We start from the raw sequence: 110,751 nt of genomic DNA, 5'->3' as shown, positions 1-110,751 counted from the left end.
ATTGGGCTTTAGTCTTCGGTCGGGGCCGGCGCAGGCGTGCAGCGCATGCCCTCGGGCCAGTTTTCGGCAATGCCAGCCGCATCATTGTAGAGAATGATCACCATGCGCTCGGTACAGATGAAGCCCCAGCTCCAGTCATCATGGAATTCGGCAAGCGGGCCGGCCGCCTGAACCTCTTCGAGACTCATCCCGCCTTCGACCATGGTCGCGACCAGGTTCTGGACGGAACGCAGCATGTGGATGGAGGCCTGCAGATCATCGCGCGTCGCCAGCGGGCCGTGACCGGGGATGATGCGGGTGTCGGCGTCGGTCATCTCGAGCGCGAATTCCATCGCCGCGATATAGCCCTCGACGGTACCGCCCGAGGCCAGGTCGACAAAGGGAAACAGGCCGTTGAACAGGACGTCGCCCATGTGCAGCACATTGGCGTCGCGGAACAGGACGATGGCATCGCCGTCGGTATGGGCGCGCGGGACATGCAGCGCCTCGATCGTCTGGCCATTCATGTGAAAGGTCAGGTCATGGCCAAAGGTCAGGATCGGCAGGATGTCATCCTGTTGGGCCCAGTCCTGGTCCGAATTGGCAATGCGGGTACGGATATTGTGATGGGCGGCGACCGTTGTGCCCTGCGCCTGAAAGTGCCCGTTGGTCGCGGCATGGTCACCATGCCAGTGCGTATTGAGGATGAAGCGTGGCGCACCTTCCGCGCCCAGCTCGGCAATGGCCTCCTCGATCAGGGGGCCGGTTCCCATCAACAGGTCATCAACCAGCAACGTCCCGTCCGGACCCGTCAGGAAGCCGAGATTGCCGCCTGCGCCGGTCGACATCATCACGATGCCGTCGCCGAGATCGGAATTGGTGAAGGTCAGTTGCCGGTCTTGTGCCAAGGCCGGCGCACTGGCCGCAATCAGGAGGGCGAGACAGGCGGTCGTGCGGATCATGGAAGGCCCCTTTTGGATTCTGCCGTCAGATTCAAGGATGACAGTGACAGGACGACGCGCCTGTCCGTCAACCGGAATCGGATGTGTCGCTGTCCTCGGACTGAACACTGGCCTTGCGGACATTGAGCAGCGCCCACATCGCAATGCCGATACCGACCCCGACACCAACCCCGACACCGATATTGTCCATCGCGACCCCGATCGCCGTACCGATCCCGGCTCCCAGTGCGATGAAAACACCGAATTTCGCTGCGGCGGGTCTGGCCATAAGTGGTCCTGCGATCTGCTGCGTTCCGGAAACAGGCAGTGTCGGACCTGACGCCGAACCTGTCCATGCACGATTTTTTACGGCCTGTTCACCGCCATGGGGTTCTGATCGCGGCCATGCTGGGACTCCATCGATTCATCCTCTCCGCCTGTGCCGTTCTGACAGTTCTGGCCGGATCGGCCGCGCTGGCGCAGGACACGCCATCTGGCCTGCCTGTGCCGCGCTTTGTCTCGCTGAAAGTCGGCGTCGCCAATGGCCGTGCCGGGCCCCAGCAAGCCCACCCCATACTCTGGCGCTATGTCCGGGCCGGCCTGCCAATGGAAGTGGTGATGGAAACGCCCGAATGGCGCCGCGTCCGCGATCCTGATGGCGAGCTGACCTGGATGCATAACTCGCTCCTCTCCGGGCGGCGGTCGGTCTATGCGCGCGCTGAAACGCCGCTTCGCGCCCGTCCGCGCGACGACTCGCCTGAAGAAGCCATCGCAGAGGCCGGGGCTATCCTCTGGCTGGAACGCTGCCGGGACGGTTGGTGCCGCCTGGAAGCACAGGGCCGGCGCGGCTGGGCCCAGGTCGGCACGCTGTGGGGTATCTATCCCGAGGAAGGCGGCCCGCCCGTCGAGGCCGCTGGCCAACCTGCCTTGAGCGCCACTGCGGCGCATGATACCGCTCCCGGTCTCTAGCCAGCGGAACGCTTTGCGCTGACGCTGAAAATGGGGTCTATTCGAGACCCTAGCGAGCCCGCGCAGGCGGGCGTCAGACCGGATATTTCATGACCGACCGCCCCAATGCGCTTTCCTATGACGATTTGATGCGATCCGCACGCGGCGAGCTTTTCGGCCCGGAGAACGGCCAGTTGCCCGCCCCGCCCATGCTGATGCTGGACCGCATCACCAAGATCACCGAAGACGGCGGAGCCCATGGCAAGGGCCATATCATTGCCGAACTGGATATCGATCCGGGCAAATGGTTCTTCGAATGCCACTTCATCGGCGACCCCGTCATGCCCGGCTGTCTGGGCCTGGACGCCATGTGGCAGCTGGTCGGCTTCTTCCTCGTCTGGGGCGGTTCACCGGGCAAGGGGCGCGCGCTCGGCGTCGGCGAGGTGAAATTCACCGGCCAGGTGACGCCGGACGTCAAGACGGTCCGCTACGAGATCGACATCAAACGGGTGATCCGGCGCAGCCTTGTTCTCGGCATCGCCGACGCCACCATGTATGCCGACGACAAGCCGATCTATACCGCGAAGGACTTGCGCGTCGGCCTGTTCAAACCCGAAAACATGTAAGTCCTGCCTTCGAGGCAAGAGACCGGGTCAGGGAGAAAGAATATGCGTCGTGTCGTCGTCACAGGCCTGGGGGTCATTTCCCCGATCGGCAACAATGCCGCGGAGGTTACCGACTCTCTTAGGAACGGCCGCAGCGGCATCGGCTTCATGCAGAGCTTCGCCGACCACAATTTCAAATGCCAGGTTGGCGGCAAACCGACCGTTGACCCGGCCGAGCATGTCGACAAGCGCGTTTACCGCTTCATGAGCGAGGGCGCGGGCTGGAACTACATGGCGATGGAACAGGCCATCGCCGATTCCGGCATTCCCGAAGCCGACATTTCCCACCCGCGCACCGGCATCATCATGGGTTCGGGCGGCCCGTCGGCCGGCACCATCGTGTCGGCCGCCGACGTGACGCGCGAGAAGGGCCCGCGCCGCATCGGCCCGTTTGCCGTGCCCAAGGCGATGAGCTCGACCGCGTCGGCAACGCTCGCCACCCCGTTCAAGATTCTCGGCGTGAACTACTCGATCACCTCGGCCTGCACCACGTCGCTGCACTGCATCGGTGCAGCGGCCGAACAGATCCAGTGGAACAAGCAGGACGTCATCTTCGCGGGCGGCTGCGAGGAAATTCACTGGGCGCTGTCTAACCTCTTTGACGCCATGGGCGCGATGTCGACCAAGTATAACGACACGCCCGAGCAGGCTTCGCGCGCCTTCGACAAGGACCGTGACGGCTTTGTCGGCGGGGCCGGAGCCGGCGTGGTCGTTCTGGAAGAATACGAGCGCGCGAAGAAGCGCGGCGCGCCCATCTATGCCGAGATCACCGGTTATGGCGCGACCTCTGACGGCTACGACATGGTCGCCCCGTCCGGCGAGGGCGCGGTGCGCTCGATGAAGCTGGCGATGGAGACGGTGAACACGCCGATCGACTACCTCAACCCGCACGCCACCGCGACGCCGGTCGGTGACATCGCCGAGATGAAGGCCGTGAAGGAAGTCTTTGGCGACAGCGCGCCAATGATTTCCGGCACCAAGTCGATGACCGGCCACTCGCTGGGAGCCGCCGGCGTCCACGAGGCGGTCTATACGCTGTTGATGATGAAGCACGGCTTTGTCGCGCCCTCGATCAACGTATTCGAGATGGACCCGGACATCGCTGCACTGAACCTGCCCATCGTCACCGAGACCCGCGATGCGGACCTGAAAACCACCATGTCGAACTCGTTCGGCTTTGGCGGCACCAACGGCACGGTCGTCTTCTCGAAGGTCTGACCTCACATTCTTCAAGCAAGGACATCCCCATGAGTGACACGGTTTTCCCCAAGGGCGATCTGATGAAGGGCAAGCGCGGCCTCGTCATGGGCGTCGCGAACAAGAATTCCATCGCCTGGGGCATTGCCCAGCAGCTTGCCGCGCAGGGCGCGGAACTGGCCTTTTCCTACCAGGGTGAAGCGCTGGAGCGCCGCGTCGCGCCGCTGGTGGAGAGCCTGGGCGGTGAGCCCTTCATGATCCCGGCCGACGTCACCGACGACGCCTCGATGGATGCCTGTTTCAAGGCGATTGAAGACAAGTGGGGCAAGCTCGACTTCCTCGTCCACGCCATCGCCTTTGCCGGCAAGGACGAGCTCGTCGGCTCCTTCACCGAGAACACCACGCGGGATGGCTGGCGGCGCGCCATGGAGATTTCCGCCTTCTCTTTCGTTGATGCCGGCAAGCGCGCCTCGCGCCTGATGCCCGACGGCGGGTCGATGGTGACGCTGACCTATCTCGGCTCGGAACGGGTCGTCCCCAGCTATAACGTGATGGGCGTCGCCAAGGCCGCGCTCGAAGCCTCGACCCGCTACATGGCCCGCGATCTCGGCCCCAATGGCATCCGTGTCAACGCGCTTTCGGCTGGCCCGATGCGCACCCTCGCCATGGCCGGCATATCCGGCGGCAAGGCGCTGATGCGCACCGGACGCGAATGGTCGATGATGAAGGAAGACACGCGCATGGAAGGCGTCGCCGGCGCGGCGCTCTACCTCCTCTCCGACCTCGGCCATTCCTGCACGGGCGAGACGCTCCATGTCGATGCCGGCTTCCACGCCGTCGCCGTGCCCAGCATGGATGACGACGAGTAGGACTCCCGCTCGACCCTGTCTCAGAGTTTGAAAACCCCGCCGGATCACTCCGGCGGGGTTTTTGCGAACAACTTTAAGTTGATTTGCTTCATTTTGTGTGAGAACATTGGTAGAACATTAAATGCTTTCTGGGTAAAAAACCGACACTATGTCGCGAATCATCCCAGTTTCGTGAACTCGATCTGCTTGAGGGGCATCATGACCGAATTCATCACGTTAATGGACCGGGCCGGATTGTCCCGCGAGGACGCAGCCAAGACACTGGATGTCTGCGACCGAACGATTCTTCGCTATCTGAACAAGAAGGCCGAGCCATCCAGGCTTGCTATCGAGAAACTTGAGACTCTCGCAGCAGCACGCAGATCCATTCCTGCTGTTCACTCACCGGACTTTCGGTTTATCGACCTGTTTGCCGGAATTGGCGGACTGCGGCTGGGATTTGAAGCGATAAACGGAAAATGCGTCTTCACCAGCGAATGGGACAAGCATTCCCAGCGAACATATGCAGCGAACTTTTATGACGGCAAGGGTCATCAATCGGTCGGGGACATTCGCCCCTACGGCGAAGATCCTTCAAAAATTCCCGCCCACGATGTGCTTCTTGCGGGATTTCCCTGTCAGCCATTCTCGCTGGCAGGTGTATCAAAAAAGAATGCGCTCGGCAGGCCTCATGGTTTCGAGGATGAAACCCAAGGCACGCTGTTTTTTGATGTCGCCCGCATCATAAAGCATCACCAACCAGCCGCTTTCCTTCTGGAAAACGTCAAGAATCTCCAGAGCCACGACCGGGGGAAAACTTTCGCGGTCATCATGAGAACGCTGACGGAGGAGTTAGGCTATCACGTTGAATACAAGGTCGTAAGCGCCACGCCGTGGGTACCCCAGAAGAGGGAACGGATATTCCTTGTCGGCTTCAGGGATAGCAGGAAATTCAAATTTGATGGCTTTGAAAAGCAGGTTCCGGATGCGCAGTGTCACCCGGTTCTTGGCGACATTCTCCAGTCCCACAATGAAATTGGCCAGAAATACACGTTGACGGAAAATCTCTGGGACTACCTGCAGGCCTATCGTGCCAAGCACGAGGGCAAAGGCAACGGCTTTGGCTATAGCCTTTTTGGACCCGATGATGTCGCACGAACCTTGTCGGCGCGATACCACAAGGATGGTTCGGAAATCCTGATTGACCAGCCCCACGGTCCGAGACCGCGGCGGCTGACACCAACCGAATGCGCTCGCTTGATGGGTTTCGAGCATGGCGGTCGCAAGTGGACGATTCCGGTCTCAGATACACAGGCTTACCGGCAGTTTGGGAATGCTGTCGTGGTGCCGGCGGTTGAAGCCATCGCCCGCCATATGGAGCAGCAGTTGCGAGAAGACCTCGGTCTACCGGAGCGCCCCTTGTCCGAAGCCGCCTGATACGGTGTTGTCTCCGTTGAGGAGACACCAGCTTGACCGATATTGTCAGCGCCAAGGTTCGCAGCCGGATGATGTCCGGCATTCGCGGCAAGGACACTAAACCGGAAATGATTGTCCGGCGGGGCCTTCATGCACGCGGCTTCCGATTTCGGTTGCACGACAAACGACTGCCTGGGAAACCGGATCTCGTTCTTCCAAAATACCGAACTGTTATCTTCGTTCACGGTTGCTTCTGGCACCGTCACGATTGCAAATACTTCAAATGGCCTGCCACCCGACCGGAATTCTGGCACAACAAAATACGTGGAAATGTCGAACGGGACAAAAAACACATTAAAGAACTTGATGCCTTGGGGTGGCAGGTTTTGTTTGTATGGGAGTGTGAGCTTAAATCGAAATCTCCTAATGACATCAGCGGAAAGCTGGATTTGTTGGCTCAGGAAGTGACGCGTCACAGATTATCCGGCATAACAAGACCGGGGGAGCAGGCTTGACACAATCTTTGGCCGAATATTTTCAGGGCGCAGCAGCCAAGGAATTGACTTTGGTGGATTGCATCAGCCCGGCTTCAAATCAACATGAAGTGACCGGAAGCAAAGTGCTCATCGGCCTTCTTGACTCGCGACTTCGTAAAAAAACCGGCGCAACAGGCGATGAACGCTTTGTTGCCACTTACCTTTACCTGTCGGAAGACGACAATCTGCTTTCGGCCGAGGGCTATTTGTCTTGGTACGATACCCGCGAAAACAAGCCCCATAGAAGCGCGGAATGGCGGCTGTACTACCAGAAAAACGAAATCACCAAGCGAATGAAACCTGGTGACCGCTTGTTCGTGCTGCGCCGGAATCAAGATCGTCTAGTTTTCTTTGTGTGCCACCAAGAAAATGACGTACTAGCAGCGCTCGAATTTGTTTTTGGAATTACAAGCGAACAGACTGACAGCTTTTCATCCCGTCAGCTTGAGCCGGGAACAGCCGCCTCCATTGGCTACCTTGGGTTGGAGATTCTTGACCTGTTGGGAATCCCGTTCAGGTCGACGGGGGAATTCGACCCTGCCGCTATCGTCGCTGGCTTCAAGGGAAAATTCCCAGACACACGTACGTTCTCCGAATTGGCTCGAAATACACTTCCGGAAATTGATCCGCGCGATGATCCGGATTTTGCCTTGATGTCATGGATAGACCGTGAGGAGCTTCTGTTCCGAGAGCTTGAGCGCGAGATAGTCGCCAAGCGAATAAGAGAAGGATTTTATACTGGAGACGGGAAAATAGATGTCGACGGATTTCTAGGCTTTTCCCTTTCGGCGCATAACCGACGCAAATCTCGCGCCGGGTACGCGTTGATGAACCATTTTTCCAAAATTCTTGATGCTCACGAAATTACCTATGATGCGGAAGCTACTACTGAAAAGAAACACGCTGCCGACTTCTTGTTTCCTGGTGAAGATGCTTACCGTGACGCCCATTTCCCAGCGGAAAAGTTAAATATGTTGGCAACAAAGACGACCTGCAAAGACAGGTGGCGGCAGGTCCTGGCGGAAGCCGACCGTATCCAGCGGAAGCACCTGTTAACGTTGCAGCCTGGCATTTCGGTCGGTCAGACGAACGAAATGCTCGAAAAAGGGCTCCATCTCGTCATACCGATGCCAATTCAACCGTCTTATCGGCCAGAGCAAGTCGGCAACTTATTGTCGCTGAGGGATTTTGTTTCGCTTGTACGCTAATTGCCTGCCCCCCACCTTCAAACCAAACACCGGCCTCAGCCACGCGACCCGGCGGATGAGCTCGAAGCCGATCATGCAGCCCGCGAGCGTCACGCTCACCAGCACGAGGAATTGTGTCCACACGCCCCAGCCCGCCTGGGCGATGTAATATCCGGCCGCGACGGTGATCGTCTGGTGCAGGATGTAAAACGGGAAAATCGCTTCGGTGAGATAGCGCCGTGCCGACCCGTCGCGACTGAGGAATCGCTGGGCCAGGCCCAACAAGGTCAGGATCACCGCCCAAGCGTAGACGATGCGGCCCAGTCGTACCGCCCAGAGGAGGGCTTCCTGTCCCTCCCAGTCGGCACCGGGCCGCGCCACCGCCCAGGCATAGACCAGCCCGTAGAACACCGCATAGACGAGCGCCAGCGACAGAGCCCGACGGACCCCGCCCCAGAAGGCCGGGCTTTTTGCCGCCCAGAACCCGATCAGCAAAATGGTCAGCCGGTGGGCGTGATTGGCCCAATCGTCGATGAGGGCATGCGTCGTCGGGAAAACCGGGTCGAGCCAGAGCCGGTAGGCGATGAAGGGCAGAACCGGCAGGACGAGCAGCAGGACCGGGCCGAAGCGCGAACTCCAGAGCCCCCCGACAAACCGCCCCAACCCACTCTCTCCCAGCGCGCGAAGCCCCGGAATGAACGGCGCGAGCAGAAGCGAATAGACGAGGAGATAGACGACATACCAGAGATGGTTCCAGGTCGGTGTTATGAGGCCGTGCAGCACATTCGGGCGGAGATAGTCTCCATAGAAGGCGAGGAAATCCGGGCCAATCGCGCCCGCCTGCCGCAGCTCAAACCAGGTCTGGGGCATGACGAGGACCACCATGCCAAAGACAATGACCGGTGCGATGCGCACGAAGCGGTCTCGCGCCATCGCGGCCGAGCCGATCTTGTCGGCGAGAAATCTCAGTGCCACGCCGGAAATGAAGAAGAGCAGAGCCAGACGCCACGGATTGACCAGACGCATCAGCAATTCCGGCCCTTCATTGGCGTCCGGGCTTTTCACATGCCAGCCCCATGTCACGAAGAACATGCCGACATGATAGAAAATGAGGATGGCGAAGGCCGCGATCCGCAGCCAATCGAGATCGTGGCGGCGGGTGAAGACGGCATTGGGTCCCGGTTGCGGCATCTCGGCCATGACAGTCTTTCTTTTCATCCAGGCAGCTGACCCTTCCCTAACGGCCCATACCCGCGCGTCGAGCGCCCGGGTCCGGAGGCCGGACCGGCGGGGCGGATCGCTGTACCAACGGGACGAGCGGCGGCGGTGCGGGATGAAAACCGGTTTGCGTCAACCGGGCCGCACGGCACACTGGCACCCATGACCGGCACGTCCTCGACCGCTCTGACCGCCGACCGTGAGGCGGACCGCCGCGCCCTTCTTCGCGCCGGTCTGCTCTGCGCCGCCGTCATCGTCGTGGTCTATATCGTCAATTCCCTGTCGGTCGGGACCGAGATCGTCCGCTCCGGTGATGATCAGCCCGGCCACTACAGCTGGGTACTGGAAGGCACCGCGGTGACCGCGATGCTGATCCTCGTCCCGCCCGTCCTCTGGCTCGGTATGGCGTTTCCGTTCGAGCGCGGCCGCTGGCGCACCGCGCTCGCCGTCCACCTCGCCGCCGTCCTCGTCTATGGCGCACTGCAGGTCGCGCTGATGTCGGGCTTCCGCGCGCTCGTCTGGCCCCCGATTTTCGACCGGCCCTTCGGCTATGGCGACACGCTCTGGGGGACATTCGTCTATGAATTCCGCAAACAGGCGGCGGCCTATCTCGGCTTCCAGCTTATCCTCTCGACCAGCCGAACCATGGAACGCTTGCGCCTGGAAGCCCGCGCCGCCCGCCAGGACGCCCGCGCCGAACAGCGCATCACGCTGAAATGCGGCGGGCGGACGATTTTCGCCGAGGCCGCGGATTTCCGCGTCGCGCGGGCTGCGGGGAATTACGTTGAGGCCAGTTTCGGCACGCGCGAGCACCTCGCCCGTATGACGCTCGCCGAACTGGAAACCCTGCTTCGGGAGGCCGGAATCGACGCGGTGCGCGTCCACCGCTCCTGGCTGGTCAATCGCGCGGCCATCACAGAAATCACCCCGACCGGCGAAGGCGATGTCACGATCACGCTCACCGGAGGCGATGAGGTCCCCGGCTCACGGCGCTATCGGGCGGGGCTGGAAGATTAACCGGGCCGGCCTGCGCCGCTACTGCATTTATCCGGCAATATTCGAACAATTTCAGTCTATAAGCGTTTCTTCACTTATTCCGGCCTTGACTCTTCACAATCAGGCCGAAATGGGCATATGATTCGCTTGGGAGACAGGGTATGTCACGCTACGAGCATGAAAGACTCGAGCGGTTTCTGGCCGCCGCTGACGACGATATTTATCTCGTCAACGCAGCGATCGAGCTTGCATTCAGGCGGTTGGGTCGCCCGCCCTCAACAAGCGAGGTAATCGAGGTGATCCGGGAACTCAAACCCGATCACGTCGATGCTGCCTGAATGAATATCAGCCTAGCGCTGATCCTGCTTCTGGCTTTCAGCCTTCCCGCTTTTATCCAAATTTATGTTTTTCAATATTTTTCAAGAATTCGCCGTCCACTGGAGCCCAACCCAGCACTGTCCATATCAACCCTGATTCTGGGTGCGGTATTTATCCATTCTTTGATGTTTATAGGGATCGAGACATTTCGGTCGGGGAATCTGAACGAACTTTCAAACTTCTTTCTGGAGCGGCTTATCAACAACGGCTCGCCGGACCGCTATCAAACCCAGTATGTTCGCCCCGCGGAGTTCACAGGCGACCTGATCCAATACACATTGCTCTCGCTGGTCGCCGCCTCAATTTTCGGTCTCACTTTTGCTCGGCTGGCGGCCTACGGCGTCAAGCCGTTCGATCTGATTGGCCGCCTCTACTACGGAGGCCTCTATGCCGTTTTTCGCGGCTTTCTGAGCCGGAATGTTTTTGTTTCTATTGTATCCAGCAAGGAAATCGACGGTAAGACAATTATTTACAATGGAACACTCGAAGAGCTGAAATTAAAGGGAAATGGGGAAATCGAGTATGTAACGATCTCGATCCCCCGGAAATCGACTATTCAATACATGGACGATCAAAAGAATACACGCGCCTTGCCGGACCGAGCGATTGGAGCGAAAGCAGACCCCAACAATCCTGGCCAACCTATTATTCAGCGTGGCCGCCTGATGGTCGAAGGTGGAGAAATTTCAAATATTTATTTCACCAAGCAAGATTTCCGCAAAACGCTTGAATCGGCTTTGCTCACAGCCCTGCGTCCCTATCTCAACTCCGACCGGTACATAATCGAACGTGTGTTGCTGATGACGGCCACTGCCATTGCGGCCCTCCTATCGCTCGTCATTATTGTCCACCCTTGAAAAAGCCCCGGTGTTTCCACCGGGGCTTTCCGTCTAGCGAGACGCCAGATGCGCTACTCCATCGCTGCGCCAGGCTCTGCGTCATCTTCAGGGCCCATCGGGTTCTCCTCCGGCATGACGTAGCGGTCGAGCCAGTCGAAGCTTTCAGCGAGCACGTGCAGCACGCTTTCCCGCCCGCGATAGCCATGGCTTTCGTAAGGCAGCATGACGAGGCGGACCGTGCCGGCATTGCCCTTCACCGCGGCGAACATGCGTTCGGACTGGATCGGATAGGTGCCCGAATTATTGTCCATCGCCCCGTGGATCATCAGCATCGGCTCGTTGATCTGATCGGCATGCATGAAGGGCGAGAGATTGTAATAGACCTCCGGCGCTTCCCAGTAAGTCCGCCGTTCCGCCTGGAAGCCGAAGGGCGTCAGCGTCCGGTTATAGGCCCCCGACCGGGCGATACCCGCGCGGAAAAGATCGGAGTGCGCGAGCAGGTTCGCCGTCATGAACGCGCCATAGGAATGGCCCGCGACCGCGACACGCTCGCCATCGCCAAAGCCCCGGTTAACGCTTTCCGCGACGATGGCTTCGGCGGACATCACCAGCTGGTCGATGAAGGTGTCATTGACCGTTTCCGGGTCGGACCCGACGATCGGCATGGTCGCATCTTCCATCAGGGCATAGCCCTGGGTCAGGAAGAAGCGCGGGCTGGTCCCGGCAATGCGCGAGAATTCGTACGGGCTGCCGCGCACCTGTCCGGCTGTGGCCGCGTCATTGTATTCCAGCGGATAGGCCCAGACGACGACCGGAACCTGGTCGCCCTCTTCGTAGCCCACCGGCAGATAGACGGTGGAGGACAGCATGACGCCATCCTCACGCTCGAAGGTGATCAGCTCGCGCTGGATGTCATTGAGCTGCGGGTGCGGATTGGCGAAATCGGTGAGCTGGGTCCAGTCGCCATCCCGGTGCAGGCGGACATTCGGTGGTGTCACCGGGTCTTCCCAGCTCGTCAGGAAAGCCGAACCATCGAGCTCGACCAAGCCAATGACCGATTCCAGATTCTCACCGGAGTTGCGCCACAGCTCTTGCGTTTCGAACGTTTCGAAACTGACCCGGTTCAGGAAGGGGCGGTTGCCCTCCGGCGTCGCGCCTTCACCGGTCATGTACATATAGCCGTCCGGCACCGCGACGACCGAGCGTCCGAATTCATTGCGCGTCGTCTCCGGCGACCCCGGATTGGCATAGCTGTCCTGCAAGTTGCGTTCCTCGGCGAGGCGCGGCGCAACCGACGGATCAGCGAAATCAACCAGCCACCGGCGGATGACGCGCGTGTCGCGGTCATATTCCACGGCAAATCCGGTCTGCCCGACCTCGGTGAATTGTGTGCCATAATAGCGGTCCTCGGTACGCAGGATTTCCACCGGTTCTTCGGTGAAGGGAGCTTCCTGCGCCCAGACACTGTCGCGCTGGTCGGTTTCGACGCGGGGATCGCCACCATCGAGCGCTTCGGCCCAGGTGAGGCGCGCCGGGTGCGAGGCCTGCCAGGAGATGCTGCGTCGGCCGCGGATCACACCGCCGATCGGGACGTAGTCAGCCACCGGCTGGCGGGCGATGGTCGCGACCTCCTCGCCGTCAAGATCGAGCACATAGGTCCGGTCCGGGAAGGACGACCACGGCACGTCATAGGAGAAAGGCTGCTCCATCGCGCCGACGAGGATGTACGCGCCATTCGGCGACGGGTCCGAGGAATAGATGAAGTCCGGCGCGCCGATCATCTCGGCATTACCCGTATCGGTATCGACCAGCGCCAGCTGGCTCGTCGCCAGCCAGGCAAAGAGGGCGGCGTCATCGGGATCGGCCAGCAGGTCCTGATAGGTGCGGACCTGGGCTTCGATGCCCGAGGCTTCCTGTGTCACCGGGCCAACCGGTACGCGCGGGCGTTCCGGCATTTCGCCGCGGCTCTCCGGTGTCAGATGGACCAGCAGGCGTTCGCCATCGGGCATCCACGAGACCGCAGAGAAGACCGCATTGATGCCCGACGGGATCAGCTCGCGCGCCGATCCGGTTTCCAGGTCAGCGACCCAGAGGCCGAGCGCGTCATCGCGCGACAGGATGAAGGCGACGGAATTGCCGTCGGGCGACCAGGTCGTGCCCGAAATGCCGGTATCGGCAGGCAGGGTGATGGCGCGCTCCTCGCCGGTCGCGAGATCAATGACGCTGAGCCCGACGACCGAACGCGGCCCGTGCCGGCCATTGGTCGTCGCATCCAGGCGCAGCCCGGCGAGGCGCTCCATCGGGCGCGCCAGTTCGGACACGGGCGGCAGGGCCTCGCGATGCAACAGCAACAGCAGGTCCCGGTTCGGCGACAGCGAGGTAAAGGGCGAGAGCGGCGCATCAACAATATCGACGACATCCTGTGGCGGAAGCCGGTAGGCGTCCTGCGCGTGGGCCGTCGCGGCCACCCCCAAACACAAGCCGGCCAGCGCCAGCGTGATCCCGAACCCGTTGCGTCTGCGCATGGCCGCGCCTCCCTAAATTCAATCTGGAAGGCAAGATAGGGCGGTATTGGCCGCGTAACATTAAAAAGCGGACATCTGGCGAGTGATTATCGGCAACGAAAAAGCCCCGGTGTTTCCACCGGGGCTTGATCATTCAGGTCTGGAACGGACGTGAGGATTATTCCTCTTCCTCGTTCCCGCCCTTGTTCTCGAGGTCGTCGCCGGTTTCCTGGTCGACGACTTTCATCGACAGGCGAACCTTGCCGCGATCGTCGAAGCCGAGGAGTTTCACCCAGACTTCCTGACCTTCGGAGACGACGTCGGAGGGGTGGTTGACCCGTTCGGTCTTCAGCTGGGAGACGTGCACCAGCCCGTCCTTCGGTCCGAAGAAATTCACGAACGCGCCAAAGTCCATCACCTTGACGACCTTGCCCTTGTAGATCTTGCCCGCTTCCGGTTCCGCAGTCAGGCCGTGGATCCAGTCGATGGCGGCCTTGATCGAGGCGGCGTCGGACGAGGCGACCTTGATGACGCCGTCATCATTGACATTCACCTTCGCACCGGTGGTTTCCACGATCTCGCGGATCACCTTGCCGCCGGTGCCGATCACGTCGCGGATCTTGTCGGTCGGGATGGTGATCGTCTCGATGCGCGGTGCGAACTCGCCCACTTCGTTGCGGGCCGTGTCCAGCGCCTTGGCCATTTCAGCCAGGATGTGCATACGGCCGCCCTTGGCCTGGTCGAGCGCGGTCTGCATGATCTCGCGATTGATGCCCGCGATCTTGATGTCCATCTGCAGCGAAGTGACACCCATTTCGGTGCCGGCCACCTTGAAGTCCATGTCGCCGAGGTGGTCCTCGTCACCGAGAATGTCGGAGAGAACCGCCACGCCGTCCGGGTCCTTGATGAGGCCCATCGCGATGCCGGAAACCGGGCGCGTGATCGGCACGCCCGCATCCATCAGCGCCAGCGAGGAACCGCACACGGTTGCCATCGAGGACGAACCGTTGGACTCGGTGATTTCAGACACCAGCCGCACCGTGTAGGGGAAGTCCTCTGCGCTCGGCAGGACGGCCTGCATCGCGCGCCAGGCGAGCTTGCCGTGACCGATTTCCCGGCGGCCCGGGGCAAGACGGAAACTCGTCTCACCGACCGAGTAGGGCGGGAAGTTGTAGTGGAGCATGAAGCGCTCCTTGTAGGTGCCGGTCAGGGCGTCGATGAACTGCTCGTCCTCGGCGGTCCCCAGCGTGGTCACGACCAGCGCCTGGGTTTCACCGCGGGTGAACAGGGCCGAACCGTGCGTGCGCGGCAGGATGCCGGCTTCCGATACGATCGGGCGGACCTGGTCGAGCGACCGGCCATCGATCCGCTTGCCGGTCTTGATGATGCCGCCGCGAACGATGGAGGCTTCCACCGTTTTCAGCACATCCTTCAGGACCAGGACGTCGATGCCGTCCGGGCGGTCTTCGGACTGGCCCAGCTCGGCAACGGCCTTTTCCTTCGCCGCGCCAATGGCGGTATAACGCTCGCCCTTGTCGGTGATGGTGTAGGCCGCCTCGAGGTCGGCACCGACCAGCTTGCGGACCTTGTCCTCGATGTCGGAATGGTCTTCCGGCTGGAAGTCCCACGGCTCTTTCGCCGCCTTTTCCGCCAGGCGGATAATGGCGTCGATGACCGGCTGGAACTGCTCGTGGCCGAACATGACCGCGCCGAGCATGATGTCTTCGGAGAGCTCCTTGGCTTCCGATTCCACCATCATCACCGCGTCGCCGGTACCGGCGACAACGAGGTCCAGCTCGGACTCCGCGATCTCGTCGCAGGCCGGGTTCAGGATGTATTCGCCGTCCTTGTAACCGACGCGCGCGCCGCCGATCGGGCCCATGAAGGGCAGACCGGACAGGGTGAGCGCGGCGGAGGCACCGATCATCGCCACGATGTCCGGATCATTCTCCAGATCGTGGGACAGAACGGTCGCCATCACCTGGACGTCGTTCTTGAAGCCCTTGGGGAAAAGCGGACGGATCGGACGGTCGATGAGACGCGAGGTCAGCGTCTCCTTTTCCGTCGGACGGCCTTCGCGCTTGAAGAAGCCGCCGGGGATCTTGCCCGCAGCGAAATACTTCTCCTGGTAATTGACCGTCAGCGGGAAGAAGTCGGTTCCCGGCTTGACCGTCTTCACGCCGACCGCCGTGGCCAGCACCGTGGTGTCGCCGTAGGAGACAAAAACGGCCGCATCGGCCTGGCGGGCGATGCGCCCGGTTTCGAGCGTCAGCGTACGCCCGCCCCATTCAAGTGTTTCAGTGTGTTTTTCGAACATATCGTGCGTCTTTACTTCCGTCGGTTTCGGGCAGGCGGTCTGTCTAGCGGCGCAGGCCGAGCTTCTCGATCAGGGCCTGGTAACGGCCTTCATCCTTGGCTTTGAGATAGTCGAGCAGCCGGCGGCGCTGGGACACCATTTTCAGGAGCCCGCGACGGGAGTGATTGTCCTTCTTGTGTGTCTTGAAATGCTCCGTGAGGTTGGAAATGCGCTCACTCAGGATCGCAACCTGCACCTCGGGGGAGCCCGTATCGCCCTCTTTCTGGGCGTGTTCTTTCACGAGCGCGGTCTTGCGCTCTTGCGTTACCGACATCGGATTTCCTTTCCATTCGTCCGCGTGCAGTTTCAGGCGGACCTGTCGTTCATCAGATTGAAGACACGCACCGGTTCAAACCGGCCGGCGCGGGCTTCGCCAATGGCCGCCGCCGTCTCCCCGCACATCGCGAGCGCCAACCGCGAACCGTCCTTGCCGGCGATGTCACGGGGGCGTCTCTTGTCGCGCAATTCCTGCGCTTGACGCGGAAGGAGGACGATCGGGCGTCCCTGCCTCAGACTCTGGGCCTCATCCTCGGTCACGGCCAGCGCCGGGATGTCGTCCAGCGCGGTCTCGACCGGGTGAAGCCCGTCCGAAGCGCGGCCCTTATGGGCCATTTCCGTCAATTCGTCCAGCGTTACGGCATTGGACGCCGCGAACGGTCCGACCGCGACCCGGCGCAGCGCCGCGACATGGCCTTCCGTGCCCAGTTTTGCGGCCAGATCGCGCGCGATGGCCCGCACATAAGTGCCCTTGCCGCAATGCAATTCCAGAACAGCGAGATCGGGCGAAGGCGCGTCGAGGAGTTTCAGCCCGTGCACCGTCACCGGCCGGGCCACCATCTCCACCTCTTCCCCGGCACGGGCAAGGTCATAGGCGCGCGCGCCATCAATGCGGATCGCGGAGAATTTTGGCGGGATCTGCGCGATATCACCGATGAAATCCGGCAAGGCCGCTGCGATGGCGTCCCGCGTCGGGCGCACGTCGCTTTGCGCGATCACCTCGCCTTCGGCATCGAGTGTGTCGGTGCTCTCGCCCCACTGGATGGTGAAGCGGTAGGTCTTCGCCCCGTCCTGGGCAAACGGCACGGTCTTGGTTGCTTCCCCCAGCGCGATGGGCAGAACCCCGCTCGCCAGCGGGTCGAGCGTGCCGGCATGGCCGGCCTTCTTCGCGTCAAACAGCCGCCGGACGGCACCAACGGCCTGGGTCGAGGTCATGCCGAGCGGCTTGTCGAGGATCACCCAGCCATGAATGTCCTGGCCCTTCTTGCGCCGGGCCATCAGTCCTCACCATCCGTGTCATCGTCGTCATGGCGCAAATCGCGCGCGACTTCCGGGCGCGCCAGGATGGCGTCGATCCGGCTGGCCGCATCGAACCGGTCGTCGGCATGAAAGCGCAGCTCGGGCGTAAATTTCATGTCGATGGCCTGACCCAGCCGGCCGCGCAGGAAGCTTGCACCGCGATTGAGCGCCCGGATCTGGCCTTCACGGTCCTCCCCGCCCATCGGCGCGACATAGACTTTTGCCGATTTGAGATCCGGCGAGGGACGCACTTCGGTCACGGTAATGATCACCCCGTCGAGCGCCGGATCGCGCAACGGGCCGCGCTGCAGGATGTCAACGAGCGCATGACGGATCAGCTCGCCCGCGCGCAGCTGACGCTGGCTCGGCATCTTTGGGGGAGTTTGCTTGTGGCGGGCCATTTTGAGCCTCTTCCTGGTTGGGTGCGTTCCGGCGGGCGGGAGTTGAACCCGTAGCCGCCGGTCAAGGCGCGCGGGTGTACGCCCATAACCGCCCCGGTTCAAGGGCGGCGGCTTTCTCCTTCATGACCCGCCTGTCAGCTTTCTCTCCAAATCGTCATTGGGCTTCTGCCCCGCGATTGTGAATTCTTCCCGGCGTCCAACCGGGAAGGATTCCAATGATCCGGTCTTCGCTGGCCATTCTGGCCACCATGGTCTTGAGCGTCACCGCATTCGCACAGGATACCGATGCCGATGCGGACGCAGCCAATCGGGCCATTGTCGACGCCTACATGGCGGCCTATTCGGCAGCCGACTTCGACGCCATGGAACCCTACATGGCCGAGGACGTCCTGTTCGCCGACCCCACGGCCACCGGCCAGGGCGAGACCGGCCTCCTCCATCACAGCCGCGACGGGATCATGGCTGCGCTTCGCCAGTTCGACGCGCAATACAACCCGATCGCGCTCAATTTCGAGTGGGACACCGTCTTCGAGAGCAATGATCGCTATGTCTTCATTGGGACGGTGAATGCGACCTATCCGGTCGACCAGGAAGGCATGGTCTTCCGCTGGTCGGCACCGCAAACGACCGTCATCCATCTCCGCGACGGTCTCGTCGTCGAACAATATGACTTTGCCGACTATGAGGGAGCTGAGCAGGGCCTCGTCCCTGCCGAATAGGCATGACCGGCAACGCCGCCGCTCTGATCGACGCCGCACTCGCGCACGATGCCCGGGGCGACGCCGGGGCGGCGGTCGCGGCCCTCGACGAAGCGGTTGCGTCCGGCGATCCGTCGGCCCGCATTCAGGCCGCCCTCTGGACACTCTACGGAGCCAATTATCCGCGCGACGAGACCGCCGCGTTCAGAGCAATCGATACGCTGGCGGCAGACGGCGAGCGCCGGGCGATGCGGCTCGGCGCGGTCATGCGTGCCTTTGGACTGGGTTGCCGGCGGGACTGGGCGGGTGCGCTCGATGGCATGACACGGGCGGCAGAGCAGGGCGATCCGTTCGCCCGCGCGGACCTTTCCCTCCTCGATGGGGCCAACGCCTATGGCGACGATCCCGCCCTGTGGCAGCCCCCGAGAGCCGATCTGTTTCTCCAGAAACCGCGTGTGGAGATTTTCCGCGCGGTCATCCCGGCACAATGGTGCCTGCATGTCCTGCAATCGGCCCGGCCCTTTATGGCCGGGGCCCATGTGAAGGATGCCCGCACCGGAGCCCGGACCGCCGACCCGATGCGCACCAATTCGGTCGCTATCGTTGAATTGTGGGATTGCAGCCTCATTCACTATGCCATTGCCGCACGCGTGGCGCGGGCCTGCCGCTGCCCGGTGGACCGCATCGAGCCACCCAAAATCCTGCGCTACCAGGCGGGCGAGACCTATCGCGACCATTTCGACTTCATCGACCCGGACGTACCGGCCTTTGCCGCCGAGTTGCGCGCCCGTGGCCAGCGCACGAAGACACCGCTCATCTATCTCAATGACAGCTATGTCGGCGGCGAGACGGCGTTCTTGAAGTCCGGCACAGCCTTTCGGGGCCGGACCGGCGACCTCCTGGTGCTGCGCAATACCCGCGCCGGGGACAAGCCGGACCGTGACAGCCTCCATGCCGGCCTGCCGCCTACCCAAGGCGAGAAGTGGGTGTGGTCAAGCCGTGTTAGAACGCGCCCCCAGCTCGCCCGGCTCTGGCGGGAGTTTTGACGGGGCTGCTTCCCTCGCCCCTTTTTGAAGGGGAGAGGGTGGCGCGTAGCGCCGGGTGAGGGGTTGGTGAAAGGCTCGCGCCAAGTCCGGCCTGACCCCCTCGCCTCAATCCCCTCCCCCAAGGGGGGAGGAAGAAAAAGGGCGGCTCCACTGGAGCCGCCCTTTGAAGGATATCGATGACCGCGAAAGCCGCTACAGCTTGCGTTCGACCTCGGTGATCTCGAAGCACTCGATGAGATCGCCCTTCTGGATGTCTTCGTAGCTCTCGAAGGCCATGCCGCACTCGGTGCCGGCACGAACCTCGGGAACCTCGTCCTTGAAGCGTTTGAGCGTCTTCAGCTTGCCTTCGTGGATGACGGTGTCGTCGCGCAGCAGGCGCACGCCCGATCCGCGCTTCACGACGCCTTCGGTCACGCGGCAGCCGGCAACCTTGCCGACCTTGGTGATGTTGAAGACTTCGAGGATTTCCGCATAGCCGATGAAGGTCTCGCGCTGTTCGGGCGACAGCATGCCTTCGAGCGCCGCCTTGATGTCATCAAGCACGTTGTAGATGATCGAGTAATAGCGGATCTCCACGCCTTCGGCCTCGGCGAGTTCGCGGGCCTGCTTGTTGGCGCGGACGTTGAAGGCGATGACCGGGGCTTTCGAGGCCTTGGCCAGCATCACGTCGCTTTCGTTGACCCCGCCCGGTGCCGCATGGATGGCGCGGGCGTGGACTTCCTCGTTGCCGAGTTTTTCCAGCGACTGGGCGATGGCTTCGGCCGAACCCTGCACGTCTGCCTTGATGACGACATGGATTTCCTGCTGCTCGCTCTGCTGCAGGCGGGCCATCATCTGTTCGAGCGACGCACCGCCACCGCTGCCGGTCGCCGCCTGGCGTTTCTGGCGCTGGCGGTAGTCGGCGATCTCGCGGGCACGGGCTTCGTTTTCAACGACAGCGAAAAGTTCGCCCGGCTCGGGCGCGCCATCCAGGCCGAGAATCTCGGCCGGTTGTGACGGGCCGATTTCCTTGAGCTGCTGGCCGCGCTCGTCGATCAGCGCGCGCACCCGGCCCCACTGGGCACCGGCCACGACGATGTCGCCACGCTTCAGCGTGCCGCGCTTGACCAGAACCGTGGCCACAGACCCGCGACCCTGCTCGACCTGGGATTCGACCACCACGCCGTCGCCCGGACGGTCGGGATTGGCCTTCAGTTCGAGAAGTTCGGCCTGCAGCGTGATCGCCTCGGTCAGGTTGTCCAGACCGGTTTTCTTCAGCGCGGAGACCTCGATCGCCTGCACGTCACCGCTCATCTGTTCGACGACGATTTCGTGTTGCAGGAGGTCCTGAAGCACCTTGTTCGGATTGGCGTCCGGCTTGTCCATCTTGTTGACGGCCACGATGATCGGAGCCCCTGACGCCTTGGCGTGCTTGATGGCTTCGACCGTCTGCGGCATGACGCCGTCATCGGCGGCCACGACCAGGATGACGATATCGGTCGCCTGCGCGCCGCGGGCCCGCATCGCGGAGAAGGCGGCGTGGCCCGGCGTGTCGAGGAAGGTGATCTTCTCGCCCGACTTCAGATTGACCTGATACGCACCGATATGCTGCGTGATGCCGCCGGCTTCGCCCGCGACCACATCGGTGGCGCGCAGGGCGTCAAGCAGCGACGTCTTGCCGTGATCGACATGGCCCATGACCGTTACGACCGGCGGACGCGGCTTCTTGGTGTCTTCCGGATCGTCCTCGGCGATGAAGCCGGTTTCGACATCGGATTCCGAAACCCGTTTCACCACGTGGCCAAAATCGGAGACGATGAGTTCGGCGGTATCCTGATCAAGCACGTCGTTCACGCGGACCATCTGGCCCTGCTTCATCAGGTATTTGACGACATCGGCAGCCCGTTCGGCCATCCGTGCGGCCAGGTCCTGAACCGTGATCGCTTCGGGCAGCACGACTTCGCGCGTGATCTTCTCGCGCTCGCCGCCGCCCTGCTGGCGGCGTTGCTTTTCGCGTTCGCGCGCGCGGCGCACCGAGGCGAGCGAGCGCTGGCGGCCCTCATCGCCTTCCAGCACGTTCTGGATGGTCAGTTTGCCGGACCGGCGGCGGTCGGAACCCTTCTGGCGGGCAACCGCCGGCGTGCCACGGCCCGGACCGGCCGCGCCCTTGCGCTTGACCCGTCCGCCCATTTCTTCCAGCGCGCTCTCCGCATCGTCGCTGCGGTCGCGGTCCTTGTCCTTGGCCTTGGCCGGGTCCTTGCGCGCCGGGGCGGCGTCGCCATCCTCGGCCATCGCGGCCTGGGCGGCAGCCGCTTCGGCAGCGGCGGCGGCCTCGGCGGCCTCGCGCTCCTTGCGGATTTCCTCTTCGGCCTCGCGCTTCTTCAGCTCTTCAAGCTTGCGCTTGTCGGCTTCGGCGCGCTCGCTGCGGGCTTCTTCGGCCTTCTGGCGCTCGGCAGCGCGTTCGGCGGCCTCGGCGCGCGCACGCTGGATCGCCCGCTGGCGGGAGATCAATTCCTCTTCGGACAGGCCCAGTTCACGGGCCTTGGCGGCCAGCGGGGATTCCTTCGCCTGCTTGGCGGTCGGCACCGTTGTCTTGGCCCCTTGCGCGGCGGCGTCCTTCGGGCTGACGGCGCGCTTGCGCTTCTTTTCAACCACGACGGATTTCGACCGGCCGCGCGAGAAGCTTTGCTGCACGGTTCCAGACCCTCCGCGGAGGGTCAGCGGGCGTCGGCCACCCGGTCCAGAATTACGTTCGTCGGCGTCGCTCATGCGAACCTTTCACTTGCGGCGTTTCATCATCTCGCGGAAGCGATCCGGCCGCCGCCGGCCTGATCTTCCCGCATCTCTCATTCCCGTCCGGGCGTGAAGGTCCGCTAAACTAGCCGCCTTCAGGCCGGATTCAACCGTTCTCATGCGCTTCGCGCGCCGGATCGACCGCCCGGAAGCCCGAAAGCCGTCCCATGACGGCGTCGAAAGCCCCGGACTGCGCCCCGCCCGAAAGCGCGGCATGGACCAGCGCGTCGCGCCCCGTGGCCTGCCCCAGCTCGGCTGCGGTAAAGCAGCCGGCGACCGGGATATCACCCCAGGCGGCGTAGGCGAGGCGGTCGAGTTTCTCCCGCCCGTCCCGCGCCCCGTCGCTGGCTTCGATCCGCCACACCGGCCGGGCCGATTTCAGCGCGATCTTCACCGCATCAAACCCCGCCGCCAGCGTTCCGGCGCGGCGCGCCAGCCCCAGAAGCGACAGCGCCCGCGTCACCAGCAAGGCCTCGACCTGTCCGGCCAGATCGTCCGGGGTTTTCACGCCGCGTTTCGCGCTGCGGGAAAATCCCCCGGTCTTGACCGCCCGGGCCACGCTCGCCCTGTCGGCGCTGACCCAGATCCCCCGGCCCGGCAATTTCGCCGCCAGATCGGGAACCACCAGGCCGTCCGGCGAGATCGCGAACCGGATCAGCTCGGCTTCCGGCCTGGTTTCACCGGTCGCCGCGCAGCGCCGCTCGCGGGTGTTCGCGCGCGGATCAGCCAGCCTTGTCCTCCCCGTCCTCGTCAGCCGCATCCGGCTCGGCATCCAGATCGACACCCAGCGCCGCGGCTTCGGCTTCCAGCGCGTCGAGATCCATGCCGGCGAATTCGTCGTCCGCATCGCCTTCGTCGCCGCTGTCTTCTTCGGCCTCGGCTTCGGGCTGCGGCAGGTCGTCCTCGGAAATCCAGCCCGCGGCGACGCGCGCACGCAGGATCAGCATTTCCGCGTCTTCGGCCGACACCTCGAACCCGTCGAGAATGCCCGGCTCACGCACGCGCTCGCCATTCTTGGTCTCGAACCAGCCGCGCAGATCGTCCGGCGTCAGCCCGGCCAGGTCGTCGACCGTCTTGACGTCGTTCTCGCCAAAGGCGACCGCCATCTGCAGGTCGACACCCTCGACGTCGAGCAAGGCGTCTTCCACGCCCAGCTCGGTGCGTTTCGCGTCGCGCTCGGCGGCGATCTTGTCGAGATGGTCCTTGGCGCGGGCCTGGATTTCGACGGCGGTATCGTCGTCGAAGCCCTCGATCACGGCAATCTCACCCAGGTCAACATAGGCGATTTCTTCCACGTCGGTGAAGCCTTCGGTCGCCAGCAGCTGGGCGATGACCTCGTCGACATCGAGCGCGGACATGAAGAGCTCGGTACGCTCGGCGAACTCTTTCTGGCGGCGTTCGGATTCCTCGACCTCGGTCAGGATGTCGATGGACCAGCCGGTCAGTTGCGACGCGAGGCGCACATTCTGGCCGCGGCGGCCGATGGCCAGCGACAGCTGGTCGTCGGGCACCACGACTTCAATCCGCGAATTGTCCTCGTCGAGCACGACCTTGGCGACTTCGGCCGGTTGCAGCGCGTTGACGATGAAGGTCGCCGGATCGGGCGACCACGGAATGATGTCGATCTTCTCGCCGGCGAGTTCGGAGACGACCGCCTGGACCCGGCTGCCGCGCATACCCACGCAGGCTCCAACCGGATCGATCGAGCTGTCATTGGAGATGACGGCGATTTTCGCCCGGCTGCCCGGATCGCGGGCCACGGACGGAATCTCGATAATGCCTTCGTAGACTTCCGGCACTTCCTGGGAAAACAGGGCGGCCATGAAATCCGGGTGTGCGCGCGACAGGAAGATCTGCGGGCCGCGGACCTCCTCGCGCACATCATAAATATAGGCGCGCACACGCTCGCCGTTCTGAAGGTTTTCGCGCGGAATGCCGTCATTGCGGCGGATCACGCCTTCAGCACGGCCCAGGTCGATGATCGCATTGCCGTATTCGACACGCTTGACGATGCCGTTGACGATCTCGCCGATGCGATCCTTGTATTCTTCGTACTGGCGGGCGCGCTCGGCTTCGCGGACTTTCTGGGTGATCACCTGTTTGGCGGTCAGCGAGGCGACGCGGCCGAACTCGATCGGCGGCAGGGCATCGGTAAAGACCGTGCCAAGTTCGGCGGCCTTGTCGATCTTTTTCGCATCGGCCAGCGACATCTGCTGGCTGTCATTCTCGACTTCCTCGACCACCGTCATGCAACGGGTCAGGGCCAGCTCGCCCGTCTTCGGGTCGATCTTTGCGCGGATGTCGTGCTCTGCGCCATAGCGCGAGCGGGCCGCCTTCTCGATGGCTTCCTCGATCGCCTCAATGACGATGTTTTCGTCAATCGACTTCTCGTGGGCCACCGCGCGCGCGATGGCCAGCATTTCGGTCTTGTTAGCGCTGACGCCGATATTCATGGCGTTGACGAGCTCCCTTGTTCATCCGGCGCGCCCTCGCGCGCCTGCAAATCCGCTTTCATCAACTCGTCGGTCATGACGAGCTTGGCGTCCGCGATCCAGGAAAACGGGATGAGCGCGGTCTCATCCTCGCCTTTGATGTTGAGCAGGACATCGTCCTTCTCCAGACCGGCGAGCACGCCGGTGAAACGCTTGCGGCCCTCGACCAGGCGGTCGAGTTCCAACTTGGCGGTAAATCCCGCCCAGCGCTCGAAATGCGCCGGTGCGGTCAACGGCCGGTCGATGCCGGGCGAGGAGACTTCGAGGTCATACTCACCCGCAATCGGGTCCTCGGCCTCCAGCACTTCAGAAAGGCCGCGCGACAGGGCGGCGCAATCATCCACGCTCATCGTCCCGTCGGGCCGCTCGGCCATGATCTGCGCGCGCATGCGCTTTCCGCCCATGACCCGAATGCGCACAATCTCGAAGCCCAGCCGGTCCGCAACCGGTCCGGCCAGCGCCATCAGGCGGTCATCGAGGGGGGTCTTCGTGCGCAAGGCGGGCCTGGCTCCGGGAATAAAAAGGGCGGCCCCCGGTAGGAAGCCGCCGATTAAGGTCATCCGACCTCATCGAACTTGTGGGGGCCGATATACGCCCCGGTGCCTAAGAATGCAATGGGGGCTACTGCCGCGCGAAGTCAAAGAACACCGGCGCGCAATCGCCCAGCTTCTTGGTCTCGTAGCGCGTGGTCAGGTGATCGGCGGGCGGCAACCGCCAGTCGTCGGCGTCTTTCGCCAGCCATTGCAGGTGCGGATTGCGGCGCAGGATGAAGAGCGCGTGGTCGGCATAGGCCATCACGTCGGTCGCCACCCGCAGGAGTCCGCCGGGTTTCAACAGCCGCGCAAACTCCGCCGCCGTCTCGTCCTGTACCAGCCGCCGCTTGGCATGACGCGCTTTCGGCCAGGGGTCTGGAAACAACAGGTAGATCCGGTCAAGGCATGCGTCCGGTATGCGCGCCATGACATCGCGCGCATCGCCTTCCATCAGGCGGACATTGGTCAGCCCGGCGTCCTCGATCTGGCCCAGCGCCTTGGCGACGCCATTCAGAAACGGTTCGACGCCGAGAAAGCCCGTCTCCGGGTTTCGCGCGGCCTGACCGGTCAGGTGCTCGCCGCCACCAAAGCCGATCTCGAGGATATGCGCCTGCTTGCCCTCGATCAGCCGCGCCGGGTCGACCGGGCCGTCTTCCGGGATGGCAAGGCGCGGGAGGAGGTCATCCACCAGCGCCTGCTTGCGGTCCGAAAGCGGCCGGCCCTTGGTGCGGCCGAAAGAACGAAGTGGCTTGGACTCAGGCGAGGGATTTGAGTTCATCGACCAAGTCGAGCTTTTCCCAGGAGAAGCCGCCATCGGCATCCGGTTCGCGGCCGAAATGGCCATAGGCCGCCGTGCGCGCATAGATCGGACGCGACAGACCCAGACGCTCGCGGATGCCGCGCGGGCTAAGATTGGCGATCTGCATCAGCGCCTTCTCCAGCTTCGCCGGATCAATCTCGCCGGTCTCGTGCAGGTCGACATAAAGCGACAGGGGCTTGGCAACGCCAATCGCATAGGAGACCTGGATCGTGCATTTCGCCGCCAGTCCGGCCGCGACGACATTCTTTGCCAGCCAGCGGCAGGCATAGGCCGCCGAGCGGTCGACCTTGGTCGGGTCCTTGCCGGAAAATGCGCCGCCGCCATGCGGGGCCGCACCGCCATAGGTGTCGACGATGATCTTCCGGCCGGTCAGGCCGGCATCGCCATCGGGACCACCGATGACGAAATTGCCGGTCGGATTGACGTAGAATTCCTCTTCGGGCGGGAACCAGCCCTCGGGCAGCACGCCCTTGACGATCGGGCGGACCAGTTCGCGGATGTCGGCGGGAGAGAATCCCTCACGGTGCTGGGTCGAGACCACCACCGATTCCACCGCAACCGGCTGGCCATTCTCATAGCGCAGCGTGACCTGGGATTTCGCATCCGGTTCGAATTCAGGCCGCTCGCCAGATTTGCGAACCCGGGCCATTTCTTTGAGGATCTGGTGCGAGTACTGGATCGGGGCCGGCATCAGCTCGGGCGTTTCGTTCGTCGCATAGCCGAACATGATGCCCTGGTCGCCGGCACCCTCGTCCTTGTTGCCCGACGCATCGACGCCCATGGCAATGTCGACCGACTGTTCGTGCAGGAAGTTCTGGAAGGCAGACTTCTGCCAGTGGAAACCATCCTGCTCGTAACCGATATCCTTCACTGCGGCGCGCGCCACGGCTTCGATCTCGTCCCCATCCACGGGCGCGCCACAGCGCACCTCGCCAGCCAGGACGATCTGGTTGGTCGTGGTCAGCGTTTCGCAGGCGACGCGCGAAAGCGGGTCCTTGCCCAGGAACAGGTCAACAACGGAATCGGAAATCCGGTCGCAGACCTTGTCGGGATGGCCTTCGGACACGCTTTCGGAGGTAAACAGATAGCTGGTACGGCTCACGGGAAAGGACCCTTTCATATAAAGATATCTTTATATGCCGGGCTTAAAGCCTATCCGGCGGCAGTGTGCAACCGGTTTGACTCAGGCTTCGCCGGATTCCGATGCGTTTTGTTCGGCGGCCAGGGCGCGCACCAGTTCGAGGACGCGGCGGCGAACCTTCGAATCAGTGATCTTTGAAAACGCCTCGGCCAGCGCCACGCCGTCAGAGCTCTGAATGAAGTCATAGACGATCGGCGACTGTTCGTTCTCGGCCATCCCGGCAGACGGTCCGGCCGTCAGGCCGTCGAAAAAGAACGAGACAGGCACGTCGAGTACGCCGGCCAACCGGAACAGGCGGCTGGCACCGATCCGGTTCGAGCCGCGTTCGTACTTCTGTACCTGCTGGAACGTCACGCCCAGCTCGTCACCCAGTTTTTCCTGGCTCATCTTCAGCAATTGACGGCGCAGCCGGACCCTTGATCCGACGTGCTCGTCAATCTGGTTGGCTTCTCGCGGATTTCGCTTCATGCCCCAGACTTCCTGTCGCTTTGCCGACGCCCGGTCCCACGCGCGGCGGCGAGTTGTCACAATACCTATGACTTATATAACGCCGCTCGGACAAAAGGCGAGTTGTTGTTCAGTGACCGCGATTTCCCTTCCAGATAAGGCGAAATGCGTCTCGTTTGCAGACCGCGACAACCAAGACTACGACAAATAGAAATCCGGCCCAAATGCCGTTTCCGTGACGTGAATAGACCGTCGGCGGAAGCGGTGCAGGAACGGTGATGTCATGAGCTCCTTCTGCCCGCGGGCCAATGATCTGGTCAGACAACCCAAAGGGGCTGATCGCGCCGGAATACCCCCCCGATGCAGCCCGCACGACGGGCAGGCCGGACTCGATCGCCCGGTAGCGCGCGATGTTGAGGTGCTGGGCGGGGCCTGCTGTTGGGCCGAACCAGGCATCATTGGACACATTGATGATCCAGGCCGGGCGCGCGCGGCCGGACGCAGCAAACCGGGGGTAGACGATCTCGTAGCAAACCAGGATCGCAGCCGGTGGACCGGCCGAGAAGTTGAACACGTCCGGTCCCGGCCCGCGCGAATAGCCGTCGACCATGTCACTGAGCGTCTCGATCCCGATCGCCCGGAACACCGGGGCCAGGGGGATGTATTCGCCAAACGGGACCAGGCGGACCTTGTCATAGAGATGGGTCAGCTGGGGCCGTCCGCCGGGAAAGCGCAGTGCCGCGACCGAATTGTAATAGCGATCGCGCCCGTCCTCGCCCTCTTCGCGGCGCGGAGTTCCGGTCACCAGGACCGGACCATCGGCCAGCCGCCGGCCGATGTGATCGAGCGTCTCGCCATCCTCCAGCAGGTAGAGGGGCAGCGCGCCTTCGGGCCAGATGACATGACTGACCTGATCAAGGCCCGGCGCGGCCATGGCCTCGAGATAGCGGGCCCGGACCAGCGCCTCATTGCCTTCGGCCCATTTCTCGCGCTGGCTCATTGTCACCTGGACCAGGCGGACGCGGACCCCCGGCATGGTCTCGGTTCCGGCACCGGCAAGGCGTTGCGCCCCCCAGGCCGTCAGGCTGGCGAAGACCAGAAGGGCGGCGAGAACCGGTGCGAGCCGACCCGGAACCGCGCGCGGCCCGGCCAATGTCGCTGGCGCGGTAAAGGCCAGGAGCGTGACGAGGCTGAGCCCCCAGGCCCCGAACAGGGCGGCCGACTGCGAGACCGCGCCTCCGCCTGCCCAGACATAGGCGGGCAGATTCCACGGGAATTCGGCAAGCAGATGGCCCCGCAGCCATTCGGCAGCAAAGACCAGGACCGCAAACACCACGACACGGATCGCGCCCCGTCCGCCGATGCGGGCCTGAACCGCGCCCGCCAGACCCCAGTAGAGGGCGAGCAGGACGGCGACCGCGAGCGCCGCGACCGGGCCGAAGGGTGCAAACGCCACTCCGCGGCTGAAAAAGGCAAAGGCGATCCAGAACACGCCCGCGGCGAAATAGCCCAGCGCAAAGGTGAAGGCGCGCTCAAAACCGGCGCGGGCTGGGCGGGCGTCGCGGCGGGCACCATCAAGCGACCAGACCAGCGCCGTCAGACCAATGGCCAGTACCGGGAAGAAAAAGAACGGCGCTTGGGCCAGCGCCCCCAGGGCACCCAGACCGAAGAGCAGCCCGCGCCGCGGCCAGCGCGGCAAGCGCAGGATCCGGGCCCGGATGCGGTCCGGGTTCAACTCATGGAAGACCCGGCCCGCGCTCACGCAATGTCGTCCGGCCCGCGTTCGTCCCCCGGCTCGCGGTCTGCCGGCAGTCGCACGCGCAGGCGCTTGATCTTGCGCGGGTCGGCATCAAGGACTTCGAATTCCACACCGGCATCGGCATGGGGAATCACCTCGCCGCGCTCGGGAATGCGCCCGGCCAGCGTGAACACCAGGCCGCCCAGCGTCTCGATATCGTCATCGGTCTCCTCATCGGACAGGGTGCAACCGGCGGCCTGCTCGAATTCCTCGATCGGGGTCCGCGCCTCGACATCCCACAGGCCCGGCCCCTTGGCCCTGATCGCCGGGGCGTCGGCCTCGTCGTGTTCATCCTCGATATCGCCGACAATGGGTTCAAGCAGGTCTTCGAGCGTGACCAGCCCGTCCGTGCCGCCATACTCGTCGACCACGAGGGCGAGGTGCATGCGCCGCGTCTGCATGCGCAGCAGCAGATCGGTCGCGCGCATCGAGGGCGGCGCAAACAGCAGCGGCCGCCGGATCGCCGGCAGAATGCGGCTCTCGGTCCAGCCAGCCGGTCTCTGGCCATCCTCACCGGGCGCAAGATGGCCGATCACGTCCTTGATGTGGGCCATGCCGACCGGGTCATCGAGCGTTTCGCGGTAGATGGGCAAGCGCGAGTGGGCGGCGTCGGCGAACAGGCGGGCGAGCTCGTCCAGCGGTGTCCCGATTTCCACGCCGATTATATCCGCGCGCGGCACCATCACGTCATTGACGCGCATCCGGTCGAAGGCCTCGACCCGAAGGGCGAACGATGCCGCATCCGCGCCGTTGAGGTTTTGCACGGCGGGCTCGCCGCCATTGCCAAGTACGCGCGACAGGCGCGCGCGCCAACTTCGCCCCTGACTGTCCCCGCTCATGCCACACCGTCCCGCGCGGCATAGGGATCGGCTATGCCGAGCATCTGCAGGGCCCGCCGTTCGATCGCTTCCATGACCTCCGCCTCATCGTCATTCCGGTGATCATACCCGTGCAGATGCAGGAATCCATGCACAAGAAGATGCCGCACATGATCGGCGAGCGCCAGACCGGCGGCCTCGGCTTCGGCCCGGGTCACGCCGTATGCCAGCGCAATGTCGCCGGCCCAGCCTTGCGCGCTCTCATGGGCGGGGAAGGACAGGACATTGGTCGGCCCTTCCTTGCCGCGCAGGCGCGCATTGAGATCGGCGATTTCCGCGTCGGACCCGAACAGCACCGAGACATGGCCGCGGTCGGCTGCATCCATGGTCTCGCGCGCGGCGGTGAAGCTTTCCGCGCAGACGGCGTCAGCGTCGGTCAGGGACGACCAGCCCGTATCGCTGACCGTCACGTTGATCGCGCTCATGAGCGTTCGGCCTGGCTGTCGGCCTGTTCATAGGCCTCGACAATGCGGGCAACGAGGTCGTGCCGGACCACATCACCGCGTTCGAAACGGGTAATCGCCACGCGCGGATCATCCTTGAGGATGCCGAGCGCCTCGGGCAGGCCCGAGGGCTGGCGGCGGTCGAGATCGGTCTGGGTCGGATCGCCGGTCACGACCATGCGCGAACCCTGCCCCAGCCGCGTCAGCACCATGCGCATCTGCGCGCGCGTGGCGTTCTGGGCTTCATCGACAATGATGAAGGCGCGGTTCAGCGTGCGCCCGCGCATGAAGGCGAGCGGGGCGACCTCGACCCGGCCCTCCTCGCGCATCTTTTCCATTTGCGTCTTGCCCAGCGCATCGGACAGCGCATCCCACACCGGCAACAGATAGGGATCGACCTTCTCGGCGAGATCGCCGGGCAGGAAGCCGAGCTTCTCACCCGCCTCGACTGCGGGGCGCGTGATTATCAGCCGTTCGATCCGGCGCAGCACGAGCTGGCTCGCGCCATAGGCCACAGCCAGCAGCGTCTTGCCGGTTCCCGCCGGGCCAACCCCGAAAATCAGGTCGGTGTCGCGCTCGTTCTTCAGCGCGCGCACATACTCGCCCTGGCGCGGCGTGCGGGCCTGGAAGCTCGCGCCGCGCGGCACGCGGATCAGACCGGACTCGCCCTCTGCCTCGCCGGATTCAGCCATCAGGATCGCCGAGCGCACATCGGATTCATCGCACATCAACCCGTCGCCAAGCCGGGAGTAGAGACGGTTGATGACCCGGCGCGCCTCGGCGCGTGTTGCCGGATCGTCGCCCTCGATCTGGATCTGGCCAGCACCGGGGGCGCTGAGCCCGACACCGAGTTCGCTCTCGATGAGAATGAGATTGCGGTCGCCCTCACCGGCCAGCGCGCGCAAACGGGACGCGTCATCGAAATGCAGGGTTTCGATGGCGGCGCGCTTTGGCTTGGCCGACCGGGCCTTGGCAGGTTTCTTTCGCGGTGTGGTCACGCGGCACTCGCTGTGTTGCCGGCAAGGTGGCCGGACAGGGCGTTCTGTGTTGCCCCGGTAATCGTGACGTCGGCGATCTGGCCGATCAGGCTTTCCGGCCCGTCGCAATGGACCGATTGCAGATAGGGGCTGCGGCCCTGGATCTGGCCGTCGCGGCGGCCGGAGCGTTCAAACAGGACCGGCAAAGTCTTGCCGACTTGCGACGCGTTGAAGCCGCGCTGCTGCTCGCCCAGTAGCGTCTGCAGGCGTTGCAGCCGGTCAGACGCGACATCCGGGTCGACCTGGCCGGGCATGGTTGCGCCCGGCGTGCCGGGGCGGCGCGAATAGATGAAGGAGAAGCACGACGCGTATCCGACCGCGCGGGTCAGCGCCATCGTCTGCTCGAAATCGTCCTCGGTCTCGCCAGGGAAGCCGACAATCATGTCACCCGAAATCGCCATGTCGGGCCGCGCCGCGCGCAGGCGAGCGATGATGTCGAGATATTCCGCCGCCGTGTGGCTGCGGTTCATGGCCTTCAGGATCCGGTCCGAACCGGCCTGCACCGGCAGGTGAAAATACGGCATCAGCTTCGGCGTATCGGCGAAGGCGGCGATCAAATCGTCATCCATGTCTTTCGGGTGCGAGGTCGTAAAGCGGATCCGCTCGATCCCGCCGATCAGCGCGATATGGCGTACCAGCTGCGCCAGCCCCCACGGCCCGTCGGCCTCTGCCCCTGCAGGCGGCTCGCCATGGAAGGCATTGACGTTCTGCCCCAGCAGGGTGACTTCGCGCACGCCGCTGGCGGCCAGGGCGCGAATTTCGGCCACGATCTGGTCAACCGGACGCGACCATTCCGCGCCGCGCGTATAGGGCACGACGCAGAAGGTGCAGAATTTGTCACAGCCTTCCTGCACCGTCACAAAGGCGGTCGGGCCATCGTTCTGGCGGCTCGGGCCGAGCGCGTCGAATTTCGCATCCGGTTCGAATTCGGTCTCCAGCGCCTCGCCGCGCGCGCGATGGGTCTGGGCGATCAGTTCAGGCAGCTTGTGATAGGTCTGCGGACCCACAACCAGGTCAACAACCGGCGCGCGCTTCATGATCTCCGCGCCTTCGGCCTGCGCCACGCAGCCCGCCACCGCAATCGTCATCCCGGAACCGTCACCGGCACGCGCCGCCTTGTGCGCCTTCAGCCGCCCCAGCTCGGAGTAGAGCTTTTCGGACGCCTTTTCGCGAATGTGGCAGGTGTTGAGGATGACCAGGTCGGCCCCGTCAGGGCTGTCCGCAGGCTCATAACCCAGCGGATTGAGCACGTCCCGCATGCGCTGCGAGTCGTACACATTCATCTGGCACCCGTAGGTCTTGATATAGAGTGTCTTGCGCGTCGCGCTCATGCGTTGGGCGCGAAACTTGTCTTCCGCGCATCCCGTTCTAAGTGCCGCCGGTCCGCCCGGCCCGTCAGGAGCGGCGGTTTATCGTGGAAACACGGCGCAATGGCAAGCCGTATCAGTCCGCGGGAACTGGCACCGGGCCGGGGGGACGTGTCGCCCAGACGATGATGATCACCGCGACCACCGTCAACAGCCCCGCCAGGAAGTAGGGTGCGCCGGGGAAATAGGGCTCGGCCTCGCGGTTGGAGAAGGCGAAGAAAATCTGCGTCATCAGGATGGGGCTGAACGCCATCATCAGGCTGCCGAGACTGGTCACGCCGCCTTGCAAAGCGCCCTGCATGTCGGCCGGAACCTGACCTGACATGATCGATTGCAGCGCCGGACCGGCCACGCCCGAAATTCCGGCCAGGGCGATGATTACGTAGACCGCAGCGGTATTGGGAGCGAAGGCATAGGCGAAATAGGCCGCCGTCGCGACCGCGAAGCCGACAATTGCGGCATTACGCTGGCCCCAGGCCTTGATGATCCGGCCCGACAGCCCGCCCTGGACGATGGCCGAGACGACGCCGACCGCAGCCAGCGAGAGGCCGACCTCCGCATTGCTCCACCCGAACTTCTCCGGGCCGTAATAGGCCCAGACCGCCGGGAAGGCGGCGTGGCCGATATAGAAGAGCGCGACGGCGGCGAGCAGGCCGAACACCATCGGGAACTGCTTCAATTGCATCAGCGCACCGACGGGGTTGGCATTCGCCCAGCGGAAGGGGCGCCGGTTTTCTTCCTTGTGCGTCTCTGGCAGGACCAGGAAGCCATAGATGAAGTTCACGCCCGCCAGGCCGGCGGCCACGAAGAAGGGCAGGCGATGGTCGATATCACCCAGCGGTCCGCCAATGGCCGGCCCGATGATGAAACCCAGGCCAAAGGCCGCGCCGATCAGGCCGAAGCGTCCGCCGCGCTCTTCGGGCGGCGTGATGTCGGCGATATAGGCCCCGGCCGTGGAATAGGTCGCGCCGAACATGCCTGACAGGGCGCGCCCGATGAACAGCACCCATAACACCGGCGCGAACCCCATGACGAGATAGTCGATGGCGAACCCGGCAATCGCGACCAGCAGGACCGGCCGGCGGCCAAAGCGGTCTGACAGGTTTCCGACCACCGGCGCGAAAATGAATTGCGTCAGGGCATAGAGCGCGTAGATCGCACCGCCCCACCTTGCCGCCTGCGGCAGGGTCAGGCCGGTAATGTCCATGATCAGATCGGGCATCACCGGCAGGATGATCCCCAGTCCGATCATGTCGAGCAGGACCGTTATGAAGATGAAGGCGAGCGCATGCTTGCCCGGCTTGCGGTCAATCATGGAAGAAACGGCTTTCCTTCAGGGGCGCGGGCGGACTATTCGCCCTCTTTCAGAGGCCTGCCGTAAAGCTCCAGCCGGTGATCGACAAGCTTGTAGCCCAGCTTGCGCGCCACTGCTTCCTGCAGACGTTCGATTTCCTCATTGACGAATTCGATGACTTCGCCGGTCTTGGTATCGATCAGGTGATCATGATGGTCGTCACCCGCCTCTTCATAGCGTGAGCGTCCGTCGCGGAAATCATGGCGCTCGATAATGCCGGCATCCTCGAACAGGCGAACCGTCCGGTAAACGGTTGCAAGCGAGATGTTCGAATCGATCTCGGCCGCCCGCCGGTGCAGCTCTTCGGCATCGGGATGGTCTTCGGACGAGGACAGGACGCGCGCGATCACGCGGCGCTGCTCGGTCATCCGCAGACCCTTTTCCACGCAGAGTTTTTCAATCCGGTCCGACATGATCATGCCCATCGCTGACAGTGCCTGAATTCCAGACATAAGCGCTTCGCGGTCGCGCGTCCAACCCGTTATGCCATGCGGCCCGGCACGAAACGGGCGCGGGAGTGTGCAGTTGCAACGCATCCGCGTACCGGTCGGCTTTGCGCGCCCGGCCTACACCCCTGCAGCCGGGTCTGCGGGCGTGATCTGCTTGGTCATCAGGATCGCGTCGCTGCCGTCGGCATAATAGCGCTTCCGCCGCGCGGTCTCGGCAAATCCCCGGCCGGAATACAGCGCCTGCCCGGCCCTGTTCTCGGTCGACACGTCAAGATGGATGGTCAGCGCCCCCTGCCGGGCGGCTTCGCTGATCGCCGCGTCCAGCAACCCCCCGCCCAGGCCCGATCGCCGGGCCTCCGGATCGACGCAGATGGTCAGGATCTCGGCCTCGTCCAGCACGCGCCGGATGAGCACAAAGCCCTCCGGTGCGGCAAAGCCGATGACCGCCGGCTGACGCAGCAGGGCGGCAATGTCACGCTCGCTCCAGCCATGCGGGAAGCAGCGCGCATGCAAGGCTGCAAGACGCGCCGCGTCTTCCGGTCCGGCCCGGACAATGCCGGTCATGGCGCACGCCCGCCCGGCAGCTTGGCGTCCGGCGGACGGGCATAGAAGGGCGACGGCGGGACGTCGGCCTCGCCAACCATTTCGCACGCATCGAGCAATACGGTCAGGTCGAGCGGTGTTTCGGCTTCGCGGTCATGAAGGTTGTGGCGCGCGCGCCAGCCATCTTCCTCCGCCGCCGCAATGGTCTCGGGATCTCCGGCCGGCCGGCCCCGGTCGAACGCCTGGACGACCCGCTCGCCGCGGCGCGCATCGTGGACAATGGCCACGCGCCTTTCTCCCGTAGGGTCCGCCTGGCGCGCCCGGACAGCCAAGGTCGACACGCCAACCGCCGGCGCGCCCGTCGCCAGAGACAGGCCGCGCGCGAAGGCCACACCAACCCGCACGCCCGCAAAACTGCCCGGACCGGTGGTTACGCCGATCCTGTCGAGATCGCGGGCCAGTATCCCGGCCTCGGCCAGCAGGGTTTCGACCATGGGTGCGAGCCTTTCGGCGTGACCGCGTCCGATCGTCTCGGAGACCAGCCGGTCGGCCGCGCCCGGCAGGCGTAACGCTACCGAGCAGGCCGGTCCGGTCGTATCGATTACAAGCAGCCGCATGACGGCTGCGGTGATTAGACGATCAGTGCGGCTTCGTCGAACGAAAGTCGCGGCAGGCGCTGGAAAAGCTTCTCGCCCGTGCCATAGCCGATATTGACGAGGAAATTGGCCTTCCAGCTCTTCCGGTCTGGATCACCGGCGAAGAATTCCTGCTCGAGGCCCGCCTTGTCGAAACCCGACATCGGTCCGGTATCGAGCCCGAGGGCGCGGGCGGCCAGGATCAGATAGGCTCCCTGCAGTGTGCCGTTGCGGTAGCCATGCTCCTCGGCCCCGGCCTTCATCATGTCCCGCGCGCCGTCGGCATGCGGGAAAAGCTTGGGCATGTTGTCGTAGAATTCAGTGTCCCAGGCGACAATTGCCGTCCAGGGCGCACCCATCGTCTTGTCGACATTGTTCGGCGACAGGTGCGGTTTCAGGCGTGCCTTGCCGGCCTCGCTGCCGATGAAGACGAAACGGGCCGGCGAGTTGTTCATCGACGTCGGCCCCATCTTCACCAGGTCGTAGAGCTGGCGGATGGTCGCTTCGGGCACGGCCCGGTCCTCCCACGAGTAGAAGGTGCGCGCCTTGCGGAAAAGCTGGTCGAGCGCTTCCGCGTCGAGCGGATCGTCGAGGTCGGGGTCGAGGGAGATCTGGGTATCGGGCATGGATTTATCCTCGCAGTCGCAATCATTATTGATTGAAACGCTCAGATAATCCCTTTGTTCACCGGTTTAATCGCCAGTCTGGAATAAGTGTTGCGCCAGCCGCTCAACCGACGGCAACAACTTCGCGCACTTCCGGGACATAGTGTTTCAGGAGATTCTCGATTCCCGACTTCAACGTCATGGTCGAGGACGGGCAGCCTGCACAGGCTCCGCGCATGACCAGTGCGACGACTCCGGTCGCCTCGTCAAACCCCTTGAAGATGATGTCACCGCCATCGCGCGCCACGGCCGGCCGTACGCGCGTATCGATGATTTCCTTGATCTCCTTCGACAGCCCCTCGAGCGGCCCGGTGTCCTCGGCTTCGCCGCCATCGGCAATGATCGGTTCGCCCGACGTCAGCCCGTCCATGATCGCGCCGAGAATGGCCGGCTTGATATGGACCCAGTCCACGGTCGCGTCCTTGGAGACCGACACGTAATCGGCCCCGAAAAAGACGCCCATCACCCCGTCCACGGCGAAGAGATCACGCGCGAGCGGCGAGCCCTCGGCCGCTTCCGGCGTCGCGAATTCGCGCGGTTCGTCGGGCGAGACGTCCTGGCCGGGCAGGAATTTCATCGTGTTCGGATTGGGGGTCGGTTCGGTCTGGATGAACATGGGGCGGCACTTTCGGCTGGCTCTACATCGGACACATGGCGAAGACGGCCCCCGGGCGCAAGTCCGCAGCGAAACGCAGTGCGCTTATGTCACGTCACCGCTTCGATCGCGTCCATCGTCATGCTGCCCGGCACGACGGTGATCGGGATAGGCCGCGAACCGAACAGGCCCTTGCCCCGCGCCAGCGCGGAAACGAGCGGACCGGGGCCCTCGCCCGAGTCCGAAGCCCCCAGGACCAGCAGGGCAATGCTTTCGTCCTCTTCCACAAGCGTGGCGAGGCATTGGCGCAGATCGCCTTCCCGCATCAGCATGTCGGGCCGTACGCCGGTAATGCCCTCGGCTTCCTCGGCGAGCGATTCCATCAACTGCATGGCCGCGTCCTCGGCCTCCCGGCGCATCGTTTCGGATACGCCGATCCAGTGGTCGAAATTCGACGGTTCGATCACGGCGAGGATCATCAGCGACCGGCCCGTGGCCTGGGCCCGCCGTGCCGCGAAATAAAGCGCGGCATGGCATTCTTCGCTGGTGTCGGCGACGACGAGAAACTTGCGCTTGGGCTCGGTCATACGTCAACAAGGTGGCGTGACTTTGCCCGCCCGTAAAGTGGCGATTTGGCCGGAGGACGCACACCATGACCGGCATGCCGGATGCAGAAGAGGGAAGACGCTATGCCAACCGGCACGGCGCGCGGGCGGCGGCATCGACCATCGTTCTCGAGGATGAACGGCTCTCCTCCGAGGTCGGAGGACGCCTCGTCAGCGCCGTCCGGCTCGACGCCATCACCTCGGTGCGCCTCTCCATCGGCATGGCCGGTCGCGACACCCAGATCCTCTGCCGCGTGCAGGGGAAATCGGGCGCAGAGATCGTGCTCGGCTCGAAACGCTGGACCGGGCCTGGGCAGTGGCGTGAACAGGCCCGCGAATTCCGGCTTTTCCTGGCCCGCCTGCACGCCGCGCTGGAGCCGCGCTGGGACGAGATCGCCTTCGTCGAGGGACCGTCCCCGCGCCTGCGCGGGCTGATGTTCGGACTCGGGATCTTGCTTGCAGTCGGCGGCAGTATGGCCGCGGCCATGTTGTTGTGGCGGAACAATCCCTGGGGCCTGTTCGCAATCGCACCTTCCGCCGCCGGAGCCTGGCTCGCGCTGATCTTCCGGCCAGCGCGAACCAAGACCTATGACCCGGCCGCCTATGCGCGGCTCTAGTAGTCGTTGGGCATGCCCGGCGGCATGTTGCGTACGGCAAAGGTCACGGGGACGTCACCGGCATTCTGGAAGACCAGCGTACCCGCCACTTCTTCGCCTTCGCTGACCGGGGCAAGACCGAACACCATCAGGTGCCGTCCGCCGGGCGTGAAGACGAGCGGACCTTCGCTGCCCACCCGCTGTGGCGGGATTTCATGCATCCGCATGGCCCCGTCCGCGCTCATCGTATGGCCGTGCATCTCGACACGTTCAGCCCCCTCGATGCGCGCGCCCGTGAGGAGATCTTCCTCGCCCGACGCGAGCCGCACCACGACATAGGCGGAGGTCACATCACGCCCTTGCGGATGCGGGCGCATCCAGGATGCCCGTATCTCGACCTCGGCTTCGCCCTGGGCAACCTCGGTTTCCGGTTGGTAGAGACGGGTCTCGGCCATGCCGGATTCGTGACGGTCGGCATTGGTCTCCTCGGCGGCTTCCGGAGATCCGCCGCAGGCGGCGAGAAACAGCGTGGCGGAGGAAAAGACGGCGGTGCGGATCATGATAGGAATGCTCCCGGACTGTGTTCAGCCATGTATAGCGGGCACGGCCCCAAACACCGATGCGGCACCTCGTCCCGTAGCTAGCCCCAGAAGCCGACGCGCTTCTTCACGTCGGCGATGACCGGCGCGGCGACGGCGCGGGCGCGTTCGGCCCCGGCGGTCAGCACGCGGTCGATTTCCGCCGGATCACCCATCAGGCGCGCATACTCGCCCGAGACCGGGGCAAGGCTGGCGACCGCGAGGTCGGCCAGCGCCGGCTTGAACACGCCAAAACCCTGGCCGCCGAACTGGTTGAGCACGCTTTCCTTGGTCGAACCTTCGAGCGCCGCATAGATGCCGACGAGATTGGCCGCTTCGGGCCGGCCTTCGAGGCCCTCGACAGACTCCGGCAAGGGTTCGGGATCGGTCTTCGCCTTCTTGATCTTCTTGGCGATAGCGTCCGCACCATCAGAAAGATTGATCCGCGCGAGATCGGACGGATCGGACTTCGACATCTTCTTCGTTCCGTCCTTCAGGCTCATGATCCGCGCGCCGGGACCCTGGATGAGCGGTTCGGGCAGCGGCCAGAAACCTTCGCAGTCAAAGTCGCGCATGAAGCGCGCCGCGATGTCGCGGGCCAGTTCGAGGTGCTGCTTCTGGTCCTCGCCGACCGGCACATGGGTCGCCTTGTAAACAAGGATGTCAGCAGCCATCAGTACCGGATAGGTGAAGATGCCGACGCTTGCCCGCTCGCGGTCTGAACCGGTCTTGTCCTTGAACTGCGTCATGCGTTCCATCCACCCGAGGCGGGCGACGCATTGCAGCACCCAGGCAAGCTGGGCGTGGGCCGGGACCGCGCTTTGGGCAAAGATGGCCGACCGCTTCGGATCAACGCCAGCGGCCATGTAGGCGGCCGCCACCGAGCGCACGGCACCAGGCAGGGCCGCCGGGTCGTGCGGCATGGTGATCGCGTGCATGTCGACCGCGCAATAGAAGCATTCCGCGTCACGCTCCTGCAGCTTCACCCAGTTCACCAGCGCGCCGAGATAATTCCCCAGATGCAGGTTTCCGGTCGGCTGCATGCCCGAGAGGATGAGTTCGGGGCCGTCATAGGTCGGAGCGTCGGTCATGGATCAGGCTTTCGCAATGCGCAGGTTTCGTGTGGGCCGGGTCTTACCCGCGCGCGAAAGCGTCGCGCAACTCCGAAATCCGTATCGCCCGCGTCAGCAGGGCGAAAACCCCGTAGACGGCAAGGCCCGCCGCCGCCACCGCGAAGACCGCGAGGAAGCGGCTGTCGAACGTGTAGGTAGTAATGAGATCGGCCTGACTGGCCGCATAGGCGACGAAACCGCCCATAGCGACGGCCGACAGCGTCAGGCTGGGAAGCCGGCCGATCAGCCGCTTGTCAAAGCTGAGCCCGCCCCGGCGCGCCAGCTGCCAGCCCAGCATCAGCGCATTGAGCCAGCCGGCCACAGACGTCGCGGCGGCCAGGCCGACATGTCCCAGGCCCGGATGCGTCTCCCGGATGAGGAAGAACAGCCCGGCCCCGACCGCGATATTGACGACCATGGAAATGGCGGCATAGCGCATCGGTGTGGCGGTATCCTCGCGCGCGAAAAAGCCCGGCGAGAACACCTTGATCAGGACAAATGCCGGCAGGCCGACGGCAAAGGCCTGAACCGCGAGCGCGGTCGCGGCGGCATTATCCCCGGTAAAGGCCCCGCGCATGAACAGGCCCTCGACGAGGAAATTCGGCATGACGATGAGCGCGATGGTCGCGGGCAGGGTCAGACCCATCGAGATTTCCAGCGCGCGGTTCATGGCATTGGCCGCGCCCTGCTCGTCCCCGGCACCGAGGCGCTTGGAGAGGGCCGGCAGCAGCGCCACACCCATGGCGATGCCGATCACGCCGAGCGGCAACTGGTAGAGCCGGTCGGCGTAGTAGAGCAGCGCCACCGCACCATCCTGTAGCGAGGCGATGATCTGGCTGATCGTGATATTGATCTGGGTGACGCCCGCCGCAATCGCCCCGGGCACGCCCAGAACGATGAGCCGCTTCACCCCTGGTGTCAGGCGCGGCCAGCGTAAGGGAAAACCGATCCCGGCACGTTTGCATCCCCACCATAGGAGTGCGGCCTGCAGGACTCCAGACGCCGTCACGCCAATGGTCAGCCGCAGGCCGGTATCGGCTTCGCTCTCCGGCGCGGTCACGAGCACCGCGATCAGCACGATGTTCAGCAGGATGGGCGCAGCGGCCGCAAGGCCGAACTTGCCATGCGCATTCAGGACCCCGCCCAGCATCGCGGTCAGCGACATCAGCATCAGATAGGGCATGGTGATCTGGGTGAAGAGTACGGTCAGCTCGAACTTGCCCGGATCATCAAGGAAGCCCGGCGCGAGCGCGCGCATGATCCACGGCATGGCCAATTCCGCCGCGATGGTCAGAACGCCCAGCGTCACCAGCAGGACCGACATCACCTCGCGGGCGAAATTGCGGGCGGAGTCTTCGCCCTCGGCTTCCATCCGGCGCGAATAAAGCGGTACGAAGGCGGAATTGAACGCGCCTTCGGCAAAGAAGCGGCGGAAGAGATTGGGGAAGCGGAAAGCGACGACGAAGGCTTCCGCCACCGGCCCGGCACCCAGCGCCGCGGCCAGCAGCATCTCACGCACCAGGCCCAGCACCCGGCTGCCCATGGTCAGAATGCCGATGACGGCCGTGGAGCGCAGAAGCCTCATGCCGGCCCTACCGCCCCGCGCTTGCTTCGGCGCGCGCCAGTCCGCGCGAGCGTGCCTTCTCGGCCCATGCGTCCTCCTCCTCGGCAAGCACGGCCATCAGTCGCGCGCTCACCGCTTCCCGGTCGGATAGGTCGGACAGCTTTCCGGCATTTTTAAGAACATAAAAGACATCAACCGCGCGCTCGCCATACCCGTCGATCTGCGCGGCCTGAAGTGACAGGCCGGATTCGGCCAGCGCATGGGCGAGCGCAGCCAGCAGGCCCGGCCGATCCCGGCCCGTCGCTTCGATCACCGTGGCATTCTGGGCCGCATCGTCGTCGAAAATCACGGACGGCTTCACGTCGAACGCCATCGAGCGGCGGCGCATCAACGCCTCGCGCGGGCCGGCCGGAGGCCGTGCCTTCTCGCCAGCCGCGGCCCGGCGGACCCGTTCCAATAGCGCATCCCGGGCGCGGGGCCGGCCCAGACCAAAGGGCTTGCCGCCCGCGTCCTGCACGAAAAACACGTCGAACGCCTTGCCCGAGCGTGTCGTGGCGACATGGGCTCCGACGACATTGGCCCCGAGATCGGCGAGCGCGGTGACAATGTCGGCAAAGAGCCGGTCGCGGTCGGGCGCATAGACCATGACTTCGGTCGCGGCCCGGCGCCGGTCGATGCGCACCGCCGCAGCTGACTTGCGGGCTGAAGCGTGGACGGCGCGCGCAAAGGCGGCATGGCGCAGGCGGTCCTCGGACCGGAAGGCCAGCCAGTAGGAATCATCGAGATCCTCCGCCCAGGCCGCCGCGAAGCCTGGGTCGAGCCGGGCCTGGCGATTCCGCAGGGCTTCACGCGCCTTCTGAGCCTTTTCGGCCAGCCGGACCTGTGCGCCGGCTTCGCCATCGGGGGCACCACCATCGGCAAGGACCGCGGCAGTGGCCCCATAAAGATCGCGCAATAGCTGGGCCTTCCAGCCATTCCACACACCCTCGCCCACCGCCTTGATGTCAACAATTGTCAGGATGAGCAGGAGCCGCATGCGTTCGAGCGTTCCGACCGTGCGGGCGAAATCGATCACCGTCTTGGGATCACCCAGATCACGGCGCTGGGCGGTGTCGCTCATGATCAGGTGCGAGGCGATGAGCCAGGCGACGAGTTCGGTCTCCTCGTCAGGCAGGCCCAGCCGCTCGCAGGCTTCGCGGGCGCGCGCCGCCCCCTCGATACACTGGTCGCCCTGCCCCTTGCCGGTGTCGTGCAACAGGATGGCGAGGTGCAGTGCCCGGCGGTGCTTGATCTGGCCGATAATCTTCGTCGCCAGCGGATGGTCGGCGGGGTGCTTGCCCTGCTCGATTTCGCGCATCAGGCCCAGCGCATGCAGCGTGTGCTCATCAACCGTGTAGCGGTGATACATGTTGAACTGGGTGCGCGCGACGATCGCCCCGAATTCCGGCAGATAGCGGCCCAGAAGCCCCGCCTCGGTCATCAGGCGCAGTACGAGATGGGGTTGCGCCGAATCGAGCAGAATCGAGAAAAAGGTGCGCGCTACCGCCGGATCGGACCGGAACGTGTCATCGACCAGGCGCAGCGACCGTCCCACCGCCGCGATGGCGTTGGGGTGCAGGTCGGCCCCGCGCTGCGCCGCGGCCTGGAACAGCCGCATCAGGTTGACCGGGTGGGCCTCGATCTCCTTGGCATCGGCAAAATCGATCCGTCCGTCGCGCACGGTAAAAACCGGATCGGTCTCCTCGCCATCCAGTGCCGTCCCCGGCAGGAAGCGCGCCAGCCCCCGTGGCCGCGACTTCCAGGCGTCGGCTTCCAGCTTTGCGGAGACCAGGCGCGTTAGCGCCCCGACATCCATCGCGGTGAGGAAATAGCGGCGCATGAAGCGCTCGACCGCGCTTTCGGTCTCGCCGTCCTCGAATTTCAGACGTTCCGCGATTTCCGGCTGCAGGTCGAAGGTCAGCCGGTCATCCTTGCCGCCGGTCAGGTCATGCAGATGAAAGCGGACCGTCCACAGGAAGTCCGCGGCTTTCAGGTATTTCTCGACGTCGGACACCGTCAGTAGGCCCGACGCCACCCAACGCTCAAACGCGTCGGCCCCGTAGAGGAATTGCGCCAGCCAGCGCAGCAGCTGCAGATCGCGCAAACCCCCTTTCGAATCCTTGATATTGGGCTCGACCGTGTAACGCGACCGCCCCGCCCGAGCGATGCGCCGGTCGCGCTCGATCAGCTTGGCCTCGACGAATTCGGCTCCGGTCGAGGCATCGGCTTCGGCCTTCAGTTGCCGGACCAGGTCTTCGGCGAGATCCCGGTTTCCGGCAATCAGCCGGATCGACAACAGCGTCGTGCGTTCGCTGACATCCTCGCGTGCCAGATCGAGCGTCTCGGCCACGCTGCGTGCCGCAGCCCCGCCAACCGTCAGGCCGATATCCCAGAGCGCGAGGATCGCCATCTCGATGAATCGGTCTGCCTCCGGGCACGCCCGATCGGGCTTCAAAAACAGGATGTCGATGTCCGAACCCGGCGCGAGCTCGCCCGCGCCATACCCGCCGACCGCACAGAGCGACACGTCCGCCGCGCCCGCTTCGTCCTCGGCTTCCAGCGCAGCGAAGAGCGCAATCAGCACCGAATTGGTGACGCTGGAGAGGAAGCGCGCCGCTTCCAGCCCGCCCCCCGCCCCGTCGAGCCGGGCGAAGGCTTGCGTACGGCCGGTCTCCAGCGCGGCGCGAAGCCGTGCCAAGGCCGCATTGCGCGCCGGTGGCGACGACCAGCCATCGCTGCCCAGCGCGGCCGCCAGTTCGGCGCGCAGTTTCAGGCCGTCGAGCGCGGCAGGCAGGGCGGAGACCAGCATGGGCGCGATGCTATCGAATGCCTGTCACGGCGTCACGTATCCTTCGCGGGCAGATGGCGTTTAAGCTCATAGAGCGCGTCGAGCGCCTCACGCGGGCTCAACTCATCCGGATTGATGTCTGTCAGCCGGCGCTCGACCTCGGACGGTTTCGCCGGGGCAGAAGGAGCTGGCGTCGCGGAAAACAGCGGCAGATCGGCAAGCGCGGCGGCTGGAGCGTCCTGGCTTTCCAGCCGTTCCAGGATGGTGCGGGCCCGGGCGATGGCGGCGTCCGGCAATCCGGCCCGGCGCGCCACCTCGATCCCGTAGGATCGGTCGGCCGCGCCCTTGGCGACCGTGTGCAGGAAGACCAGCTCGCCCTTCCACTCCTTGGCCTTCAGGCTGACATTGGCGGCGTGATCGAGCTCTTCGGCGAGCCGCGTCATCTCGTGATAGTGCGTGGCGAACAGCGCCCGGCAGGCATTGATGCCATGCAGATGTTCGGCGACCGCCCACGCGATGGAGAGACCGTCAAAGGTCGAGGTTCCCCGACCGACCTCGTCGAGAATGACGAAACTCTTCGGACCCGCCTGGTTGAGGATGGACGCCGCCTCGATCATCTCGGTCATGAAGGTCGAGCGCCCGCGCGCCAGGTCGTCGGCCGCGCCGACACGCGAATAGAGCCGGTCGGCAATGCCGATCCGTGCCGACGCCGCCGGGACGAAACACCCGGCCTGGGCGAGGATGATCATCAGCGCGTTCTGGCGCAGGAAGGTCGATTTACCGGCCATGTTCGGGCCGGTCACCAGCGTCAGCCGCGCTGCCGCTTCACCTGCACCATCGAGCGCGCAATCATTGGGGGTGAAAGCATCTCCAGCCTTCTTCAGCGCGGCCTCGACAACCGGGTGCCGCCCGCTTTCGACCGCAAAAACCGGCTCCTCGACCATGTCGGGGCGGACCGATCTGGTCTCTACCGCCCATTCGGCGAGACCCGCCGCGCAGTCGAGCTCCGCGAGCGCGCCGGCCATCTGCCGCAACCCTTGCGCCAGGTCTTCGGTGCGGGTCCGGAAGCTCTCGAAGATCTCGGATTCCAGCCCCAGCGCCCTGTCGGCGGCTCCGGCGATTTTCGCTTCGAGCTCGGCCAGTTCGGTCGTGGTGAAGCGGACCGCATTCGCCATCGTCTGGCGATGGATGAAATCGTCGGAAGCCATCAGCGGGTCGGCATTCTTCGCCGTCACTTCGACGAAATATCCCAGCACATTGTTGTGCCGGATTTTCAGCCCCGCTACACCGCTCGCCTCGGCATAGGTCTTCTGCAGGCCCGCCACGATTTTTCGCGACGCATCGCGCAGCGCCCGGGTCTCGTCGAGCGCTTCGGACCAGCCTTCCGCGACAAAGCCGCCATCGCGCGCGGCTAGCGGCGGCTCGGCGACCAGCGCCTGACCCAGATCAGCGGCGAACCGCGCCAGATCACCCTTGTCGGTGAGCGACAGTGTGGCGACGGCTTGGTTCAGCAATGCCGGTGCGGCGTCATCGGGCAGGGCCTGGCCGAGACCGGCGGCGAGCGTTTCACCTTCGCGCAACGCCTTGCCCAGCGCGGCAAGATCGCGCGGCCCGCCGCGGCCCAGCAGCAGACGCGAGAGCGCGCGTTCCGGGTCGCCCGCCGCCTGCAGCAATTCGCGCATGGCGCGCCGCGTCGTCTTGTTCGCCGCGAGAAACCCGACCGCATCGAGCCGCGCGTCGATCATGTCCTTGCGCGTCGACGGGCGGGTCAGACGTGCCGCCAGCCGGCGCGCGCCGGGCGCGGTCACTGTCCGGTCGATGGTGGCCAGCAGCGATCCCTTGCGCTGTCCGGCCTGGGTCCGGTCGATTTCAAGGCTCGCCCGCGTCGCCGGATCGATGGCGAGCGCTGATCCTGTCTCCACCCGGCGCGGCGGAGCCAGCTTGGCCGGAGCCCCGGCCTGGGCCAGTTCCAGATAGTCGAGCAGCGCCCCCAAGGCCGCGATCTCGGCTTTGGAAAACGCGCCGAAGGCATCCAGCGAGACGACGCCGAACCGCTCGATCAAACGCCGCTCGGCGGACTTCGCATCAAATTTCGCCTTCGGCAGCGGGGTCAGCCGCGCGCGCGGGGCCAGTCTCGCGTCTGCAGTAAAATAGGCCTCGTCGCTAAGCCACTCGGCCGGATCGAGAGCCGCCAATTCGGCTTCGATCCCGCTCGCGTCGCACGGGCAGGCGGCGAATTCCCCGGTCGAGACTTCCGCCCAGGCGAGCGCACAATCTCCGCCCGGTGTACGCGCCAGCGCGGCGATCCGGTTCGATGTCCGCGCATCGAGCAGGGAATCCTCGGTCAGCGTGCCGGGGGTGACAATGCGCGCGATCGCCCGGTCGACCGTCTTTGATCCGCGCGCCTTGGCCGCTTTCGGATCTTCGGTCTGTTCCCCGACCGCGACCTTGAAACCGGCGCGGATGAGCCGGGCGAGATAGGCCTCTGCGGTCTGGGCCGGCACGCCGCACATGGCAATCGGCTCGCCCTGGTGCTCGCCGCGCTTGGTCAGCGCGATGTCGAGCGCGGCGGCGGCGGCCTTCGCATCCTCGAAGAAGAGCTCGTAGAAATCGCCCATCCGGTAGAAGAGCAACGCATCCTTCGGCGCGCTTTCGCGCAGGGCGAGGTATTGCGCCATCATCGGCGTCGCCCCGTCGGCGCTGGGGAAGTGGCGGTTTTCGAAATCGGCGTCGGGCATGGAGCGGCGAAACTGGCGAGGAATCGCCGACTGCGCAAGACACCGGATTCGCTTGCCTCACCGGCGCGCGCCGTTAGGCTCGAAACGGATCGAAGCACCGGCAGGGAAACACGCCTACATGTCCGACCGCACCAGCCCCGTCGACGACGACGAAGCGCTCGCCTTCCACAAGGAACCGACACCGGGAAAACTTGGCATGTCGGCCACCAAACCGATGGCGACCCAGCGCGATCTTTCGCTCGCCTATTCGCCGGGCGTGGCCGCGCCGGTGAAGGCCATCGCCGAGGACCCGGAGAAGGTCTACGACTACACCTCGAAGGGAAACATGGTTGCCGTCATCTCCAACGGCACAGCGATCCTCGGCCTGGGTGATCTCGGCGCGATGGCGTCCAAGCCTGTCATGGAAGGCAAGGCTGTCCTCTTCAAGCGCTTTGCCGATATCGACGCGGTCGATATCGAGGTCGAGACGTCCGACCCGGACGAATTCGTCGATTGCGTCGCCCGCTTTGGCCACACCTTTGGCGGCATCAATCTGGAGGACATCAAAGGCCCGGACTGTTTCATCATCGAGCAGCGTCTGCGCGAAAAGCTCGACATCCCCGTCTTTCACGACGACCAGCATGGCACCGCGATCATTTCGGCCGCCGGCATCATCAATGCTTGTCACCTGACCGGCCGCGACATCGCCGACCTGAAAGTGGTGGTGAATGGTGCGGGCGCGGCCGGCATCGCCGTACTCGAACTCCTCAAAGCCATGGGCGTCAGCGCCAAGAACGCGATCCTCTGTGACTCGCGCGGCACGATCTATCAGGGCCGCGAGGACGGGATGAACCAGTGGAAGGCTGCCCACGCCGCGCCGACCGACGCCCGCACGCTCGCCGAAGCTCTGGACGGAGCCGACTGCTTCATCGGCCTGTCTGTCGCGGGCGCGGTCGACGAGGCGATGGTCCGTTCAATGGCCGCCGAACCGATCATCTTCGCCATGGCCAACCCTGACCCGGAAATCCGCCCCGAAGCGGTGCGGAAAATCCGCCGTGACGCCATCATGGCGACAGGCCGGTCGGATTACCCCAACCAGGTCAACAACGTGCTGGGCTTCCCTTACATCTTCCGCGGCGCGCTTGACGTACGCGCCCGCACGATCAACGAGGAAATGAAGATCGCCGCGGCCAATGCGCTGGCCGAACTGGCGCGTCAGGATGTGCCCGACGAGGTCGCCGCCGCCTATCACGGCCAGCGTCCGTCCTTTGGCAAGGATTACATCATCCCCTCGCCCTTCGATCCGCGCCTCATCTCCTTCGTGCCGCCGCGTGTGGCGAAGGCAGCGGTGGAGTCCGGCGTCGCCCGCAAGCCGATTTCCGACATGGGCGGCTACAAGGCCGGCCTCGCCCGCCGCCTCGACCCGACCGCGGCCCTCCTGCAGCGCATCCATGGCGCGGTGGAAGGCAAGGGCAAGCGCATCGTCTTCGCCGAAGGCGAGGAGCCGAGCGTTATCCGCGCGGCCTATGCCTTCCAGTCCCAGGATCTCGGCGAAGCCATCCTTGTCGGCCGCGAGGAACAGACGAAAGCGAATATGCGCCTGGTCGGCGTGCCGGAGGATTCCATCCGCATCGTCAATGCCCGCCTGTCGAGCCGCAACGCGCACTATTCGGACTATCTCTACGCCCGCCTGCAACGCGAAGGGTATCTCAAACGCGACGTCCAGCGCCTCGTCCACAATGACCGCAACGTCTTTTCCGCCTGCATGGTCAAGCTCAACGATGCCGACGGGCTCGTCACCGGCGTGACCCGCAACTACGACGCCGCGCTGAAGGATGTCAGCCGGGTCCTCCTGCCCGCCGAAGGCGAGCGCATCATCGGCATGTCGATCGCGCTGGCGAAGAACCGGACACTCTTCATCGCCGACACCAACGTCACCGAATTTCCAGAGGCCGACGCGCTCGCCGACATCGCCATTGAAGCCGCCGCCGCGGCCAAACGCTTCGGCTTCACGCCGCGCGTGGCCTTCCTCTCCTATTCGACCTTCGGTAATCCGGGCGGGGTGCGGTCAGAGAAGCTCCAGGCCGCCGTGCGCCTCCTCGACGGGCGCGGCGTCGACTTCGAATATGAAGGTGAAATGGCCGCCGACGTCGCGCTCGACCCGGCGCACAAGGCGCTCTACCCGTTCTCGCGCCTGACCAAACCGGCCAATGTCCTCGTCATGCCGGCGATCCACTCGGCCTCCATCGCCACGCGGCTGTTGCGCGCGGGCGGCGGCGCAACCGTGCTGGGGCCGATGCTCTTGGGCTTTGAAAAGCCGGTGCAAATCGCAAGGCTCGGCGCGTCGGCCAGCGAAGTCACGACCCTTGCGGCGCTCGCCGCCTATGACCTTTCGGCCAAGGCCCACGCCGAAGCTGAAGCCGCCGAGTAGTCCTTACGCGCGTTCGGGCGGCGGGTCGTCAGCGGTCGTGCCCGCCGGTTTGGCGAGTTCCCGTTCTGCGAATTTATGCAGGCCTTTCGCGGCCTTCGGTCCGGCCATCATGAGATAGAAAAGCAGAACCGCTGCAGGCAGTGTGTAACCTGCTGTGATGATGAAGAAATTCACCCAACCGACCGCATCGGCCAGCACACCGGAAAACCCGGACAGGAATTTTGATACCAGCGCATAAAAGGATGCCAGCAGTGCGTATTGCGTCGCGGCATTGGCCGGATCGACGAGGCTGGACATGTAGGCGATGAAGGCCGTTGTCACGAAACCGCCGGCGAGATTGTCACCCACAATGGCGACGGTCAGTTTCCAGTACTCATCCGAACCGGCTGTCCCGGCGAGCCAGGCATAGGCACCGTTGGTGATGAAGGTGATGACGAGACCGATGACCATCGCCTTCATCAGGCCGAAGCGGTAAACTGCCACCCCGCCGATGAAGAGGCCGGTCATGGTCGCGATCAGGCCCGGCCCGCCCTGAATGCCGCCGACGATGGCGCGGTCGAATCCGAGATCGGAATAGAGCGGGCTGGCCATCACGCCCATGGTGAAGTCCGACATGCGGTAGATCATCACGAAGAGGATGACCGGCACGATCCACCAGCGCAGCAGGGCGAAGAACTGGTAAAGCGGCTCCCAGACCGCGCTGGCCACTTTCTGCGGGAAGTTTCCTTTGAGCTCGCGCTTGCCGGCCCCGGCCGCAGGCTCCTTCATGAAGAAGACCAGGAAGGCCGATACGGCCATGGCCGCCGCCATGACGAGGAAGGACCAGTTCCAGTTCGCCCAGGCTGAGATCGCGAGCCCCAAACCGGACATCAGATAGGCAAAGCGGTAGCCCAGCGAATAGGCAGCAGCCATGTTGGCCTGCATCCGGTTCGGGGCCGACTCGATCCGCCACGCGTCGATGGCGACATCCAACGTCGCGCCCGAATAGGCCAGAAGCAGCGCGGCGATAGCGATGGGCAAGAGGATCCAGAACGTCCGGAATTCCTTGAGCTGCGAGAAATGTTCGTCGGTTTCGATGAGTTGCAGCAGGCGGCGATGATCCTCGACCGGAATGGCCGCGGTTTCGGTCCCGTCCTCAGAAACACCCCGCTCGGGTGCCTGCCTCAGCGCGGTGGCTTCCTCGGCATCGACCTCTTCCTCGGTGATCGCGTGATCGAGCGAGTCCATCAAAAGCGCATATTCACCGGCGCTGATTTCGGCGAGGCGGGTTCCGTCCGCGCTGGTGCGGTAATGCGCACCGGTCGGGTCGGTCACAGCGATGAGGCAGAGCGCGATCACCGTTCCGGTAATCGCCGTGACGATCCAGGACCGGCGCGCGCCGAGCATTGCGTGAAGGACCGGAATCTTGAACCGGTCGACGACCGGGGCCCAGAGAAACTTGAAAGAATAGGCGAGCGTCACCCAGTAGAAGAAGCCGATGGTAGAACGGTCGATCCCGACATCGCGCAGCCAGTAGCTCAGCTTCTGGAACACCATGTAGAGCGGCAGGCCCGAGGCGAAGCCGAGCACCAGCATGGAGAGCATGACAGGGGTGAAATAGACCTTCGCGGTTTCCAGCCAAGTCCGGGTGTCCCGGTCCACCGTCGCGTCAGCCATGCTCTCGCCTCCGTCCTATCCGGAGACGAGCCTTAACCGCTTTTGGCCTTTGCACAAGCGCGTGAGGGTTTCGACGAGCGCGTCCGGGTCCACCGGCTTGGCCAGAAACGCATCCATCCCGGCCTCGAGGCAAAGCTTGCGGTCGGCCTCGGTCGCGTTGGCGGTGAGTGCAATCAGCGGGATGCCGAGTTTTTCCTCCCGCGCCGCGCGGGCAACGCCGGGACCGTCAAGCTCGGGCATGCGGACATCGACGAGCGCCGCATCCAGCCCGCCGGCGCGCAGGCGCTCAATCGCTTCCGCCCCGTCCTTCGCCCGTTCGGGCAGTGCACCGAGGCGTTGCAGAGTCTTTTCCGCGATCAGTGCGTTGACCGGATCGTCCTCGGCGACCAGCACGCGCAACCCGGTCAGCGGCCAACCCTCGGCGGGTTCGCTTTCGCCCCGCCCCTCGCGGGCCGACGGCGACACGGCGAAACGCGCGAGAGACGTGCGGCGCACCGGCGTAACCAGCCAGCCCTGGATCCCGGGCGGCGGCGCGGACTTGATCACGTCCTTGCGCTCGGCATTGACGAGGATGAGCGCCCGGCTGGCGCGCGCGGCATGAACCTCGTTCGCCCAGCCGGCATGAATGAGCAGAATTCCGCCCGCGGCCTGCGACAGGCGCGAGGGGCTGGCGATCTCGATCGCCTCGGCCCCAAGCGCGCGGGCCTGGTCAGCAAGCGCGCCGCGTTCGACCGCATTGGGACAGGCCACGGCGAGCCGCGTGCCCTTGAGCGGCCGCGTGGCCGACGGGCCGGCACGGACCGGAAGGGGCAGCGAGACCCAGAATACCGCGCCTTCGCCCAGGCGGCTTTCCACGCCGACATCGCCCTGCATCGCCTCGACGAGGCGTTTGACCATCGCCAGGCCCAGCCCTGCGCCTTCGGCGTAATTCTCGCGCTCCGCCGCGCCGCGTTCGAATTCCTCGAACAGGGCAGCCTGGTCGGATTCGGAAATCCCGGGACCGGTATCGCGAACGGTCAGCACCAGGCGCGCCCGGCTTTCGCTGTCGGTATCGCCCGACACGTCGAGCCGGACCCCGCCTTCGCGCGTGTATTTCACCGCATTGCCGACGAGGTTGAAGAGAATCTGTTTCAGACGCGCACAATCGGCGAGCACTTCTTCCGGCGCGGTTTCGGTGAGGACTGTCGCCAGTGACAACCCTTTCGACTCGGCCCTTGGGGCGAGCAACTCGGTGACGTCGCGGGTGAGGGCTGCCAGGCCGACCGGTTCAGGACGAAGCTCGAGCTTTCCGGCCTCTATGCGGGAGAGGTCGAGAATTTCGTCGATCAGGTCGAGCGCATGGCCCGACGTGTCTTCAATCGCACGGACATATTCGCGCTGGTCGGGACGCAGCGGCGTTCCGGTCAGGAGCCGCGCCATGCCCATCGCCCCGGCGAGCGGGGTGCGCATCTCGTGCGTGATCGAGGCAAAGAAGCGTGCCTTGGCCGCGTCCTCGGCGGCGCGCTCTTCATCGGCATTGCGCCGGTGCGTCACGTCGCGGCCTGTGGCGACCGAGCCGCCATCGGGTGCGGGGCGCTCGTCCCACTCCACCCAACGCATGCCGGAACGGGTCCGCATCAACGCATCATAGCGCCGCGAACCGCCGCCGGCTGGTCCCGCCGGGGCAACGGCGAACCAGCGGCCTGTCCAGTCGGATCGCGTGCCGCCAAAAGCCGCGAGGAAGGCGTGATTGACAAGGGTGACGCGCCCATCCGCGGCGCGCGCCAGGATCATCTCGCCGGCCGCATCAAGCGCGGCGAGCGCGGCAGCCGCATCATCGCGCGGCGAGGAGGGGGGCATCGGATCGCTCATCACGATCCTTTTACGCCCTGAGGCGTTAAGGAAGCGCTTTCGTGGACACGTGATTTTTCGATAATCCGCCGCCCCGTGCGCCTTCCGCGGCGCGGCGCAGCGACAGGGCTTCGGCGATGTGGATGCGCCTGACCCCGTCCGATCCGTCGAGATCGGCTATGGTGCGCGCGGCGCGCAACACGCGGTGATAGCCGCGCGCGGTCAGCCCCATCGCCTCGGCGGCCTGGTTGACCAGCGCGCGACCGCCAGCGTCAGGCTCGGCGACATGATCGAGGAGGTCTGCCGACAGTTGGGCATTGAGCCGCCCGCGCTCATTCTGCGCTTCGCGCGCCGCGGCGACCCGGGCCGCCGCCTCGGCGGTGCCTTCCACCGGCGGCGGCAAGGCGAGATCGGCGGGCGTGACGGGCGGGACGTCCACATGCAAATCGATCCGGTCCATCAGCGGGCCGGAGACGCGGGCCTGATAGTCCGCCGCGCAGCGCGGACCGCGCTTGCAGGCCTCGCCATTGGCCCCCGCCCAGCCGCAACGGCAGGGATTCATCGCCGCGATCAGCTGGAAGCGGGCCGGATAGGTGACATGGGCGTTGGCGCGGGCGACCACGATTTCGCCGGTTTCGAGCGGCTGGCGCAGCGAATCGAGTACCTGGGGGTGAAACTCCGGCAATTCGTCGAGGAAGAGCACGCCGCGATGGGCGAGCGAGGCCTCGCCCGGTTTCGCTTTCTGACCGCCCCCGACCATTGCCGCCATCGACGCCGAATGGTGCGGGGCCCGATAAGGCCGGGTACGGGTTAGGCGTCCGCGCTCCAGCAGTCCCGCGACCGACTGGATCATCGAGACTTCCAGAAGCTCTTGCGCGGAGAGCGGCGGGAGAAGACCCGGCAGGCGCTGGGCCATCATCGACTTGCCGGCCCCGGGCGGGCCGGTCATCAGGAGATTATGCCCGCCGGCGGCGGCGATTTCGAGTGCGCGCTTGGCGCTTTCCTGGCCCTTCACGTCGCGCAGATCGGTATCGAGCGCGCCGTCAATGAGATCGCCGGGCGCGGGGCGGGAGAGAAGCTGTGTCCCCTTGAAATGATTGACCAGCTGGATGAGCGATTGCGGCGCGAGAATGGAGAGGTCGCCGCCCGCCCAGGCCGCTTCGGGGCCGCAGGCTGCCGGGCAGATAAAGCCCGCACCGGCCTCGGACGCGGCCATGGCGGCAGGCAGCGCGCCCGGCGTTGACGCAATCGAGCCATCCAGCCCCAGCTCGCCGATGGCGAAATGTTCCGCCGCTGCATCGTGGGGGATGACACCCAGCGTCGCCATAAGGCCGATGGCGATTGGCAAGTCGAAATGCGCGCCCTCTTTGGGCAGATCAGCCGGGGCAAGATTGACGATCACCCGGTCGGGCGGCATCGACAGGCCGATTGCAGCGAAAGCGGCGCGCACCCGGTCACGGCTTTCCGCGACCGCCTTGTCGGCGAGGCCCACCACGGAAAAGGCGGGCAGCCCGCCAGCGACCTGCACCTGGACATCGACCCGGCGCGCCTGCGCACCCTCGAACGCCACTGTCATCGTGCGTGCCGCCATTCCCGTCCTCCCCCGAATTCCGCCGGCCCCGTGCAAGCACATGTTCCGCAACTTCAGGGGCTAAACCTCTGGAATCAGCGGAGTTTTCCACAGGGCGTGGAACACGCCAGATCAAAACAGGAACATTTAAAGAACGAAAATGCGGCGCGAGTCAACCGCAGGGTGAAATCAGCCCGTTTTCAGCCGCCGGTCGACCGCGTCCCAGAACAAGGCCGAAGCATCGACGCCGGAGAAGCGTTTCAGCTCCTGCACGCCCGTCGGCGAGGTGACATTGATCTCGGTCAGCCGGTCGCCGATCACGTCGATCCCGACGAGGACAAGGCCGCGCTCTTTCAGCAATGGCCCGATCCGCGCGCAGATATGCCGGTCGGCTTCGGAGAGCTCGGCCGGTTCTGCTGCGCCGCCGACATGCATGTTCGAGCGCGTTTCGCCGGGCTGCGGGCGGCGATTGATGACCCCGACGCCCTCCCCGTCAATGAGGATGACGCGCCGGTCGCCCTCGCTGACCACGGGCAGGAAAGCTTGGGCAATGATCGGCTCGCGGCTGGCAGCGAAGAACATTTCGGTGAGCGCGGAGAAATTGCCGTCGTCTTCCTTGACCCGGAACACGCCCGCCCCGCCATTGCCGTAGAGGGGCTTCAAAATGATGTCGCGATGGGTTTTCCGGAATGCCTTGATCGCGTCGAGGTCGCGCGAAATCAGCGTCGGTGGAATGAGGTCGGGAAATTTCAGCGGCAGGAGTTTTTCCGGGCTGGAGCGAACCCATTCGGGATCGTTGAGCACCAGCGTGCGGCCCTTGAGTTCCTCGAGAATGTGCGCCGCGGTGATATAGCCCATGTCAAAGGGCGGGTCCTGACGCATCAGGATGACGTCGATGTCTTCAGCGAGATCGAGCGTTTCCGGCGCGCCCTCGTCGGCATGGTTGCCCTGTTCGCGGCGCACCGTGACCGGGCGGGCGACGGCGGTGATCCGCCCCTCATTCCAGGACAGATGTTTGGGTTGATAGGTCCACACTTTCGCGCCGCGCGCCTGCGCGGTCTCGATGAGGGCGAAACTGGTGTCGCCGCGAATATCAACGCCGGAAATCGGGTCCATCTGGACCGCTACGCGCAAGACCATGTCGCTCGTCTGTCCCTCAATACCGCCCGTTATCGGGCGGGCCTCTAGTCGATCGGACGGACCGGCGCTGTGCGCACTTCCTCGGGCGCGTCCATGTCGGGCGCACCCATCAGCTCATTGCCCTGTCCGTCCATGGTCGGAACCGCTTCGCCCGCACAGGCCCGCGCCTGGCGTTCGCCGCGCGCGACGGGTTCAGAGGCCTCTCCGATCACCCGCACATAGGTGACGACATCGCTGACCCCGTCAACCAGCGCGGCATGGGCGGCGGCGCGTTCCAGCTCGCCGCGCGTGCGCGCGACGCCGAGGAGATAAACGGTCCCGTCATGCGCCTCTACATTATAGTTGACGCTGCGGATGGAGCGGTCGCGCAACAGGCGCGAGGAGACGCGCTGGGAAATCCAGGCATCGCGGGACCGGTCGCGGATGTCCGTGGCGGCGGAGATTCTCAGCTCGTTTTGTACCGCGCGTACCGCCAGCGCCGACCAGGCGAGGCATTCGGCCATCTGCCGGTCGGCTTCGCGCGGCACGGTCCCGGTGATGAGGGCGACCCCGTCAGTGACCTCCACGTCCGCGCCTTCCAGCGCATAACCTTCCGCGCGCAACATGGCCGCCTTGATCGAGATGGAGGCGTTGGTGTCATCCAGCCCCCGTCCGACGGACCGTTCAGGCTGGACCGCGGCGCAGCCGGCCAGCATCAGGAGGGAAAGGGCGAGGCAGCTTGCACGCAGGGACATGGGGGAGGTCTCCGATAAAAGGCGGTGCGAATCACTTCGAGCCAGAGTCTCGCCCGCCAGACGTAACCGATCAGTTTAGGTCGAGCGCATCGCGGCCCTCGGCCTGCCAGGCCCCGCGCCGGTGTTCCGGCCAGCGTCCCGGCTCGATGATCATCAGGTCGAATCGCGGCTGAAGTCTGGCAAACTCGTCCGAGCGGCTGCGAAACCACGCACCAGCCCGGATCAGCCGCCCCTGCTGGCGCGGTGACAGGGCGTGGACGGCCCGGCCTTGCTTGTCGCTGGTCTTGACCTCGACGAAGGCGAGGACAGGTCCGCGCTTTGCCACCAGGTCCAGCTCGCCATAGGGCGTTCGCGCCCGCCGGGCGAGAATGCGGTAGCCCTTCGCCATCAGCCAGATCGCGGTCAGCGTCTCGGCCCGGCGTCCGCGCGCCTCGGCCGCCTGGCGCTTGCCGGTCATGGCGTGCCGCTATCCTTCAAGGCTTGCGCGCGGGCATAGAGATCGCGCTTCGACCAGCCCGACACGCCGGCAACGGCCTGCGACGCGCCCTTCACCCCCAGCGCCGGGACGGCTTCGGCAAGCGCAGCATCGACGTCGGCCTCGCCCCAGTCGAGCGACCCGGCTTCCGGCGGGCCGCACAACACGACGATCTCGCCGCGCGGCGGACCCTCGGCGTCATAGTGGGCCGCCAGGTCATCGAGCGTGCCGCGCCGGACTTCCTCGAATTTCTTGGTCAGTTCGCGCGCCACCGCCGCCGGGCGCGAACCGAACACCTTCGCCATGTCGGAAAGGCTCGCGGCGAGCCGCTGCGCGGATTCAAAGAAAACCAGCGTCGCCGGCACGGTTCTCAGCACTTCAAACCGCTTCTTGCGTGCGGCGGTTTTCGATGGCGGAAACCCGTCGAAGAGAAACGTGTCGCTCGGCAGGCCCGATATGGTCAGCGCCGCAATGGGTGCGCAGGCCCCGGGCAGGCTGTGGACGCGATGCCCGGCTTCGAGTGCCGCGCGGGCCAGGCGGAAACCGGGGTCAGAAACCAGGGGCGTTCCCGCGTCCGAGACCAGCGCCACTGTCTCTCCCGCTTCCAGGGCAGCGAGAATCTCCGGCGTCACCCGGTCTTCATTGTGGTCATGACAGGGGCGTGGCTTCGCGGAAACGCCATAGGCGTCGAGCAGTTTGCGCGCCACGCGGGTGTCCTCGGCATAGATGCGGTCCGCGGCATGGAGCGTGTCGAGCGCGCGCAACGTGATGTCGCGCAGATTGCCGATCGGGGTCGCGACAAGGTGCAAACCCGCCGCGACCGGTTGCGGCCCCGGCACGGGAGGGCTAGCTTTCCCGGCAGTGGTTTTCGGCGGTTCGCTCATGTCTCTGTCTACACCTTTAAGCGCCTTCGGCGCATTGCCCAAATGCCTTGTTGCTGCGGCGCTTCTGGCCGTTGCCGCCTGTGCGACACCGGCCCCGCCCCGCGATCCGGGCCCGGTCTATGTGCCGCCCCAGCCGCCGCCCGTCGAGGTCGAGGATCCCGAACCGGTCGATCCCACCCCGCAGCCACCGCGCTTTACCGGTCTGATCCCGCCGCACATGGAAGGCCGCGAACTGGTGCGCGCCGCCATCCTCCTGCCCTTCTCCGCCGAGAATTCCGGCGCGCGGGCCGAAGCGATCCAGCTGCTCAATGCAGCCCAGCTCGCCCTCTTCGAACACGGTACCGGCGATATCGTCCTGATGCCCAAGGATACGGGCGGGACGGCCAGCGGGGCGCGCCAGGCGACCCAGGCCGCCGTCCGCGACGGGGCTGACATCATTCTTGGTCCGCTTTTCGGGACTGCCGCCCGCGCCGCGGGTGATGAAGCCAGAAGCTATGACGTGCCGGTCATCGCTTTCTCGACCGATGGCAGTGTCGCGGGCAATGGCGTTTATCTCCTCAGCTTCCCGCCGGAAACCGAGGTCGCACGCGTCATCGAATATGCGACGCGCACCGGTCTTTCCCGCTTCGCCTATCTCGGACCGACCGGGGCCTATGGCAATATTGTCCGCGATGCGATGGACACCGAATCCCGCATGGGCGGCGGCAGTCTCGTCGCCAGCGAGCCCTATTCGGGCGGCGTGGAAGCCATGACCAGCGCCGCAGCGCGGCTGGCCCGGTCCGATACCGGCTATGAGGCGGTGATGTTGCCCGAGGGCGGGGTCCGCCTGCGCATGCTGGGCCCGCTCCTGCCCTATCATGATGTTGACCCGGCCGAAGTTCGCTTCCTTGGCACCGGCCTGTGGAACGATCCCGAGACCATTCGCGAGCCGGTCTTGCGCGGGGGCTGGTTTGCCGGTCCGGACGAAGCCGCCCGGTCCCGTTTCGTGGCGAGCTACGAAGCCGCCTATGGCGAAGCCCCCTCCCGCATTGCCAGTCAGGCCTATGACGGCGTGTTGCTGACCCTGCATCTGGCCGGGGCGCGCGACGGGTTTACGCGCGCGGCGGTCGAAGATCCTGAAGGCTTCCTCGGCGCGGACGGCCTCTTCCGTTTCCGGGCCGACGGGCGGATCGAGCGCGGCCTCGCCGTCTACTCGGTCGGGCGTGGTGGATTTACCGTGATCGAACCCGCACCGCGCAGTTTCGAGCCCGCGGGCTTCTAGTCGGGTACCAGCTCATTGGCCATCCGGTCGCCATAGACCCGGGCCTCTGGTGTCAAAGCGACCCGGTCCGGGGTGAGTGTCAGCAGGCCCTGCCGGGCGTAGCGTTCGGCCGCACCGATATCAATATCGCGCCCCGTGGCGGCCCGCAGGGCAGCCCGGTCCAGCCCGTCGGTAATGCGTAACCCCATCAGGATGCGTTCGGCGGCTTCGGCATCGGCGCTGAGGATTTCCGGTGCGCCATGCCCGCGCCCGGTCTCTGTTACCCCAGCCCGGTAGGCCTCGGGCCGCGCCCGCGCTTCGGTGGCCAGCCGCCCGCCGCCGGACGCGGACCCCAGCCGCCCGTGTGCGCCCGGCCCGACACCGATCCAGTCTCCGCCCGTCCAGTAGAGACGGTTGTGAACCGATTGCGCGGAAACGCCGCGCGCATGGTTGGAAATCTCGTAGGCCTCCAGACCCGCTTTGGCGCATAGCTCCTGCGTCAGCGCATAGAGATCGGCGGCGAGGTCCTCTCCGGGCGGAATGAGCGCGCCGCGTTCCACCCGTTTCGCAAAGGCGGTGCCCGGCTCGATGGTTAGCTGGTAAAGCGAGAGATGTTCGGTGCCGTAATCGATGGCTTCGGATAGTTCGCCACGCCAGTCATCAAGACCCTGACCCTCCAGCGCATAGATCATGTCGAAGGAGACACGCGGGAACGCCGCCTGCGCCGCCTTGATTGCCGCCCGCGCACCGTCCCCGTCATGGGCACGGCCCAGGGCCTTGAGGGCGGCGTCATCGAAACTCTGCACGCCCAGCGACAACCGGTTCGCCCCGGCAGCGGCCAACCCGGCGAAGGCGGCCTGGTCATCCGGATTGGCTTCCAGCCCGATCTCGATTCCGGCCTCGAGCCCCCACAAGTCTTCAGCCCGCGCAATCAGGTGTTCAAGCTGAGCGGGTTTGAGGAGAGAGGGCGTGCCGCCGCCGAAATGGATGGAGGCGAGCGGGCGTTTGCCGGTCAGCTCGCGCCAGTGACCCATGTCGGCGAGAATCGCATCGACCAGATCGTCATGGCTGGCGCGCGACTTGTAGACGTTGAAATCGCAATAGGGGCAGATCCGCGCGCAATACGGCCAGTGGAGATAGAGGCCGAGGGAAGGTGTCATGACCCGAATTCAGCGGCCATGAGCGCAGCCAGCGCGCGGCCGCGATGACTCAGCGCCTTTTTTTCGTCCGCACCCATTTCCGCGAAGGTGCGGTTTTCGCCCTCGGGCACGAAGATCGGGTCATAGCCGAATCCGCCTTCTCCGCGCGGCGGCCACACGATCGTCCCGCCTACCCGGCCCTCATAGAAGCGTGGCTCACCGCCCGGCTCCAGCAGCGCCAGCGTGCAGACGAAGGCTGCGCTCCGGTCGGTCGAACCACTATCGGCGAGTTCGGTCCACACCCGGCCCATCGCCCGGTCGAAATCACGGGGCTCTCCCGCCCAGTCGGCCGAGTAGACGCCCGGCGCGCCGCCCAGTGCCGTGACGGAAAGCCCGGAATCATCAGCCAGGGCGGTCAGGCCCGTGGCCTCCATGACCGCACGGGCCTTCAGCGCGGCATTGCCGGCAAATGTCGTTTCGGTTTCATCGGGTTCAGAAAGCGAAAAATCTGCAGCACTGCGCAGCACGATTCCCCTCGGCGTGAGCAGTCCGGTCAACTCCTTGATTTTGCCGGGATTATGGGTCGCCAAAACCCATTCAGGGACTTGTCTCACGGGGCAAACCTTTCAGATATTTTATCGTCTTTCAAAAAATTCATATCGAAAAACGATATTTTTTGCTTGCGCGCCCGAAATTTTATGTTTATCGATAAATCCACGGGCGGCGGAAATGATCGTCCGGATAACAAACGCAAACGGTTTGGTCGAACACTAACGTAACGGAGAATGAAAATGGTCAGGTCCTTTGATTCGATGGCACGCTCCATCGCAATGGTCGCGTTCAACGCGGTGCTGTTGCTCTCGGTGGGTGCCGGAGTGGTCTTTGCGGTCGCCCCGACGATCGCGTGACCGGGGTGGCCCGGGCGGCCGCCGGTGTGGCAGACAGTCTGACCGCACCGGCGGACCCCGCACCGGGCCGTGGAAGGATGAGGTATGACGCAAACAGGACGGGTGACACTCGTCGGTGTGCTCAAACGCGCTCTCGATGTGACCTGGTATCTGCTCTGGGCGGCGCTGGTCGTCGTCTCGGCAACGATGGTCCTCGTGATCGTCGGCTTCATCATGAAATTCGTCGGCGCTTCGGTGCTGGAGACGGTTTTGGCGCGGCTCGACGCGGCCGAAATCCTGTCCTTCCCGCTCTTTGTCGCCGAGATCGTGACGCTCCTGGTCCTGGTCGACCGGTTGCGCCGCATGTTCGCCACGCTGATCGCGGGCGACCCCTTCGTGCCGGAAAATGCCGGCCATTTGCGGGTCATTGCCTTCGCGGTCGCGATCTACCAGGCGGTGGGCTATGTCGCCCGCGCCATGGTCGCCCTGTCGCTGACGCTGTTCGACCTGCCGGTCGCACGCGGCGCGGAAATCGAGGCGACGCTGAATATCAATCTCGGAGCCTGGTTCGCGGTTGTCGCGCTCATGGTGCTCTCCGAAGTGTTCCGGGAAGGCGCGCGAATGCGCCAGGAACAGAAGCTGACAATCTAGGAGGCGCGAACCATGTCCATTCGCGTCACCCTCGACCGGATGCTTCTCGAGCGGCGCATGTCGCTCACAGAGTTGTGTGACCGTGTCGGTATTACGATGGCAAACCTGTCCATCCTGAAAACCGGCAAGGCCAAGGCGGTGCGCTTCTCCACGCTGGAGGCGCTGTGCCGCGAACTGAAATGCCAGCCGGGCGACCTCCTCGTCTTCGACGAGAGCGAGCCGGGCGACGATGAAGAGGATTAAAGCCGGCCCCTGGACCCCACCTCAAGGGCCGGTCAGGAAAAGGCCCCGACCTCCCTGTGACGGAGACGGGGCCCTTGAAGAGGCGGCGGGGGCGGGCCTGTGCGGTCCTAGCCCCTTCCCAAGTGTGAGAGCCGGACGGGCCATTTTCAGCCCCCCAGCGCGCTCCCGCCGCCTTCTCTTTATCGCAGGATTGACAATTTCCGCAATCAGGGCAAGCGCTTCTATCCGAAACCAATGCGGAGCCACGGATGACGAGTACCAGCGACAGGATGGCCATTCTCGCCTTGCAGGCCGACTGGGTCACCGCGGAACGCGCCAATGATTCAAACCGGTTACGTCAGTTCATGTGTGAGGACATCACCCTCTGGCCGGACGACGGCCCGGCCGTGACTGGCATTGACGTGGCGCTTGCCGCCGCCAAGGGTCCCTTTCCAATCCGGGAGATCGTGATTTCCGACGAGGTCATCGAGGCGGGACCTGTGCATGGCTGGAAATCGGCCCGCTTTACCACGCATTTCGACAACGCGGGTGAGACCGTGACCGTTCAGGGCCGCCACCTCTGGGTGTTGAGGCGGGAAAGCACGGGCTGGAAACTCGCCGGCTTGTCCTGGCAGATCGACCGCTAGCCGATCGCGGACCGCTGGATCCCGACCAGTTCCTTCACCCCTTTTCGCGCGAGCGTGAAGAGGTCGTCGAACGCGCTCGCCGGCATCGGCTTGTCTTCCGCCGTCGCCTGGATCTCGACGACACCGCCGTCATCGGTCAGCACGAAATTGGCGTCCGTTTCCGCCACCCGGTCTTCCTCGTATTCGAGATCGAGCCGCGCTTCCCCTCCGACGAGGCCGCACGATACCGCCGCGATCTGACCGTGGACCGGGCTCACGTCCAGCACGCCCTCCTCGACCAGCCAGTTGCAGGCGCGCGACAGCGCTACCCACGCCCCGGTGATCGCCGCCGTGCGCGTGCCGCCATCGGCCTGGATGACGTCGCAGTCGAGCGTGATCTGGCGCTCGCCGAGCTTCCTGAGATCGACCACCGCGCGCAGCGAGCGTCCGATCAGGCGCTGGATTTCCTGCGTCCGGCCCGACTGTTTCCCGGCGGCGGCCTCGCGCCGTCCGCGCGTATGGGTCGCACGCGGTAGCATGCCGTATTCGGCGGTCACCCAGCCCTTGCCCGAATTGCGCATCCAGGGCGGGACATTCTCTTCCACGCTGGCGGTACACAAAACGTGGGTATTGCCGCACTTGATCAGGCAGGAGCCTTCCGCATAGGGCGAAACGCCGGTCTCGATTTCTATCGTGCGCAGCGCGTCGGCAGCGCGGCCGTAAGGACGCATGGGAGACTCCATTCCGGTTCAAGTGCCCCCGTCTAGACGCCCGCCGGGCGGGGGTAAAGCCTCGCCCCGATTGCAAGCCCCGCCCCCTTGCCCTAACTCAACGATCATCATGACCGACACGCCGCGATCCACCCCCAGCCTCGCCGATCTCGATGGTCGCTCGCGCGCGATATTCCGCGAGATCGTGCAGGCCTATCTCGACACCGGTGAGCCGGTCGGTTCGCGCACCCTGTCACAGAAAGACGGCGTAGCCCTGTCACCCGCCTCGATCCGCAACACCATGGCGGATCTCGCCGCACTCGGCCTGCTCTCGGCACCGCACCAGAGCGCCGGGCGCATGCCGACCCATGCCGGGCTTCGCCTGTTTGTCGACGGGCTTCTCCAGGTCGGCGATCTCGGGGCTGAAGAACGCAAGTCCATCGAGACCCGCGTTGCCGGAACGTCGCGCAATATCAATGACCTGCTCTCCGAAGCGTCCTCGGTCCTGGGCGGGCTCGCCGGCGGGGCAGGTTTGGTGCTCGCCCCGACCCGGGAAGCCGCGCTGAAGCATGTCGAATTCGTGCCGATGTCGGCAACCGAAGCCCTCGCCATCCTCGTCTTCGCCGACGGGTCGGTGGAAAACCGGCTGATGACCGCGCCCGACGGGCTGCCGCCGGCCGCATTGATGGAGGCGGGTAATTACCTTTCTGCGCGCCTGAAGGGACGATCCCTCACCGAAGCCAGCGCCGCCATCCGCGCCGAGATCGCCGAACGCCGCGCCCAGCTTGATGAGGCCGCGAGCGCGCTCGTGGAAAAAGGTCTCGCGGACTGGTCGGGCGGCGAAGCCCGCTCGCTCATCGTGCGCGGCCGCGCCCGCCTGCTCGAAAGCGTCGAGGCCACGCAGGACCTTGAACGCATCCGCATGCTGTTTGACGATCTCGAACGCAAGGAAGACCTCATTGCCCTGCTGGAAAAGGCTGGAAGCGGACAGGGCGTGCGCCTCTTCATCGGCGCTGAGAATCCCCTCTTCTCCCTCTCGGGTTCCAGTGTGATTGTCTCTCCCTATATGAATGAGGAAAAGCGGATTGTCGGCGCGCTCGGCGTGATCGGCCCGACGCGGCTGAACTATGCGCGCGTCATTCCGCTGGTGGACTATACCGCGCGCGTCGTCGGCAGGTTGCTCGACGGTGCGAAGACGTGACACGGACGAAACGGACCTGAACGGACATGAGTGACAAGACGACCAAGCCCGCAACCCCGGAAGTGGACGACGAGGACATCGAATCCATCGTCGCGGCGGCCGAGAAGGCCGAAGCCGAAGCCCTCGCCGAAGCGGAAAAGGCCGAGGCGGATGCCGATTCTGAGTCCGGCAGCGAGATCGACCGCCTCGAAGCGGAACTTGAAAAGGCGCGCGAGGACATGATGCGCGCGCTCGCCGATGCGCAGAACACCCGCCGCCGCGCCGAGCGCGAGGTCAAGGAAACCCGCGACTATGCGGTGTCGAAATTCGCCAGTGATCTCCTCGGCGTCGCGGACAATCTCGCCCGTGCGCTCGATGCGGTGAACCGCGACGAGATGGGCGAGGCTGGCAAACAGCTCGCCGACGGCGTGGAACTGACCCAGCGCGCCCTGCTGACGGCATTCGAACGCCATGGGGTGAAAAAGGTCGACCCGGCCCCCGGCGACGCCTTTGATCCCAACCGGCACCAGGCCACGGCGCAGTTTCCCTCCGAACACGCGTCCGGGACCATCGCCGTCGTGATGGCCCCCGGTTATGTCATTGGCGAGCGTACGCTGCGCGCGGCCATGGTCGCGGTCTCGACCGGCCCGGCCGAAGCCGAGGGCGGCGGATCGGATGGCAGTGTCGACGTGAAGGCCTAGTTTTCGGCCTCCGCCCGCTCCAGCGCGGCTTCCATGTCGGTCAGGATCGCCAGGAACGTCTCGGACAGTTCCGGCCCGTTCCGATCTTCTGCTTCGGCATAGAGCCGGTAGAAGACGGTCGGCGGCTCGGTCATCACCTGAGCCAAACGTTCGCGGCCATAATTGGCCTCGATGGCGCGTGAGATAATGTAACCGACATTGTAATTGCGCTCCTCGCCGGTGAAGCCGGCAAAGTAATGCCGCCGCGGATCGGTCGTCGGGTCATTCGCCAGCTGGTAAAGCGAGGCTTCGAAAAAAGTGAAGAGATTGCCGCGCTCACGGACGCCGCGCTCCAGCCGGGTCTGAAAGTAGTCCAGCATCGCCCCGTCGCCCTCGAAATCAGCCGGGTCCGCGACCCACATGGCCGAACCTTCCAGATAGCCATTACGCAGATAGTCGAGTACGCGGCGCTCGTCTTCGGTGAGGGCCGCTTCGGTTTCTTCGGACACCGGGCGATAGGCACCTTGCGCACCGTGATAGAGCTCGTGGACCAGGACCAGCTCCAGCGCTGGAAGGTCGTCATACATGCGGTGAAAGCCGATGTAGAGAACCGGATCGCCGAAGGCAAAACCGGCCGAATTCACCCCCATGACGAAGACCGAATTGAGCGGCGTGTCGTAGTCCGCCGGCAGGAAGACCGACAGGCGTTCGCATGCCGGAGCCATCAGTGTTTCGGGGTCGGCGCGGAAATCGGAAAGCACGGCCTCCATGCCGGACAGCGTTTCGTCGTCCGGGAAAGGATAGACCGGGTCCTCGATCTCGCCCTCGCTTCCGGATTGCCAGGCCAGCAGTTCTTCACGCAGTCGCTCAGCAGTCGAGCGGTCCTCATGCGACTGGGTCTGCTTGCGCACGATGGCCTGAACCGACGGCAATTCCAGCGCGGCATCGATCGCGGCCTCGCCGCCTTGCCTACGCAGGATCGGCGTCAGGCTTTCCAGCGCGGTAAAATCAAAGCCGATGGTAAAGTTCGCGCAAGGGTAGTCCTCGGCCAGGGCTGCAGGCGCGATAGCGAGCGTGGCGCTGGCCGCCAGAGCGAGCGTGCGGATCATCATGATGCCCCCCATCAATTTCCGGCGCACTTCGAATGCCCCTATCTCGTCCCTTCTGGTTCGAAACCCTGCCCGGCGGGGGGGACGGACGCTAGGGGGATAGGACCCTGTCCTGTCTCCCCGCCGTCATTTCCCCGGCACCGTCACCCGCCGCATCGTCAGATTGATCCGACCGCCCTCGGGGAAAATCTCCCGGGGGAGTAGCGTCGACGTGCCCGGATGAATGCGGTCGACACCGTGATAGCTGCGCCGGGCCGCACCGCCGAGGACCACGACATCGCCCGAGGAGACGATCATTGAGGCCGTCCGGCCCTTGCGTTCGGGTCCACCGACACGAAAGCGCGCCCTGTCGCCCAGCGACACCGAGACCACGGCAGCATCGGTCGCCGCCTCATCCCAGTCGACATGAAGGCCCATCCGCGCATCGGGGCCATAATAATTTACGAGACAGGCCTCGGGCGGGGCCGGGAAGTCCGCGACCGCTTCCCAGAGATCGCTCAGCGCCTTTGGCATCGCCGGCCAGGACGCGCCGGTTTCGGGATGGACCGGCTCGTAGCGATAGCCCTTCTCCCGGTCGGTCACCCAGCCCAGCGGGCCGAAATTCGTCATCGTGACGGAAAGCTTCTGGCCTGTGCGCGGCATGGCCGGGCGGTAGAAGGGCGCGGTTTGGGTCGCAGCCACGACCGCTTCGACCAGCGCGGCCTGGGCCGCCCGGTCGAAATACCCGGGCAGAAGGCGGAAGCCGTCAGGCGGCGAGAAGGAAGGTTTGGCAGCCATGCGCCCTAGATGGCGCTCGCACGCCTCCCCGTCCACCCGGTTTGGGAGTCAGTCTGGCCGGTCGCGCCGGGACCGCTCTTCGTCGTCGTCCTCATTGCGCGTGTTGCGCTCTCGGTGACGCAGGCGCTCGGGCAACCGGGTCTCTGCGTCTTTATCGGCTTCGGCATCCGTCCCGCCCTCGGCCGGGGCCGGTGACGCGACAGATCGCTGCTGCTGGACCGTATGGGTCAGTTCATGACCCAGCAGGCGCTGTCCGTCCGTATTGCCGGGATTGTATTCTCCGCCGCCGAACACGACGTCATTGCCGGTGGTGTAAGCCTGCGCGCCGGAAGTCTCCGCCGCAGTTGAGGCAGCACTATCGGTATGGACGCGGACATTGGACGCGTCGTTGCCGAAGCTCTGTTCCATCTGTTCGCGCGTATCGCCATCGACCGGCTGGCCGCCATTGTCATCCTGCGCCGCCGCACCGGTTGAACCGGCCAAAGCCACGGTGATAGCGGCCAGGATCGGGATCAAGACTTTCATGTGCGCCTCCCCGCGCTGACGCGGCGGTCGGCCGCCGCTGACAAGCAGACTACACGATTTTGGCCTGAACCGCTCATGAAGCCGGTCCTGATTCAATATACCCATACCCCTTGCAGGTGATTGGACGCCCCCCTAAATCCCCTCCCGAACGGGGCTTCCGGCCCCACGACAAACGAAGTTGAAAGCAGGAACCGGGGGGTTTTCAACGGCGGTCGGCGGCGCTTCCGAGAGAAGGCCGTGTCCCATCCCTTGAAAGCCTCGCCCAACAAGAACACGGGAGCGTAACGCATCATGAGCAAAGTCATCGGTATCGACCTGGGGACAACCAATTCCTGTGTCGCCGTCATGGAAGGCGGGCAGGCCAAGGTCATCGAGAATTCCGAGGGGAACCGGACCACCCCGTCCGTCGTCGCCTTTACCAAGGACGGCGAGCGCCTGATCGGTCAGCCGGCCCGCCGCCAGGCCGTCACCAACCCCGAACAGACCTTTTTCGCGATCAAGCGCCTCATCGGCCGCAACATGAACGACCCGATGGTCAAGAAGGACGCCGGCATGGTGCCCTACAAGATCATCGCGTCCGACAAGAATGACGCCTGGGTCGAAGGCCGCGAAGGCAAGAAGTACTCGCCGTCGGAAATCTCCGCCTTCATCCTTCAGAAGATGAAGGAAACGGCTGAGTCCTATCTCGGCGAGAAGGTCGAGAAAGCCGTCATCACCGTCCCGGCCTATTTCGATGACGCCCAGCGTCAGGCCACCAAGGACGCTGGCAAGATCGCCGGTCTTGAAGTCCTGCGCATCATCAACGAGCCGACCGCGGCCGCGCTCGCCTACGGGCTCGACAAGGACAGCAACAAGACGATTGCGGTCTATGACCTCGGCGGCGGTACGTTTGACGTCTCCATCCTGGAAATCGGCGACGGCGTGTTCGAGGTGAAGGCCACCAATGGCGACACCTTCCTGGGTGGTGAGGACTTTGACCTGCGTATCGTCGAATACTTTGCCGACGAGTTCAAAAAGGAGAGCGGGATCGACCTGCGCTCCGACAAGCTCGCCCTGCAACGTCTGAAGGAAGAGGCCGAAAAGGCCAAGAAGGAGCTCTCCAGCGCGACCTCCTACGAGGTCAACCTGCCCTTCATCACGGCAGATTCGTCCGGCCCGAAACACCTCAACATGAAGCTGTCGCGCGCCAAGCTCGAAGCGCTCGTTGAAGACCTCATTAAGCGCACGGTCGAACCGTGCAAGAAGGCGCTCAAGGATGCGGGCCTCTCCGCCTCCGACATTGACGACGTGGTCCTGGTCGGCGGCATGACCCGCATGCCCAAGGTGCAGGAGACCGTGAAGTCCTTCTTCGGCCGCGATCCGCACAAGGGCGTCAACCCGGACGAAGTCGTCGCCATGGGCGCGGCCATCCAGGCCGGCGTGCTGCAGGGCGACGTGAAAGACGTGCTCCTGCTCGACGTGACCCCGCTATCGCTGGGCATCGAGACGCTGGGCGGTGTGTTCACCTCGCTGATCGAGCGCAACACCACCATCCCGACCAAGAAGTCGCAGACCTTCTCCACCGCCGACGACAACCAGTCGGCCGTGACCATCAAGGTCTATCAGGGTGAGCGCCAGATGGCGGCGGACAACAAGCTGCTTGGCCAGTTCGACCTGATGGGCATTCCGCCGGCACCGCGCGGCATGCCGCAGATCGAGGTCACGTTCGACATTGACGCCAACGGCATCGTCAACGTCTCGGCCAAGGATAAGGCAACCGGCAAGGAGCAGCAGATCCGCATCCAGGCGTCGGGCGGTCTGTCTGACGCGGACATCGACCAGATGGTCAAGGAGGCCGAAGCCAACGCCGAGGCCGACAAGGCCCGCAAGGAGCTGGTCGAGGCCAAGAACGCCGCCGAAGCGATGGTCCACCAGACCGAGAAACAACTCGAAGAGTTTGGTGACAAGGTCGGTGCGCCTGAGAAGGAAGCGATCGAGAAAGCCATTGCTGACCTCAAAGAGGTCAAGGACGGCGAGGATCTCTCCGCCATCCAGGAGAAGACCCAGGCCCTCGTTCAGGCCGCGATGAAGCTCGGCGAAGCCATGTATGCAGCCCAGCAGGCCGAAGGCGGTGACGCCGAAGCCGGTTCGGACGATGCCACGTCCTCCGATGACGACGTCGTCGATGCCGAATTCTCCGAAGTCGACGGCGAAGACGGCGACGAAAAGAAGAACGGCTAACGACCGGGTCCCGAACTTGCATCCCGCCGCTCGTGGAAACGGGCGGCGGGACGGCATGACCCGGCAACGGCAAGGCTTGGAACATCGCAATGTCCAAACGCGACTATTATGAAGTTCTTGGCGTCCAGAAAGGCGTCGACGAAAAGGCGCTGAAAAGCGCCTATCGGAAGCTGGCCATGCAATACCACCCGGACCGCAATCCGGGTGATGCCGAGGCTGAAGCCCACTTCAAGGAAGTCGGCGAGGCCTATGCCGTCCTGTCAGATCCTGACAAGCGGGCCGCTTATGACCGCATGGGCCATGCCGCGTTCGAGAATGGCATGGGTGGCGGAGGCGGCCAGGGTCCGTTCGGGGCCGGCGGTGCAGCCGATTTCGCCGACATCTTCGAACAGGTTTTTGGCGGTGCCTTTGGCGGCATGGGCGGTGGACGCCGTGGCGGCGCACGCACCGGTCCGGCGCGGGGCTCAGATCTGCGCTATGACATGGAAATCAGCCTGAAGGACGCGTTCGACGGCAAGTCCGCCACGATCGACGTTCCCGCCAACCTCTCCTGTGACCGCTGCGACGGCGACGGAGCCGAACCCGGCACGCCGCTGGAAACCTGCGGCCAGTGTTCGGGTTCGGGTGTCGTGACCGGCGGCAATGGCATGTTCCGCATCCGCCAGACCTGTCCGCGCTGCGGCGGCCAGGGCAAATACGTCAAAACCCCTTGCCAGTCCTGTGACGGGACGGGCCGCGTGCGCAAGACGCGGACTCTCAATGTCGACATCCCCGCCGGGATCGAGGACGGCATGCGAATCCGTCTTGCCGGTGAGGGCGAAGGCGGGCTGCGCGGCGGGCCGCGCGGCGATCTCTACATCTTTGTCCATATCGCACCGCACGACCTCTTCGAGCGGGACGGTCCCAACCTCTATTGCCGTGCCCCGGTACCGATGGTCACTGCCGCGCTGGGCGGGTCGATCTGCGCGCCGGTCATCGATGGCGGCCGCGCCGAGCTGAAGATTCCCGACGGTGCGCAGACCGGAAAGCGCATGCGCCTCAAAGGGAAAGGGATGCCCAGGGTTCGCGGCGGGCCAAGGGGCGACATGATCGTCGAACTCTTCGTGGAAACTCCGCGCAATTTGACCGAACGCCAGAAAGAGCTGCTGCGCGAGTTCTGTGAGCTGTCAGGCAAGAATTGCAATCCGGACTCGGACGGCTTCCTCGGCAAAGCGAAACGTTTCTGGGATGATCTGACCAGCGAGGACGGCCGCCCGAACGTTTAAGGCGTCACGTCCCGGCGAGATACCACACCGCGGCGCGCTCGAGCTCCATCCGGAAGATATTGCGCGCCTCCTCGTCCTCACCCACGCGCCCTGACAGGACCGCATCACGGCAAAGCCCGGTGATCATTGTCAGCAGGAAATCGGCCCGCCGAATGGCGTGGACCTGCCGGACCGCACCGAGCCGTGTCAGCATCTCGGCCATCAATTCGACCAGGCGGTCGCGATGCGCGACCGCGTCCCCGCTTTCGTCGAGTGCCCGTAACAGCGATTTTCGCGACAGGGCGTGATCAAGCGACAGGCGGATCAGGATTTCGATCCAGCCGCGCACATCGCGCTTGCGCATCGCTTCGGCAGAAGCCTCGGCCATGGCTTCCGCGATCCGGTCCCGGTCCTGGTCAATGAGAGCACGGAACCCTGCGGCCTTGTTCTCGAACCGGCCATAGAAAGCCCCCGTCGAGCACTCGGCCCGGGCGGCGATATCCTGGATCGAGATGAGGTCGGCTTCACCGGCAGCCACGGCTTCGTCCAGGACTTTCAGGATTCGCGCCTGTGTCGCCCGGCTGCGCGCCTGACGGGGCTTCAGATCGGTATTCGGCGTTGCCGAAAAGGGTTCGCGGTCCGGTCGCACCAGCGTTGAGGTCCTGAAAAGGGTTAATACCGGAATTCGAATATCGTTCGAATTAGGTCATACCGGGGAGTCGCCAGCCCTGCAAGGCCAAAACGGCGCGGTGGCGATTCCTGACAGGCACGAATATCCTGGCTCAGACCCCTGAATCCAAGGTGGTTTTCAGCGTAGGGACGGGTCGAACAGACTGACCTTGGCCAGCTGGTCAAACAGGATCAATGACACCGTGTCCGGCACGCCGGTCATACCGGGCGCGGCAGCCGGAATGACCGGTCAGCGCACCCGCGCGCAGTCACTGGTCCACCCGGTCGTGACGGTCCCGTCGCCCGCCACGGTCTGGCCGCGCCAACGAAATCCGCCGTCGGTAATCTCGTAGAAAGTCAGGCGGGATGTGATTGGTCCGTTGGGTGTCTGGATCTCGCGGGTCAGGACAATGTCTTCGCCCTCCATCCCGCCGGCCCAGACACCGGTCGAGAAGCCCGGCTCGGAAATGAAATGAACTTTCCATTCCCCCGCAGCCTCGTCGTACTGGCGGATGTTGGACGTGTAATGGCCCGGGGCCCAATACTGGTCCTGGATGGCATGACCGTTCAGGAAGTAATGCCCGTTCCAGATCGCCGCGAACCGGACCGAGCTGCCGTCCGGCAAAGTCCGCTCGTCCACGCAGTTGAAGTCGCCGATGAAGAAGGCGAACTCGGCGAGTTCCGCCGGGGCTTCCGGGTTGGGCCGTCCGAACGGATAGGCCGCGTTCGGTTCATAGGATGTATCAAGCCGTGGTGGTGCATCCTGTTGGACAAGCGAGGCGGCCAGCAGGCTGGTGGCAAGCAGTATCATCGGTCTTTCCCTTTTGAAGCGCGGGCGCGCCTTGTAATTTTATCTCCATCAGCTTAGCCGGGCCGCCAAGCCGGTCATCCCGCCTCGCGAAAAGTTGAGGGATTGGACGTCCGGCCCCGAACGGCGCAATAGTTATTGCCAAACCGGACCAACTGGGGGGCCAGACCATGACATTGCGGGTGGCAGTTCTGGGCATTGCCGGCCGGCTGGGCGGGGCCATTGCCCGCGAAGCCCTGTCCGATCCGCGTTTCGCCCTGACCGGGGGCATCGTTCGTTCCGAGTATGACGGAGAGGAGCGCGATATCGGCGTGATCGCCGGCGCCGGGCGATGCGGGATCACCGCCAGCGTCTCGCTGGAAGGGGGAACAGCGAACGCGGACCTGCTGATCGATGCCAGCCAGCCTGAGGCCACAATCGCCGCAGCCGAGCGCTTGGCCGGACGGGGGAATTTCGCCTTCGTCACCGGCGTCACCGGACTGGATCCAGATCGGAAGGCCCGTCTGCAGGCCGCATCGGACCGCCTGCCCATTCTCGCCGCCCGCAATTTCTCTTTAGGAATCGCCCTGATGGACGCGCTGGTGCGCAAGGCCGCCGCTGCTCTGCCGGCGGGCAGCTGGGACGCGGAAATCGCCGAAACCCATCACCGTCACAAGATCGATGCGCCATCCGGCACAGCCCTGGTCCTGGGCGAAGCGGTCGCCGCCGGCCGCAATCAGGCACTGGACGATGTCTCGGCAATTGACCGTACCGGGAAACGCCGCCCCGGCGATATCGGGTTTTCCGTGACCCGCGGCGGCGGCATTATCGGCGAACATGCCGTGCGCTTCCTGTCCGATATGGAAGAGATCACGCTTTCCCATGCCGCCCATGACCGCCGCGTCTTCGCCCGCGGCGCACTGGAGGCGGCGCTGTGGATGTCAGGACGGAAGCCGGGGCTTTATTCCATGGCCGATCTGGTCGCGAACCGGACCTGACAGACGCGGTGATTGACGCCGCTTTGCCGTGCAGGGCATAACGGGACAGCTATCCTGTCAGGTCCTGCCATGAGCCGTTCCCGCCGTCTTGTCGAACTCGTTCGCGCCCTGAAAGAGGCCGAATCCGGCGTCGTGACCGCCCGCGCCCTGGCCGAACGGTTCGACGTGTCGGAACGGACGATTTACCGGGACATGGCTACGCTGATCGAGTCCGGTGTTCCGATCGAGGGTGAGGCCGGGTCGGGTTACCAGCTGGCCGTTGGAGGCGGACCGCCCCCCTTGACGCTCAGCTGGCCGGAAGCCGAAGCCGCTTGGCTCGGTACAACCCTCCTGACATATCTTGCCAAGGACGACCGGGAAGCTGCCGCCCATCGCGTAAAGGCGCGTCTTTCCAAGGTTTTGGGGGATGATCGTGTGGCGCGGCTGGATCGGATTCTGGAGACGCTCGAGACGGGTGAGAGCCCTAATCCGACTCCGCTTCTGAATGCCTGGAACCGCGCCCGCGAGCGCGGCGAGACGGTGAAGGTGCGCTATGGGCGGACCCGTGAGACCGCGACCGAATACGCCGGTAGGCCCGGTCAGACCTTGCGTCTGGGCCCGGCACTGGTGCTGTTTCTGGAAACTGCAGACGGGATGATGGCGCTGCGCGGCGACCGGATCGTCAAACTTGTCGTCCACGCACCCTGATACGCGGGGTGTCTACCAGCTCCCGGTATTCTCCATCGAGGCCCAGGGTTCCTGAGGCGGCAGAGCCTCACCAGCCTGCAACAATTCGATGGAAATCCCGTCCGGGGATTTGACGAAGGCCATGCGCCCGTCGCGCGGCGGCCGGTTGATCGTATAGCCCATCCCGTCGAGATGGGCGCATAGCGCATAAATGTCGGCCACCCGCCAGGCAACGTGGCCGAAATTGCGCCCGCCCTCATACGCTTCGGGTTCCCAGTTATGGGTCAGTTCCAGACAGGGCAGGCCGGGCGGGATCGGGTGTTCCTCGCCGGTAAACCCGCCACGCTTCAGATCGTCCGGACTGGCCAGAAAGATCAGCGTGAACCGGCCCTGTTCGCTGTCGATACGGCGGATTTCCTTCAGACCCAGACCTTCGCAGTAAAAGCGCAGCGACGCCTCGACATCGCTGATCCGCACCATGGTGTGGAGAAACTCCATTACTGATCTGCCTTTCCGGTCCGCAGTTTTTCCGCGCGTCGCGCCCATTTCGGCCGGGGCCGCTTGACCGCGACCTCATCGACCGGATGGCCCTGGGCCCGCGCGATGGCAGCGTGAAATTCTTCCGGCGCGCGGGCGTGATAGATCCGCGCCGCCAGCCAGCCGCAGGCCGCCCACGCCCCAACGATTCCGAAGAACATGAAGAACATCCAGGGGTAATAGCCCGGCGCAAACACGTCAGAGGCTCCGGCGGCGGTCCGGATCGCATCCCAGATAACAAGAAGAGCATTCAGCGCCGGCCAGGTGATCAGTACGGCTCCGGCCAGGGCGGCGGCCGCATACAGCGCCCAGCGTGGCTCGTGCGCACTGACATAGATGCGCTCGAACTCATGCGCCGTGACCCCCTGCACGCTGGCCCCGCCGATCTCGCTCCGGGCGGCGTATTCGCTGCGCGCATCCCCGGTCAGGGACAGGCGCGCGAGGAACCAGCGCACCAGCAGCAGCACGGCAGCGGCGAGGATAACCAGAAGGGCAGCGAGAAAGATCGTCGGCATGGGCTTCTATGTAGGCCCGATTGCCGGGAAGGTCACGGGGGGAGCGCCGCCCTCAGGCGCTCATCGCCTCGTAGACCAGCATGGCGCGCTTGCGTTCCACTCCCCAGTGATAGCCGGTCAGCCGTCCGTCACCTGCCAGCACCCGGTGGCAGGGGATAAGCCAACTGACCGGATTGGCCCCGACGGCCGCGCCCACCGCGCGCGAGGCTTTCGGTGTGCAGACCTGTCCGGCAATGGCCTTGTAGGTCGTCGTCTCGCCCGGCGGAATGGTCAGAAGCGCCCGCCATACCTGGCGCTGCCAAGGCGTGCCGTAGAGCGCCAGCGGGATCGGACCGCCACCGCCGGTAAAGATCCGGTCCGACCAGTCCCGCGCCATTGCGTCATCGCGCCCATAATCGGCGGCCGGGTAACGGGCCATCAGGTCCTGGCTGGCGGTCTCCGCATCCGGATCGGCAAAGGCGAGGGCCGACAGGCCGCGCGGCGCGATCAGGAAGACGCCGTCCCCGAATGGCGTCGGCGCGACACCCCAGGTGAAGCTGAGCCCCGCCCCGCGTCGCTTGGCATCGCCCGGCGTGACCGCTTCATGGGCAATGAAAAGATCATGCAGTCGCCCCGGGCCGGACAGTCCCGCCTCGAAGGCGGCGTCGAGCACGCTTGCGCCCTCGTCAATGGCATCGCGCGCCTCGGCGTGGGCGAGCGCGCCGACATAGCGTTTCGGTGACACCCCGACCCAGCGCGTGAAGATGCGCTGAAAATGGTGCGGGGAGAGGCCGGCAGCCCGCGCCGCGGCATCAAGATCGGGATGGTCGCGCCAGCTTTCGCCCAAATAGTTGAGCGCGGCGGTGACGCGCGGATAGTCGCGCGAAGCGGCGGTAAGGTCGTAGACGGCATTCTGGGTCATCATGGGTACCACACTGCCGCGCCCGGTCAGGCCGCGCCACCCGCTTCTTGCGCTGGTCCGCCGCGCCGCGCCCGGGCCAGAGCCGTCGCGGCTGCATCAGCGAGACTTTCGCGTTCCTCCGGCGACAGGAATGCTCCCAGAACCAGCGCCTTGCCGTGGGCCCGCAGAGAAAACTGGACAGCGTGGGTGCCGCGTCCGGCCAGCTCGGCCCGCGTCCACGCCGTCGGCATCTGGTAATGGCGGACCCCGCCATTGGGATGGCGGCGATGGACGAGGATGCGGTCGCGCGTCACCCGGATCAGTTCGCGCCGCCGCCCGTCGCGATAGCTCAGACGGAAGGCTAACCAGACCAGCACCACGTCCAGCCCGAAGAAAAAGGGGATGGGCCAGGCTCCGATCAGGAAAAAGGCGGCACCCGACGCAAAGCTGATCCCCACCAGCACAGCCATCAGCACCAGGAAGCCCGCGCTCGGCAGCGACCGGTTCGGCGACAGTATGGCATCGAAATAGAGCACCCCGTCCGGCGGGGTGGGTATCGCGGCTTCGGCAGGCCAGGTCTCGATCGCAGGCTCGGTCATGCTCACACGAGCATATAGCGCATTGTCATCCCACTTCACCGGCGACGGATGCGCGCGGGCGGTTTATGCAAGGGATCACCATGCCCGACCTTACCGCCCTTGCCGCTTTTTCCCTGGCCGTTCTTGTCATTGAACTGACGCCCGGACCCAACATGGCCTGGTTGGCGGTCTTGAGCGCCAGCGAAGGGCGGCGTGCCGGGTTGATGGCGGTCGCGGGCGTGGCGCTCGGCCTGCTCGCCATCGGTGCCGCCGCCGCGCTGGGGCTTTCCGCCCTCATCGCCGGATCGCCTGTCCTCTATGACGGCCTGCGCTGGGCCGGGTCGCTCTTCCTGCTCTATCTGGCCTTTGAGGGTTGGCGCGAGGCGGGGGAATCCTCTCCGGCCCGGATCGAGGAGGGCAATCTGCGTCATTTCTCGCGCGGTTTCGTCATCAACGCGCTGAACCCCAAGGCCGGGCTCTTCTATGTCGCGGTCCTGCCCGAATTCATCGACCATACCGCGCCCGTCGCACCGCAGGCCGCCGCCCTGACCGCGCTGTCAGTCGCCATCGCGACGGGTGTGCATTTGGTCATTGTTGCCCTCGCGGGCAGCGCCCAGGCCTTCTTGAATGACCCCGTGCGCAACCGTATCGCAAGGCGGGTGCTGGCCGTTCTGCTGGCGGGGATCGCGGTCTGGCTCTTTCTCTCGACGGCGCGCTAGCAATAACCGGGTCGACTTGGCGGAGCACTCGGGGCTAACTCGCGTCCATGCCCCGGAAGAAAAACCCTGCCCCCTTCACCACCGAGGAAGCCGCCGACCTGTTTGCCCGGCTGGCCCAGGACCGGCCCGAGCCGAAGACCGAGCTGGATTACACCTCGCCATTTACCCTTGTCGTTGCCGTCGCGCTGTCCGCACAGGCCACCGATGTCGGGGTGAACAAGGCCACTAAAGGCCTCTTTGCCGCCGCCGACACGCCGGAAAAGATGGTCGCGCTGGGCGAGGACGCGATCCGCGATCACATCAAGACGATCGGCCTCTTCCGCAACAAGGCGAAAAATGTCTTCGCGCTCTCGCAAAAGATCATCGACGAGTATGGCGGCGAGGTCCCGGCCTCGCGCGAAGCGCTCGAAACCCTGCCCGGCGTCGGACGCAAGACCGCCAATGTCGTGATGAACGAGGCGTTCGGCGAGCCGACCATCGCGGTCGACACCCATATCTTCCGGGTTTCCAACCGCACCGGGCTCGCGCCGGGCAAGACCCCGTTCGAAGTCGAACAGAAGCTTGAGGCCATCACGCCGCCCGAATTCCTCAAAGGCGCGCACCACTGGCTGATCCTGCACGGGCGCTATGTCTGCAAGGCGAGGAAGCCCGACTGTCCCAACTGCCCCATCGCCGACCTCTGCCGCTACGAGGACAAGACTGTGGGGTAGTGTTGCTGGCTTCCTCTCCCCTTGGGGGCTGAGTGTCTCCGACGGGCTCCAGTGGAGCCTGGAAGGACACGAAGGATTGAGGTGAGGGAACTTTATCCCGCGTCATGCCCCGATTTATTCGGGGCATCTCCTTCCAGATGAGATCACCCGGATGAACCGGGTGATGACGCAAGGAGAATTGTTATCCCGGCCACCATGCCGGGACCGACAAGGGCCGAATGTCAGAAGAAAACGTCCTACTCCCGCGCGCGTTCAATGCGGATGTCGTAGTCATAGGCGTCGCGGACCGCGCCCATGAATTCGCGCATGCCGGGATAGTTGCAGCCCTGGTACCAGCGCACCGTCTTCTCGGTACCGTCGGCATAAACGCCGGTGAACTCGAAATAGGGCATGTCCGACATCTGCGGGCCGGTGCAGGCCTCGGGGTTGTTGAACGTCATGTCCTCGGGCAGGTCGCGGAAGTTCACCCGCGCTGCCGCATCGGCAATGGTATCAAAGGCCCCGGCATCGAGCCGGCCCGTCACCAGGCCCTCCTCGCGGGTGTGACGGCGATTGTCGAGGGAGTAGGAATTGTCCGCCTCGACCGTGATCGCATAGACCGGGCAAAAGCCGTAACACGGCCCCTGGTCGACAGAGAGCGATTGCAGCCCGCTGGCACCATCCGATCCGTTCGCGCCGCTGGCGCAGGCGGTCAGGGCGAAGGCGGAAATGGAAAACAGAAAGGCGCGCATGGCGATAACTCCCGGTGTCGCTGTGTCCCGGAGCGGACATTAGGCGTTTCCACATGAACGCGCCATGGCCCGATCGGTTTCGTGCCTATTTGATAAGACGCCCCAGTGCGCGGGCGTAGTTCGCGCCCAGATCCGGGCCCTGTTCGGGATAGAGATAGGGCTCGACGAGCTCGAGCTCCATGATCGCGAACCGGCCATCGCCGCGCCGCATCAGGTCGACCCGGCCATAGAGGAGATCGCCCGCGACGGCCTCCAGCGCGGCCTGCGCAGTCTCGATGGCGTCGTCCGGCGGCGTGACGGCCGCTTCGCTCGCGCCATACATGGACTGGGTGCGGTAATCCCCGGCCTTCGGCTTTTTCACCAGCGCATGGGAGAATTGCCGGTCAAAGAAGAGCAGCGTCGTTTCGCCTTCGGTCTCGGCGGCGCTGAGGAAAGGCTGGATCAGGCAGGCCGCAGGCGGCATCTCGCTGTCCGGCGGCAGCGGATCGCCCTTCGTCACACGCGCCTGACGCCAGGCGCTCGCGCCCACTTGCGGCTTGACCACGAGACGGTCGCAATCAAAACGCTCGAAGGCGCGGGCGATGGACACCGCGTCGGCACGCGCGGCCCACTCGGTCGGGACGACGGGGAGCCCGGCGTTTTCCAGATCGCGCAGATAGGTCTTGTCGGAATTCCAGATCACGGTCGCGCGCGGATTGAGCAGCGGTGCGGCGGCATCAAACCGCTCCAGCGCGGCCAGAAACGCGCCATGCTTTTCCATGTAGTCCCAGGCTGTCCCGATCACGATGCCGTCAAACGCGGCCGGATCGAAACCCGGATCGTCCCAGACCTGCTCGACCAGGGCGAAGCCGGCCTCGGCGCAGGCCGGGGCCAGCGCCTCGAGCTCCAGCCGGTGTTCAAACGCGTCCACACGCGCCTCGGGGCCCGGGTCGACCATGTTGCGCGAGGTCAGAAAGGCGATACGTTTGAGAGCCTGGGTCATGGTTGCGGGAGCTATCCCAGCCCGCTCGGCTTCGCAAGCCTTGCGAAGGCGGGCCGGCCCCGTTAAGCCTCGCGCCCAGATTTTCTCCGCCATCCTTAACGCAAACGGCCCCGTTCATGACCCAGATCCGCTTTGACGTCACCGGCGTCGGCAATGCCATTGTCGACGTGATCGCTCCCTGCAGCGAAGCCTTCCTCACCGAGAACAGGATCGAGAAGGGCGCGATGACGCTGATCGACGAGGCCCGCGCGACCGAGCTCTACGCGAAGATGGCCGACGGCAAGGAAGTCTCCGGCGGGTCGGCCGCCAACACGCTCGCCGGCGTGGCCTCGCTGGGCGGACGCGGGGCCTATATCGGCAAGGTCGCCGATGATGCGCTGGGAACGAGTTTCACGCGCGACCTCAACGCGGCCGGCGTGGATTATGCGACCGCGCCGCTGTCGGGCGGACCGGCCACGGCGCGCTGCCTGATCAATGTCACGCCCGACGCCCAGCGTTCGATGAGCACTTTCCTGGGGGCCTCGGTCATGTTCGACGAGGCCGATATTGACGCCGAGAAAATCCGCGCCGCCGAGATCACTTTCATGGAAGGCTATCTGTTCGACCGCGATGCGGCGAAGGCGGCTTTTGTCAGTGCCGCCGAGATTGCCCGGGCCGCGGATCGGCGTACCGCGCTGACCCTGTCCGACACCTTCTGCGTCGACCGCCACCGTGCATCCTTCCGCCAGCTGGTCCGTAACCATATCGATATTCTCCTCGCCAACGAGGCCGAGATCATGGCGCTTTACGAGACCGATGATTTCGAACTCGCGCTCGCCTCGGTCCGGGCCGAGACACGCCTGGCGGCGGTCACCCGTTCGGAGAAGGGCGCGGTCATCGTCTGCGGGGACGAGACCGAGGAAGTGGCCGCGAAGACGGTCGACACAGTCGTCGATACGACGGGCGCGGGTGATCTCTTTGCCGCCGGTTTCCTCCTCGGCGCGGCACGCGGCCAGAGCCTTTACGAATCCGGCCGCATGGGCGTAATCGCCGCCGCCGAAGTCATCTCCCATTATGGCGCACGGCCCGAAACCCGGCTGGAAGACCTCGTCGCCGAAGGCTGAATTTCCCTTAAAATGAACGTCGATTCAGGTGTTGACGGTGTCCTAACCGGAACGCCGGAATTGTCCATTGACCCGTTAACGAAAACTGATCGGCATTTTAACGACGTTTCAAACCCTTTGAGTCATTGTCCCACCCTAACTCGGAAAATAACCGTGTGTGGTGGGATATGAAATTCTTGGCAGACCTGATCGCGGCGAAGACCGCGCGCCGGACCGGCGCGCTTCGCCCGGCTGACCGGATGGAGGGCTGATCAATGGCACCCCTCCGTAACGCCGTAGCCCGTTGCATGCGCTCGCTGGTGATGAAATTCACCATCATGGCGGGCCTGTTGATCGCGGCCTCTATCGCCCTTCTGATCACGCTGGAAAATCATGCCTCACGCCAGGACCTCGAAGAGCGTCTGGTCGAGCGCGCCGGCATGCTCGGTCATATTCTTGCGCTCAATGTCGCCGATGACATTACCGAGGCAGACACCCAGTCCATGGGACGCCGCGTCGCCCGCATGGTTGAACGCCCCGACATCTCTGAAGCCTTCATCACCGATGTGCGCCGCCAGGTTGTCGTCTCGTCTGCGGAGGAGCCCGACTATCACGCCGCGAATGCTGCTGACCCGCTCGTCGTCATGTCGCTGGGAGCCGGTGAAGCCCGCCTCGAACGCCGCGGCGAGGAAATCCACGTCGCCACGCCGGTCTTCAGCGCTGCTGGACGCCTGGTTGGCGCGGTCTATGTAATCTCGCCGCTCGACGAGCTGCGCACCGCGACCGCGGCCATGATGCGCCGTCACTTCCTGATTTCACTGTTCGCGCTCGGGATTATCCTGCCGATCACCGCGCTGATCGTGGGCCGCGCGCTGGGACCGATCCGTCAGCTCACCGAAGCGGCCCGCCAGGCCTCGACGAAGTCGCTCGACATGCGCATCGAGGTGAAGACGGGCGACGAACTCGAAGTGCTCGCCAACGCCTTCAACCGCATGCTCGGCCGGATCGACGCCAATCTGAAGCGGATCCACCGCCTCGCCTATGTCGACATGGTCACCGAACTGCCCAACCGCGAGCGCTTCCGCAAGGAAGTCGAGCGCACCGCACGCAAGGCGGTGGAGGACAACGCCTCCGGGGCCGTGCTCTTCCTCGATCTCGACCGCTTCAAGCGCGTCAACGACTCGCTGGGCATCGGCGAGGGCGACCGCCTGCTCGAAATGACGGCCCGTCGTCTGCGCGAAACCGCACGCGGTGCCGATCTCGCCAATGGTCCGGGCGGTGAGCCCTCCATGGTCGCGCGCCTGGGCGGAGACGAATTCACCCTGCTCTTGCCGAATGTGGAAACCGCAGCCGATGCGGCGCGCATCGCCCAGCAGGTGATCGCGACGATCTGCCGGCCGTTTGACATGTCCGGTCACCAGGTCTTCCTGGGCGCGTCAGTGGGGATCGCCATGTTCCCGCAGGACGGGGCCGATCCGGAAACGCTTCTGCGTCACGCCGACCTGGCTATGGCCCATGCCAAGCGGTCAGGCGGCAATGCGGCTCAATTCTTCGAACAGTCGATGAACCAGTCCGCCTTCGAGCGCCTGGTGCTGGAAAACGAGCTGCGCGAAGCCGTTCGCGACGACCAGCTCGTCGTCTTCTACCAACCGAAAGTGCGCATGGAGGATGGCGTTGTGGAAGGGGCCGAGGCGCTGGTGCGCTGGAACCACCCGACCGCCGGCCTGCTCTCGCCAGGGGCCTTCATTGCCGCCGCCGAGGAATCCGGCCTGATCGTCGAGATCGGGGACTGGGTGATGCGCGCGGCCTGCCGCCAGGCCGCCGACTGGGCCCGCAACGGTCTGGCCGTGCCGATGGCGGTCAATGTCTCGGCCATGCAGTTCGAGCGCGAGAGCTTCGCCGACTCGGTGCTGGAAATCCTCGCCGAAACCGGGCTCGATCCGCGCCTTCTGGAGATTGAGCTCACCGAATCCATCGCGATGAAGGATCCCGAGCGCGTGATCGAACAGGTCCAGCCGCTGCGTGATCGCGGCGTCAGCTTCGCGATCGACGATTTTGGCACCGGGCACTCCTCGCTCTCCTACCTGACGCGCATGCCGTTCGACGTGTTCAAGATCGATCAGAGCTTTGTGCGCGGCGTCGCCGAGGACCATCACGCCCGCATCGTGGTCGAGACCATTCTCGCCATGGCCAAGGCGCTGAAGCTGAAAACCGTCGCCGAAGGCGTGGAAACCGCCGAGCAGCTCGAAATCCTGCGGGCCGAAGGCGCGACGCTCGCCCAGGGTTATCTCTTCTCGCGGCCGACGCCGGCTGACGAATTCGAGGCGTTCGCCCGCAACGGCAATTCGCGCGAAATCGCCGCTTCGGCCCGCCTCGCCTCCTGATCTGGCTCACGGACTGACTTGAACCGGCGGCCCAAGCGGTCCACATGACAGGTCTCACCCGCGACGCTTGCCGGAGGCCTGACCTGTCATGACACGAAACTCCGACAATGCGCCCGGCTGGCGCGGCACGACCATTCTCGGTGTCCGGAAAGGGGGCCGGTTCGTCCTCGCCGGTGACGGCCAGGTCTCGGTCGGCCCCACCGTGATGAAGGCCAATGCCAAGAAGGTCCGCCGCCTCTCCGGCGGCAAGGTCGTCGCCGGTTTTGCCGGTGCGACGGCAGACGCTTTCGCCCTCTTTGAGCGCCTTGAAGCCAAGCTCGACAGCCATTCCGGGCAACTGGCCCGCGCCTGCGTCGAACTCGCCAAGGACTGGCGCACCGACAAGGCTTTTCGCCGCCTCGATGCCATGCTGATCGTAGGTGACAAGGACGCGACCTATCTCATCACCGGGGCCGGTGATGTGCTCGAACCCGAGGACGGGCTGGTTGCGGTCGGTTCGGGCGGCAATTACGCCCTCTCGGCCGCCCGGGCCCTGGCCGATTACGAAGACGATCCGGAAAAAATCGCCCGCAAGGCCATGCAAATCGCGGCCGATATCTGCATCTACACCAATGACAACCTCACCATCGAGGTACTGGAGGGGTAGTCGCGCTTTTCCCGGCGCGCACCCTCGTCTAGCCTTTGGATCAAGATGCGCTGTGATCCACTCCATCAGCCCTTTCATCGTCATGATCAGGCGCGCCTGATCGTCTTTGTGCGCGGTGATTACCGCGAGCGCGCCATTGAAGGCCAGTCGCGCTTTCGCCCTGGCGATTTCATCATCCGCCCGGCCCTGTTTGCCCATGACGGCTTCGGCTCGCCCGATGCGGCCTACCGCACGCTGCCCGTCAGCCGCGCCGCCTGGACCCGGGTTCACGCCGATCATGGCTGGTCGGTTCGCACAGGCCGCCTGCCGGCCGAACTGATCACCGATCCGGAAGCGCTCATGCACACGGGCGATGTTGTCCTGAGCGACTGCCCGACGAAGGCCGTCGAGCCGGCCGGTGACCGGACCCGGCTCGACCGGATCGCCCGCGCCCTGGTGCAGCCGTCGGCCACCCCGACCGGCGAACTCGCAGAAGAGGAAGGCTTGCGGCCCTGGCAACTGACTCGCCGCTTTCTCGACCGCTATGGTCTGACCCCGACACGTTTCCGCCAGCAGGCGCGGCTGCAGACAGCGCTGAAACTCATGGCTGAAACCAGCCTGTCCCTCGCCGCAATTGCCGCCGATGCCGGTTTTGCCGACCAGAGCCACTTCTGCCGGTCCTTGCGCACGGCGACCGGCCAGTCTCCGTCAGACACAAGGCGGGCGCTCCTGGTGGCCTGAACGCCTGCAACAACGTTCAAGACCGGTCCCGCCGCCCCGCTAGGCTCGGCCCGGTCCTTGCGTCATTGGAGTTCCGTCATGACCCTGCGCTATTCGTCCGCCATAGCCCTTCTTGCAGCCCCTATCCTTTTGATCGCCACGCCCCCGGCACTGGCATTGGATACGGCCTGCCCGGCCGAACCGGCCGCTGCCCCCGCGACGGAACTGACAACCACGCTCGACACTGTGCTGGCCGATGCCGCCGCGGACGAATTCAACGGCCAGTTGGCCATCTGGCAGGATGGGGTCTGGCTCTATTCCGGCAGCGTCGGTTTCGCCGACCGCGAACGGACACGCCCGATCTCTGGTGAAACGCTGTTCGAGCTTGCCTCGACGGCGAAATATCTCACGGCGATCATGGTCCTCCAGGCCGTCGACGCAGGCCGGATCGCCGTGACCGATACGGTTTCTCCCTATCTCGACGGCAGCGCCATTGCCGAACGCGGAACGACGATCGAGGAATTGCTCTCACACCGCTCCGCACTAGGCGCGAGCTATGCCGCCGAAGCCGTCTATTCCAACGAAGCCGCCCTCGCCGCCATCGATGCCGAGGACTACGACCCGGCGCGGCGCGGCGATTTCCGCTATTCCAATGACGGCTACAATATACTCGGCCTGCTGCTCGAGCGCCTGCACGGGCGGCCTTACGAAGCGCTGGCTTATCGCGACATCATTGATCCGGCTTGTCTTGACCACACAGGATTCTGGTCCGAGCCGGGGATTGGCGATCCGGCGCGCCTCGCACAGCCCGCCGAAGGCTATCCGGAAAGCCTTGTCGGCCGGAATTACGGTATGATCGGTGCCTCGGGCTATCTCGCCAGCGCGGCCGATCTTGTCCGTCTGCAGGCGGCCCTCCTTGATGACCGCCTCCTCTCCGATGCCTCGCGCGCCGAACTCTTCGCACCGCGCATCGTTATCAGCCTTGGCGCGGCGAGCTATGGCGGCTTCCTCGTCGATGACCCGCACCTGGGGCGGTTTCACAGCGCGCGGGGCAGCAATGACTGGGGGACTAACGCCTATCTCAACACCTATTTCGAGTGCGGTATCATTCTCGCGGTGACGACATCGAGCGGCCGCACCGGACCGGACAACCGGCTCTACCGCGACGTCATCACCGATGCCGTCACACCGCTTCTTGAACCCTACTGCCCGGCGGAGGAGTAGGAAGCCCGGGCCCGGCACGCTCGTGACAGACGGATCTCTGCCCCACTGCAGCCCGTTTGCATCCACTCTGGTGTTGACGGGCATCAAGGGGCCCACAAGCGGGGTGGAATCGCCGGCCTGCAGTTTCCTAGTCGCCGGAACCGGTCCATGTCATCGCAAACACCGTCACCAGGCCGCACGCGTGCCGGGCTTGAACTCTTCGTCTTTGTCGGCTTCGCCATCGGTTCGAAACTCATCGCCGATCAGATCATCTGGAAGTTCGCCGGCCCCATCACGCTCATCCTCACCCTCGTCCTGTTGACGATTTACATGTATGCGCGCGGCGAGCGGTGGTCGGGCATGGGGTTGCGGGCCCTGCCGGGCTGGAAGGCGAAACTCCTCGTCCTGCCGCAAACTCTGTTGGCCATTGTCGGCATACTGGGCGTTGGTGTCGGGGTGGGTTTTGCCGGAGACGCTGCGGGATTCTGGTCCATGGCCGAGGAACCTGCCGGAGTCACCGACCGCTTCGGCGGCATCGAAGGCAATCTGTCCGTCTACCTGACCTGGATGCTCGTGATCTGGACGAGCGCCGCCTTCGGCGAGGAAATGTTCTTCCGCGGCTTTCTGATCACCCGTTTCGGCGCGGTGTTCCGCAGCCTGCCTATAAACCCGGTGCTAGCCGTCATCGCGGCCGCGCTGATCTTCGGATACGGGCATTTCTACTATCAGGGCCTGCGCGGGCTCGTCGTCGTCACCTCAATCGGGATTGTGCTCGGGACCTTGTTCGTCCTCTACAAACGCAATCTGTGGCCGCTCATCCTTGCCCACGGCCTCGTCGACACGCTCGGCATGACCGCGCGCTATCTCGACCTCGATGTGTGAGGGGGCTTTCGGTCAAGCCGCCGGAATTGCCTTCCTCTCCCCCTTGGGGGAGAGGATTGAGGTGAGGGGGTCGGGCCGGATCGTGCTCGACCTTGAACCAACCCCTCACCCTGACCCTCTCCCCTTATGCAAGGGGAGAGGGAAGACCAGCCTAAGCCGTCCCGACCCGCAAGCGGCCTACGCTTGCCGCAGACGCCGGAGCGAACCGCCGGCGAGGACCGACGGGCGTGGTGGTAGACGATCTTCAAAACGGTGAGAGACTCTCACCCGGTCGCGAAAATCTGGGCTTCGTCGCGGAAGCTCTTGAATTCGAGCGCGTTTCCGGCCGGGTCGAGGACAAAGAACGTGCCCTGCTCACCCGCTTCGCCCTTGAAACGGACATAAGGCTCGATGAGGAAGAGCGCGCCGGCGGTTTTCAGCCGGTCGGCGAGGCTTTCCCAGACAGGCCAGTCGAGCAGAAGCCCGAAATGGCGCACCGGCACTTTCTGGCCATCGACCGTGTTCGCCGTCGCTCCGCCGCATTCCTCCGGCGCGTAATGGGCGACGATCTGGTGGCCATAAAGGTCGAAATCGATCCACTCGCCTTTCGCCTCGCGCCCTTGCGGACAGCCCAGGAGTTCGCCGTAGAAATGGCGGGCGGCTTCAAGGTCATTGACCGGGAAGGCGAGGTGGAAGCGCGGCTGGACTGTCATAGGACGCCTTTCAAAGACTGGCCTTCCCCCCTTTTGACGCCTACATGGGGCGAGAGGCAAGCCGATCCTTTATCCCAGAGAGCGTTCATGTCCGACTTTTCCCCCCGCGAGATTGTTTCCGAGCTCGACCGCCACATTATCGGCCAGAGCGACGCCAAGCGCGCCGTCGCCATCGCGCTTCGCAATCGCTGGCGGCGCCGCCAGCTCGAAGATGATCTGCGCGAGGAAGTCACGCCGAAGAACATTCTGATGATCGGACCGACGGGTGTGGGCAAGACCGAGATTTCCCGGCGTCTGGCGAAACTCGCCGGTGCGCCCTTCCTGAAGGTCGAGGCGACGAAATTCACCGAGGTCGGCTATGTCGGCCGCGATGTTGATCAGATCGCCCGCGATCTCGTCGAGGTCGCCATCGCCATTGTGCGCGACAAGAAGCGCGAGGATGTCCGCGCCCGCGCCCATTCGGCGGCTGAGGAACGCGTCCTGACCGCGCTCGTCGGTGCCGGCGCGCAGGGCTCAACGAAGGATTCCTTCCGCAAGAAGCTTCGTGCGGGTGAGCTCGACGACAAGGAAATCGAGATCGAGCTCTCTGACAGCGCCTCGCCCTTCCAGTCGCTGGATATCCCGGGCATGCCCGGCGGGGCCGGCGTGCTCAATCTTTCCGACCTGCTCGGCAAGGGGTTTGGCGGCAAGAAGAAGACGGTGCGCACGACCGTGCGCGAAGCCTATGAGCCGCTGATTGCCGAGGAAGCCGACAAGATGATCGACGAGAGCGCGATCAATGCCGAGGCGATTTCGCTCGCTGAAAATGACGGCATCGTCTTCCTCGACGAGGTCGACAAGATCACCGCCCGCTCCGACACGCGCGGGGCCGATGTCAGCCGCGAGGGCGTGCAGCGCGACCTCCTGCCGCTGATCGAGGGCACGACGGTCACGACTAAGCATGGTCCGGTGAAAACCGACCACATCCTTTTCATCGCCTCGGGGGCCTTCCACGTCGCCAAGCCGAGCGACATGCTGCCCGAACTGCAGGGCCGCCTGCCGATCCGGGTCGAGCTGCGCGCCCTGACCAAGGAGGATTTCAAGCGCATCCTCACCGAGCCGCAGGCGAGCCTGGTGCGCCAGTACGTCGCCCTGATGGCTACCGAAGGCGTCACGCTCGACATCACCGACGATGCGGTCGACGCGATTGCCGGGGCGGCCTTCGAGGTCAATTCCAGCGTGGAAAATATTGGCGCGCGGCGGCTCCAGACCATTATGGAGAAACTGGTCGAGGAGATTTCCTTCACGGCCTCGGACAAGTCCGGCGAGACGATCACGATCGATTCGGCCTATGTCGCTGAACACATCGGCGATCTGGCGAAAAACACCGATCTGTCGAAATTTATTCTCTAGGGAATCGCAGCGTCACGTAAAACGCGCCCGTCCCGCCATGGCGGGCATGGGCCGGGGCATAGCCCGACACGAGATGCCTCAGATCGCCCTCTGCAAGCCAATCGGGGAAGGCCCGCCGGATCGCACCGGGCTCGGCCTCGCCCTCGCCGCGGACCCGGGAAGACAAGCGCAATCCCTTGCCGGTTATAACCAGCACGGTCCTTAGACCCCTGGCTTTACCTGAATGCAGGAAGCGCCCCAGCGCGGCGCGGGCTTCAATCAGCCGCATGCCATGTAGATCAATCCGCGCCTCGATCTCGACCCGGCCCCGGCGCAGCCGGCGCTCATTCGACCGGTCGGCCGGGGGCGGTTTGGGTTTTGAACGCGCTGGCGGGCTTAAAGGCGCGGGCTTTGGTGTGGCCGCGACCGGGGTTTTCCCCCGCGCCTTGTCCGGGACGGGCCGTGTCTTGTCTGCGTTCAGCGCAGCAAGACGCGACGGGTCGAGCGGTTTGGCCGTCCGCGCCACCTTGCGCCACAGCGCGCGCTCTTCCGGTTTCAGCTCTCGCGGCGGCTTCATGCCGGCGGCGCGGTCAGGCGCTCGGCGATCTCGACGGGAAGCAACACCGTCCAGCTGGCCTGCGCCCGCGTCGATCCGGCGCGGCGTTCGGCCGTATCGCCCCAGCCATAAAACAAATCCGCGCGCAGCGGCCCCGTGATCGCCCCGCCGGTGTCCTGCGTCACCACCAGCCCCGCCCACGTTGGTGCGTCGGGCAGGGAGGCCTGCAACCAGACCGGCACACCAAACGGATGAAACGCCGGGTCCGCCGCGATCGAGGCCATCGGCGTCAGCGATATGCCCGCCGCGCCGCGCGGCCCCAGCGACGGATCGTCCAGCGGCTCGATCGCGAAAAAGGCATAGCGCGGGTTTTCATTGAACAATGCCCGGGCGGTGGCGGGGCCGGCCTCTTCCAGCCAGGCCTCGATTCCGTCCTTCGACGCGTCGGAGAGATCCATCTCGCCCCGGTCGATCAGCACGCGGCCGATCGAGGTGTAGGGCAGGCCATTATGCGCCGCGAAGGCCGCGCGCGCCGTCGCGCCATCATCCCACACGAGACGCCCCGAGCCCTGGATCTGCAGGAAGAAAACGTCGATGGGCCGTCCCCAGGCGAGTGGTGTGCCAGCGTCCTGCGCCTCGATCTCGCCGCGCGAGCGGTAAGGGATGAAGGCCCGGCCTTCTGCCCGTCCGACAATTCGCTGACCGGCGAGGCGTTCGTCGAACGCGCCGAGATCGGCGGTCAGGAGGTCGTCCGGACGCGCCCGAAGGGGCTGCGAAAATTCGGAATCGGGTTCGCGTCTGACGTCGACTTCCGGCTCGTAATACCCGGTGATCATCCCGCTGACCGCATCCGGGGCCGAAATCGCCACCGGCCGGAAGGCGGCCTCGAAAGCCTCTCGCGCCGCGGCCGCGCTGCCGGCATCCAGCGCCGAGAGCGCGCAGGCCCGCCGCCATTCACCGGCGGTTCCGGCGTAGTCGACACGCGGGCTTAAAGGGGTGTCATCACTAAGCGCGGCAAGCCGGGCGCAGCTGCGCCGGAAGGCACCCAGCGCGGGGCGGGGATCAGCCTCGGCCCAGCCTGGCAGCGCATCAAAACCGACCGCCTCGAACAGAAGGCCGGTCTCGACGGTTTCGGCTGGTTGTGGTGTCTCGTCCGGTATCTCCGGCGGGGTTTCGCGCGGACCGCAGGCGGCTAGCAGGGCCGCCAGGACAAGGGGGCTAGACCGCCTTGACGCCCGCCAGACGCCAGTTCGGATCGCGGCTGTCAGCTTGACGTTCAAAGCTCCAGATCTCCTCGACTTCGGCGATGCGCGACAGGTCACCGGATATGCGCTCACCGGATTTCGATTTGGTTTCCGTCGCGATGTCGGCCTTGAAGCGGACGCGAATGCGGGCCGTCTTGCCGTCGAGCTCGGCGTCCTCGATCCCGGCGCGGGCAATGCGTTCGATCTCGGTCGTCGTGGTTTCCCCGCGCGCCTCGCGCTCGTCGATGGCCGCGGCATAGCGGGCATAGACCTTTTCGGTCAGGAGCGGGCGCAGGGCATCCTTGTCGCCCTTGGCAAAACCTTCGACGATCAGCCGGTAAGCGGCATCAGCCCCGGAGAGGAAACCGCCGGGATCAAATCCGGGATCCTGTCCGGCAATGGCGGTCAGGCCGCTTTCGGCCGGGCCGGCGAACCCGCTGACGCGGTCAGCCGGCGTATCGGTGCCCGCTGCGGGCGGGGACGGACGCGCGGCCGGTGCCTCGGGCGTATGACCGGTCTTGCGCCCCAGCACCTGGTACAGGCGGAAGGCGATGAAGACGGCGGCCGCCGCGGATATGAGCAGGGTGATGACTTCCATCGACGCGTTTCAAAAACCTGTTGTCCGCTCCTGGGGGAGACTTGCCTTGGCAATATATAGGACGTCACGGGCCGCGCGTCAGCCTTCATATCAGGCGCGCTTGCCCTTGCGCCGGGCGCATGTTACCGCCCCGGCTTCCTTTTCCCGGCGGCTTGTCCTTCTTATGTGACGGGACCGGACCCGCCATCGCCCGACGTCAATTCCCAGAGAGGATTACCCATGGCTGACACACCCGCCGGCTCCGGTGCCGCCAACCCCGCCAACCCGCCCCAGATGCGCGTCCTGACCCAGTATGTGAAGGATCTCTCGTTCGAAAACCCCGGTGCCCCGGAATCTTTGCGCGGCGGCGAGGCCCCGCAGATCGATCTCGGCATTGATGTCGCGGGCCGTTCGGCGGGCGGTGACGCCTACGAGGTGATGATCAAGATCAACGCCAACGCCAAGCGCGGCGAGGACACGCTGTTCATCGTCGAGCTGGAATATGCCGGCCTCTTCGAACTGCGCAATTTCGACGACCGGTCGCGCGAGCCGATGCTGCTGATCGAATGTCCGCGCCTGCTCTTCCCCTTCGCCCAGCGCGTGCTCGCCGATGCGACCCGCGATGGCGGCTTCATGCCGCTGATGCTGCAACCGGTCGATTTCGCCGGCCTGTACCGTCAGCAGGTCGAGAAGCGCGCTCAAGGACAAGCACAGGCCCCGGCCGCCGGAGCCGAAGACGCGCCGAAGCCCAACTAGGGCTTAAAGCCCGCCGGTCCGTTTCCAGACCGAATCCCCGCCGCCCAGTGTCGCGACAAAGTCGGCATGGGCGGCGCGTTCGGCGTCCGTGGACAGGCTGGTCAGGGGGACGGGCCGCGCCCGGCGCGGCGGGAACACCGTCCCGGACCCGGCCGATGCAGCATCCCCGGCCAGGTCCAGCGCCCGCTCGCGTCCGCCATTGAGTTCCAGATAGACATCGGCCAGCAGGACCGCGTCGGTCAGCGCGCCGTGTTTTTCCCGTGAATCCAGGGAAATGTTGAACCGTTTGCACAACGCGTCGAGCGAGGCCGGCGAGCCGGGGAATTTCTTGCGCGCGATCGCGACGGTATCGCGGAAGCGGTCATCGGCAATGACCGGGTGTTCGAGCCGGGCCAGCTCCATATTGATGAAGCCGCGATCAAAGGGCGCATTGTGGGCCACCAGGCCTGCATCGCCGACGAAATCGAGAAATTTCTGGGCGATTTCGGCGAAGAGCGGCTTGTCGGCGAGGAACTCTGCCGTCAGCCCGGTGATCTCGGTCACGACCTGGGGAACGTCGCGCTCCGGATTGACATAGGTGTGGAATGTCCGGCCCGTCGGGATGCAATCGACCACTTCCACACAACCGATTTCAGTAACCCGGTCCCCGGCGGATGGGTCGAGGCCCGTGGTTTCGGTATCGAAGACAATCTCGCGCATCTGGGGTCAGGTTTTGGGCCGGTTTGCCCCGGCTTTCAACGCCGCAATGACATCGCCAACCTGGCGGCGCGCATCCGCGATACCGGCCGAGCTGTCGATGATGAAATCGGCGCGGGCCCGTTTCTCCGAATCCGGTGTCTGGCGGGCCAGAATTGCCTCGAATTTCTCCCGGGTCATGCCCGGACGGGCCAGCACCCGGTCCGCCTGTATGTCAGCGGGGGCCGACACCACGACAATGACATCATAGGCGTCCTGCTGACCGGTTTCGAACAGGAGCGGAATGTCGAGGACGCACAGCGCCGCACCTGCGGCCTCGGCAGCCTCGAGAAACGCTGCGCGTGCGGCACCGACCAGCGGATGAACAATGGCTTCGAGGTCCGCAAAACCTCCCGGATCGGACTTGAGCGCCTCGCTCAGTGACGCCCGGTCGATCCCGCCTCCTCTAAGTACACCTGGAAACCGCGCCGAGACCGGTTCGACGGCCGCACCACCCGGTGCGTAGAGGTCGTGGACCGCGGCATCGGCATCGAAAACCGGCACACCCGCTTCGGCGAACAGGCGCGCCGTCGTCGACTTGCCCATGCCGATCGATCCGGTCAGTCCCACCGTAATCATGCCGCCAGTGCCTTTCGCAGCAGGGCTTCGGCATCCACATCGGACGGCGCGCGGCGCCCGAACAGGGCCTCGAAAGACGGTCTTGCCTGGCCGATCAGCATGGCGATCCCGTCAAGCGTTTGCAGACCGGCCGCGCGCGCACCGGACAGAAACTGCCCCAGGCCTTCGCCATAATTGATGTCGATCACGTGCGGGTGGCCCGCGAGAGACCGCCAGTCGATCAACCGGTCGTCGCCGTCATGCGCACGCGCCGTGTTGATGATCACACCGGCTTCCCGCGCGGCACCTTGCCGGTCTGACCAATCGGCGAGGATTGCGCCCGGTGCCAGCTCGGCCTTGAGGGCGCTGGCTCGCTCCGCTGTCCGGTTGGTCAGCCGGATTTCGGCAATTTTCGCCCGGTCGAGCGCATGCAGGATCGCCCGGGCCGCACCGCCGGCTCCGAGCACCAGGACCGGACCCCGGTTCAGGGCAAATCCGGCTTCGCGGCAGGCAGCAAGAAACCCCAGCGCGTCGGTATTGTCGGCATGAAGGACGCCATCGCGCACGACGAGGAGGTTGGCCGCGCCGATCGCCTGCGCCGGCGGACTGGCCGAGTGGGCCACCGCCAGGGCGACCTCCTTGAGCGGCGCGGTGACATTCAGCCCCCGTATCCCCAGTGTCGGCAGGGCGGCGAAGGCCTCATGGGCCCGGTTGGGATGCACTTCGAACGCGGTATAGACGGCGTCGACACTTGTGGCGGCCAGCCAGGCATTCATCAGCATCGGTGACAGGGAATGATGGACAGGCCAGCCGGCGACACCGGCAAGAGCGGTGCGCGCAGTGATTGTCACGAGGCCAACACCCCTTCCTCGCGCAGCATGGCCAGGACCGGCAGAAGCGGCAGGCCGAGAATGGCAAAATAATCGCCCTTGATCTCTTCGAACAGCTGCGCGCCAAGCCCTTCATAGGCATAGCTGCCGACACTGGCGGTCAGCTCGTCTCCGGCCTGGTCGAGATAGGATTCCAGGAAGGCATCGGAGAACGCCCGGACGGTCAGGAGACTGGTTTCCGAATGGGTCCAGACCGTCTGTCCATCGCGCAGTGCGGCGAGCCCGCCGTGGAGCCCGTGTGTCTTCCCGCGCAAGTCTGCCAGCCTGTTTCGGGCGTCGGCGCGGTTCTCGGCCTTGTCATACATCACCCCGTCAAGCGAGAGGATCTGGTCGGCCCCGAGTACCAGCGCGCCGGGATGGTTGGCTGAAACCGCCTTTGCCTTGGCCTCGGCCAGGATCAGGGCGAGCTCGTCCGGTCCGGTGCCGGCATGGCGCGCCTTGATCGCGGCCTCATCAACCCGGGAGACCGCAACGGTAAAATCCACGCCCGCATTGCGCAGAAGGCTCTGCCGGATCTGGCTGCCCGAGGCGAGAATGAACGGGTGTGCGCTCATGCCTGCCGCCGCTTGTTCAACAGGTTGATGATTTTTGCCGAGGTTTCCTCGATCGAGCGCCGGGAGACGTCGATCACCGGCCAGCCATGCTTGGCGAAGAGTCGTTTCGCCTCGACGATTTCATCGCGCACGCGCTGGTCGTCGATATAATCGGTATCGCGTTCCTCGTTGAGCGATAGCAACCGGTTGCGCCGGATCTGGACGATGCGTTCGGGCTGGGCGGTCAGGCCGACAATGAGTGGTTTCTTCAGGCTCGCGAGATTGGGCGGCAGGCTGGCCCCCCGGACCAGCGGTATGTTCGCCGCTTTCACGCCGCGGTGGGCGAGATAGATGCAGGTCGGCGTCTTTGATGTCCGGCTGACGCCCAGGAGCACGACATCGGCCCCTTCCAGATTGCTGCCCTGGCCGTCGTCATGGACGATGGCATAGTTCAGGGCCTCGATCCGGGCATAATATTCCGCGTCGAGATCGTGCTGCGCGCCGGCCCGGCTCGACATGGGCAGGTTGAGAAACCCCGACAGGGTGGCAAGGATCGGGTCGAGAATGGCAATCGCCGGAACGCCGAGATCCGCGCATCGGTTTTCCAGCGCCCGGCGCAGCTCGGAATTGACCAGCGTGTACATCACCAGGCCCGGTGCCGCATCAATCTCCTTGAGCGCCATCTCCATCTGCCGCGGAGAGCGGACCAGCGCATAAAGGTGCTCGACCGGTTCCACGCCCTCGAACTGGGCGACCGAGGCTCGCATGACATCCATCAGCGTTTCGCCGGTTGAATCCGAGACCAGGTGAACATGGAAGCGGACCGGGGCGGCGGGTTTCTGGACGTTATCGGGCATGGAGGATCCGGACTGGCGGGACGTGGAAAAGGTTTATGAAGTGTTAACAACACCCGTCCTTACCCCCAGGCAGGCCGGTTGTGGCGGAGTCTACCAGCCTTTCGCGGAAAGATTCGAGCCTTTTCACCGGCCGGCTCCACAGGGCCTTCTGGTTGTGGACAGCGGTACAGTCATCACCGTCGTCCACATCGAGGCAATCCTGTTACCGGGTTTTTCACCAGCAGCCAGGCCGCTGAAGTACCGGCGCAGAGCGTCAACTGGCTTTTATCCCCAAGAACAGACCAGTCTGTGGATAACGGTTTTTCACAGCATGTGACGTGATCGGGTTAGCGGGCAAAACCGTATCTGTTCACACTGTCCACGCCACCAACGACTCCTACCAATCCCTAAAAGGGATATTGAAAGGGAACAAAAGGGCCGCATTGCCTGTGGGAAGAAGTCCGCTTAAGGAGCGAGCCAACATGGTTCATGACAAACCCCTCCTCGCTGTCCTGAAGGGCGAGCGACGCGATCCGCCTCCGGCCTGGATGATGCGCCAGGCCGGGCGTTATCTCCCCGAATACCGGAAAGTGCGGGCCACCGCGCCCGACTTCATTGCCTTTTGCCTGGATCCGGAGAAGGCTGCCGAAGTCACACTGCAACCGATCCGACGCTTCGGCTTTGATGGCGCGATCGTCTTTGCCGACATCCTGCTCATCCCCATGACACTCGGCCGCCGGGTCTGGTTTGAAAAGGGCGAAGGTCCGAAACTCGATCCGCTGGCGATGTCGGATGTCGATAGTCTGACCATCGGCGACGCCGAAACCCGGCTCGGTCCGGTCGGCGAGACGCTGTCCCGCGTTCGCGCCGCTTTGCCGCACGAGACCACGCTCATCGGATTTGCCGGCGCGCCGTGGACGGTGGCGACTTACATGATCGAGGGTGGCGGTTCGAAAGACCGCCTGCAGTCCCGCGCCGCGGCTTGGCGCGAACCGGAGCGGTTTGACCGGCTTTTAGACCTGCTGGCCACCGCGACCGCGCGTTATCTGGTCATGCAGGCGAGATCCGGGGCCGATGCGCTAAAAATCTTCGATTCCTGGGCTGAAGGCCTGCCCGAACCGCTGTTCGAACGCGTCGTCATCGCTCCGACAAAGGCGATCGTTGACCAGGTACGCGCTGCGGGCGTGACCGTGCCGATCATCGGTTTCCCGAAAGGCGCAGGGACGCACTATGCCCGCTATGCCGCCGAGACCGGGATTGATGCGATTGCGCTTGACCACGGTCTTGATCCGGTCTGGGCCGATGCGGCACTGCCCCAAGGCATGCCCGTCCAGGGCCAGCTTGACCCGTCAGCCCTGTTCGCAGGCGGAGAAGCGCTCGATAGCGAAATCGCCCGTATCCTGGCGGCCTGGAAAAACCGGCCACACATCTTCAATCTCGGTCACGGGATCTCACCCGATGTACCGGTTGCCCATGTCGAGCGCCTTCTGGAATGCGTGCGCGGAAAGGCCGGAGCGTGAGCCGCAAGATTGCGGTCGTCCTGTTCAATCTCGGCGGACCAGACGGTCAGGCCGATGTGAAACCCTTCCTGCGCTATCTTTTCCGCGACCCGGCCATCATTGGTGCGCCCGGGCCGATCCGTGAATTTCTGGCCTGGCTGATCTCAACCCGCCGTGAGAGGGAAGCCCAGGCCAATTATGCCCTGATGGGCGGGGGCTCGCCGCTTCTGACCGAAACGCGGTCGCAGGCCGACGCGCTGACCAAACGGCTCAATCAAAGTGGCGACAGCGAGTTTCGGGTCTTCATTGCCATGCGCTACTGGCACCCCTTTGTCGAGGAGGCGGTCCGGGAGGTGGCGACGTGGGGCCCTGACGAGACCGTGCTTCTTCCGCTCTATCCGCAGTTTTCCACGACGACGACCGGCTCGTCGCTGAAAGCCTGGAAAGATGCGGGCGGCGGAGCGGCACGCACCGTCTGCTGTTATCCGGAAAACGAGGACTTTATCTCGGCCCATGCCGCGCTCATCGCACAAAGCTGGGAAAAAGCAGGCCGGCCCGAGAATACCCGCCTGCTCTTTTCCGCCCATGGCCTGCCCGAGCGCGTCATTGCCGCGGGCGACCCCTACCAGTTCCAGGTCGAACGCACGGCCGCGGCCATCGCCGACCGATTACCACAACTGACCGATTGGCAGATTTGCTACCAGTCCCGTGTCGGTCCGCTCACATGGATCGGCCCGGCAACCGAAGACAGCATCCGTGAGGCAGCCGAGGTCGACCGGCACATCCTGCTTGTCCCCATCGCGTTCGTGTCCGAGCACATCGAAACACTGGTCGAGCTCGACATCGAATATCGCGAGCTCGCCAAGGACACCCGGCCCGGCGTCGGATATACGCGTGTACCGGCACTGGGTGTGGCGGATGGCTATGTCACCGCGCTTTCCGGTCTGGTATCAGGGGCGCTTGAAGGGCCTGCCGGGATGAAACCGCCAAACGGACAGCGTCTGTGCCCGGCGGACCGGTCGCAATGCCCCTGCGCCGGGATGGAGACGCGCTGATGATCGATTTTCTGCTGCCAGGCAGCACCGTCTATCTGGTGATCAAGGCGCTGCACATCATCTCAGTGATCTTCTGGATGGCGGGCATGCTCTATCTGCCGCGTCTTTTCGTCTATCACCACGGGGCGGCGCGCGGCGGCGAGCTCGAGGCCGCGCTTTTGAAACAGGAGCGCAATCTCCTGAAGATCATCATCAATCCGGCGATGATCGCGGTCTGGGTGCTGGCCCTCCTGATGATCGCGGCGAACATGTCGCTGTGGACGGCGGGCTGGCTGCACGTGAAGCTGGTTCTCGTCATCCTGCTGTCGGCTGTGCACGGGCTTTATGCCTCCGCCGCGAAGAAATTCGCCGCCGGCGAACGCCCCCGGACCGAGAAATTCTGGCGGATCGTCAACGAGATCCCGGCCCTGATGGTGATCGCCATCGTATTGCTGGCCGTACTCAAACCCTTCTGACGAGTACAGGACCGGGAAAGCGCGCTTGACGGAAAAGCGCACCTGTGTCACTCGAAGGTCAGATCCGCCCGCCGGATACCGCCTGTTCGCTCTCGCGCCGCCCGGTGTGACCGTTCAGGCCGACGCAGTTTTGACAAATCTGTCTTCCATCCTCCCGGTTTGTCGCCCGTCCGCTGTTTGATCGTCCGAAACACGCTGTCCCGTTTCGCCATCCCGGTCCGAACACATCCGCCCTGCCCTGGTTCAACCAAGCCCGTTTGAAGAGTGTCCATGTCTGACGAGTCCCAATCCGAAACCCCGACTCTGCCGAAATCCCTGGAAGGCGTCACCAAGATGACGTTGCAGGAATTGAAGGAGAAGAAGCCGACCGAACTCCTGCAACTCGCCGAGTCGCTGGAGATCGAGAACGCGTCGACCATGCGCAAGCAGGGGATGATGTTCGCTATCCTCAAGGCGCTCGCCGATTGCGGCGTGGAGATCCATGGCGGCGGCACGCTGGAAATTCTCCAGGACGGCTTTGGCTTCCTGCGCTCGCCGGAAGCCAACTATCTCGCCGGCCCGGATGACATCTATGTTTCGCCGTCGCAGCTGAAGAAATTCGGCCTGCGTACCGGCGATACCGTAGAGGGCGAGATCCGCTCGCCGCGAGACGGTGAACACTATTTCGCGCTTCTGAAGATCAATTCGATCAATTTCACTGATCCCGAACAGGCGCGTCACAAGGTCCATTTCGACAATCTGACACCGCTTTACCCCGATGAGCGCTTCAATCTCGAACTGCCGGACCCGACCATCAAGGACCGCACCGGCCGGGTGATCGACATCGTCGCCCCGATCGGCAAGGGCCAGCGCGCCCTGATCGTCGCGCCGCCGCGCACCGGCAAGACGATGATCCTGCAAAACATTGCCCACGCCATCGAGACCAATCACCCCGACTGCTATCTGATCGTCCTGCTGATCGACGAGCGGCCGGAAGAAGTTACCGACATGCAGCGCACGGTGAAGGGCGAGGTCATCTCCTCGACCTTCGACGAACCGGCCACGCGTCACGTCCAGGTCGCCGACATGGTAATCGAAAAGGCCAAACGCCTCGTCGAGCATGGCCGCGACGTCGTCATCCTGCTCGATTCCATCACCCGCCTGGGCCGTGCCTACAACACCGTCGTCCCGAGTTCCGGCAAGGTGCTGACCGGCGGTGTCGACGCCAATGCCCTGCAGCGCCCGAAACGCTTCTTCGGTGCGGCACGCAATATCGAGAATGGCGGCTCGCTCTCCATCATCGCCACCGCACTGATCGATACCGGCAGCCGCATGGACGAAGTGATCTTCGAAGAATTCAAGGGCACGGGTAACTCCGAAATCGTGCTCGACCGCAAGGTCGCCGACAAGCGCGTCTTTCCGGCCATCGACATCCTCAAGTCCGGTACGCGGAAAGAGGAACTCCTCGTCGACAAGGTCAATCTGCAGAAGACCTATGTGCTCCGCCGTATCCTCAACCCGATGGGTGCGCAGGACGCGATCGACTTCCTGCTCGGCAAGCTGCGGGAAACAAAGACCAATTCGGACTTCTACGATTCCATGAATACCTGATTTCGCGCCATGCGAAATTGAGGCTCGCGAAAGGCCGCCGGCGGGGACTATCCTTTCCGGCGGCCTTTTTCGTTCTCAGCTTCAGAAAGCCCTGTACCCATGACCGCTACACCCGATCTCGTCCTCTATCACGGACCGAACAGCCGTTCCCTGCGGGCGCGCTGGATGCTCGAGGAGATGGGCCTGCCCTATACGCTCGAGCCGGTCGCGTTCGATCGCCGCCCCATCGGTGATGACGCCTATGGCGAGATTCATCCGCTGCGCAAGGTTCCGGTCCTGCGTGACGGGGCGGACCTGGTCCGCGACTCGATTGCCATCATGGAGTATCTCGCCGCTCGGCATGGCCCGACCGATCTGGTCCTGACGCCTGCCGAGGCCGAGTATGGCCGTTTCCTCGAATTCCTGCAGTTCGGCGAGGCCGGCATGCTGATGCCGCTCAATCTTGTCGTCGCGCACACCGCCCTCCTGCCCGAGGACCAGCGCAACCCGTCGCTGGCCAAATGGGGAAGGATGGAGTGCGACAAGCTGCTGAACTTCATCGAGACGACGGGCCTGGCCGGGGGCCGGGAGTATCTTGCTGGCGGGCGCTTTACCGCCGCGGACATTTCGGTGGGATATTCGGTCTATCTGCTGAAAATCCTGCGCCAGTTCGACCGGTCTGCCACGGGCGTCGATGCCTGGTTCAAGCGCATTACGGCCCGCGACGCCTGGAAGCGCGCCAGCGCGACCTAGTCAGCAGGTCCGGTCGGGCAGTGGTCACCGGCGCCCCCGACGGCGCGGACTGCGGCCGCGACATCGTCAACCGCCAGCACCTCGACATGCAGGCGGTCGAAGAGGGCATAATCGGCGCGGCCCTCGGCTTCGGCGCTAAAATCATGGGCCGCGGTCTCGACGCCCATACCGGTCAGGGCCGCCTCGATCCGGGCTTCGGGCACACCCCGCCCCATCCAGCTGACGACGCGTGAAAGGTCTAGTTCGGTATTGAGCAGGTGCCGCTCGGACCGGATGGCATAGGAAACGGCGATGTCCGGGTCGACCGCGAGGACAGCGGCCGCATCGGCCTCCGAATTGGTGATGACCACAACCTGACCACCCATACCGGCATCCGACGCGGCGCGCGCGGCCGCCAGCGGCGACACGGTTTTCGGATCGAGTTGAAGCAGAAGCCCCGTTTCGTTAGCGACTGCGAAGGCCTCGGCGAGGGTCGGCACGGTCTCGCCGGTTTCCCGTCCGCGCGGATCGCGCAGCCGCAGATCGCGCAGCTCGGCCAGGGCGTAGCGGTCCAGGCGGCCGCGTCCTGTCGTCGTGCGGTCGAGCGTGTCGTCATGCATGAGGACAATTTCGCCATCCGCGGTCCGGCGCAGATCGATCTCGGCGAAAGCGGCCCCGAGGGCTGCCGACTGGCGGAGTGCGGCAAGGGAATTGTCGGGAATGCCGGGACCGGCTCCGCCGCGATGGGCCGAGAGCAGCGTGGCATCGGCTTCACGCGCGCAGTCGAGCAGGGCTTCGACGGGCAGTAGGGGAGCCGGGGCAGAGTCCGGTACCGCGCCCGGCGCACAGGAGAGCAAAAGCAGGGCACCGAGGGCGGAGACCGGTTTCATGGCGATGTCCTATCCCAGGTGCGTCTGAAGGAAAGCCCGCGTCCGCGTATTGGCGAGGTCGGCTGCGCGGGCATCGAAATGCTCCCCGCCCACGCGCGCGAAAGCGTGATCCTGTTCGGGATAGTCGTGCAGTGTGACATGGGGATTATCATCAAGCCCGTCATGCATGGCTTTTTGCGCCTTGGCGTCGACGAACTGGTCCTTGCCCGCAACATGCAGCATCAGGTGACCGGAGATGTTCTTCGCTTCGTCGAGGAATTTGGGAATGTTGACCCCGTAATACCCGACACAGGCCTCGGCATCGGTCCGGCAGGCCGTGAGATAGGCCAGAAGACCACCCAGACAGTAGCCGATCGCTCCGGCCTTGCCGGTCGACTGTTTGTCACGCCGGGCGACCGCGATGGTTTCGGCGATGTCCTTGACCCCGGTATCAGGATCGAAGCGGCTCATCAGGTCGAACGCCTTGTCCCATTCGGCCTTGGTCTTGTCGGTCAGCTCGACACCGGGTTCGAGCCGCCAGAACAGGTCGGGACAGATGGCGACATAACCCTGCCCGGCCAGATCGTCGCAGATATCGCGCATCACCAGGTTGATGCCGAAGATTTCCTGGATGACGACGAGAGCCGGGCCGGGCCCGCCACCTTCGGGAGCGGCGCGATAGGCCGGGAAGTCGCCATCGGGGCTCTTGATTGTGATCATCTCGCTGGGCATGGGGAGGTCTCCTTGCTGTTGCGGCTTGGCGGCGGGGTCTGCCCGCCTCTATGCTCAACCCTTCAAGCATCAAGCGAGGCACGGATGAAGGTCAAGGTCGATATCGATTGTACGCCGGAGGAGGCCCGGACCTTTTTCGGCTTGCCCAATGTGACGCCGCTGAACGACGCACTGGTCGAAGAGATGACCAAGCGGATGCAGGAGAATATCGGCGCGCTGGAACCTGAAGCCCTGATGCGCAACTGGATGAGTTTCGGCGGACAGATGCAGGACCAGTTCATGTCGCTGATGCGTCAGGCGTCCGGTGACACCAAGGGCTGACCGGCCGCACACCGGCGCTTTGCGATGACGGACACGATATTCGCCCTGTCAACGCCGCCGGGCCGGTCCGGCGTGGCGGTGATCCGTCTCAGCGGTGCCGGTTCCGGAGCGATTCTCGATGCCCTGGCCGGCAAACCTCGCCCGCGACCGCGCGAGGCGGCGCTGCGCCGTCTGCGTGACCGGCAGAACGCAACGCTCGACCGGGCGCTCGTCCTCTGGTTTCCCGGCCCGGCCAGCTTTACCGGGGAGGACAGCGCCGAATGTCATGTCCACGGTGGCGAGGCGGTCATTGAGGGTGTGTTCGAGGCTTTGCGGGCCGAGGGCGCGCGTCCGGCCGAGGCCGGGGAGTTCACACGCCGGGCGTTCGAGAATGGCAAGCTGGACCTCACCGAAGCCGAGGGGCTCGCCGATCTCATCGAGGCCGAGACCGAGGGTCAGCGCGAACAGGCGCTTGCCCAGATGGGCGGGGCGCTGAAAACGCTTTACGAGGGCTGGCGCGAAGATCTGATCGCCATCCTCTCCGCGATCGAGGGAGAGATCGATTTTCCCGACGAGGACGATGTACCCGGCGCGCTGGCGGCCACGGCGGGTCCGGGCGTCGGAGCGCTGATCGCGGCGCTGGAAACCCACCTTGATGACGACCGGCGCGGCGAGATCGTCCGGCGCGGCTTCACCATTGCCATCATCGGGGCTCCAAACGCCGGAAAGTCAAGTATTCTCAATCGCTTGGCGCGTCGCGAGGCCGCCATCGTTACCGATATTCCCGGCACGACACGGGATATTGTCGAGGTGCGCCTGGTGCTGGCCGGATTCCCGGTCATTCTCGCCGATACGGCGGGTCTGCGCGAAGCCTCTGACCGGGTTGAGGCTGAGGGCGTGCGCCGCGCGCTGGAGCGGGCGCGCGATGCGGATCTCAGACTGGGCGTGATCGACGGGACAGATAAGGGTGCCCGCCCACCGGACGCCCTGCGCGATGGCGATATCCTGATCGTCAACAAGAGCGACCTTGGGGCTTCCGATTCTCTTGGAGCGATCGCTGTCTCAGCGACAACTGGAGCGGGGTTCGACGCTCTGGAAGCCGAGCTGTCGGCCCGTGTCGCGGCCCGGCTGTCACGGCGCGAAGCTCCCGCCCTCTCCCGTGCTCGTCACCGCGAGGCGGTTGAAGCAGCCCTGTCGGCGCTCAGGCGCGGGCGGGCGCGGCTGATCGATGCGCCCGAACTCGCCGGTGAGGATGTGCGTCTGGCCATTCGCGCAATGGAAAGCCTGACCGGCCGGATTGATGTCGAGGACGTACTCGACCGGGTGTTCTCCCAGTTCTGTATTGGCAAATAAGGCGCTACTCGCTCACTTCAGGCAGGCCAATACCATGCCGGTCGAGAACAGCCTGCAAGTCCGCCGTGTCGTCAAGCACGGCCCGGTAGATGTCGAGATAGTGCGTATTGCTTTCCAGCTCGGCCCGCGCCGCCTCCTCTCCAACGAAGTGCGAGAGCCCACGGAGTTCAAGCAGGCAGACCAGGAGGTGGAGCGCATTGCTCTGTTCGTCCCTTGCCCCGTGCGGATAGCCGACCGGAATGTCGGGATACATCGCGGCAAAGTCGGCCATCGCCGCGTTACGCGCATCCGGGAATGTGTTGACATACCAGTGGAGTTGCTCGTGCAGGAAGGTCGCAAGCAGGCCCGTGTCATTCTCGAGATAGCGCGTATGAAGCGTCAGCACCGGATGGCTGTGCGGAATGGCGGCGCGATCAATCTCGACAGTGCGCGTCCAGACGAGATCCCAGGGCGCGTGCGTTTCCATCAGGCGGTGGAGCTGCTGTGCGGTTTCGATCTCGTCAGCCGTACCGTTGGCCGTGGTGACTTCGAGCCTGGGGGCCAGCTCGGCCTGAACCAGGACAAGGGTGATGAAGGCGAGGATCGGGGTCATTGAGGGCTCCAGATCAAATTCCTGATCGGTCTATCCTAGGCCCGGACGCCCCGCGTTTCACGTGAAACATGAGGCCAGGCGCTCGACAGGATCGTGTTGCGGCATTATGGAAGCCGCCCGTCCCGTCAGGCGGGCAAGCAAGCGAGGACCCGGGCGATGGATCGCTGGGACGTCATTGTGATAGGCGGCGGACACGCCGGGTGCGAAGCGGCTGCGGCTGCGGCGCGCTTTGGCGCGTCGACCCTCCTCCTGACCCACAAGCGCGCCACCATTGGCGAGATGTCCTGCAACCCGGCCATTGGCGGTCTTGGCAAGGGCCATCTCGTGCGCGAGATCGATGCGCTCGACGGGCTGATGGGTCGTGTTGCGGATGCGTCGGGCATTCAGTTCCGCCTGCTCAACCGCTCCAAGGGCCCTGCCGTGCGCGGTCCACGCACCCAGAGCGACCGCAAGCTCTACCGCGAAGCGATGCAGGCCGAGCTGGCGCGTATGGATGGCCTGACCATCGTCGAAGCGGCGGTGGAAGACCTGATCACGGATGCGTCCGGCCGGGTCTGTGGTGCGGTCGCGGCCGATGGGCGCGAATTCCGCGCTGCAGCCGTGGTCCTGACGACGGGAACGTTCCTGAAAGGCATGATCCATCGCGGTGAGGAACGCATTCCCGCCGGGCGGCATGGCGAGGCACCAGCTAATGGTCTGTCCGACCAGCTTTATGCGCTCGGTCTTAGGATTGGCCGGCTGAAAACCGGAACGCCCGCCCGGCTCGACGGGCGGACCATTGATTGGGCCGGCCTGGACATGCAGGCGGCTGACGACACGCCGGTGCCCTTTTCCTTCCTCACCGACCGGATCACGGTGAAGCAAATCGCCTGCGGCATCACCCGCACGACGCAAGCCACGCACCGGATCATCGCGGAGAATATTCGCCGTTCTGCCGTCTATGGCGGTGCGATCTCCGGACGCGGGCCGCGCTATTGCCCGTCCATCGAGGACAAGATCCACCGCTTTGCCGACCGGACCAGCCACCAGATATTCCTCGAACCGGAAGGACTCGACGATCCGACCGTCTACCCCAATGGCATCTCGACCTCGCTGCCCGCGGATATTCAGGACGCCTTCCTGAAAACGATTCCGGGGCTGGAGCGTGCTGAAGTGGTCCGCCACGGCTATGCGATCGAATATGATTATGTCGATCCACGTGAGCTGAGTCGCGGGCTGGAAGTCCGCGCGGCGCCGGGCCTGTTCCTCGCCGGGCAGATCAACGGCACGACGGGGTACGAAGAAGCCGGTGCGCAGGGTCTCGTCGCGGGGCTCAATGCGGCGGCCCAGGCCGGAGGCCGCGCCGACCCTGTCGTCTTCGACCGGTCCCAGGCCTATATCGGCGTCATGATCGACGATCTCGTGACGCGCGGCGTCAGCGAGCCCTATCGCATGTTCACCAGCCGCGCCGAATACCGGCTCACCCTGCGCGCCGATAATGCCGACCAGCGGCTGACAGGCGCGGGTATCGATCTCGGTGTCGTCGGAAGAACTCGGCGAGACGCGTTCGTATCGAAGCAACGCGATCTCGCTGAACTTAAGGAGACGGTCTCCCGACTCTCCCTGACTCCGCCTGAAGCCCAGAAGGCGGGTCTGAAGGTCAACTCGGACGGCAAGCGCCGGACGGCGATGGAGCTTCTGGCATATCCAACAATTGGTTGGGCCGATATTGCTCGAGTCTGGCCGGAATTGTCAGGAATCCCGGCCGCACTCTCCGAGCAGGTCGAGATCGAAGCCCTCTATGCCGGCTATCTCGACCGTCAGGATGCTGACATCCTGGCTTTTCAACGTGACGAACAAGTACGAATCCCGGCTGGTCTGGACTATGCGGCGGTTGGCGGGTTGTCGAACGAGGCCCGTGAGAAGCTCGAGCGCGCTCGCCCCGATACGCTGGGACAGGCCGCGCGGATTGAGGGTGTGACGCCGGGCGCGCTGACAGCTGTTCTGGCCCACCTGAAATCCGTTCAGCGCCGTACAGGCTGATGCGATGAGCCAGGCAGCGTTCCAGGCCGCAACTGATGTTTCACGTGAAACATTGCAGAAATTCGTCATCTGGGAACGGCTCCTGAACGACTGGAGCGCTCATACCAACCTCGTCGCCCGCAGCACGCTACCCGATTTCTGGGAGCGGCATGCGCTCGATTCCTGGCAGGTGTTCGAGGCGGGGCCGGATGGTGCGGCGCGCTGGGCCGATATCGGATCGGGTGCGGGTTTCCCCGGCCTTGCGATTGCGCTGGGGCTGGCCGACCGCGGCGTAGCGGACGCTCAGGTCTACCTGGTCGAGTCGATCGGCAAAAAGGCCGCCTTCCTGCGCGAGGTCGTGAAAGAAACGGGAGCGCCCGCGACAATTCTCTGTCAGCGCGCGGAGACACTCGACCCCGCTCTGGCCGTGGATGTGGTGACCGCGCGGGCCGTTGCTGCGCTGCCCAAACTCCTCACCCTGTGCGATCCCCTGTTGAAAACCGACGCAACAGGGCTGTTTTTGAAGGGTGCGCGGCATGGCGAGGAATTGACCGAAGCGCGCAAATACTGGACGTTTGACGCCACGGTCATACCCAGTCGTACCGGCGACGGGGCCATCCTCAAGCTGAAGAATGTTGCCCATGTCTGAATCCAGAAGAGCGCCGAAAGTCATTGCCGTTGCCAACCAGAAGGGCGGGGTGGGCAAGACCACCACGGCCATCAATCTGGGGACCGCCCTCGCCGCCATCGGCAAGGCGGTCGTGCTGCTCGATCTCGACCCGCAGGGCAATGCCTCGACGGGGCTGGGCGTACCGCCGTCGGAACGCCGCTCAACCAGTTATGATGTGTTGGTCGGCGAGCGCCCGCTGAAAGAGACGCTGGTCGATACGCTGGTGCCGGGCTTGCGCCTGGCCCCGTCCGACCCGGATCTTTCCGGAGCCGAGATCGAACTGGCCTCGGCCCCGCGTCGGTCCTACCGGCTGCGCAAGACGATCGAGCGCTATCGTGATGACCTCGCCGACCGGGGCGAGCGCTGTGATTATGTCCTGATTGATTGCCCACCCTCGCTGAACCTGCTGACGGTTAATGCCATGACGGCCGCCGATTCAGTCCTGGTGCCGCTGCAGGCGGAATTCTTCGCGCTCGAAGGGCTGTCCCAGCTGATGCGGACCGTGGATCTGGTCAAGGCGAACCTTAATACCGGTCTCGCCATCCAGGGCGTGGTCCTGACCATGGTCGACACCCGCAACAATCTCTCGCGGCAGGTCGAGGACGATGTCCGCGCCCATTTCGGCGACAAGGTCTACAAGACCGTGATTCCCCGCAATGTCCGGGTGTCCGAGGCCCCGTCCTTTGGCAAGCCGGTCCTGCTGTATGATCTTCAGTGCGCTGGCAGCCAGGCCTATGCCGGTCTGGCGCGCGAGCTCGTCCAGCAGGAGCGCGGCCAGGCCGCCGGAAATATCAGGGAAATGGCATGAGCGCCGAACGTACACGCGGCCTGGGCCGCGGTCTCTCCGCCCTTTTAAGTGACAGTGAGGGCAGCGACGAAAACACCCAGACATCCAGTGGTTTGGCCGGTGTCCGTACGTTGCCGATCGAGCAGGTATCCGCCAATCCCGACCAGCCGCGCCGACAGTTCAGCGAGGCCGATCTGACCGCACTCGCCGAGTCGATCGCCGAAAAAGGTGTGCTTCAGCCGATCCTGGTGCGCCCGGCCCCGAAAGGCGACGGCTACCAGATCGTCGCCGGTGAACGCCGCTGGCGTGCAGCCCAGCGCGCCCGGCTGCACGAGATCCCGGCGCTGGTGCGCGATTTCACCGATCGCGAAACACTTGAAATCGCCATCGTCGAGAATGTCCAGCGCGCCGACCTGGATCCGGTCGAGGAAGCCCGCGCCTATCGCCAGCTGGTAGATCGCTTCGGGCACAGCCAGGACGAAATCGCCCGGGCCGTTTCGAAAAGCCGAAGCCATGTCGCCAATTCGATGCGTCTCCTCACCCTTCCGGACAGCATCCTGACTCTTCTTGCCAACGGCGAGTTGAGCGCCGGGCATGCGCGTGCGCTCATCAAGAATCCTGACGCTGAGAAACTCGCCGAACTTATTGTTTCAAAGGGGCTTTCGGTTCGAGAGGCCGAAGCCCTCGTCAAGGCTGGTGACAGTCGCAATGCGCCGGAAACCAAATCTCGTTCCGGACGCAGCAAGGATACCGATACCCGCGCGCTGGAGGCTGATCTCGCCAATCGTCTCGGCCTTGCGGTCGATATCCGGCACGGCAAGGGCTCGCAAAAGGAAGCCGGTGAAATCCGTGTCCAGTACACGACGTTGGAACAACTCGACGATCTCTGCCGGCGGCTGTCCGGCTCAGCCGGATAGGCGTTCCGCTCTCAGGGCCAGCTTCGCCAGCAAGTCCCCGCCCAGCGCCTCGACCGGGGCGCGCCCGTGCTTCATCGCCCGCTCGGCCTGAAAGGCGGCATCACGCGCCGCTTCCAGGGCAGCCCCGCGCCACAATCCGCACTGCCGCGAAAATCCGGACGCCGCAGGCCCAAAACGCGGGGCACCCAGACGTTGCGCGCCCTGAACACCGCCGCCGGAATGGACCTCGCCGATCTGGTCGAGACGGCGCTGCAGCGCCCGCAATACGCCCACCGGGCTCACGCCGGCATCAAGGGCGCGATGATAGGCGGCATCGGCAAGTGCGCTCTGCCCGCCCAGGGCCGCATCGATGATCCCGTTTAGCTCGGCATCACCGCCGCCAACGCTGCAGGCAAGGATGTCGGCTTCACCAATCTCATCATCACCGTCGGCGCGTTGGCCTCTCAGCCCTTTGTAAAGTATAAGCTTTTCGATCTCGGAGCGGGCCAGCGACCGGTCCCCTTCCAGCGACGGGATAAAGCGCGTCCGCGCCTCCGGGGTCAGTTTCAGACCTTCTGCCGCCAGGCTTTCCTCGATCAGGTGAGCCAGATCGCCCGGCGAATCCGAATAGCAGGGCGCGGCCAGTGCGGACTTCGACCCTTCAAACGTCTTGCGGAGTTTTCCGGCCGGCTTCAATTCACCGGCTTCGACGATCAGCGTGGCTTCCGCTGTCAGCGTACCGGCATCGAAATCCGCAATGAAGGCCGCCGCCGGGGCGCCCGCCGATTCGGTGGAGACGCGTAGTCGGACCAGACGGGCGCCACCGATCATCGACAACGCCGCCATCGCATCAGCCAGAGCGGCCGGATCGGCTTTCAAGTCATCTTCGGTGAGGGATGTCACCGCGAACGGGTCGTCCAGATCGGGAATGATCGATTTGGCGAGCGTGTCGGCGCGTTCCCGCACCAGGCCGCGGTCAGGACCGTAGATCAGGAATGCTGTTACATTCCGTGCCTTGAGAAGGCCGGTTCCGACCTCGCCGGCAGAGAGTTTCACGACGGGTTGGCGCGCCGCAGATAGCGCGCGACATGCGCCGAAATCCGCTCTGCCGCATCGCGCGCCGCACGCTCTTCGGCGTCCCGGCGGGCGCTTTCCGCGGCATAGGGCTGGGTCGGCACGTCATAGGCCGCTTCGGACCGCACATAATCCTGTACGACAATCTCGCCGGTGGAGAGGTCCTGCAGCGTGAACGTCACCGTCATCACCAGGGCAAAGCGCGTCGCGATATCGTCCGCGCCAACACCGAGGCCCGCTGCCGCGATATCCGGCTCGGCCACGAGGCGGTAACGCTGGGTTCCGGAAGGTGCCCCGAACCGGTCGCGCAGTGATTCGGCCAGCAATTGCGCGGGACGGTCGCGTCCGGGAATGTCGACATCTACGCTGCGGATCGCCGCAACATCGCTGCCTGTCGCATACAT

112 protein-coding genes (1 of these 112 running past the window's edge) are annotated in these 110,751 nt (G+C 64.6%); 45 read left to right on the top strand and 67 right to left on the bottom strand.

Going from position 1 to position 110,751, the window contains the following annotated elements; genetic code table 11:
* Positions 1–8: 8 nt before the first annotated feature.
* Entirely contained in the window at positions 9–941 is a 933-nt protein-coding gene (locus V0U35_RS02165) for an MBL fold metallo-hydrolase (RefSeq protein WP_330195006.1), read from the bottom strand.
* 67 nt (positions 942–1,008) lie between these two features.
* Positions 1,009–1,209 (bottom strand): glycine zipper domain-containing protein, encoded by a 201-nt coding sequence (locus V0U35_RS02160; protein WP_330195005.1) that lies wholly within the window; start codon positions 1,207–1,209, stop codon positions 1,009–1,011.
* A gap of 65 nt (positions 1,210–1,274) precedes the next feature.
* On the opposite strand from V0U35_RS02160, the gene V0U35_RS02155 reads away from it, so the two are divergent.
* The 7 genes from V0U35_RS02155 to V0U35_RS02125 all read left to right on the top strand — a co-directional run bounded on the left by V0U35_RS02155 (position 1,275) and on the right by V0U35_RS02125 (position 7,738).
* A complete protein-coding gene (locus V0U35_RS02155; RefSeq protein WP_330195004.1) occupies positions 1,275–1,889 on the top strand; it encodes an SH3 domain-containing protein in 615 nt (204 codons plus the stop codon).
* Between the two features lie 89 nt (positions 1,890–1,978).
* Entirely contained in the window at positions 1,979–2,494 is a 516-nt protein-coding gene (fabA, locus tag V0U35_RS02150; protein WP_330195003.1) for a 3-hydroxyacyl-[acyl-carrier-protein] dehydratase FabA, read from the top strand.
* Positions 2,495–2,536: 42 nt separating this feature from the next.
* The gene (gene fabB, locus V0U35_RS02145; protein ID WP_330195002.1) at positions 2,537–3,751 is read left to right on the top strand and encodes a beta-ketoacyl-ACP synthase I; all 1,215 of its coding nucleotides are present in this window, start codon (positions 2,537–2,539) and stop codon (positions 3,749–3,751) included.
* Between the two features lie 29 nt (positions 3,752–3,780).
* Positions 3,781–4,599: an enoyl-ACP reductase FabI gene (locus V0U35_RS02140; protein ID WP_330195001.1), complete on the top strand. Its 819-nt coding sequence runs from the start codon at positions 3,781–3,783 to the stop codon at positions 4,597–4,599.
* Positions 4,600–4,797: 198 nt separating this feature from the next.
* The gene (gene dcm, locus V0U35_RS02135) at positions 4,798–6,015 is read left to right on the top strand and encodes a DNA (cytosine-5-)-methyltransferase (RefSeq protein ID WP_330195000.1); all 1,218 of its coding nucleotides are present in this window, start codon (positions 4,798–4,800) and stop codon (positions 6,013–6,015) included.
* 32 nt (positions 6,016–6,047) lie between these two features.
* Entirely contained in the window at positions 6,048–6,509 is a 462-nt protein-coding gene (locus tag V0U35_RS02130) for a very short patch repair endonuclease (RefSeq protein WP_330194999.1), read from the top strand.
* Entirely contained in the window at positions 6,506–7,738 is a 1,233-nt protein-coding gene (locus V0U35_RS02125) for a type II restriction endonuclease (RefSeq protein ID WP_330194998.1), read from the top strand. Before V0U35_RS02130 ends, V0U35_RS02125 begins: the two co-directional genes overlap by 4 nt.
* On the opposite strand, the gene V0U35_RS02120 is transcribed toward V0U35_RS02125, so the two are convergent.
* Positions 7,700–8,935 (bottom strand): acyltransferase family protein, encoded by a 1,236-nt coding sequence (locus V0U35_RS02120; RefSeq protein WP_330194997.1) that lies wholly within the window; start codon positions 8,933–8,935, stop codon positions 7,700–7,702. The genes V0U35_RS02125 and V0U35_RS02120 overlap by 39 nt on opposite strands.
* Positions 8,936–9,097: 162 nt before the next feature.
* Between V0U35_RS02120 and V0U35_RS02115 the strand changes: the two genes are divergently transcribed.
* The 3 genes from V0U35_RS02115 (at position 9,098) to V0U35_RS02105 (ending at position 11,166) form a co-directional block, all read left to right on the top strand.
* Entirely contained in the window at positions 9,098–9,952 is an 855-nt protein-coding gene (locus V0U35_RS02115; RefSeq protein WP_330194996.1) for a LytTR family DNA-binding domain-containing protein, read from the top strand.
* Positions 9,953–10,092: 140 nt separating this feature from the next.
* Complete coding sequence (locus V0U35_RS02110; protein WP_330194995.1) at positions 10,093–10,269, top strand: hypothetical protein; 177 nt, start codon at positions 10,093–10,095, stop codon at positions 10,267–10,269.
* Positions 10,270–11,166: a hypothetical protein gene (locus tag V0U35_RS02105; RefSeq protein WP_330194994.1), complete on the top strand. Its 897-nt coding sequence runs from the start codon at positions 10,270–10,272 to the stop codon at positions 11,164–11,166.
* A gap of 53 nt (positions 11,167–11,219) precedes the next feature.
* Here the strand turns inward: V0U35_RS02105 and V0U35_RS02100 are convergent, their stop codons facing one another.
* From V0U35_RS02100 to rbfA, 5 genes are all read right to left on the bottom strand, one after another.
* Positions 11,220–13,673, bottom strand: a complete 2,454-nt coding sequence (locus V0U35_RS02100; RefSeq protein ID WP_330194993.1) for a prolyl oligopeptidase family serine peptidase — start codon at positions 13,671–13,673, stop codon at positions 11,220–11,222.
* A 157-nt stretch (positions 13,674–13,830) separates the two neighbouring features.
* Positions 13,831–15,969, bottom strand: coding sequence for a polyribonucleotide nucleotidyltransferase (gene pnp / locus V0U35_RS02095; protein ID WP_330194992.1), 2,139 nt, complete (start codon positions 15,967–15,969; stop codon positions 13,831–13,833).
* A gap of 43 nt (positions 15,970–16,012) precedes the next feature.
* Positions 16,013–16,282, bottom strand: coding sequence for a 30S ribosomal protein S15 (rpsO, locus tag V0U35_RS02090; RefSeq protein ID WP_330194991.1), 270 nt, complete (start codon positions 16,280–16,282; stop codon positions 16,013–16,015).
* A gap of 32 nt (positions 16,283–16,314) precedes the next feature.
* Positions 16,315–17,283 (bottom strand): tRNA pseudouridine(55) synthase TruB, encoded by a 969-nt coding sequence (gene truB / locus V0U35_RS02085; RefSeq protein WP_330194990.1) that lies wholly within the window; start codon positions 17,281–17,283, stop codon positions 16,315–16,317.
* Complete coding sequence (rbfA, locus tag V0U35_RS02080; protein ID WP_330194989.1) at positions 17,283–17,705, bottom strand: 30S ribosome-binding factor RbfA; 423 nt, start codon at positions 17,703–17,705, stop codon at positions 17,283–17,285. The genes truB and rbfA overlap by 1 nt, the downstream gene beginning before the upstream one ends.
* A 215-nt stretch (positions 17,706–17,920) precedes the next feature.
* Here rbfA and V0U35_RS02075 point away from each other — a divergent pair, with 215 nt between their 5' ends.
* Together V0U35_RS02075 and V0U35_RS02070 are read left to right on the top strand one after the other, a co-directional pair.
* On the top strand, positions 17,921–18,424 hold the full coding sequence (locus V0U35_RS02075; protein ID WP_330194988.1) for a nuclear transport factor 2 family protein: 504 nt from the start codon (positions 17,921–17,923) through the stop codon (positions 18,422–18,424).
* A gap of 2 nt (positions 18,425–18,426) precedes the next feature.
* The gene (locus V0U35_RS02070) at positions 18,427–19,449 is read left to right on the top strand and encodes a 2OG-Fe(II) oxygenase (RefSeq protein WP_330194987.1); all 1,023 of its coding nucleotides are present in this window, start codon (positions 18,427–18,429) and stop codon (positions 19,447–19,449) included.
* A gap of 192 nt (positions 19,450–19,641) precedes the next feature.
* On the opposite strand, the gene infB is transcribed toward V0U35_RS02070, so the two are convergent.
* The 19 genes from infB to V0U35_RS01975 form a co-directional block, all read right to left on the bottom strand.
* Positions 19,642–22,197: a translation initiation factor IF-2 gene (infB, locus tag V0U35_RS02065; protein WP_330194986.1), complete on the bottom strand. Its 2,556-nt coding sequence runs from the start codon at positions 22,195–22,197 to the stop codon at positions 19,642–19,644.
* Positions 22,198–22,327: 130 nt separating this feature from the next.
* Positions 22,328–22,981 (bottom strand): RNA-binding protein, encoded by a 654-nt coding sequence (locus tag V0U35_RS02060; RefSeq protein ID WP_330194985.1) that lies wholly within the window; start codon positions 22,979–22,981, stop codon positions 22,328–22,330.
* Positions 22,944–24,674, bottom strand: a complete 1,731-nt coding sequence (nusA, locus tag V0U35_RS02055; RefSeq protein WP_330194984.1) for a transcription termination factor NusA — start codon at positions 24,672–24,674, stop codon at positions 22,944–22,946. The genes V0U35_RS02060 and nusA overlap by 38 nt, the downstream gene beginning before the upstream one ends.
* On the bottom strand, positions 24,671–25,210 hold the full coding sequence (gene rimP / locus V0U35_RS02050; RefSeq protein ID WP_330194983.1) for a ribosome maturation factor RimP: 540 nt from the start codon (positions 25,208–25,210) through the stop codon (positions 24,671–24,673). The genes nusA and rimP overlap by 4 nt, the downstream gene beginning before the upstream one ends.
* A 124-nt stretch (positions 25,211–25,334) precedes the next feature.
* Complete coding sequence (trmB, locus tag V0U35_RS02045; protein ID WP_330194982.1) at positions 25,335–25,934, bottom strand: tRNA (guanosine(46)-N7)-methyltransferase TrmB; 600 nt, start codon at positions 25,932–25,934, stop codon at positions 25,335–25,337.
* Between the two features lie 67 nt (positions 25,935–26,001).
* Complete coding sequence (gene metK / locus V0U35_RS02040; protein ID WP_373696341.1) at positions 26,002–27,168, bottom strand: methionine adenosyltransferase; 1,167 nt, start codon at positions 27,166–27,168, stop codon at positions 26,002–26,004.
* A gap of 81 nt (positions 27,169–27,249) precedes the next feature.
* Positions 27,250–27,675 carry a helix-turn-helix domain-containing protein gene (locus tag V0U35_RS02035; protein ID WP_330194980.1) on the bottom strand — a complete coding sequence of 142 codons (426 nt, stop codon included), beginning with the start codon at positions 27,673–27,675 and terminating at the stop codon, positions 27,250–27,252.
* Positions 27,676–27,784: 109 nt separating this feature from the next.
* Positions 27,785–29,416 (bottom strand): apolipoprotein N-acyltransferase, encoded by a 1,632-nt coding sequence (gene lnt / locus V0U35_RS02030; RefSeq protein ID WP_330194979.1) that lies wholly within the window; start codon positions 29,414–29,416, stop codon positions 27,785–27,787.
* Positions 29,413–30,291: a hemolysin family protein gene (locus tag V0U35_RS02025; protein ID WP_330194978.1), complete on the bottom strand. Its 879-nt coding sequence runs from the start codon at positions 30,289–30,291 to the stop codon at positions 29,413–29,415. Before V0U35_RS02025 ends, lnt begins: the two co-directional genes overlap by 4 nt.
* A complete protein-coding gene (ybeY, locus tag V0U35_RS02020; RefSeq protein WP_330194977.1) occupies positions 30,288–30,755 on the bottom strand; it encodes an rRNA maturation RNase YbeY in 468 nt (155 codons plus the stop codon). The genes V0U35_RS02025 and ybeY overlap by 4 nt, the downstream gene beginning before the upstream one ends.
* A complete protein-coding gene (locus V0U35_RS02015) occupies positions 30,752–31,711 on the bottom strand; it encodes a PhoH family protein (protein WP_373696358.1) in 960 nt (319 codons plus the stop codon). Before V0U35_RS02015 ends, ybeY begins: the two co-directional genes overlap by 4 nt.
* A gap of 56 nt (positions 31,712–31,767) precedes the next feature.
* Positions 31,768–33,141 (bottom strand): tRNA (N6-isopentenyl adenosine(37)-C2)-methylthiotransferase MiaB, encoded by a 1,374-nt coding sequence (gene miaB / locus V0U35_RS02010; protein ID WP_330194975.1) that lies wholly within the window; start codon positions 33,139–33,141, stop codon positions 31,768–31,770.
* A gap of 112 nt (positions 33,142–33,253) precedes the next feature.
* Positions 33,254–34,492, bottom strand: a complete 1,239-nt coding sequence (locus V0U35_RS02005; protein WP_330194974.1) for a TCR/Tet family MFS transporter — start codon at positions 34,490–34,492, stop codon at positions 33,254–33,256.
* Positions 34,493–34,527: 35 nt separating this feature from the next.
* Positions 34,528–34,944, bottom strand: a complete 417-nt coding sequence (locus V0U35_RS02000; protein WP_330195566.1) for a Fur family transcriptional regulator — start codon at positions 34,942–34,944, stop codon at positions 34,528–34,530.
* Between the two features lie 153 nt (positions 34,945–35,097).
* Positions 35,098–35,544 (bottom strand): GNAT family N-acetyltransferase, encoded by a 447-nt coding sequence (locus V0U35_RS01995; RefSeq protein WP_330194973.1) that lies wholly within the window; start codon positions 35,542–35,544, stop codon positions 35,098–35,100.
* Entirely contained in the window at positions 35,541–36,140 is a 600-nt protein-coding gene (gene tsaB / locus V0U35_RS01990) for a tRNA (adenosine(37)-N6)-threonylcarbamoyltransferase complex dimerization subunit type 1 TsaB (RefSeq protein ID WP_330194972.1), read from the bottom strand. The genes V0U35_RS01995 and tsaB overlap by 4 nt, the downstream gene beginning before the upstream one ends.
* A 14-nt stretch (positions 36,141–36,154) precedes the next feature.
* Positions 36,155–36,784: a malonic semialdehyde reductase gene (locus V0U35_RS01985; RefSeq protein ID WP_330194971.1), complete on the bottom strand. Its 630-nt coding sequence runs from the start codon at positions 36,782–36,784 to the stop codon at positions 36,155–36,157.
* A 103-nt stretch (positions 36,785–36,887) separates the two neighbouring features.
* Positions 36,888–37,439: a NifU family protein gene (locus tag V0U35_RS01980; RefSeq protein WP_330194970.1), complete on the bottom strand. Its 552-nt coding sequence runs from the start codon at positions 37,437–37,439 to the stop codon at positions 36,888–36,890.
* An 89-nt stretch (positions 37,440–37,528) separates the two neighbouring features.
* Positions 37,529–38,005 (bottom strand): universal stress protein, encoded by a 477-nt coding sequence (locus V0U35_RS01975; protein WP_330194969.1) that lies wholly within the window; start codon positions 38,003–38,005, stop codon positions 37,529–37,531.
* Positions 38,006–38,070: 65 nt separating this feature from the next.
* Here V0U35_RS01975 and V0U35_RS01970 point away from each other — a divergent pair, with 65 nt between their 5' ends.
* The gene (locus V0U35_RS01970) at positions 38,071–38,640 is read left to right on the top strand and encodes a hypothetical protein (RefSeq protein ID WP_330194968.1); all 570 of its coding nucleotides are present in this window, start codon (positions 38,071–38,073) and stop codon (positions 38,638–38,640) included.
* Here the strand turns inward: V0U35_RS01970 and V0U35_RS01965 are convergent.
* The 5 genes from V0U35_RS01965 to mutS form a co-directional block, all read right to left on the bottom strand.
* Positions 38,637–39,179 (bottom strand): copper chaperone PCu(A)C, encoded by a 543-nt coding sequence (locus V0U35_RS01965; RefSeq protein WP_330194967.1) that lies wholly within the window; start codon positions 39,177–39,179, stop codon positions 38,637–38,639. The two genes, V0U35_RS01970 and V0U35_RS01965, sit on opposite strands and share 4 nt — an antisense overlap.
* An 80-nt stretch (positions 39,180–39,259) precedes the next feature.
* Positions 39,260–40,288: a tryptophan--tRNA ligase gene (trpS, locus tag V0U35_RS01960; RefSeq protein WP_330194966.1), complete on the bottom strand. Its 1,029-nt coding sequence runs from the start codon at positions 40,286–40,288 to the stop codon at positions 39,260–39,262.
* Positions 40,289–40,331: 43 nt separating this feature from the next.
* Positions 40,332–41,894, bottom strand: a complete 1,563-nt coding sequence (gene murJ, locus V0U35_RS01955) for a murein biosynthesis integral membrane protein MurJ (protein ID WP_330194965.1) — start codon at positions 41,892–41,894, stop codon at positions 40,332–40,334.
* 7 nt (positions 41,895–41,901) lie between these two features.
* Positions 41,902–44,721, bottom strand: a complete 2,820-nt coding sequence (locus tag V0U35_RS01950) for a [protein-PII] uridylyltransferase (protein WP_330194964.1) — start codon at positions 44,719–44,721, stop codon at positions 41,902–41,904.
* 32 nt (positions 44,722–44,753) lie between these two features.
* Positions 44,754–47,438 carry a DNA mismatch repair protein MutS gene (gene mutS, locus V0U35_RS01945; protein WP_330194963.1) on the bottom strand — a complete coding sequence of 895 codons (2,685 nt, stop codon included), beginning with the start codon at positions 47,436–47,438 and terminating at the stop codon, positions 44,754–44,756.
* Between the two features lie 118 nt (positions 47,439–47,556).
* Between mutS and V0U35_RS01940 the strand changes: the two genes are divergently transcribed.
* Positions 47,557–49,848 carry an NADP-dependent malic enzyme gene (locus tag V0U35_RS01940; protein ID WP_330194962.1) on the top strand — a complete coding sequence of 764 codons (2,292 nt, stop codon included), beginning with the start codon at positions 47,557–47,559 and terminating at the stop codon, positions 49,846–49,848.
* Positions 49,849–49,851: 3 nt separating this feature from the next.
* On the opposite strand, the gene V0U35_RS01935 is transcribed toward V0U35_RS01940, so the two are convergent.
* From V0U35_RS01935 to rsmI, 7 genes are all read right to left on the bottom strand, one after another.
* Entirely contained in the window at positions 49,852–51,504 is a 1,653-nt protein-coding gene (locus V0U35_RS01935; RefSeq protein ID WP_330194961.1) for an MFS transporter, read from the bottom strand.
* Between the two features lie 15 nt (positions 51,505–51,519).
* Complete coding sequence (locus V0U35_RS01930) at positions 51,520–53,355, bottom strand: ATP-binding protein (RefSeq protein WP_330194960.1); 1,836 nt, start codon at positions 53,353–53,355, stop codon at positions 51,520–51,522.
* 25 nt (positions 53,356–53,380) lie between these two features.
* A complete protein-coding gene (locus V0U35_RS01925) occupies positions 53,381–54,925 on the bottom strand; it encodes a YifB family Mg chelatase-like AAA ATPase (RefSeq protein ID WP_330194959.1) in 1,545 nt (514 codons plus the stop codon).
* Positions 54,926–55,093: 168 nt separating this feature from the next.
* On the bottom strand, positions 55,094–56,044 hold the full coding sequence (gene gshB, locus V0U35_RS01920; RefSeq protein ID WP_330194958.1) for a glutathione synthase: 951 nt from the start codon (positions 56,042–56,044) through the stop codon (positions 55,094–55,096).
* A gap of 44 nt (positions 56,045–56,088) precedes the next feature.
* Positions 56,089–56,778, bottom strand: coding sequence for a BON domain-containing protein (locus V0U35_RS01915; RefSeq protein WP_330194957.1), 690 nt, complete (start codon positions 56,776–56,778; stop codon positions 56,089–56,091).
* Between the two features lie 70 nt (positions 56,779–56,848).
* Positions 56,849–57,235, bottom strand: a complete 387-nt coding sequence (locus V0U35_RS01910) for a YraN family protein (protein ID WP_330194956.1) — start codon at positions 57,233–57,235, stop codon at positions 56,849–56,851.
* Positions 57,232–58,137, bottom strand: a complete 906-nt coding sequence (gene rsmI, locus V0U35_RS01905; RefSeq protein WP_330194955.1) for a 16S rRNA (cytidine(1402)-2'-O)-methyltransferase — start codon at positions 58,135–58,137, stop codon at positions 57,232–57,234. Before rsmI ends, V0U35_RS01910 begins: the two co-directional genes overlap by 4 nt.
* Here rsmI and V0U35_RS01900 point away from each other — a divergent pair.
* Positions 58,136–59,398, top strand: a complete 1,263-nt coding sequence (locus V0U35_RS01900; protein ID WP_330194954.1) for a penicillin-binding protein activator — start codon at positions 58,136–58,138, stop codon at positions 59,396–59,398. The genes rsmI and V0U35_RS01900 overlap by 2 nt on opposite strands.
* Here the strand turns inward: V0U35_RS01900 and hemW are convergent.
* The gene (gene hemW / locus V0U35_RS01895) at positions 59,395–60,537 is read right to left on the bottom strand and encodes a radical SAM family heme chaperone HemW (RefSeq protein ID WP_330194953.1); all 1,143 of its coding nucleotides are present in this window, start codon (positions 60,535–60,537) and stop codon (positions 59,395–59,397) included. The two genes, V0U35_RS01900 and hemW, sit on opposite strands and share 4 nt — an antisense overlap.
* Positions 60,534–61,130 (bottom strand): RdgB/HAM1 family non-canonical purine NTP pyrophosphatase, encoded by a 597-nt coding sequence (gene rdgB / locus V0U35_RS01890; protein ID WP_330194952.1) that lies wholly within the window; start codon positions 61,128–61,130, stop codon positions 60,534–60,536. Before rdgB ends, hemW begins: the two co-directional genes overlap by 4 nt.
* A gap of 378 nt (positions 61,131–61,508) precedes the next feature.
* Between rdgB and V0U35_RS01885 the strand changes: the two genes are divergently transcribed.
* The 3 genes from V0U35_RS01885 (at position 61,509) to V0U35_RS01875 (ending at position 62,923) form a co-directional block, all read left to right on the top strand.
* Positions 61,509–62,054 carry a DUF2975 domain-containing protein gene (locus V0U35_RS01885; RefSeq protein WP_330194951.1) on the top strand — a complete coding sequence of 182 codons (546 nt, stop codon included), beginning with the start codon at positions 61,509–61,511 and terminating at the stop codon, positions 62,052–62,054.
* 12 nt (positions 62,055–62,066) lie between these two features.
* A complete protein-coding gene (locus V0U35_RS01880; RefSeq protein WP_330194950.1) occupies positions 62,067–62,297 on the top strand; it encodes a helix-turn-helix domain-containing protein in 231 nt (76 codons plus the stop codon).
* Between the two features lie 248 nt (positions 62,298–62,545).
* Positions 62,546–62,923, top strand: coding sequence for a YybH family protein (locus V0U35_RS01875; protein WP_330194949.1), 378 nt, complete (start codon positions 62,546–62,548; stop codon positions 62,921–62,923).
* Here the strand turns inward: V0U35_RS01875 and rph are convergent.
* Complete coding sequence (gene rph / locus V0U35_RS01870; protein WP_330194948.1) at positions 62,920–63,633, bottom strand: ribonuclease PH; 714 nt, start codon at positions 63,631–63,633, stop codon at positions 62,920–62,922. The genes V0U35_RS01875 and rph overlap by 4 nt on opposite strands.
* Before the next feature lie 109 nt (positions 63,634–63,742).
* Between rph and hrcA the strand changes: the two genes are divergently transcribed.
* Positions 63,743–64,813, top strand: a complete 1,071-nt coding sequence (gene hrcA, locus V0U35_RS01865; protein WP_330194947.1) for a heat-inducible transcriptional repressor HrcA — start codon at positions 63,743–63,745, stop codon at positions 64,811–64,813.
* Between the two features lie 26 nt (positions 64,814–64,839).
* Positions 64,840–65,493, top strand: coding sequence for a nucleotide exchange factor GrpE (locus tag V0U35_RS01860; protein ID WP_330194946.1), 654 nt, complete (start codon positions 64,840–64,842; stop codon positions 65,491–65,493).
* Here the strand turns inward: V0U35_RS01860 and V0U35_RS01855 are convergent.
* The 3 genes from V0U35_RS01855 to V0U35_RS01845 all read right to left on the bottom strand — a co-directional run bounded on the left by V0U35_RS01855 (position 65,490) and on the right by V0U35_RS01845 (position 67,883).
* Positions 65,490–66,584 carry a DUF5700 domain-containing putative Zn-dependent protease gene (locus tag V0U35_RS01855; protein WP_330194945.1) on the bottom strand — a complete coding sequence of 365 codons (1,095 nt, stop codon included), beginning with the start codon at positions 66,582–66,584 and terminating at the stop codon, positions 65,490–65,492. The genes V0U35_RS01860 and V0U35_RS01855 overlap by 4 nt on opposite strands.
* Before the next feature lie 123 nt (positions 66,585–66,707).
* Positions 66,708–67,358, bottom strand: a complete 651-nt coding sequence (locus V0U35_RS01850) for an alpha-ketoglutarate-dependent dioxygenase AlkB (RefSeq protein WP_330194944.1) — start codon at positions 67,356–67,358, stop codon at positions 66,708–66,710.
* Positions 67,359–67,406: 48 nt separating this feature from the next.
* Entirely contained in the window at positions 67,407–67,883 is a 477-nt protein-coding gene (locus V0U35_RS01845) for an eCIS core domain-containing protein (protein WP_330194943.1), read from the bottom strand.
* 291 nt (positions 67,884–68,174) lie between these two features.
* Between V0U35_RS01845 and dnaK the strand changes: the two genes are divergently transcribed.
* Complete coding sequence (gene dnaK, locus V0U35_RS01840) at positions 68,175–70,103, top strand: molecular chaperone DnaK (RefSeq protein WP_330194942.1); 1,929 nt, start codon at positions 68,175–68,177, stop codon at positions 70,101–70,103.
* A gap of 89 nt (positions 70,104–70,192) precedes the next feature.
* Positions 70,193–71,368, top strand: a complete 1,176-nt coding sequence (dnaJ, locus tag V0U35_RS01835; protein WP_330194941.1) for a molecular chaperone DnaJ — start codon at positions 70,193–70,195, stop codon at positions 71,366–71,368.
* Between the two features lie 4 nt (positions 71,369–71,372).
* Here dnaJ and V0U35_RS01830 read toward each other — a convergent pair whose 3' ends face one another.
* Both V0U35_RS01830 and V0U35_RS01825 read right to left on the bottom strand, forming a co-directional pair.
* Positions 71,373–71,996 (bottom strand): TetR/AcrR family transcriptional regulator, encoded by a 624-nt coding sequence (locus tag V0U35_RS01830; protein WP_330194940.1) that lies wholly within the window; start codon positions 71,994–71,996, stop codon positions 71,373–71,375.
* Between the two features lie 270 nt (positions 71,997–72,266).
* Positions 72,267–72,827, bottom strand: coding sequence for a hypothetical protein (locus tag V0U35_RS01825; protein ID WP_330194939.1), 561 nt, complete (start codon positions 72,825–72,827; stop codon positions 72,267–72,269).
* A 167-nt stretch (positions 72,828–72,994) separates the two neighbouring features.
* Between V0U35_RS01825 and dapB the strand changes: the two genes are divergently transcribed.
* Positions 72,995–73,801, top strand: a complete 807-nt coding sequence (gene dapB / locus V0U35_RS01820; RefSeq protein ID WP_330194938.1) for a 4-hydroxy-tetrahydrodipicolinate reductase — start codon at positions 72,995–72,997, stop codon at positions 73,799–73,801.
* A 69-nt stretch (positions 73,802–73,870) separates the two neighbouring features.
* Complete coding sequence (locus V0U35_RS01815) at positions 73,871–74,488, top strand: helix-turn-helix transcriptional regulator (RefSeq protein ID WP_330194937.1); 618 nt, start codon at positions 73,871–73,873, stop codon at positions 74,486–74,488.
* 12 nt (positions 74,489–74,500) lie between these two features.
* Here the strand turns inward: V0U35_RS01815 and V0U35_RS01810 are convergent, their stop codons facing one another.
* Genes V0U35_RS01810 through V0U35_RS01795 form a run of 4 tightly spaced genes read right to left on the bottom strand, consistent with a single transcriptional unit; the run spans position 74,501 to position 76,998 of the window.
* Entirely contained in the window at positions 74,501–74,965 is a 465-nt protein-coding gene (locus V0U35_RS01810; protein WP_330194936.1) for a lactoylglutathione lyase, read from the bottom strand.
* The gene (locus V0U35_RS01805) at positions 74,965–75,519 is read right to left on the bottom strand and encodes a hypothetical protein (protein ID WP_330194935.1); all 555 of its coding nucleotides are present in this window, start codon (positions 75,517–75,519) and stop codon (positions 74,965–74,967) included. Before V0U35_RS01805 ends, V0U35_RS01810 begins: the two co-directional genes overlap by 1 nt.
* A 52-nt stretch (positions 75,520–75,571) precedes the next feature.
* Positions 75,572–76,423 (bottom strand): methylated-DNA--[protein]-cysteine S-methyltransferase, encoded by an 852-nt coding sequence (locus V0U35_RS01800; protein ID WP_330194934.1) that lies wholly within the window; start codon positions 76,421–76,423, stop codon positions 75,572–75,574.
* A 23-nt stretch (positions 76,424–76,446) separates the two neighbouring features.
* A complete protein-coding gene (locus V0U35_RS01795; protein ID WP_330194933.1) occupies positions 76,447–76,998 on the bottom strand; it encodes a DUF2244 domain-containing protein in 552 nt (183 codons plus the stop codon).
* 80 nt (positions 76,999–77,078) lie between these two features.
* Here V0U35_RS01795 and V0U35_RS01790 point away from each other — a divergent pair, with 80 nt between their 5' ends.
* Together V0U35_RS01790 and nth are read left to right on the top strand one after the other, a co-directional pair.
* On the top strand, positions 77,079–77,696 hold the full coding sequence (locus V0U35_RS01790) for a LysE family translocator (protein WP_330194932.1): 618 nt from the start codon (positions 77,079–77,081) through the stop codon (positions 77,694–77,696).
* A gap of 47 nt (positions 77,697–77,743) precedes the next feature.
* Entirely contained in the window at positions 77,744–78,406 is a 663-nt protein-coding gene (nth, locus tag V0U35_RS01785) for an endonuclease III (RefSeq protein WP_330194931.1), read from the top strand.
* 236 nt (positions 78,407–78,642) lie between these two features.
* Here nth and V0U35_RS01780 read toward each other — a convergent pair whose 3' ends face one another.
* Positions 78,643–79,137, bottom strand: coding sequence for a DUF6438 domain-containing protein (locus V0U35_RS01780; protein WP_330194930.1), 495 nt, complete (start codon positions 79,135–79,137; stop codon positions 78,643–78,645).
* A gap of 85 nt (positions 79,138–79,222) precedes the next feature.
* Positions 79,223–80,119 carry an ATP-grasp domain-containing protein gene (locus V0U35_RS01775; protein WP_330194929.1) on the bottom strand — a complete coding sequence of 299 codons (897 nt, stop codon included), beginning with the start codon at positions 80,117–80,119 and terminating at the stop codon, positions 79,223–79,225.
* A 116-nt stretch (positions 80,120–80,235) separates the two neighbouring features.
* Here V0U35_RS01775 and V0U35_RS01770 point away from each other — a divergent pair, with 116 nt between their 5' ends.
* The 6 genes from V0U35_RS01770 to V0U35_RS01745 all read left to right on the top strand — a co-directional run bounded on the left by V0U35_RS01770 (position 80,236) and on the right by V0U35_RS01745 (position 87,015).
* On the top strand, positions 80,236–81,222 hold the full coding sequence (locus tag V0U35_RS01770) for an adenosine kinase (RefSeq protein WP_330194928.1): 987 nt from the start codon (positions 80,236–80,238) through the stop codon (positions 81,220–81,222).
* A 254-nt stretch (positions 81,223–81,476) separates the two neighbouring features.
* Entirely contained in the window at positions 81,477–83,585 is a 2,109-nt protein-coding gene (locus V0U35_RS01765; RefSeq protein ID WP_330194927.1) for a putative bifunctional diguanylate cyclase/phosphodiesterase, read from the top strand.
* 88 nt (positions 83,586–83,673) lie between these two features.
* The gene (hslV, locus tag V0U35_RS01760) at positions 83,674–84,231 is read left to right on the top strand and encodes an ATP-dependent protease subunit HslV (protein ID WP_330194926.1); all 558 of its coding nucleotides are present in this window, start codon (positions 83,674–83,676) and stop codon (positions 84,229–84,231) included.
* Positions 84,232–84,276: 45 nt separating this feature from the next.
* Positions 84,277–84,951: a helix-turn-helix domain-containing protein gene (locus V0U35_RS01755; protein WP_330194925.1), complete on the top strand. Its 675-nt coding sequence runs from the start codon at positions 84,277–84,279 to the stop codon at positions 84,949–84,951.
* Between the two features lie 78 nt (positions 84,952–85,029).
* The gene (locus V0U35_RS01750; RefSeq protein ID WP_330194924.1) at positions 85,030–86,154 is read left to right on the top strand and encodes a serine hydrolase domain-containing protein; all 1,125 of its coding nucleotides are present in this window, start codon (positions 85,030–85,032) and stop codon (positions 86,152–86,154) included.
* A gap of 147 nt (positions 86,155–86,301) precedes the next feature.
* On the top strand, positions 86,302–87,015 hold the full coding sequence (locus V0U35_RS01745; RefSeq protein WP_330194923.1) for a CPBP family intramembrane glutamic endopeptidase: 714 nt from the start codon (positions 86,302–86,304) through the stop codon (positions 87,013–87,015).
* A 263-nt stretch (positions 87,016–87,278) separates the two neighbouring features.
* Here the strand turns inward: V0U35_RS01745 and V0U35_RS01740 are convergent, their stop codons facing one another.
* A complete protein-coding gene (locus V0U35_RS01740) occupies positions 87,279–87,707 on the bottom strand; it encodes a VOC family protein (RefSeq protein ID WP_330194922.1) in 429 nt (142 codons plus the stop codon).
* An 87-nt stretch (positions 87,708–87,794) separates the two neighbouring features.
* Here V0U35_RS01740 and hslU point away from each other — a divergent pair, with 87 nt between their 5' ends.
* Positions 87,795–89,099: an ATP-dependent protease ATPase subunit HslU gene (gene hslU / locus V0U35_RS01735; RefSeq protein ID WP_330194921.1), complete on the top strand. Its 1,305-nt coding sequence runs from the start codon at positions 87,795–87,797 to the stop codon at positions 89,097–89,099.
* On the opposite strand, the gene V0U35_RS01730 is transcribed toward hslU, so the two are convergent.
* Genes V0U35_RS01730 through V0U35_RS01720 form a run of 3 tightly spaced genes read right to left on the bottom strand, consistent with a single transcriptional unit; the run spans position 89,089 to position 91,476 of the window.
* A complete protein-coding gene (locus tag V0U35_RS01730) occupies positions 89,089–89,655 on the bottom strand; it encodes a Smr/MutS family protein (protein WP_330194920.1) in 567 nt (188 codons plus the stop codon). The two genes, hslU and V0U35_RS01730, sit on opposite strands and share 11 nt — an antisense overlap.
* The gene (gene mltA, locus V0U35_RS01725; RefSeq protein WP_330194919.1) at positions 89,652–90,914 is read right to left on the bottom strand and encodes a murein transglycosylase A; all 1,263 of its coding nucleotides are present in this window, start codon (positions 90,912–90,914) and stop codon (positions 89,652–89,654) included. Before mltA ends, V0U35_RS01730 begins: the two co-directional genes overlap by 4 nt.
* Positions 90,853–91,476 carry a Tim44/TimA family putative adaptor protein gene (locus V0U35_RS01720; RefSeq protein WP_330194918.1) on the bottom strand — a complete coding sequence of 208 codons (624 nt, stop codon included), beginning with the start codon at positions 91,474–91,476 and terminating at the stop codon, positions 90,853–90,855. Before V0U35_RS01720 ends, mltA begins: the two co-directional genes overlap by 62 nt.
* A 219-nt stretch (positions 91,477–91,695) precedes the next feature.
* Between V0U35_RS01720 and secB the strand changes: the two genes are divergently transcribed.
* The gene (secB, locus tag V0U35_RS01715) at positions 91,696–92,211 is read left to right on the top strand and encodes a protein-export chaperone SecB (protein WP_330194917.1); all 516 of its coding nucleotides are present in this window, start codon (positions 91,696–91,698) and stop codon (positions 92,209–92,211) included.
* 3 nt (positions 92,212–92,214) lie between these two features.
* Here secB and dnaQ read toward each other — a convergent pair whose 3' ends face one another.
* From dnaQ to V0U35_RS01690, 5 genes are read right to left on the bottom strand one after another with little or no spacing between them, the layout of a single operon-like run.
* On the bottom strand, positions 92,215–92,910 hold the full coding sequence (gene dnaQ, locus V0U35_RS01710; RefSeq protein ID WP_330194916.1) for a DNA polymerase III subunit epsilon: 696 nt from the start codon (positions 92,908–92,910) through the stop codon (positions 92,215–92,217).
* 6 nt (positions 92,911–92,916) lie between these two features.
* Complete coding sequence (gene coaE / locus V0U35_RS01705; RefSeq protein ID WP_330194915.1) at positions 92,917–93,525, bottom strand: dephospho-CoA kinase; 609 nt, start codon at positions 93,523–93,525, stop codon at positions 92,917–92,919.
* Positions 93,522–94,355, bottom strand: a complete 834-nt coding sequence (locus V0U35_RS01700; protein WP_330194914.1) for a shikimate dehydrogenase family protein — start codon at positions 94,353–94,355, stop codon at positions 93,522–93,524. The genes coaE and V0U35_RS01700 overlap by 4 nt, the downstream gene beginning before the upstream one ends.
* Positions 94,352–94,948, bottom strand: a complete 597-nt coding sequence (locus tag V0U35_RS01695) for a Maf family protein (RefSeq protein WP_330194913.1) — start codon at positions 94,946–94,948, stop codon at positions 94,352–94,354. Before V0U35_RS01695 ends, V0U35_RS01700 begins: the two co-directional genes overlap by 4 nt.
* A complete protein-coding gene (locus V0U35_RS01690) occupies positions 94,945–95,784 on the bottom strand; it encodes a pyruvate, water dikinase regulatory protein (protein ID WP_330194912.1) in 840 nt (279 codons plus the stop codon). The genes V0U35_RS01695 and V0U35_RS01690 overlap by 4 nt, the downstream gene beginning before the upstream one ends.
* Before the next feature lie 461 nt (positions 95,785–96,245).
* On the opposite strand from V0U35_RS01690, the gene hemE reads away from it, so the two are divergent.
* From hemE to V0U35_RS01665, 5 genes are all read left to right on the top strand, one after another.
* Complete coding sequence (hemE, locus tag V0U35_RS01685; protein ID WP_330194911.1) at positions 96,246–97,283, top strand: uroporphyrinogen decarboxylase; 1,038 nt, start codon at positions 96,246–96,248, stop codon at positions 97,281–97,283.
* Positions 97,280–98,317 carry a ferrochelatase gene (gene hemH, locus V0U35_RS01680; RefSeq protein ID WP_330194910.1) on the top strand — a complete coding sequence of 346 codons (1,038 nt, stop codon included), beginning with the start codon at positions 97,280–97,282 and terminating at the stop codon, positions 98,315–98,317. Before hemE ends, hemH begins: the two co-directional genes overlap by 4 nt.
* On the top strand, positions 98,317–98,772 hold the full coding sequence (gene hemJ, locus V0U35_RS01675) for a protoporphyrinogen oxidase HemJ (RefSeq protein WP_330194909.1): 456 nt from the start codon (positions 98,317–98,319) through the stop codon (positions 98,770–98,772). The genes hemH and hemJ overlap by 1 nt, the downstream gene beginning before the upstream one ends.
* 270 nt (positions 98,773–99,042) lie before the next feature.
* Positions 99,043–100,362: a transcription termination factor Rho gene (gene rho / locus V0U35_RS01670; RefSeq protein ID WP_373696340.1), complete on the top strand. Its 1,320-nt coding sequence runs from the start codon at positions 99,043–99,045 to the stop codon at positions 100,360–100,362.
* Between the two features lie 99 nt (positions 100,363–100,461).
* Positions 100,462–101,094, top strand: coding sequence for a glutathione S-transferase family protein (locus V0U35_RS01665; RefSeq protein WP_330194908.1), 633 nt, complete (start codon positions 100,462–100,464; stop codon positions 101,092–101,094).
* Here V0U35_RS01665 and V0U35_RS01660 read toward each other — a convergent pair.
* Entirely contained in the window at positions 101,091–101,963 is an 873-nt protein-coding gene (locus tag V0U35_RS01660) for a glycerophosphodiester phosphodiesterase family protein (protein ID WP_330194907.1), read from the bottom strand. The genes V0U35_RS01665 and V0U35_RS01660 overlap by 4 nt on opposite strands.
* Positions 101,964–101,972: 9 nt before the next feature.
* Positions 101,973–102,674 (bottom strand): dienelactone hydrolase family protein, encoded by a 702-nt coding sequence (locus V0U35_RS01655; protein WP_330194906.1) that lies wholly within the window; start codon positions 102,672–102,674, stop codon positions 101,973–101,975.
* An 84-nt stretch (positions 102,675–102,758) separates the two neighbouring features.
* Here V0U35_RS01655 and V0U35_RS01650 point away from each other — a divergent pair, with 84 nt between their 5' ends.
* A complete protein-coding gene (locus V0U35_RS01650; RefSeq protein WP_330194905.1) occupies positions 102,759–102,995 on the top strand; it encodes a DUF6489 family protein in 237 nt (78 codons plus the stop codon).
* A 24-nt stretch (positions 102,996–103,019) separates the two neighbouring features.
* Positions 103,020–104,327 (top strand): tRNA uridine-5-carboxymethylaminomethyl(34) synthesis GTPase MnmE, encoded by a 1,308-nt coding sequence (gene mnmE / locus V0U35_RS01645; protein WP_330194904.1) that lies wholly within the window; start codon positions 103,020–103,022, stop codon positions 104,325–104,327.
* A gap of 4 nt (positions 104,328–104,331) precedes the next feature.
* On the opposite strand, the gene V0U35_RS01640 is transcribed toward mnmE, so the two are convergent.
* On the bottom strand, positions 104,332–104,919 hold the full coding sequence (locus tag V0U35_RS01640) for a hypothetical protein (RefSeq protein ID WP_330194903.1): 588 nt from the start codon (positions 104,917–104,919) through the stop codon (positions 104,332–104,334).
* Between the two features lie 156 nt (positions 104,920–105,075).
* On the opposite strand from V0U35_RS01640, the gene mnmG reads away from it, so the two are divergent.
* The 4 genes from mnmG to V0U35_RS01620 are packed head-to-tail and all read left to right on the top strand — an operon-like array spanning position 105,076 to position 109,294.
* A complete protein-coding gene (gene mnmG, locus V0U35_RS01635) occupies positions 105,076–106,941 on the top strand; it encodes a tRNA uridine-5-carboxymethylaminomethyl(34) synthesis enzyme MnmG (protein ID WP_330194902.1) in 1,866 nt (621 codons plus the stop codon).
* 4 nt (positions 106,942–106,945) lie between these two features.
* On the top strand, positions 106,946–107,569 hold the full coding sequence (gene rsmG, locus V0U35_RS01630) for a 16S rRNA (guanine(527)-N(7))-methyltransferase RsmG (RefSeq protein WP_330194901.1): 624 nt from the start codon (positions 106,946–106,948) through the stop codon (positions 107,567–107,569).
* A complete protein-coding gene (locus tag V0U35_RS01625) occupies positions 107,562–108,398 on the top strand; it encodes a ParA family protein (RefSeq protein ID WP_330194900.1) in 837 nt (278 codons plus the stop codon). Before rsmG ends, V0U35_RS01625 begins: the two co-directional genes overlap by 8 nt.
* Complete coding sequence (locus V0U35_RS01620) at positions 108,395–109,294, top strand: ParB/RepB/Spo0J family partition protein (RefSeq protein ID WP_330194899.1); 900 nt, start codon at positions 108,395–108,397, stop codon at positions 109,292–109,294. The genes V0U35_RS01625 and V0U35_RS01620 overlap by 4 nt, the downstream gene beginning before the upstream one ends.
* On the opposite strand, the gene holA is transcribed toward V0U35_RS01620, so the two are convergent.
* Positions 109,283–110,329 carry a DNA polymerase III subunit delta gene (gene holA, locus V0U35_RS01615; RefSeq protein ID WP_330194898.1) on the bottom strand — a complete coding sequence of 349 codons (1,047 nt, stop codon included), beginning with the start codon at positions 110,327–110,329 and terminating at the stop codon, positions 109,283–109,285. The genes V0U35_RS01620 and holA overlap by 12 nt on opposite strands.
* Positions 110,326–110,751, bottom strand: the 3' portion of a protein-coding gene (gene lptE / locus V0U35_RS01610; protein ID WP_330194897.1) for an LPS assembly lipoprotein LptE. Its footprint extends 78 nt past the window's final position; only the last 426 of its 504 coding nucleotides appear in the window; its start codon lies off the right edge, out of view; its stop codon occupies positions 110,326–110,328. Before lptE ends, holA begins: the two co-directional genes overlap by 4 nt.

This window comes from Hyphobacterium marinum, assembly GCF_036330325.1.
In the GTDB taxonomy this organism is placed as follows: Bacteria; Pseudomonadota; Alphaproteobacteria; order Caulobacterales; family Maricaulaceae; genus Hyphobacterium; species Hyphobacterium marinum.
This window is presented reverse-complemented; position numbering and strand designations above follow the sequence as displayed.

What these genes read in the sequence shown, in the direction of transcription:
- V0U35_RS01745 (WP_330194923.1), top strand. Translation starts at nt 86,302, where the DNA reads ATGTCATCGCAAACACCGTCACCAGGCCGCACGCGTGCCGGGCTTGAA.
- V0U35_RS02165 (WP_330195006.1), bottom strand. Translation starts at nt 941, where the DNA reads ATGATCCGCACGACCGCCTGTCTCGCCCTCCTGATTGCGGCCAGTGCG.
- rsmG (WP_330194901.1), top strand. Translation starts at nt 106,946, where the DNA reads ATGAGCCAGGCAGCGTTCCAGGCCGCAACTGATGTTTCACGTGAAACA.
- V0U35_RS01695 (WP_330194913.1), bottom strand. Translation starts at nt 94,948, where the DNA reads ATGAGCGCACACCCGTTCATTCTCGCCTCGGGCAGCCAGATCCGGCAG.
- secB (WP_330194917.1), top strand. Translation starts at nt 91,696, where the DNA reads ATGGCTGACACACCCGCCGGCTCCGGTGCCGCCAACCCCGCCAACCCG.
- V0U35_RS01815 (WP_330194937.1), top strand. Translation starts at nt 73,871, where the DNA reads ATGAGCCGTTCCCGCCGTCTTGTCGAACTCGTTCGCGCCCTGAAAGAG.
- V0U35_RS01930 (WP_330194960.1), bottom strand. Translation starts at nt 53,355, where the DNA reads ATGAGCGATCCGATGCCCCCCTCCTCGCCGCGCGATGATGCGGCTGCC.
- dapB (WP_330194938.1), top strand. Translation starts at nt 72,995, where the DNA reads ATGACATTGCGGGTGGCAGTTCTGGGCATTGCCGGCCGGCTGGGCGGG.
- pnp (WP_330194992.1), bottom strand. Translation starts at nt 15,969, where the DNA reads ATGTTCGAAAAACACACTGAAACACTTGAATGGGGCGGGCGTACGCTG.
- V0U35_RS01730 (WP_330194920.1), bottom strand. Translation starts at nt 89,655, where the DNA reads ATGAAGCCGCCGCGAGAGCTGAAACCGGAAGAGCGCGCGCTGTGGCGC.
- V0U35_RS01825 (WP_330194939.1), bottom strand. Translation starts at nt 72,827, where the DNA reads ATGATACTGCTTGCCACCAGCCTGCTGGCCGCCTCGCTTGTCCAACAG.
- V0U35_RS01690 (WP_330194912.1), bottom strand. Translation starts at nt 95,784, where the DNA reads ATGCCCGATAACGTCCAGAAACCCGCCGCCCCGGTCCGCTTCCATGTT.
- fabA (WP_330195003.1), top strand. Translation starts at nt 1,979, where the DNA reads ATGACCGACCGCCCCAATGCGCTTTCCTATGACGATTTGATGCGATCC.
- hrcA (WP_330194947.1), top strand. Translation starts at nt 63,743, where the DNA reads ATGACCGACACGCCGCGATCCACCCCCAGCCTCGCCGATCTCGATGGT.
- V0U35_RS02000 (WP_330195566.1), bottom strand. Translation starts at nt 34,944, where the DNA reads ATGTCGGACCGGATTGAAAAACTCTGCGTGGAAAAGGGTCTGCGGATG.
- rho (WP_373696340.1), top strand. Translation starts at nt 99,043, where the DNA reads ATGTCTGACGAGTCCCAATCCGAAACCCCGACTCTGCCGAAATCCCTG.
- V0U35_RS01765 (WP_330194927.1), top strand. Translation starts at nt 81,477, where the DNA reads ATGGCACCCCTCCGTAACGCCGTAGCCCGTTGCATGCGCTCGCTGGTG.
- V0U35_RS01740 (WP_330194922.1), bottom strand. Translation starts at nt 87,707, where the DNA reads ATGACAGTCCAGCCGCGCTTCCACCTCGCCTTCCCGGTCAATGACCTT.
- V0U35_RS01995 (WP_330194973.1), bottom strand. Translation starts at nt 35,544, where the DNA reads ATGACCGGCATTGTCCGGGCCGGACCGGAAGACGCGGCGCGTCTTGCA.
- V0U35_RS01885 (WP_330194951.1), top strand. Translation starts at nt 61,509, where the DNA reads ATGACGCAAACAGGACGGGTGACACTCGTCGGTGTGCTCAAACGCGCT.
- V0U35_RS02160 (WP_330195005.1), bottom strand. Translation starts at nt 1,209, where the DNA reads ATGGCCAGACCCGCCGCAGCGAAATTCGGTGTTTTCATCGCACTGGGA.
- mnmE (WP_330194904.1), top strand. Translation starts at nt 103,020, where the DNA reads ATGACGGACACGATATTCGCCCTGTCAACGCCGCCGGGCCGGTCCGGC.
- V0U35_RS01620 (WP_330194899.1), top strand. Translation starts at nt 108,395, where the DNA reads ATGAGCGCCGAACGTACACGCGGCCTGGGCCGCGGTCTCTCCGCCCTT.
- truB (WP_330194990.1), bottom strand. Translation starts at nt 17,283, where the DNA reads ATGGCCCGGCGCAAGAAGGGCCAGGACATTCATGGCTGGGTGATCCTC.
- rbfA (WP_330194989.1), bottom strand. Translation starts at nt 17,705, where the DNA reads ATGGCCCGCCACAAGCAAACTCCCCCAAAGATGCCGAGCCAGCGTCAG.
- V0U35_RS02025 (WP_330194978.1), bottom strand. Translation starts at nt 30,291, where the DNA reads ATGAGCGGGGACAGTCAGGGGCGAAGTTGGCGCGCGCGCCTGTCGCGC.
- V0U35_RS01855 (WP_330194945.1), bottom strand. Translation starts at nt 66,584, where the DNA reads ATGATGATCCGCACGCTCGCTCTGGCGGCCAGCGCCACGCTCGCTATC.
- V0U35_RS01965 (WP_330194967.1), bottom strand. Translation starts at nt 39,179, where the DNA reads ATGATCCGCACCGCCGTCTTTTCCTCCGCCACGCTGTTTCTCGCCGCC.
- trpS (WP_330194966.1), bottom strand. Translation starts at nt 40,288, where the DNA reads ATGACCGACGCTCCGACCTATGACGGCCCCGAACTCATCCTCTCGGGC.
- V0U35_RS01925 (WP_330194959.1), bottom strand. Translation starts at nt 54,925, where the DNA reads ATGGCGGCACGCACGATGACAGTGGCGTTCGAGGGTGCGCAGGCGCGC.
- fabB (WP_330195002.1), top strand. Translation starts at nt 2,537, where the DNA reads ATGCGTCGTGTCGTCGTCACAGGCCTGGGGGTCATTTCCCCGATCGGC.
- V0U35_RS01655 (WP_330194906.1), bottom strand. Translation starts at nt 102,674, where the DNA reads ATGCCCAGCGAGATGATCACAATCAAGAGCCCCGATGGCGACTTCCCG.
- V0U35_RS01660 (WP_330194907.1), bottom strand. Translation starts at nt 101,963, where the DNA reads ATGAAACCGGTCTCCGCCCTCGGTGCCCTGCTTTTGCTCTCCTGTGCG.
- dcm (WP_330195000.1), top strand. Translation starts at nt 4,798, where the DNA reads ATGACCGAATTCATCACGTTAATGGACCGGGCCGGATTGTCCCGCGAG.
- hemJ (WP_330194909.1), top strand. Translation starts at nt 98,317, where the DNA reads ATGATCGATTTTCTGCTGCCAGGCAGCACCGTCTATCTGGTGATCAAG.
- V0U35_RS01970 (WP_330194968.1), top strand. Translation starts at nt 38,071, where the DNA reads ATGACCGGCATGCCGGATGCAGAAGAGGGAAGACGCTATGCCAACCGG.
- infB (WP_330194986.1), bottom strand. Translation starts at nt 22,197, where the DNA reads ATGAGCGACGCCGACGAACGTAATTCTGGACCGGGTGGCCGACGCCCG.
- V0U35_RS02075 (WP_330194988.1), top strand. Translation starts at nt 17,921, where the DNA reads ATGATCCGGTCTTCGCTGGCCATTCTGGCCACCATGGTCTTGAGCGTC.
- V0U35_RS01665 (WP_330194908.1), top strand. Translation starts at nt 100,462, where the DNA reads ATGACCGCTACACCCGATCTCGTCCTCTATCACGGACCGAACAGCCGT.
- V0U35_RS01805 (WP_330194935.1), bottom strand. Translation starts at nt 75,519, where the DNA reads ATGCCGACGATCTTTCTCGCTGCCCTTCTGGTTATCCTCGCCGCTGCC.
- hemW (WP_330194953.1), bottom strand. Translation starts at nt 60,537, where the DNA reads ATGACACCTTCCCTCGGCCTCTATCTCCACTGGCCGTATTGCGCGCGG.
- V0U35_RS01790 (WP_330194932.1), top strand. Translation starts at nt 77,079, where the DNA reads ATGCCCGACCTTACCGCCCTTGCCGCTTTTTCCCTGGCCGTTCTTGTC.
- V0U35_RS01860 (WP_330194946.1), top strand. Translation starts at nt 64,840, where the DNA reads ATGAGTGACAAGACGACCAAGCCCGCAACCCCGGAAGTGGACGACGAG.
- mnmG (WP_330194902.1), top strand. Translation starts at nt 105,076, where the DNA reads ATGGATCGCTGGGACGTCATTGTGATAGGCGGCGGACACGCCGGGTGC.
- V0U35_RS01980 (WP_330194970.1), bottom strand. Translation starts at nt 37,439, where the DNA reads ATGTTCATCCAGACCGAACCGACCCCCAATCCGAACACGATGAAATTC.
- V0U35_RS01915 (WP_330194957.1), bottom strand. Translation starts at nt 56,778, where the DNA reads ATGTCCCTGCGTGCAAGCTGCCTCGCCCTTTCCCTCCTGATGCTGGCC.
- dnaQ (WP_330194916.1), bottom strand. Translation starts at nt 92,910, where the DNA reads ATGCGCGAGATTGTCTTCGATACCGAAACCACGGGCCTCGACCCATCC.
- V0U35_RS01985 (WP_330194971.1), bottom strand. Translation starts at nt 36,784, where the DNA reads ATGCCCGATACCCAGATCTCCCTCGACCCCGACCTCGACGATCCGCTC.
- V0U35_RS01780 (WP_330194930.1), bottom strand. Translation starts at nt 79,137, where the DNA reads ATGCGCGCCTTTCTGTTTTCCATTTCCGCCTTCGCCCTGACCGCCTGC.
- V0U35_RS01800 (WP_330194934.1), bottom strand. Translation starts at nt 76,423, where the DNA reads ATGATGACCCAGAATGCCGTCTACGACCTTACCGCCGCTTCGCGCGAC.
- rph (WP_330194948.1), bottom strand. Translation starts at nt 63,633, where the DNA reads ATGCGTCCTTACGGCCGCGCTGCCGACGCGCTGCGCACGATAGAAATC.
- V0U35_RS01850 (WP_330194944.1), bottom strand. Translation starts at nt 67,358, where the DNA reads ATGGCTGCCAAACCTTCCTTCTCGCCGCCTGACGGCTTCCGCCTTCTG.
- V0U35_RS01795 (WP_330194933.1), bottom strand. Translation starts at nt 76,998, where the DNA reads ATGACCGAGCCTGCGATCGAGACCTGGCCTGCCGAAGCCGCGATACCC.
- V0U35_RS01910 (WP_330194956.1), bottom strand. Translation starts at nt 57,235, where the DNA reads ATGACCGGCAAGCGCCAGGCGGCCGAGGCGCGCGGACGCCGGGCCGAG.
- V0U35_RS01770 (WP_330194928.1), top strand. Translation starts at nt 80,236, where the DNA reads ATGACCCAGATCCGCTTTGACGTCACCGGCGTCGGCAATGCCATTGTC.
- dnaK (WP_330194942.1), top strand. Translation starts at nt 68,175, where the DNA reads ATGAGCAAAGTCATCGGTATCGACCTGGGGACAACCAATTCCTGTGTC.
- nusA (WP_330194984.1), bottom strand. Translation starts at nt 24,674, where the DNA reads ATGAATATCGGCGTCAGCGCTAACAAGACCGAAATGCTGGCCATCGCG.
- dnaJ (WP_330194941.1), top strand. Translation starts at nt 70,193, where the DNA reads ATGTCCAAACGCGACTATTATGAAGTTCTTGGCGTCCAGAAAGGCGTC.
- hemE (WP_330194911.1), top strand. Translation starts at nt 96,246, where the DNA reads ATGGTTCATGACAAACCCCTCCTCGCTGTCCTGAAGGGCGAGCGACGC.
- gshB (WP_330194958.1), bottom strand. Translation starts at nt 56,044, where the DNA reads ATGGTCTTGCGCGTAGCGGTCCAGATGGACCCGATTTCCGGCGTTGAT.
- nth (WP_330194931.1), top strand. Translation starts at nt 77,744, where the DNA reads ATGCCCCGGAAGAAAAACCCTGCCCCCTTCACCACCGAGGAAGCCGCC.
- V0U35_RS01845 (WP_330194943.1), bottom strand. Translation starts at nt 67,883, where the DNA reads ATGAAAGTCTTGATCCCGATCCTGGCCGCTATCACCGTGGCTTTGGCC.
- mutS (WP_330194963.1), bottom strand. Translation starts at nt 47,438, where the DNA reads ATGCCCGACGCCGATTTCGAAAACCGCCACTTCCCCAGCGCCGACGGG.
- V0U35_RS02060 (WP_330194985.1), bottom strand. Translation starts at nt 22,981, where the DNA reads ATGCGGCTGACGAGGACGGGGAGGACAAGGCTGGCTGATCCGCGCGCG.
- V0U35_RS01775 (WP_330194929.1), bottom strand. Translation starts at nt 80,119, where the DNA reads ATGACCCAGGCTCTCAAACGTATCGCCTTTCTGACCTCGCGCAACATG.
- V0U35_RS02035 (WP_330194980.1), bottom strand. Translation starts at nt 27,675, where the DNA reads ATGAAGCGAAATCCGCGAGAAGCCAACCAGATTGACGAGCACGTCGGA.
- ybeY (WP_330194977.1), bottom strand. Translation starts at nt 30,755, where the DNA reads ATGAGCGCGATCAACGTGACGGTCAGCGATACGGGCTGGTCGTCCCTG.
- V0U35_RS01750 (WP_330194924.1), top strand. Translation starts at nt 85,030, where the DNA reads ATGACCCTGCGCTATTCGTCCGCCATAGCCCTTCTTGCAGCCCCTATC.
- V0U35_RS02105 (WP_330194994.1), top strand. Translation starts at nt 10,270, where the DNA reads ATGAATATCAGCCTAGCGCTGATCCTGCTTCTGGCTTTCAGCCTTCCC.
- rsmI (WP_330194955.1), bottom strand. Translation starts at nt 58,137, where the DNA reads ATGAGCGAACCGCCGAAAACCACTGCCGGGAAAGCTAGCCCTCCCGTG.
- coaE (WP_330194915.1), bottom strand. Translation starts at nt 93,525, where the DNA reads ATGATTACGGTGGGACTGACCGGATCGATCGGCATGGGCAAGTCGACG.
- V0U35_RS01935 (WP_330194961.1), bottom strand. Translation starts at nt 51,504, where the DNA reads ATGGCTGACGCGACGGTGGACCGGGACACCCGGACTTGGCTGGAAACC.
- tsaB (WP_330194972.1), bottom strand. Translation starts at nt 36,140, where the DNA reads ATGCGGCTGCTTGTAATCGATACGACCGGACCGGCCTGCTCGGTAGCG.
- miaB (WP_330194975.1), bottom strand. Translation starts at nt 33,141, where the DNA reads ATGAGCGCGACGCGCAAGACACTCTATATCAAGACCTACGGGTGCCAG.
- V0U35_RS02115 (WP_330194996.1), top strand. Translation starts at nt 9,098, where the DNA reads ATGACCGGCACGTCCTCGACCGCTCTGACCGCCGACCGTGAGGCGGAC.
- murJ (WP_330194965.1), bottom strand. Translation starts at nt 41,894, where the DNA reads ATGAGGCTTCTGCGCTCCACGGCCGTCATCGGCATTCTGACCATGGGC.
- hslU (WP_330194921.1), top strand. Translation starts at nt 87,795, where the DNA reads ATGTCCGACTTTTCCCCCCGCGAGATTGTTTCCGAGCTCGACCGCCAC.
- rpsO (WP_330194991.1), bottom strand. Translation starts at nt 16,282, where the DNA reads ATGTCGGTAACGCAAGAGCGCAAGACCGCGCTCGTGAAAGAACACGCC.
- V0U35_RS01755 (WP_330194925.1), top strand. Translation starts at nt 84,277, where the DNA reads ATGCGCTGTGATCCACTCCATCAGCCCTTTCATCGTCATGATCAGGCG.
- V0U35_RS01720 (WP_330194918.1), bottom strand. Translation starts at nt 91,476, where the DNA reads ATGGAAGTCATCACCCTGCTCATATCCGCGGCGGCCGCCGTCTTCATC.
- V0U35_RS01880 (WP_330194950.1), top strand. Translation starts at nt 62,067, where the DNA reads ATGTCCATTCGCGTCACCCTCGACCGGATGCTTCTCGAGCGGCGCATG.
- V0U35_RS02100 (WP_330194993.1), bottom strand. Translation starts at nt 13,673, where the DNA reads ATGCGCAGACGCAACGGGTTCGGGATCACGCTGGCGCTGGCCGGCTTG.
- V0U35_RS01900 (WP_330194954.1), top strand. Translation starts at nt 58,136, where the DNA reads ATGTCTCTGTCTACACCTTTAAGCGCCTTCGGCGCATTGCCCAAATGC.
- V0U35_RS01975 (WP_330194969.1), bottom strand. Translation starts at nt 38,005, where the DNA reads ATGACCGAGCCCAAGCGCAAGTTTCTCGTCGTCGCCGACACCAGCGAA.
- V0U35_RS01940 (WP_330194962.1), top strand. Translation starts at nt 47,557, where the DNA reads ATGTCCGACCGCACCAGCCCCGTCGACGACGACGAAGCGCTCGCCTTC.
- V0U35_RS01810 (WP_330194936.1), bottom strand. Translation starts at nt 74,965, where the DNA reads ATGGAGTTTCTCCACACCATGGTGCGGATCAGCGATGTCGAGGCGTCG.
- V0U35_RS02140 (WP_330195001.1), top strand. Translation starts at nt 3,781, where the DNA reads ATGAGTGACACGGTTTTCCCCAAGGGCGATCTGATGAAGGGCAAGCGC.
- V0U35_RS01625 (WP_330194900.1), top strand. Translation starts at nt 107,562, where the DNA reads ATGTCTGAATCCAGAAGAGCGCCGAAAGTCATTGCCGTTGCCAACCAG.
- hslV (WP_330194926.1), top strand. Translation starts at nt 83,674, where the DNA reads ATGACACGAAACTCCGACAATGCGCCCGGCTGGCGCGGCACGACCATT.
- V0U35_RS02110 (WP_330194995.1), top strand. Translation starts at nt 10,093, where the DNA reads ATGTCACGCTACGAGCATGAAAGACTCGAGCGGTTTCTGGCCGCCGCT.
- V0U35_RS02155 (WP_330195004.1), top strand. Translation starts at nt 1,275, where the DNA reads ATGCACGATTTTTTACGGCCTGTTCACCGCCATGGGGTTCTGATCGCG.
- V0U35_RS01640 (WP_330194903.1), bottom strand. Translation starts at nt 104,919, where the DNA reads ATGACCCCGATCCTCGCCTTCATCACCCTTGTCCTGGTTCAGGCCGAG.
- V0U35_RS01950 (WP_330194964.1), bottom strand. Translation starts at nt 44,721, where the DNA reads ATGCTGGTCTCCGCCCTGCCTGCCGCGCTCGACGGCCTGAAACTGCGC.
- V0U35_RS01875 (WP_330194949.1), top strand. Translation starts at nt 62,546, where the DNA reads ATGACGAGTACCAGCGACAGGATGGCCATTCTCGCCTTGCAGGCCGAC.
- V0U35_RS02120 (WP_330194997.1), bottom strand. Translation starts at nt 8,935, where the DNA reads ATGAAAAGAAAGACTGTCATGGCCGAGATGCCGCAACCGGGACCCAAT.
- V0U35_RS01650 (WP_330194905.1), top strand. Translation starts at nt 102,759, where the DNA reads ATGAAGGTCAAGGTCGATATCGATTGTACGCCGGAGGAGGCCCGGACC.
- V0U35_RS02005 (WP_330194974.1), bottom strand. Translation starts at nt 34,492, where the DNA reads ATGATTGACCGCAAGCCGGGCAAGCATGCGCTCGCCTTCATCTTCATA.
- V0U35_RS02070 (WP_330194987.1), top strand. Translation starts at nt 18,427, where the DNA reads ATGACCGGCAACGCCGCCGCTCTGATCGACGCCGCACTCGCGCACGAT.